Raw genomic sequence first — 110,003 nt, forward strand, 5'->3', positions numbered from 1 at the left:
CGCGATGAGGCCGGTACAGGCGACAAAAATCCCCGCCTGGTCTTTACTCTGAAGCGCGAAACCTCTCAATTGCCAAGGAGAAAGAGCATGTCTGGATGGTATGAAGTGAGCAAAAGCAGTAATGGTCAGTTCAAATTCGTACTGAAAGCCGCCAACGCGGAAACCATTCTCACCAGCGAGCTGTACACCACCCGCGCTGCCGCTGAAAAAGGCATCGTGTCGGTTCAGAGCAACAGCCCGAAGGATGAACGCTACGAAAAGAAAACCACCAAGGATGGCCATCCTTACTTCAACCTCAAGGCTGCTAACCACGAGATCATCGGTAGCAGCGAGGCTTACACCTCCGCTGCTGCGCTGGAGAAAGGCATCGCCAGCGTCAAAGCCAACGGGCCGACCACGGTGATCAAGGACAAGACCCTGCCGGTGCTCTAAACACACCGCCGATCGTTCCCACGCTCCGCGTGGGAACGCCTCTGGGGACGCTCCGCGTCCAGTGACGCGGAGCGTCACGGGCTGGATTCCCACGCAGAGCGTGGGAAGGATCTTTATGGTCTTCAGACCTCGACTGGAACTGTCAGCTTCGGGCTGCCCAACGCATGGGTCTTCGAATCAAAAAACCGCAACTCACTCCCGGTGCCTTCAAACACCTTCGCGTAGTGCCGCTTCTGGTGCTGAATGAAGGCCTTGCTGCGCGGGTAAATCGAGATCGCCACCCGTTGCGGTTTCGCCTGGCGCAAGGCGTGAATGATGTGGCTGTCCTGCTCACCCAGGGCATGGCCAAACAGGCATAACCCGTCGCCATGGCCAAGTAACTGGTCGTAGCAGAACGACAGATAGTCCGAGCTGCGAATGGTTTTGAGCTTGTCCTGCGCCGGCCCTTCATTGACGAACAGCGGCACATCGTCGAGGGTCTTGATCGTGTTGTTGATCGCGAAACTTCCGAGCAACGTGCCCTCGGTCGACATCAGTTTGCGCGCCGTGCCGTCCTGATTCCGCACCAGATGCAAGCCGCCATGCAGGTAAAGCAGGCGGGTTTTATCGGTCGCCGTGGCGCTCAGGTCAAAGCTTGATTCTGCCCCCTGAAACAGGTCGCTGATCGCATCAGGCTGGTGCTGGCTCGCCCAGTAATTGAGCAGATCGTAATTGGTGGTGAACACGGTCCGGTAGCGGCCCAGTTCCTGATTGATCGTCGCCAGCGACGAAGGCACCACCAGCCGCCACGGGATATGCACTGCGTGCACGGTGTTGATCAGCGCTTCCTTGATCGCGTAGTAACGATTGCGCGGCGCGGCGGAACTCACGGCCAGGGCCTTGTTGACCCGGCTGGTGGTTTTCAACGCGCTGAGCACCTGCTCGAAGCTGCGCGTCTGCATGGCGTCGAACACGCTCAGCTCGGACTGGTTCAGGGGTTTTTCTTCGACGGTACGGGCGTTTTCGAACAGCGAGTCGTAGCCGAAATCGTCCCACACGGCGCGACTGGCGCCGTTGCCCACCAGCAGGCCGCTGAACGAGGCGGTGGCGCGCAAGGCGTTCCAGTCTTCAAGTTGGGCATCAACATCCTGGAAATCGGTCATTGCGGTCAAAGTCTCAAAACAAAGGGGCTGATGGGCGGCGACTTTATCACGACCAAGACTTGAGCCAGATCAAGTTACTGCGTAACCGATAGGTCGATCCTGTGGGGCCCCGCTGGATCGGCGCTAACGATTCGGCCTCAGCCAGGAGACTCGCTCATGAGCAGCACGTTTTTCATCCCCGCCGTGAACATCATGGGCATCGGTTGCCTCGACGAAGCCATGGACGCCATTCGCAAGTACGGTTTTCGCAAGGCGTTGATCGTCACAGACGCCGGGCTGGCCAAGGCGGGCGTAGCGAAGATGATTGCCGAGAAGCTGGCGAAGCAGGACATCGATTCGGTGATTTTCGACGGCGCCAAGCCTAACCCGAGCACCGCCAACGTCGAGATCGGCCTGGGTCTGCTGAAGGAAACCCGCTGTGATTTCGTGGTGTCCTTGGGCGGCGGTTCACCCCATGACTGCGCCAAAGGCATCGCGTTGTGCGCGACCAACGGCGGGCAGATTGGCGATTACGAAGGCGTCGATCAATCCACCCAGCCGCAACTGCCGCTGATCGCCATCAACACCACCGCCGGCACCGCCAGCGAGATGACCCGTTTCTGCATCATCACCGACGAATCCCGTCACGTGAAAATGGCGATTGTCGATCGCAACGTTACGCCGCTGCTGTCGGTCAATGACCCGGCGCTGATGGTCGCCATGCCCAAGGGCCTGACGGCCGCCACTGGCATGGACGCACTGACCCACGCCATCGAAGCCTACGTTTCCACGGCGGCCAATCCGATCACCGATGCCTGCGCGCTGAAGGCGATCACCTTGATCAGCAACAACCTGCGCCTGGCCGTCCGCGACGGCAGCGACATGGCCGCGCGGGAAAACATGGCTTACGCGCAGTTCCTTGCCGGCATGGCGTTCAATAACGCATCCCTGGGTTTTGTCCACGCCATGGCCCACCAGTTGGGCGGGTTCTACGACTTGCCGCATGGGGTGTGCAACGCGGTCTTGTTGCCTCACGTACAAAGCTTTAACGCGCTGGTATGCGCCGATCGCCTCACCGATGTCGCCCTTGCGATGGGTGCCGATGTTCACGGCCTCACCCCGGAAGCGGGCGCCCAGGCGGCCATCGCGGCGATTCGCAGTCTGTCCAAAGACGTGGAAATCCCTGCCGGCTTGCGTGAGCTCGGCGCCAAGCTCAACGACATCCCGATGCTCGCCAGCAATGCCTTGAAAGATGCGTGTGGGCTGACCAATCCACGCGTGGCGGATCAGCGCCAGATCGAGGAGATTTTCCGCAGCGCGTTTTAGGAAGTCTTGCGGCCGGGCGCGAGCATCGCGCCCAACGCCAGGCCAGAAACAGGCTGATCCAATAACTCAAAGACTGGCCAAACACCGCGACGCAATAGGGCGGCCAGAACCGCCTGTGGGCTGATTGCTTTGCCGAATCGCGTAAAAACCGGGCTATCCTGCCGACTCTGTCGAACAGAAGTCATCGAGCCCTCCATGCTGCAAAAAAGCCTGATCCGCCGCCTCGACCTGATCACTCTCCAGCTGTTTGTCGCCGTTCACGAGGAGGGCACGCTGACCCGCGCCGCCGCGCGTGAAGCCATCGCCGTGTCGGCGGCCAGCAAGCGGCTGATGGAGTTGGAAGAAGCGCTGGGCATCAGCCTGTTCGTGCGCCAGGCCAAGGGCATGACCCTGACGCCGGCCGGTGAAACCTTGTTGCACCACGCTCGGCAGATGCTGTTCAACGTCGAGAAAATGGGGCTCGAACTGGGCGAACACAGCCACGGTATCCGCGGCTATGTGCGGATGCTCGCCAACCTGTCGGCGATCATTCAATTCCTGCCCGAAGACCTGCGGGACTTTTCCGAGCGTCATCCTCAGGTCAAGACCGACCTCGAAGAACGTCCCAGCAGCGGGGTGATTCAGGGTGTGCTGGATGGCGTGGCGGACCTTGGGATCTGCTCCAGTGACAGCGACGTCAAAGGTCTGCACAGCGTGCTTTATCGACAGGACAAATTGATGGTGTTGATGCTGCCCGATCATCCGTTGGCGAGTCGTTCCAGCCTGGCCTTCGTCGATACGCTGGGCAGCGATTACGTCGGTCTGCATTCCGCCAGTTCAATCAATATGCGTACCCACGCAGCCGCGCGCGAGGCGGGCAAAGTGCTGCGGTTACGGATTCATGTACCGGGTTTCGACGCCATGTGCCGGATGGTCCAGGCCAACATGGGCATCGGCATCCTGCCGCAAAAAGCCTATGAGCTGTTTGGTCGGGCGTTGGGCTTGCACGCGGTGCCGTTGACGGATGACTGGTCGGATCGCGCGTTGGTTCTGGTGGTACGCGATGAAGCGGCGCTGTCGCCGGTGAGCCGGATGTTGTTCGAGCATTTGCGCGGCGAGGTCTGATTATTCTTGATTGGATAGACCGGCCCTATCGCGAGCAGGCTCGCTCCCACAGGGGATTTATGTGCGCCGCAGATCAACTGTGGGAGCGAGCCTGCTCGCGATGGCTGACTTGAGGTCGCAGTAGTCTTTCAGACCGTTCGCGTTTCGCGAACGCTCGTTGCCAACTGAAGGTTGGATTCCTTCGCCCGTGGTCCTCTAGCCTTGGCTCAATTCCAAGAACAACATGAGGTACCCCGCGATGACTGCCCCCTTGAGTGCAATCAAAGTGATCGAGATCGGCACGCTGATCGCCGCGCCGTTCGCCGCGCGCATGCTCGCCGAGTTCGGCGCCGACGTGATCAAGATCGAAGCCATGGGTCAGGGCGACCCGCTGCGCAAATGGCGCAAGCTGCACGAAGGCACGTCGCTGTGGTGGTACCTGCAATCGCGCAACAAGAAGTCCCTGGCGTTGAATCTGAAATCCCCCGAAGGCATTGAACTGGTCAAGCAACTGGCGACCAGCGCCGACGTGCTGATCGAAAACCTGCGCCCCGGCGCCCTGGAGAAACTCGGTCTGGGCTGGGACGTGTTGCATGCCCTCAATCCCAACCTGACGCTGGTGCGCATATCCGGTTATGGCCAGACCGGCCCTTACCGCGATCGCCCAGGGTTCGGTGCAATCGGCGAGGCCATGGGCGGAATTCGCTACACCACCGGCACCCCCGGTTCACCGCCGGCCCGGGTCGGTGTCAGCCTCGGCGATTCCCTGGCTTCACTGCATGCGGTGATCGGCGCCCTGATGTCGCTGCTGCGGGTCAAGACCGGGCAGGGCGGTGGGCAAGTCGTCGATGTGTCGCTGGCTGAAAGTGTGTTCAACGTCATGGAAAGCCTGGTGCCGGAATACGACATGCTCGGCCATGTTCGGGAGCGCAGCGGCGGGGCCTTGCCGGGCATCGCGCCCTCCAACACTTACCTGACCGCCGATGGCGCCTACGTGGTGATCGCCGGCAACAGCGACCCGATCTACAAGCGCTTGATGGACGTCATCGGTCGCCGTGACCTGGCCGATGCGCCGGAATTCGCCCATAACGACGGGCGTGCCGCCAAGAGCAACGTGCTCGACGCGGCGATCACCCACTGGACCAGCAGCCTGCCGATCGACGATGTGTTGTCGGCACTGGAAGCCGCCGAAGTCCCGGCCGGGCGCATCTATTCAGTCGCCGATATCGTCGCCGATCCGCACTATCAGGCGCGGGACATGCTGCTCAACGCCGACCTGCCCGGCGGTGCCACGGTGAAGATGCCCGGCATTGTGCCGAAAATGTCCGAGACGCCCGGTGGCGTGAACTGGTCCGGGCCTGCGTTGGGCCAGCATACCGATGCCATCCTCTCGGGGCTGGGCCTTGCGAATTCGGACATCGAGCGGCTGAAGGCTCAAGGGGTGGTGCAATGATCACTGATTTTTCCGAGACCCTGATTGTTCAGGAAGTCTCCCCCCGCGACGGCTTGCAGATCGAGCCGACCTGGGTCGAAACCGTCGACAAGATTGCCTTGATCGATCAGCTGTCGCTGGCTGGTTTCAGCCGCATCGAAGCAGGTTCGTTCGTTTCGCCCAAGGCGATTCCGGCGCTGCGCGATGGTGAGCTGGTATTCAAGGGCATCGCCCGGCAACCCGGGGTGATTTACGTCGCGTTGATCCCCAACCTGAAAGGTGCACAACGAGCACTGGCGACTGGGGCTGACGAGTTGAACCTGGTGATGTCCGCCAGCCAGACCCACAACCTGGCCAACATGCGCATGCGTTGCGAAACCTCATTGGCCGCGTTCGGCGAGGTTGTGCAATACGTTCGCGGAACGACGGTGCGACTCAACGCCAGCATCGCCACCACCTTCGGCTGTCCGTTTGAAGGCAAGATCGATGAAGATCGCGTGCTGCAAATCGTCGAGGCGTATCAGGAACTCGGGATCCAGGGCATTACCCTGGCCGACACCACTGGCATGGCCAATCCGCGGCAGGTCGATCGGCTGGTGCGGCGGGTCTTGCAACGAGTTTCGCCCGCTGATCTGACCCTGCATTTCCACAACACCCGCGGCCTCGGTTTGTGCAACGTACTGGCCGCTTATGAGGCCGGTGCCCGACGCTTTGACGCGGCGCTGGGCGGCCTCGGCGGTTGCCCGTTCGCGCCGGGTGCCTCGGGCAATATTTGCACCGAGGATTTGGTCAACCTGTGCGCTGAAATCGGCATTCACACCGGCATCGATCTGCCGCTGCTGCTGCAATTGTCGCGAGGACTGCCCGCGCTGCTGGGCCACGAAGTCCCCGGTCAACTGGCCAAGGCCGGACGCAATTGCGATCTGCATCCAAGCCCGTCCTGACCACACCGAATCCCCCTGTAGGAGTGAGCCTGCTCGCGATGACTGATTCACATCAAACATAGATGTCGACTGAACCACCGCTATCGCGAGCAGGCTCGCTCCCACAGTAAAAACACTCACATACAGCCTCTCAACCAGACAACAAAAACAATCGGACACCCACGGGCAGTCCACCTGGAGAATCTCATGAGCCTTAATGTACTGGAGGCGGGCGCGAGCCCGTCCGTTAACCACGACAAAGAAAAAGCCCTGGTCAGCAAAGTCGCCTGGCGCCTGATGCCGTTGATCATGGTCTGCTACCTGTTCGCGTTTTTCGACCGCATCAACATCAGCTTCGCCAAGTTCCAATTGCAGGCCGATCTGAGCCTGAGCGACACCGCTTACGGCCTCGGCGCCGGGTTGTTCGTGGTCGGTTACGTGATCTTCGAAGTGCCGAGCAACATGATGCTGTACAAGGTCGGCGCCCGACGCTGGATCGCCCGGATCATGATGTCCTGGGGGCTCGCCACTGCGGCCATGGTCTTCGTCAACAGCGAATGGCAGTTCTACGTGCTGCGCTTTTTGATTGGTGCGATGGAGGCCGGTTTTGCGCCGGGAGTCCTGTATTACCTGACGCTGTGGTTCCCGCAGCACTATCGCGGGCGCATCACCTCGATGTTGTTTCTGGCGTCGGCGTTTGCCGGTCTGGTCGGGGCTCCGTTCTCCGGGCTGGTGCTTCAACACCTCGACGGGGTCCTCGATATGCGCGGCTGGCACTGGCTGTTTCTGCTGGGCGGCGTGCCTTGCATCGGCCTCGGTTTGCTGGTACTGACGTTGCTCAAGGACCGCATCGAAGACGCCCATTGGCTGACGCCGTCAGAGAAAACGCTGCTGGCCAGCCGCATTGCGCACCATGAACCGCACAAGAGTGGCGGCTCGTTGCTCGCCGCACTGCGGATCCCGGGTTTCCTGACCCTCGGGCTGATCTACTTCCTGATTCAGGTGGCGTCCTACGGCTTGAACTTCTGGGCCCCGCAACTGATACGCAGCGCTGGCACCGAAAGCCCGGTGATGATCGGTTTGCTGACTGCCATCCCTTACATCTGCGGCGCGATCACCATGGTGGTGATCGGGCGGTTGTCCGACTCGACTGGCGAGCGACGCAAATTTGTCGCAGGTCTGGTGGCGGTGGGCGCGGTGGGGTTCTTCTGTGCGGGGATCTTCGCTAATCACACGACCTTCCTGATTGTCGCGCTGGGCTTGCTCGGTGCCGGGATCATCGCGTCCATCCCAAGCTTCTGGACCCTGCCGCCCAAGCTGCTGGCCGGTGCGGGGGCAGGGGCTGCTGGCGGGATCGCAGTGATCAACACCCTCGGCCAGTTCGGCGGCATCGTCAGCCCGGTGATGGTGGGGCGGATCAAAGACCTGACCGGCAGCACCACGCCGGCGCTGTATGTCATCGGCGTCTGTGCGCTGATCGCCGTCGCGCTACTGCTGTGGGGGTTGCCGCAAAAGCTGCGCACGCTCGACAAGTTTTAAAAGTTTCGCAGGCTACGCCGGTTCCTGCTCCGACCACGCATCACTGCTGGAGCTGGCGAAGGCTGCGATCGCAAGAAGATGATCGTTCCCACGCTCTGCGTGGGAATGCTTCAAGGGACGCTCCGTGTCCAGCGACGCGGAGCGTCACGGGCTACATTCCCACGCAGAGCGCGGGAACGATCAAGACGTTGCTGTTATCGCTTTTTCCAATGTGCCACCGAACTGAATCAACACCACTCCAGCCATTAACAACACCGCCCCAAACACCCGCGGCAACGTCATCTCCCGCTCCACCAACCCAAACCACCCGAAGTGATCCAGCACCAGCGACGCAACCACCTGTCCCGCCAGCGCCAACGCCATAAACCCCGACGCCCCGAGCTTGGGCAGCAGCACCAGCGCCAACGAAATAAAGCACACCCCAAACGCACCGCCGGTCCACATCCACAGCGGCGCCTTGCTGATGAACGCCAGTGACGGCAACGGCAAACGCAGCGCCAACATAACCGGCAACAACACCACAATACTGATCAACAACGACGCGAGGGTCGCCCACAACGGATGGCCCAAGCCACGCCCGAGGTTGGCGTTGATTGCGCTTTGAAAAGGCACCACCGCCCCGGCTATCACGGCCAGCAGCAACAGCCCGGCCCAATGCAACGTACTCATGATGAATCTCCAACAGGTTTTGCTGGACTCTAGAGTATTCGTCGCGCAGATTTAAATTCCAAATAGCTATCCAGAACATGCATCAGATGAATGATCTTCGCCGCCTCGACCTCAATTTACTGGTGATCCTCGACGCCTTGCTCAGCGAGCAACACGTGACCCGTGCCGCTGAACGCCTGCACCTGAGTCAGCCGGCCGTCAGCCATGCCTTGGCGCGGTTGCGTGATCTGCTTGGCGATCCTTTGCTGGTGCGGGCGGGCGCCAGTCTCGTGCCAACCCCGCGAGCCCTGGAGTTGATGGCGCCGTTGGCCGAAGCCCTGGCTCAAGTGCAATCGCTGCTGGCACCGAATACCTTCGATCCGGCCACCGCCAAGCGCACGTTTCGACTGGCGATGTCCGACTACGGTGCTGCAATCGTCCTGCCGGGGTTAGTACGGACCTTGCGCCGTGAAGCGCCGGGCATCGACCTGCAAATCAGCCATGCCAGCCGCGAAGGCATGCTCGAGGGTGTGCTCAACGGCGACATCGACGTAGCTGCAGGCGTGTTTCCAGAGTTGCCGAACGAGTTGCGCAGCACCCCGCTGTTCGAAGAGCACTATGCCTGTCTGGTCGACCGCAACAGCCTGCCCGCCAATGGCGTGCTCGACCTGCCAACCTACCTCGCCCGCCCCCACGTCCTGCTGGAAATGCGCGGCAGTGGCACCCCGGAAATCGAACGAGCCCTTACAGCCCTGCGTGAACGCCGTCGCGTGGCGATCAGCCTGCCGCACTGGAGCGTCGCCCCGGAATTCATCAGCGGCACCGACCTGATCCTCACCGTCGCATCCCGAGGGTTGCTCAATATCGATGAGCAGTCGCTGATCGTCGTTCCGCCACCGTTTCATATTCCGCCGTTTACGTTTGTGTTGGTTTGGCACAAGCGGCGGGGCGGGGATCAGGCGTTGAACTGGTTGAATGGGCAGATTGGGGAAGGGATAGTACGTGGCGATCAAACCGGCTCATCAATTAACGATTGAGGTGAAAAATTGCTCAGCGGCCTCAACCACCTGACCCTCGCCGTCACCAATTTGAACCGCAGCGTGGCGTTCTATCGCGATCTGCTGCAACTTCAGCTTGAAGCCACCTGGGACACTGGCGCCTATCTCTCGCTGCCGGGTCTTTGGTTGTGTCTTTCCCTCGATCCACTGCGCAACTCTGAACCCGCCGCCGATTACACCCATTTCGCCTTCGGCATTAACGCAACAGACTTCCCGCTCTTCGTCGAACGCCTGCGATCCGCCGACGTCCGGGAATGGCGTGATAACCGGAGCGAAGGCGCATCCTTCTACTTCCTCGACCCTGACGGGCACAAGCTCGAAGCCCATGTTGGCGATCTGGCGTCACGGCTGGCAGCCTGTCGGCAACGTCCCTATGCGGGAATGAAGTTCTTCGACGATCTGTAAGTCGGATCCCGGGAACCTGAGATAGACTTGCGTGCATTCACCCCGGCTCAACAGGACTTCCAATGACCCCATCGCTGCTAATGGCTGTTCTCGCCTCAGGCTTTATCTACGGCATCACGCCGGGGCCGGGTGTATTGGCAGTGTTTGGCATTGGTGCGGCGCGCGGTCGAAGGGCCGGGGCGGGGTTTCTCTGCGGGCATTTGCTGGGGGATGTGGTCTGGTGCAGCACTGCGCTGATCGCGATTGTCGGTGCGCGGGAAATCGGCAGTAGCGCATTCGATGTGCTGGGCGTACTCAGCGGGCTGTACCTGTTTTGGCTTGGTCTGCGTGCGGTTCGCGCTCGTCGCAGCAGTGACGAAGCACCTCAAGGCCCGGCGCGGCAGCCATTCTGGCACGGCATTCTGTTTGGCCTGACCAATCCGAAGGCTTACCCGGTGGCGGTAGCGACTTTTACCGCGCTGCTGTCCAGCCGTGCCGAACTGCTGCACTGGTCGATGCTGCCGTGGCTGATTGTCCTGAGCTTCGTTGGTGGTCTCATGGCCTACGCTATCCTCATTGGCATTGTCGGTGCGCGGCAGGTACGCATGTTGTACCAGCGCCATGAGCTGCTGATCACCCGGTTGTGTGGGGTGATGTTTATCGGATTCGCCATCAATGCCCTGGCGCATGCATTGCCGGGGTTGGTGACGAACAAGGCGTGAGGCTGATTGCAAGGAAGCGTCAGTTGTACTGATGGGGCAGGGAAGGTTATTTATTGCTGCATTGGCCGGACACGCTCACCGCACTATGGCAACCAGAAATTCCGCGCCGTTGGCGAGTTACATCGATCTCTTGCTGGACGCCGTCTGTGCGGTCGACAAACAAGGTCGCTTCGTATTTGTCAGCGCGGCCTGCGAGCGCATTTTCGGCTATACCCCCGAAGAGCTGATCGGCCAGCCGATGATTGATCTGGTGCATCCCGCCGATCGTCAGCGCACCCTCGATGCCGCGCGGGAGATCATGGGCGGCGAGCCCAAGCTCAATTTCGAAAACCGCTACCTGCGCAAAGATGGCCAAGTGGCGCACATCCTCTGGTCGGCGCGCTGGTCGGAAGTCGACCAACTGCGCATCGCCGTGGCACGTGACATCACTGAGCGTAAACAGGCCGAATCCCGGCAAGCGGCGTTGTATGCGATCTCCGAAGCGGCCCACGCGGCGGAAGACTTACTGGCGTTGTTCAAGCGCATCCATTCGATCATCGGCGAATGGCTGCCGGCGCTGAACTTCTCCGTGGCGCTGTATGACGAACACTGCGCCCAGCTGAATTTCCCTTATCACGTCGACGACCTGGAGCGGCAACCCGAGCAGCCCGGAACGATCACCGGACGTCTCTGTGCGGAGGTGATTCGCAGCGGCCAGCCGATTCTGCTGACCCCGGATCAGGACCATTTGCCGCAAGGGTTCGAGGCGCTGGTCGCGGGTCCGCATTCACCTTGCTGGCTGGGTGTGCCGTTGAGTTCACAAAACGGCACCATTGGTGCGCTGATCGTTAAAAGCGTGCCCGGTGGTGAGCGCTACACCGAACAGGACAAGGAGCTGCTGCAATACGTTTGCGCCCAGGTCGCCACTGCGATTGAGCGCAAGCAATTGCATGCCAGACTCCAGCACATGGCCCAGTACGACCAACTGACTCAGTTGCCCAACCGAGAGTTACTCCGGGACCGGCTTAAAGATTCACTGGCGCTGGCGCGGGCGGACTCTGGCCGAATGGCACTGCTATACGTCGACCTCGACCGCTTCAAGCAAGTCAACGACACCTACGGCCATGCGGTCGGCGACATGCTGCTGCAAGCGGTCGCCAACCGGCTCAAAGGCTGCGTTCGAGAAACCGACACGGTGGCACGCATCGGCGGTGATGAGTTTGTGGTGTTGTTGCACAGCATCCACGCCTCCGAAGATGCCCACAGCGTGGCGGGAAAAATCCGACAGGTTTTGGCTCAACCCCTGCGTCTGGACGGCCACAGCCTGATCATCCAGACGAGCATCGGCGTTGCGCGATACCCCGACGACGGCACTGAAGAAAAGCAGTTGTTCCGACATGCCGATGAGGCCATGTACGTCGCCAAGCGCCAACATCAACAGCGCCTCGGCGTCTGAAAAATCTGCCACCGTTCGTCGCGGCGATTTCAATTTTTCTAAACCTTTGTGGTGATCGAAATTCTGATTCTATGCGGGCTTCTGCTCGCCGCGATCATTACCAAGAGGTAGAGAATCATGCCTAACTCAAGAAACTCGAACTCGGGAAACTTCGGCAACGATCGAACGAAGGCGTCTGAAGCCGGTCGCAAAGGTGGGAAAACTACCACCACGACCGTCGATAAAGACTCTTCGAAACCCGATATGGGCCGCAAAGGTGGTCAGAAATCGAAGTAGCGGTGAAGGTAGTTTTGATTGAGAGGCGGGAGCGTAAGCTCCCGTTTGAATTTTTAACGAGGAGGGCGCGACCATGAGCCGGATGGCCACCCGATTACGCAATGCCAGTTTTGCCACATTGCTGGGCCTGTGCGCGAGCAGTGCCTTTGCCCAGTCCCCCGCCGAATTCATTAACGATGCGTCGGCCAAAGGCATGGCCGATATCGAAGCCAGCCGCCTGGCGCATCAGAAAACCGAATCCCAAGTGGTCAAGGACTACACCATCGTCGTCATCAATGACCGCACCACCGCCAACCAGCACTTGGCGAAAATTGCCAAGCAACTGGATTTGCCGGTAGCTCCGCGCGACGAAGTCGTCGATAAAGCCAAAGCCTTGATGCCGCAAGTGCAGGACGGCGCGAGCTTCGACCAGGCCTACGCGGCCAGTCAGGTGAAAACCACCCAGGAAGCCATCGAACAGCTTCAACAGGCAGCGCAGACCATCGATGTGCCTGAAATCAAAGCCTTCGCCGAAGAAACGTTGCCCAAGCTGCAGAACCACCTGGAAATGGCCAAGGCGCTGCAAGCCAGTCGCTAACCCACAAAAATGCGGGTGACCTCGAGTCACCCGCGATGAGCCCGATCAGCCTTCATCCAGATCCTGCTTGCCTTTTTCCTGGACGACAGTGCCGTCCAGGGAAATCGTTTCGCCCTCGCCAAGTTGCCGATACTTCTTTCGCAGCGCTTCCAACTGTTTGAGGTCCAGCGCCTCAAGCCCGAGCATTGCGTTCTGCGCCTCCTTCGTCACCCGCAGCAACTCATCGACCTTCAAGTGCAAAATGTCCGTATCGCGGTTCTGGGTGTTCTGGATCAGGAACACCATCAGGAAGGTGATGATGGTGGTCGACGTATTGATGATCAGTTGCCAGGTGTCGTTAAAGTGAAAAATCGGCCCACTCAAACCCCACAGAAAAATCAGAATGATCGCCCCCATGAACGTCTTGGGGCTGCCGGCCCACAGGGAAAGTTTCTGAGCGACGTTTGCGAATTTCATAGCCGTGCTCCTTATAGGGATGCGCCTGATTTTCAGACAGCGACGGCGAGTTGGAAATTCTAATTACATTTGCATGTTCAATAAAAAAACCGGCCCTTGAGGTCAATGCTGATCAGTTAAGAAACGACACAATCTGTAGCAGCTGGCGAAGCCTGCGTTCGGCTGCGAAGCAGTCGTGAAATCAGACGATGCGGTGTTAAAGGAAGACCGCAAACTCAGGTTTTACGACCGCTGCGCAGCCGAACGCAGGCTTCGCCAGCTGCTACGGATCGCGTTTTGGCTTAACTGATCGGCATTAGCCCTTGAGGCCGGTTTTTCAGGAGTCCATTCACTCCACCAACTTCACGTCCACCGACCAACTGAAGTACCCCAATGCCTCGCAGCTTTTATCGATCAGCATGAATTGCAGTTCGCACGTCGCCACCCCAGCCGCCAATTGCGTGCAGTGCCAATAATGATCATCGGCCGTGTGGCTGCCCGGTTGGGTCGGGTTTTCGGGATCGGGTGCAGGGACTGTCAGGTTGGCGTGGACGACCAGTTCGGGCGGTGAAAGTACCCCGGCATCACCGACAGACATTCCGTAGAACACCACACTGTGTTCGGCGAGCAAGCTGACGGTCCTGCCACGGATTTGGAAGTTCTTTCCGTTATTGGCGGTAAGCGTCATTAAGCTGTCATTAGTTGTACTTTGTGTGGGTTTTGTGCCGCTGATGGGAAAGATGAAACCTTCCTCGATCCTGGTCGGATTTTGCGGATCAGGACTAGGTTGCGGATAGCGTGAAAGCAGTGATTCGGCATCGACGATCAGCAGCACATTATTGGCTGGCGCAATATTCGTCGAGGGTGAGGTAATCGGTTCAGAGGTCATCATGGATTCCTTTCATGATGTTGCTGCATAACGACAGCCGCGTCGGCTCAAGCAGGACATCCCGTCCCGGCCCAGGCGGCAACGAACTCGGTAGGCCCCTCGTCGCCAAGGGGCCTGGTCATCGTCAGTTTCGGATAGTAATGAACGGGTCCCACGAGCAGCAGCCTACGATCTTGCAGTCACGATCAACGATCAGGAAATGGAAGTGGTAGGTCACGCTACCGCATGAAAGTGTTTCCGAAGACCAGTAATGGTTGTCGACTTTCTGGCAGCTAGGCACCGACGGGTTGCTGGTGTTGGGGACGGCAACGCACGCTGTAGCCTTGCGGGGCGTGGGTGTTGAGATCAACTCGTTGCCGACGTTGCCAATGAACTTGTAGAAAATCACTGCCGTCTCGAAGCTCTGCGACAGGCTGGTTTCACGCCAGCGAATCAAGTCGCCAACCTGGGCTTTCAAGTTGAGTTCGCCACCGGCCTGGCCGCTGACGACGTTGTTCTGATTGGTCACCATGTACACATGATTGACGTCGATCAACGTCGGCGAGGCAGGGTTTTTGCTGATGTTCGGGTAGTTTTTCAGAATGGTTTCAGTGTCGATTGAAACAAGTACATCCGTGACTCGAGACATAGTAAAGCTCCTTGTTCATAGTGAATGCCTGGCATCTTCCAGGCACAACAACGCTTGCTTGCCTTACGGCCGTTGCAAACACACTACGGGCGGAACCCACCTGTCACGGGCATGAGCTGGCCTTGCTCCTTGCGTGCAAACTAACGGGTTCGGGTTCCTTCCGACGGGCCGCGATTGGACTATAGATGTGAATTTTAGGCTGTCAAAATTGCTTCGCTTCTAGTTCGACGAACGGTTGATTTGATTATCACTTCAAAAGATTTAGCGATAAAAAATGTTCATTCAAGTTCTCTTCGTACGTTCCATCCCGCATCGGTGGAGGTATCGTAGCGAACCGGTTTTCCGCCTCTTGCTACAACAACGCACCGACAGGAGAACGCAATGAGTTGGTCCGCCAAACAATACGTCGCTTTTGAAGATGAACGCACACGCCCCGCGCGTGACTTGCTGGCCGCGATCCCTGCTATGGACGTGCGCTTGGCAATCGACATCGGCTGCGGCCCCGGCAACTCGACCGAGTTGCTGATTGAGCGCTTCGCCAATGCCACGGTGCGTGGCCTGGACAGTTCGACCGATATGATCGACGCCGCCCGCCAGCGCTTGCCGCAGGTGCAGTTCGATACGGCTGATATTGATACCTGGAACGAAAACGGCCCGTTCGATGTGATTTTCGCCAACGCGGTGTTGCAGTGGCTACCTGATCACGCGAAGTTGCTGCCTGCACTGGTGAGCAAGCTGGCGCCTGGTGGCAGCCTGGCGATCCAGATGCCGGACAATCTCAACGAACCTTCGCATCGCTTGATGCGCGATGTTGCAGCCGATGGACCATGGGTGGGCAAGTTGGCGGGCGCCGCCGGGCAGCGGGCGGAGATGGCAGATGCCAGTGGTTATTACTCGATGCTGCGAGCCCACTGTTCCCGTGTCGATGTGTGGCGCACGACTTACTATCATCCACTGGCTGGCGGTGCGCCGGGTGTGGTCGAGTGGTTCAAGGGCAGCGGATTACGGCCGTTTCTTGATCCGTTGGATGAGGCGGAGCGGGCGCAGTATCTCAAGCAGTATCTAGCAGCAATCGAGCGGGCCTATCCCCCATTGGCCGATGGTTCAGTGCTGCTGCCGTTCCCGCGGTTGTTTATTGTTGCGACGCGCTGATGCGTTGATGAAAAAGGGACAGGTCCCGCTCTGTCCCTTTCTCGTACTCATGGCCGAGCCTCTCGCTGTAGCTAGTCAAGCAACTGATCAATCAAAACCGCGTTGCTATAAATCAAGCTTCCATCACTCGCTCGATGCCCGACCAAATGGAACTGACCGCGCTCGTTGTGGATATAGACGCGCATTTGGCAGTCGGACAAAGGGCCATATCCCTCTGGCAATTTCAACTCCAGTGAGCTCATGTCGACATCGACCATGGCTTCACGCTCATGGGTCTGTTGCAGGCGTTCTTCAGCTTCCTCCAGACCTCGATGGAGGGGGCCGTCGACGTAAAAATGGATTTCACCCATCGGGGTCGACTTTTGTGCTCCGTTGACTTTGCACCAGCCTTCGATCGTCAAGGCACTCATGACGAAACCTCCGTTATGGACGGGGCCGGACTCTATCGCTCCGGGCCGTCACTTGTCTGACCGCTATGCATAGGCAAGGACTTGGTGGGCGCTTTTCACCGGTCTTTGCCTTGCGTAATCAAAGCTAATTATAGCTGGCGACCGCGTTTCGCTTACTCGACGTGGCGCCCAGGCAAGATGTGTTACTTAATAGTTACAGTTATATAGCGAATCGATTTTAAGTGATCAAGTTGGCGCTGAAGTTGGAATATCCAAGCCCTCAAGGCTTTTAACGAAAAGCGCCTGTTTCGACCATGAACTATACTTCCTGCGGACTTTGCCACAAAGACAGGTGGTCTTTGTCTAGCCTGTTTTGGCGTCAGATTAGTATCGATTTGACGGTGTTGTTCTGTGGTGATGCTTAGGCATACCGATGAGTAACAGGAATAGGATGAAGTCAAAATGGCAATGGCAATTATTCTTGTACTAATCGTTATTGCGTCCGTGCTGTTCCATCTATTAGCGCCTTGGCATGCTGCTCCTCCAGCGTCCAACTGGGGATCGATCGACACCACACTGTTCATCACCCTGGTCATCAGCGGAATATTTTTCATCGCCGTTACCCTGTTCATGGCATTGGCGGTGATACGTTTCCGTCACAAGGAAGGTGTCAGGGCGGCCTACCAGCCAGAAAACAAAAAGTTGGAGACATGGTTAATTATCGTGACCTCAATAGGTATTGCCGCGATGTTGGCGCCAGGGCTGGTTGTTTATGACGATTTCATTCGGGTGCCGAAAAATGCTTTAGAACTTGAAGTGGTCTCCCAGCAGTGGCAATGGGCTTATCGTTTTCCGGGCCTGGACGGGAAACTGGGTAAGTCGGATATAAAGTTTGTTGATTCGGTCAATCCTCTAGGTCTTGATCCCAAGGATCCTGTCGGACAGGATGATGTACTTGTCAGAAGTAATGTAGTTCACCTTCCGCTCGATCAGCCGGTGAAGGTCTTATTGCGTTCCAAGGATGTACTGCACAATTTTTATATACCGCAGATTCGCAGCAAGATGGACATGGTGCCGGGGATGGTGTCGTACTTTTGGTTTACGCCAACTGTAATCGGGAAGTATGAAGTCCTGTGTGCCGAGTATTGTGGCGTCGGTCATTACAACATGCGTGGCCATATGATCGTGGAAGACCAGGCCACCTTCGATCAATGGCTGAACAGCCAACCGACTTTTGCGCAGACATTGACGGCAGCTGCCAAACCCAGTCAGGACAGCGTGCTGGAAAAAGGTCGCCAGTTGGTCGAAAGATACGGCTGCGGTGCCTGCCATAGCCAGGATGGCAGTACCAGTCTCGGCCCGGGATGGAAGGGGTTGTACGGCCGCACTGAACAGTTTGTCGATGGCTCCAGTGCGCTGGTCGATGAGGCCTACCTGAAAGAGTCGATCCTCGATCCGAAGGCCCGACTGGTGCAGGGCTACCCGCCAGTCATGGTGGCCTATACTCTCACTGAAGATGAACTGGGTGCTGTCGTCGCCCTGATCAAATCACTGGGTGTCGCGCAGCAAGAGCCTTCTGCCAGCGAAAAACTCGACAGAGGTGACGACCTGGCGACGCAGGGGCAGCGGCTGGCCGAGTCGCTCGGCTGTCTGGCCTGTCACAGTATTGATGGCAGCAAGGGCGTCGGCCCCAGTTGGCAAGGCCTGTATGGCGAGACCGTAACCCTTGCCGACGGTTCGACGGTAAAGGCCGATGAGGGCTACATAGAAGATTCGGTTGTTAATCCCGGTGCCAAAATCGTCAAGGGCTACGCAGCCGTCATGCCGGCCTTTACCCCGAGTGATCAGGAGTTGAACGCACTGATCGCTTTTATCAAATCCAAAGCGAAAGCCGACGCTGATGCGAGCAAGGCGGAGCCAGGGAAGTAGCCGTAAGCAGCCAGGAATGCACCGAAACTTCGACAGGAGATGACGTGATGGCCTATGCGGAGCAAGCCGAAACAGAAGCACTACACGAACCCAAAAGCTTCCTGACCAAATACATCTGGAGTCAGGACCACAAGGTCATCGCCATTCAATATTCCTTGACGGCTTTGTTCGTGGGCGTTATCGCCGTGGTGTTGTCCGGCTTGATGCGCATACAGATTGGTTTCCCCGGCGCTTTGGAGTTCATGGACGCCAGTGCTTACTATCAGGCGATGACCATGCACGGCATGATCATGGTTATTTACTTGCTGACGGCCTTGTTTCTGGGTGGTTTCGGTAACTATCTGATCCCGCTGATGGTGGGCGCCCGCGACATGGTCTTCCCCTATGTCAACATGCTGAGTTACTGGTTCTACCTGCTAGCGGTAGTGGTGTTGCTCGCCAGTTTTTTTGTCCCTGGCGGCCCCACCGGTTCGGGCTGGACCCTCTATCCGCCACAGTCCATTTCTCAGGGGACACCGGGGGTCGAGTGGGGCATCGTCCTGATGCTCGTCTCACTGGCGATTTTTATTGTCGCAGCCACCATGGGCGGGTTGAACTACGTCACCACGGTGTTGCAGGCGCGCACGCACGGCATGACATTGTTTCGCATGCCGCTCTCCGTATGGGGCATCTTCATGGCCTCGATCATGGCCTTGCTGGCCTTCCCTGCGTTGTTCGTCAGTGCGGTCATGATGCTGTTTGACAAGCTGTTGGGCACCAGCTTCTTTATGCCGGCGATGATCTCGCTGGGGCAGCAGATCGATCACCAGGGTGGCAGCCCAATATTGTTCCAGCACCTGTTTTGGTTCTTCGGCCACCCGGAGGTTTACATCGTTGCGCTCCCTGCGTTTGGTCTGGTCTCCGACTTGATCAGCACGCATGCGCGTAAAAACATTTTCGGTTACCGAATGATGGTGTGGGCCATTATTGCGATTGGCGTACTCAGCTTTGTGGTCTGGGCGCACCATATGTATGTCAGCGGAATGAACCCGTACTTTGGCTTTTTCTTCGCCGTCACCACCTTGATCATCGCGGTGCCGACCGCACTGAAAGTCTACAACTGGGTGCTGACCCTGTGGCGCGGCGACATCCATCTGACCGTGCCGATGCTGTTTGCCCTGGCCTTTATCGTCACCTTCCTGGTCGGCGGTTTGACCGGCTTGTTTCTCGGCAATGTGATCGTGGATATTCCGCTCTCGGACACCTATTTCGTTGTAGCGCATTTTCATATGGTGATGGGGGTTGCGCCGGTATTGGTGGTGTTCGGCGGCATCTATCATTGGTTCCCTAAAGTCACCGGGCGCATGTTGAATGACACCCTGGGCAAGTTGCATTTCTGGATTACTTTCCTGGGGACCTACGCCATCTTCTTCCCCATGCATTACTTGGGTTTCCAGGGCATGCCACGCCGTTACTACGCTTATGACAACTACGCGTTCATTCCGCAGTCGGCACAAGAGTTGAACGCCGTCATAACAGTAATCGCATTGACCGTCGGCGTTTCCCAGTTGTTGTTTCTGTTCAACCTGGCCTGGAGTGCATTCAAGGGCAAGCCCGCAGGCAGTAATCCCTGGGGCGCGGCCAGTCTGGAATGGCAAACGCCGAATACCCCGCCGATACACGGTAATTGGGGCGCGAAGCTGCCGGTTGTGCATCGTTGGGCCTATGACTACAGCGTGCCGGGAATAGAGCAGGATTTCGTTCCGCAAACAGTCTCCGCCGAGGAGTTGGAGCAGATGCGGCAACAGAGTGCCGGAACCAGGATAGCGGACGTTAAAACATGAGCAGGTTGCTATTGAGAAACGCCGATGGCGCTGACCCCGGCGGCAGCTGGAATCGAAATCCGGAGGGTATTCAGGCGGGTGAAGGTGCCGATCGAAACCAAATCGCAAGAACAGGCCTGCGCTTATTCCTGGTCGTGGTGAGTTCGTTATTCTTCCTCTTCTTGCTCGCCTTTATTGCCCGTTCACAAATGAATGATTGGCTACCCCTGACAGAGCCCATGGCCCCGTTAGCCAATCTTTCGCAGCTATGGCTGAACTCGGCTTTTCTGGTATTCAGTTGCGTCGCACTGCAGTGGTCGCGTATGGCCGCCCGACGGGCGCAACTGGGTGCAACTGTAATTGGTTTTGCGTTGGCGGGCGTATTCGCCATTGCTTTTCTGGTGGGTCAACTCTGGGTCTGGCAGCAGTTTGTCGCCTGGGGTTACTTTCTCGCCAGCAATCCGGCCAACAGCTTCTTCTACCTGTTGACCGGCCTGCATGCGCTCCACCTGCTGGGCGGGTTGATAGCGTGGGGCATAATCGTTGCTAAATTCCTGCAGCGCGTGCCGTTGCCGCAACTCAGCGCCAGCGTAGAGCTGTGTGCCATCTATTGGCATTACTTACTGTGCCTTTGGTTCGTGCTCTTCGCTTTGCTGGCCAGCACGCCGCAAACCTACGAAGCGATCGCCAGATTCTGCGGCCTGAGGTGAACAGCCATGGCATCGCATCCACTTGCCCCAGGCGACTCCAGTTCATCCAATCCATCCGGCTTGCCGCCTGTAGCCGGGTGGCAGGGCATCGCCAACGACTGGTCCTCGGATAAGGAGGCTTTCAAGCAGGTGCCTTGGGGCAAGGCGATGATGTGGATATTCCTGCTCAGCGATACTTTTATATTCACCTGTTTTTTAACCGGCTACATGTCGGTACGCATGACCATCACCGCCGCCTGGCCGAACCCCAGCGAAGTGTTCGCACTAACGATCGGCGGTCAGTCGATCCCACTTATTCTGATCGCCATCATGACTTTTGTGCTGATCAGTAGCAGCGGCACCATGGCCATGGCCGTCAATTTCGCTTACCGCCGTGATCGCGCGAAAACCACTGCCCTGATGCTGGCGACCGCTGCCCTGGGTGTGACCTTTGTCGGCATGCAGGCCTTCGAATGGAGCAAGCTCATCGCAGAAGGCGTGCGTCCCTGGGGGAACCCTATGGGAGCGGCGCAGTTTGGCGCCAGTTTTTTCATGATTACCGGTTTTCACGGACTGCATGTGTCAATCGGCGCCCTTTACCTCAGCATTGTGGCGATGAAAGTATGGCGGGGAGATTATGAGCGCTCTGGAAACTATCAGAACGTCGAGATAGCCGGGCTTTACTGGCATTTCGTGGATTTGGTGTGGGTGTTTATTTTTGCTTTCTTCTATTTATGGTAGAGGAGCACGGGTGATGGCACATGCTCAAGGTCAGCAACATCCAATCAGCTTGTACCTTAAAATCTGGGGGCTGTTATTCGTCCTCAGCACGCTGTCGTACCTTGTCGACTATTTCCAGTTCCATGGTTACCTTCGGTGGTCCCTGATTATCACTTTCATGTTGTTGAAGGCAGGTTTAATTGTCTCCATCTTCATGCACATGGCCTGGGAACGATTGGCCATGGTCTACGCCATACTGTTGCCACCTTTGTGTTTATTGGTGCTGGTTGGACTGATGGCCACCGAGGCAGACTATGTTTTCTTCAGTCGGGTCATTTCCTTCGGCCAGTAAGCAGCTTCTGGATGGCTGTCAGTCTCCTGTGGCTAACCCGATATGACTCGCTTGAACTGATGCCATTTGTGCTGCCAGGCCACTGTCCAGTGGGGGGCTGCCGTTCCCGTGCCGGCAATCTCCAGCGCTGGGTGATGTTCGATTACCCGGTCCAATACCGACTCCTGATCCGGCTCGACATCGACGAAGAAAATATGTTTTCCCTCTTCTACCACCTGTTTAAAACTGCGGAAGTGAGTGTTTGGCACCTGGATGCCAAAAAAACCGCCTTCCCAGATGCAGAAGCCAAATACAACAACGGCAAGAAAGACAAAAGGCGTCCAGCCGGCGGCGGATTCGGTCCAGCCCTGCCAATAGGCGACGCCAAGAACCAACGCTGCGAGGGGCACACCGATCACTGCACCAATTTCGCCAGAGTGGACAACATCCTGTTCCATTAACGAGTTGATTTCGTGAAGGTGATGTTGTTCAACTTCGGCAACGTGTTGACTGAGCACATGAATTTGTTCGGAATTGATGCCGCTGGCTTCCAGCTCATTTTCAACGGCTTCAAGATCGTCGAGATTGTTGCTGATGTAATAGTGTCGATTCATGCCACACCTCCCATCTCGTGCTTGCCGTAGACCTCCTTAGTCTTGCAGCGCCAATCGAGATTTGCAGTCGGTATCAACCCCCTTGGGCAACGCTGTACGCTTCATTCAAATCATAAAAAAGTATAGCACTGCCTATCATTGGGGCATGGGGACGGGAAGCATGCGCTCTGATGCTCCCGGCAGGTTCCCCGGCAACCCAAATCCAGGGCACAAAAAAACCGGTCACAACGGACCGGTTTTTGTGTTCTTGCGTCTCCAGTCAAAAACATTCTGACGTGAGACAAAATTCGGTTGGAGCGGGTGAAGGGAATCGAACCCTCGTTATCAGCTTGGGAAGCTGGAGTAATGCCATTATACGACACCCGCTGAGCGGCTGACTTTGTACCAGATGTGGCCGTGGAAATGAAGTTTTTCTTTGCGTGGGACGGCTTTAGCGCAAAAGAAACGAAAGCAGAGACCGCATGACGGTCTATCGCGGGCAAGCCTCGCTGCTACAGGAATGCATTCAACACCGTAGGGCGAAGCTTGCTCGCGATGACACTGTTTCAGATGGCCAATGCATGTTGGTCCTGGACGTAGTGATAACGCGGTCGACTTTCGTGTTGTGAAGGTTTCAGGAAGCCCAGCAATGCGTTGCGGCTGTCTCGGCAAGCTGCTTTGTGTTCCATGTCGAGAAAGTGGCCGGTGGCCTGCAGGGTGGTGAAAGTCGCGTGTTGCACATGATTGGCGAACAGTTGGGCACCGTCGGCAGCGGTGTACTCGTCCCATTCGCCGTTCATGAACAGCACCGGTACGTTGACTTTCTCCGCGGCCTTGAAGAAGCACTGGCGATCACTGTGCAGCAGATCGCTGATGTGGAAGTGCATCTGCCCGTACTCATGCTCGGCCAGGGAACTGACGTGCCGATAATTGAAGCGCTTGAACAGGGTCGGCAGGTGTTTGCCGATGGTGCTGTTCACCAGGTTGCCCACCCGATCACCGTCCCGGCTGCCGAGGTAATCGATGCCGCGCTCGAGGTAGTCGAGCATGTGCGCGTTGATCTCCGGAGAGAACGAGCTGATCACGGCTTTTTCGATGCGCCGTGGCTGCTGGGCCAGGGCGACCAGGGTCGCGGCGCCACCCCAGGAAAACGACAGCACGTGTTCGGCGGCGAAGTGGTCGATCAGCTCCAGGAGGATCTGCCCTTCGATTTCCTTGGTCAGCAATTTTTCGTGCAGGTTGTGGGCTTTCGACTTGCCCGCGTAGGGCTGGTCGTAGCAGACCACATTGAACTGCGGGTGAAGGTTTTTCACGGTTTGTGCAAACGACGCAGTCGTGGCCATCGAGCCGTTGACCAAAATAATGGTCTTCTCTGCGGCGTCTGCGCGATAGAACTCCGTGTAAACCCGATACTGACCCTGTATATCCAGCACAGCGATTTCTGGCCTCATGTCATAAGACTCCTGGCAAGCGGGTATGCGTGCAAATCAGATTGCACGAGCTTTGTGACAGGTAGGCATACGCCTGGAATTTGAGAGGCCCATGTCGATCCATTGCAGTCCGGTCGACGGGTATTGTTATTGGCGGGCAGTCTGCCGGGGGAAAGCGGAACCTGAGGGTTCTCTACCGGCAAAAAGTTTCTTAGAAGTATGTTGTGACTCGTCGGTCACATTTCGGCCGACGTCCTGATTCAAGCAGGGGTCACGTCATCGCGCAAGTATCTTTGGAAAATTGTTCGACAACTTCTGCTGAGCGGTCGTCTGCTTAGATCAATTGAATCTCTTCGGTGCGTAATGCGCGGTACTCGCCCGGTTTCAGGGCACTGTCGAGCACCAACGGGCCCATGCTTTCGCGGTGCAGGCGCAGCACCTTGTTGTCGAAATGGCCGAACATCCGCTTCACCTGGTGATAACGGCCCTCGACGATGCTCAGCCGCGCGCAGTTTGGTCCGAGTACGGCCAGCTCGGCGGGTTGGGTGGTGAGGTCTTCGAAGGCGAAGTACAGGCCTTCGGTGAATTTCAATGCGTATTGCGGGCCAATCTCTTGCTCGGTCTCGACGTAGTAGACCTTGGGCAGTTTGGTTTGCGGCTGGGTCAGGCGTCGCGACCAGCTGCCGTCGTTAGTGATCAGCATCAGGCCGGTGGTGTTGAAGTCCAGGCGCCCGGCGATGTGCAGGTCTTCCTTGTCCGGCTCATGGATCAGGTCGAGCACGGTCGGGTGTTGCGGATCGCGGGTGGCACTGACGCAGCCAGACGGTTTGTGCAGCATGAAGTAGCGTGCAGGCTTGCCGACTTGCAGCAGCTCATCGTCGACTTCCACGCGGCTGAATTCCTGTACGTCGGCGTGAGGATCGCTGACGACTTTTCCGTCGATCCTGACACGCTTTTCCACCAGCAACAGACGTACCTGCTTACGGTTGAAGCGCGGCAGGTTGCTGAGGAAGCGGTCGATGCGCATGACGAGGGATCGGCAGGAAAGGGGGACGTATCTTACGTGATCGATTGTGCGGGTGCTTACAGCTGCGCCTCGACTTGCGCGCAGCGTGGGCACAAGCAGGATTTGTCGCGCAGTTCGGGTGGCAGCGCTTCGAGCACCGCCGGGTCGATGCTGACGCCGTAGCACCAGCAGGCCCGATCGGCGGTTCGCGGGTCGGCCAGGGTACAGTCGTTGGAGGCGCCGCAGGCCGGGCAGAAATCTGGCTTATTCATGTAGGGTTATTCATAACTGGAGTGAGGCATTTCCACGCAGGTGCGGTTATGGCCGGCTTGCTTGGCCCGGTACATCGCATGATCCGTTCTCGACAGCAGCGTGTGCAAGGTGTCATCGGCCTGCGGGGAGGCAGGCCGATGCTCACGGTCAGCTGGCAGGTATTCTAATGGCTCTGCCGGGAAATAACTGCTCGATGTGCGGGGCGAACGATCGTTCACACGTCCCTGAGTCGATCGTTCCCACGCTCTGCGTGGGAAAGCCGCCCGGGACGCTCCGCGTCCCTTATTGCGCGAGGTAACGCCGCCATCCGCCTAAATGGCTGATATTGACTCCCCCCTCCAACCCATACGCTTCACAAATAAACCCACTCTCCCAACGCCCATCTGCCAATTGCACCTTGCCCAACCCCAACGGTGCCGGAATTCCGGTCAGAAAAGAACCCAGCTCACAGCTTGGCAATTCCCACACTTCCACCGCAATCGCCACACCCCCGTCCTTCACGCGAACCATCCCGGGACGGAACGGCGGGCCGCCGGCCAGGGCATACAGTTGATAGTCCGGCGAACTGAACGTCGTCTCGACCAGTCGAGCTCCGCGCTGCTTCAATTGCCAATTCAGCGCCAGCCCATCCAGATGCGCACCACACACCACCAATCGCGCCCGGTCGTGACGTGCGACAGACGACGGAACCGGTGTCGCCAAACCTAGCTGGCGCTGCAACGCATCCGCTACACCCAACAAATACTGATCAGTAAACGCCCGCCCGAACAACGTCACGCCCCACGGCAAACCATTGCCCATGAACCCGCTGGGCACGGCGACGGCGGCGTAATCGAGCAGGTTCATGAAGTTGGTGTAGTAGCCCAGTTCCGAATTGCGTAGCACCGGCTCGGCGTCCAGTTCTGCCAGCGTGACGGGGCGGCCAATGGTGGGTGTGAGCACGCAGTCGAGATCGTCCAGCGCCTTGTCGCACAGCGCTTTCAGCGCTTGCAGCCGGTACTGGGCGCGGAAGGTTTGCACGCCGTTCACCGCTGGCGCCTTGGCCAGCACCGCGCGAATCACCGGCAGTACGGCTTCAGGATTTTGCTCCATCAATTCGCCGGCGACGCTGTAGCGCTCGGCCACCCAGGGGCCTTCATAGAGCAAGCGCGCCGCTTCGAGGAACGGCGACAAATCCAGTTCCACGGCTTCACCGCCCAAGGCTTTGAGTTGATCGATGGCATCACCGAACAACAACGGGCCTTCAGGGCAGCCGAAGAAGGCCAGATCCTGAGCACGGGGCACGCCGAAGCGGAAGGGGCGAGGCGCACCAAACGCCGAGCCGTCATTCCACAACGGATTGCTGCGGCTGTATTCATCGCGGGGATCAAGGTGCGCAGTAAGCGCGAGCAACTGACTGGCTTCCCGAGCCGTCGCGGTGAACGTGGTCACGCAATCGAGGGTGCGGCAGGCCGGCACCACACCGGCCGTGGAGATCAACCCTTTGCTGGCTTTCAACCCCACCAGATTGTTCAGCGCAGCCGGCACACGCCCGGAGCCTGCCGTGTCCGTACCCAGGGAAAAGCTCGCCACGCCGAGCGCCACCGCCAGTGAAGACCCGGCGCTGGAGCCGCCCGACGGATACTCCGGCAACACGCTGTTCGGGCATGCGCCGTAGGGTGAGCGACTGCCATTTAGCCCCGTGGCGAATTGATCAAGATTGGTCTTGCCCAACGGAATCGCCCCCAGTGCCAGCAACTGCTCGACGATGGTCGCCGAACGCTCCGGCACGTAGGCAAATGCAGGGCACGCCGCGGTCGTCGGAATGCCCGCCAGGTCGATGTTGTCCTTGATCGCGAATGGCACGCCGAACAGCGGCAAACTGTCGAGGTCGCGACCGTCGAGTGCGGCGAGGTACGGTTCCAGTTCTTCAACACTGAGCAAGTGGATGAACAGGTGATAATCCGGGTTCAGCGCCGCGGCTTTATCGCGCAGGCTCAGCAGCAGTTCACGGGGCGTGATGTTGCCGATGCGATAAGCGCTGCGCAGGGCGTCGAGTTGCAGATTGATGTTCATCGCGTTAATCCTTTTCAAAGTGGGTTCACTCAAGTTCCAGCACCACGACGCGCTGTCCGGCGCGCACGGCCGAACCCGGCTGCACGCGAATCTCGCGTACCACTCCGGCCACGGGCGCGAGCAGCGGGATTTCCATCTTCATCGACTCCAGAATCACCAGCACATCACCCGCGGCGACCCGGCTACCGGTTTCAACCTGAACCTGCCAAAGGTTGCCGGCGATGTGGCTGTCGACGCTCTGTTGATCGCTGGCCAGCGGCGCGTCGTCGGTGATTTCCGGTACCAGTTCTTCACTGTCGTAATGCGCCTGACCGCTGGCGATCCAGCGCTCGCGCTCGGCGTTGAACGCACCTTTTTGCTGGTCGCGAAACGCGGCAATGCTCTCGGCTTCCTTCGTCAGGAAGGCTTGGTAATCCGCCAGATTCAGCTGACTGTGCTCGATGTTCAGATCGAAGCGCCCGAGGGGGAAATCCCGTCGAATGCGCAGCAGTTCATCGGCACTGACCGGGTAGAAACGGATCTGATCGAAGAAGCGCAGCAGCCACGGTTTGCCATCGAATGCGGCGACCTCGCGATAGCGATTCCACATCTGCAACGTGCGGCCGACGAACTGATAACCGCCAGGGCCTTCCATGCCGTAGACGCACATGTAGGCGCCACCGATACCCACCGAGTTTTCCGCGGTCCAAGTGCGCGCCGGGTTGTATTTGGTGGTCACCAAACGATGCCGCGGGTCGAGCGGCGTGGCCACCGGCGCACCGAGGTAGACGTCGCCCAGGCCCATCACCAGGTAGCTGGCGTCGAACACCGTGCGCTGCACTTCGTCGAGGTTCGGCAGGTCATTGATGCGGCGGATGAACTCCAGATTGCTCGGGCACCACGGGGCGTCCTTGCGCACGGTGGTCATGTATTTTTCGATCGCCAACTGGCAGGCCGGGTCGTCCCAGGACAGCGGCAGATGGACGATGCGCGAGGGCACTTGCAGGTCCTTGGCGGCGCACACGGCGTCCCACTCGCCAGCGACGATGCCGAGCAGATCGGCCAGCGGCAGTTGTTCGGGCTGGTAGTGCACTTGCAGCGAGCGGATGCCGGGAGTGAGGTCGATGACGCCGTGCAGGTTTTGGCTTTCCAGGGCTTGCATCAGTGCGTGGGCGCGGAAGCGCAGGACCAGGTCCAACTCAGGTGCGCCGATTTCCAAAAGCAAATGTGTGTCGCCGGACAGTCTCGCCACCAGCCGCGTATCGTCCTGACCCAAATCCAACACCACAGGCGACACAACTCCCTGTAGGAGTGAGCCTGCTCGCGATAGCGGTGTGTCAGTTACATCAATGTTGGCTGTACTGCCGCCATCGCGAGCAGGCTCACTCCTACAGGGGGAATTCCATTTCAGGGCGAGGGTGCGGGCGGTCTTCAGGTCGACCGGGAGGAACTGAACCTTGTCCCCAGCCTTGAGTTGCCCAAGCTGCCAAAGATCCGCCTCGATCACCGTCACCGGGCAGACAAACCCGCCGAGGCTAGGGCCGTCGGGACCGAGGATGACCGGCATGTCCCCGGTGAAATCCACCGCACCAATGGCGTACGGATTGTCATGGATGTTTGACGGATGCAGACCCGCCTCACCACCATCAGCACGTACCCATTCAGGCTTCGGCCCGATCAGCCGCACGCCGGTACGGCTGGAGTTGAAATGCACTTCCCACTGGGTGGCGAAGAAGGTGCCCATGTAGTTTTCGGTGAAATATTCCGGTGCACCGTGAGGGCCGTAGATCACCCGAATTTGCCGCACGGCGGGCAACTCGCTGACCTGTTCTTCAGGCAGTTGAAGACCGCTGCTGCGATCGCTCAAAGCAAGCACATGCAACACGTCCCCGGCTCGCAACGCACGACCGCCATGCCCACCAAATTGACCGAGGGTGAAGGTGCTTTTGCTGCCCAGATAATCCGGTACTTGCAGGCCACCGCGCAGGCACAGATAGCTGCGCGCGCCCGCACCGGCAATCGTACCCAGGCTCAACGTAGCGCCCGCCGGTACCAGCAACGCCGTGTTCATCGGCACCACATCACCATTAAGGGTGAGTGGAATCACGGCCCCGGTCACCGCCACCACCGCGTCGCAATTGAAGCGCAGCAGCGGCCCGCTCATGGTGATTTCCAGCGCAGCGGCGCCTTCGTCGTTACCCAGCAAAAGGTTGCCCAGGCGCAACGCGCGACTGTCCATCGGCCCTGACGGTGGCACGCCCACGGCCCAGTAACCGAGACGGCCGGGATAGTCCTGAACGCTGGTTTGAGTGCCGGCGCTGAGCACTTCAAACGTGTTGGCCTGATAGACCAAACTTTCCAGGCAACGGGTCCACGGCTGGCCGCTGGCGAAGGGCGCATCGAGCAGAATCTGCCGCAAGTAATCGCGGTTGGTTTCCACGCCGTAGAGCAGGCTGTCGCCCAGCGCCTGATGCAGATCGGCAGCGGCTTCTTCGCGGGTCGGCGCCCAACTGATGACCTTGGCGATCATCGGATCGAAGTATGGTGGGATCTCGCAACCGGCCTCGACCCAGGTGTCGATGCGCAGGTGTTTGCCATCGGCGGCAGGGAAGTTCACGGCGGTCAGCAAGCCTGGACTTGGCTGAAAATCCCGGCCCGGATCTTCGGCGTAAAGCCGTGCCTGAATTGCATGGCCGCAGGCTTTCAAGCCTTGGCTCAACGTGCTCAACGGTGGCAAATCCCCCGCCGCCAGTTCGACCATCCAGCGCACCAGGTCCACGCCCCAGACTTGCTCGGTGACGCCGTGCTCCACCTGCAAACGGGTGTTCACTTCGAGAAAGTAGAAACGCTGAGCCTCGCTGTCGAAGACGAATTCGACGGTGCCGGCGCTGCGGTAATTCACCGCTTTCGCCAGTTTGATCGCCGCCGCGCAGAGCTCTTCGGCCATGCCCTCGGGGAGGTTCGGTGCCGGGGTTTCTTCGAGGACTTTCTGGTTGCGCCGCTGCACCGAGCAGTCGCGCACGCCGAGGGCAATGACTTCGCCCTGGCCGTCGCCGAACACCTGGACTTCCAGATGTCGGGCGCGCTGGATGTACTTTTCGATGAACACCCCGGCGTCGCTGAAGTTGTTCTGGCCCAGGCGCTTGACGGCTTCAAAGGACTCGCTCAACTCGGCCGCACTGCGACACGCGCGCATGCCGATGCCGCCACCGCCGGCGGTGCTTTTGAGCATCACCGGGTAGCCGACCTGTTCGCCAGCCATCAGCGCCGCGTCGAGGCTGTCGAGCAATTCGGTACCTTCGAGCATCGGCACGCCGTGTCGTTTGGCCAAGGCGCGGGCGGTGTGCTTGAGGCCGAACACGCGCAGCTGCTCGGGCGTCGGGCCGATGAAGGCGATGTTGGCGGCTTCGCACGCTTCGGCGAACGCGGCGTTTTCCGAGAGAAAACCGTAGCCGGGATGGATCGCCGTGGCGCCGGTGGATTTGGCGATGGCGAGGATTTTTTCGACGGCCAGATAGGTGCCGGCGGCTGCGCCTTCACCGAGGCTGTGGGCTTCGTCGGCTTGCAGAATGTGCAAACTGGCGGCATCGGCTTCGGAGTAGACGGCAACGCCCTGGACCTGCAACTCACGCAAGGTGCGCAGGATGCGACAGGCAATGGCGCCACGGTTGGCAATCAGGACTTTTTCGAACATGGCATAACCCCTGGAGGCGATAGCGCATCAGCCTCGACTTGGGATGCGGGCCGTCCCGCAGTTTTTCGATAAGCGCCGAGGTCGTCCCCGACGGCAAAAACAGTTCACTCAAAAACACCACCGAACCCCTGTGGGAGTGAGCCTGCTCGCGATAGCGGAGTGTCAGTCGACATTTATGGTGAATGTGCTGACGCTATCGCGAGCAGGCTCGCTCCCACATTGGATTTAGGGTGTTCTTATTGTTTGAGGCACTGGCCTGAACGGGCCTGGCACAGGGCAAACAACCATCGACGCAACCGCGCTAATTTCAGTTCCATACCAGCAGCTCCGCAGGGGTGGGGTTGTAGGCGTTGCACGGGTTGTTCAATTGCGGGCAATTGGAGATCAGCACGATCACGTCCATCTCGGCCCGCAGGTCGACGTATTTGCCCGGCGCCGAAATGCCGTCTTCAAACGTCAGCCCGCCATCCGCCGTGACCGGCACGTTCATGAAGAAGTTGATGTTCGGTCCGATGTCGCCCTTGCCCAATCGCCCGTCGTGGATGCAGGCCCGCAGGTAGTTGTCGCGGCAGCTGTGCATGTAGCGTTTCTCCAACGCATAACGCACGGTGTTGCTCTCTTGCGCGCAAGCGCCGCCGAGGGTGTCGTGACGGCCGCAGGTGTCGGCGACGATGGTCAGCATCGGTTTGCCGAGGTTGGAATAGAGCACGCTGCCGGTGCTCAGGTAGACGCTGTTCTGTCGGCGCAAGGTGCGTTGCACGTCGTAGCGCTCCTTTGGATTGGCGACGCTGTAGAACAAAGTGTCGACCGCCTGGTTGCCTTCCAGGTCGAGGATGCGCAAGGTCTGGCCGGCCTTGACCTCCATCAGCCATGGTTCCCCGGCGGGGATGGTGGCGCGGTAGATCGCGGTTTCGGGAAGCTGTTGAGCAGTAGCGATTGCGAGTGACATGGCAGCGATCCTCAGGCGAACAGACGGTCGGTGTTGATGAAGCCGCGCTCGTTTTCCGGGCGCGAGGTGCGGCAGTGTTCGGCGACGCTGGCGTCAGCGTTCATCCAGCTGAGTTTCAGCGGTTTCGGCGCGTATTCAGGTGAAGGGTCCATCGGATGTTGCAGCGCGGTGAGCACCACCAGCGTGTCCATCGGCGCATACAACTCGATGTAGTCGCCGGCCCTGGAATGGCCTTCGACGAAGTGGAAATGTCCGGCCTCATCGACATTCACGCGGCTGAACAAGTTAAGCGTCATCAGCAAATCGGACAGGCCCAACCCCCACTTGCCCAATTCCACCAACAGGTTGTCGGTGCCGTTGCGGAAGAAGCCGTTGCGCAGTTCCTGATAGCGCCCCGCGCCGTATTTTTCCGCGACCTCTTCAGCGCAGAGCACACCGCCGAGGCTGTCGCTCCAGCCGCAGGTGTCAGCGGTAATGGCGGCCAGCACGCGGCCCATGTCCGAATACAGGCAATGGCCGGTGGTGAGCTTGGCGGTGTGTTGGCATTTGAGGCTGTCGGGCAGGTTCAGGCGTTCGGTTTTTTCGTTGGCGTTGAGCAGTGTCAGGCTGACGTTGGCACCGCCACGCAGGTCGGTCAGGCGCAGCAGTTGGCCGCGTTTCAGGACGAAGGAGCGATGGCCGCCGCCGGGGAGCATTTCTTCGGCGAAGGGCGGGAACAGTTGGGTCGAATCAGTCATATGAAAAGTCCTCTTAAGCGGTACGAAGCGTGCCTGCCAGGTCAGCCGGCAAGGCGTCGACGGCGGCGCGATGGGCGCGGCGGTCGCTGTTCAAAGGGATGTCGTAAGTGATGCGCGCGCCATAGGCGCCGGGGGCGTGCGGGTCGAGACGGACCTTGTCGAACACCAACAGGCGAGTGCCGAGGCTGAAGCCTTCGGACAGGTCATGGGTGACCATGAACACCGTCAATTGCGTCTCGCGCCACAGCTCCAGCAGCAAAGCGTGCATGTCCTTGCGGATGCCCGGATCGAGGGCACCGAACGGTTCGTCGAGCAGCAATACCCGAGGTTTCATGATCAGCGCCTGGGCAATCGCCAGTCGTTGTTGCATGCCACCGGAGAGTTGGGCTGGGTACTTGTCCAGCGAATGGCCGAGGCCGACTTTGTGCAGCAGCACTGAGGCTTGTTCGCGAGCGTCTTTTTTAGCGCTGCCGAACAACCGCCCGAGCAGCGGCGAGCGCGGCAGTTCGAGGCCCAGGGCGACGTTGTCCAGCACCGTTAAATGCGGGAACACCGAGTAGCGCTGGAACACCACGCCACGACTGGCATCTGGCTCGCCGGCCAAGGCCTGGCCATCCAACAAAATCTCGCCGCGACTGGCGCGTTCCTGGCCCAGCAATAGCCGCAGGAAGGTCGACTTGCCGCAACCCGACGCACCGACCAAGGTGCAGAATTCACCTTCGTTGACGTTCAGGTTCAGCCCTTCGAGCACCACCTGATCGGCGTATTGCTGCCAGACATTTTTCACTGTGATGAAGCTCATGCGCGGGCCCCCTCATACCAAGGGAACGCCCGTTGGGTCAGGCGTTTCAGGCCCCAATCCATCAGCCAGGCGAGCAGGGTGATCCACACCACGTAGGGCAAAATCACATCCATCGCCAAGTAGCGGCGCACCAGGAAAATCCGGTAGCCGAGGCCGTCGGTGGAGGCGATGGCTTCGGCGGCGATCAGGAACAACCACGCCGAGCCAAGCATCAGCCGCAGCGAGATCAACAAACGTGGCAACAGTTGCGGCAGCACCACGCGCAGCATCAGCGTCCAGGTCGAAGCGCCGAGGGTCTGGGCCTTGATCAGCAGCTCGACGGGAATTTCCCGGGCGCGTTGCTCCAGATCACGGGCCAGGCACGGGGTGATGCCGATCACGATCAGCATCACTTTCGACAACTCCCCCAAGCCGAACACGATGAACAGAATCGGCAGAATCGCCAGCGGCGGCACCATCGACAGCACTGTCAGTAACGGCGACAACGGCGCGCCAAACAGTGGCAGCGTACCGGCGGCGATGCCCAGGCACAGCCCGGCCAGCGCGCTGATGCCAAGGCCGATGGCCAGGCGCCGCAGGCTGGAGGCGGTGTCTTGCCAAAGTAAATAGTCGCCAGTGCGGGAGTCGGCGGTGAACGCCAGGCGTTTCACCGCGTCGGTCATTTGCACGGCGCTCGGCAGCAGCTTGTCATTGGGGTTGTCCGTCAGCCGCTCAGCCGAGCCCATGAAGTAGGCGAACAGCACCAGGGCGAACGGCAGGATCACCAACAGCAGGCGACTCGGGCGATCCGGGTGGCGATTGATCAGGCGCATGGCCAGGTCCTCCTGATTACAGCTTCGCGTCGGCGGCCATCTGCACGTAGGTCGGGTCGAAGCGCAGCTTGAGGTTGGTCTTGTCGCCGCTGGTCACGCCGTTGGCGAAGGCCATGCCGACTGCGCTGGTGTCCTTGGCGCCTTCACCGAGCAAGCCGTGCTGGAACGAAAACTCGGCGACTTTGCGCATGGTTTCCGGCAATTGCTTGCTGGTGGTGAACGCCAGGGCTTCTTTGGGGGTGGCGAACAGTTTGGTGGTGTCCAGTTGCGACTGGAAGCCGGCCAGATCGGTGCCCGAGGCTTTGGCCATGTGTTCGAGGGCGGCTTTGCTGGCGGCGTTTTTCGCGTTCATCAACTCGACCACTTCGAACCAGGCGCCGGTCAGGGCTTTGCCCAGGGCCGGGTTGTCTTTGAGGGTGGCGCTGTTGACCACCATCATGTCCATGATTTCGCCGGGGATCTGACTGGAGTTGAACACTTCGGTCACCGCAGGCTTGGCCTTGATGTCCGAAAGCATCGGGTTCCAGGTGGTGACGGCGTTGACCTGATCGGTGTTGAAGGCCGCCGAGATGTCGGCGTCGGAGGTGTTGACCACTTTCAGGTCTTTCTCGGTGAGATCAACCGAATCCAGCGCCCGGGCCAGCAGGTAGTGGGAAACCGAGAGTTCCACCAGATTGACGTCCATACCTTTGAGGTCGGTGACTTTCTTGCCGTCACCCTTGAGCACAATGCCGTCGTTGCCGTTGGAGAAGTCGCTGACGATCAGCGCGGTGCTGTCGACGCCACCGGCCGCCGGAATGGTCAGCGCATCCATGTTGGTCATGGTGCAGCCATCGAACTGGCCGGCGGTGTATTGGTTGATGGATTCGACGTAGTCATTGAGCTGCACCACATCAATCTTGATGCCGTACTTCTTCGCCCATTTGTCGACGATGCCTTGGCTGCCCGCATATTCCCACGGCATCCAACCGGCGTAGATGGTCCAGCAGACGCTGAAGTGGTCTTTCTGTGCGGCCTGGGACGAGACGCTCACGAAGGCTGCGAAAGCAGCGGCGAGCAGGGCGGGTAAACGAAGCTTGAGCATGGGTGGTTCTCCAGTTGATCAAGGGCGGGCAGGAGTCAACGCGGCACCGTGAACGGTGGCTTGTCTCCCGGGCTTTTATCCCGCCGTGTAACCTCAACTGGAGGTCGCCAACTCTCGGACCAGCCACTCGCCTTAGCGAGCCGGAACCCTAGTCAGCCATTGCAAATTGTGGTGCTGCGAACCTGTGATGACTCCTGCACGTCTTTGTTAAAGCGAGAGCCGTGCCAACTCCGCTCGAGCGCTCTAGCGTGGGCGTTTACGCAATTGGCGCGCTCGCAAGAGGTGGCGGCGTTGCCTTGTGATGGTGCATGGGTGCACCGCAATGGATCGGGCCGGCCGCTGATCTGAAGGTCCAGGCGGTTCGGCACTCGGCGCAGTGTTGCCAGTCAAAACAGGTGTCAGCCGGCGTGTTCCGGCTGTGGTCTTTCAGGAGGCCGCCATGTTTCGTCGACTGTTGTTCGGTGTTGTACTCGGTCTGGGATTGTCCGGCTGCTACTACTACTCCGGGGGCTACGATGTGTATTCCGCGCCTTATTACTATCCCGGCTATTCGCCCTATCCCTACTATTACGGCCCGCGCCACTACCACGGCCCGCGCTTTTATGGTGGCTATCGTTACTACTATTGGGGTGGGCATTCGCCACGTCATTACCGAGGTGGATATCGTGGTGGCCACCATTAATCAGCGGATGAATGGATGAAAAACCTTTCATCGGTGACTTGTTTCAATCTGTTTCGCGAACGCACCAGATTTGGAAAACGATGTCTGATCTTTCGACAGTCACCGAATAATTGACTGTCGCCTGCCAGCGTCGCTGGTGTGGCTCACTCGCGGTCCAGGAGGCCGCCATGTATCTGCGAATTCTTCTGATTGCTGTATTGGGATTGTCTCTTGGTGCATGCGTGCCCTATTCCGTTGGAGGAGCCAGCTATTACCGTTCCGAGGTCTATACCTCGCCAGCCTATTATTCCGGTGGCGGGCCTTACTACTCAGGCGGCGGCGGTTACTACACGCAACCTCGCCGGTACTACGCACCGCCAGCGCGGTATTACCAGCCAACGCCGCGGTATTACCATCAGCCGCGGGTTTATCAACCGGCACCACGCTATTACCAGTCGTCGCCACGAGCCGATTACCGGGCTCATCAGAATCGCGGCTGGGATGGCCATAACCGTGGCGGTTGGGATGGCCGCAACCGCGGTGGACGGAGCAACGACTATCGCGGACATGGCGGACGCGACAACCGTGGTGGACGAGGCGACCACAACAGTCGCGGCGAGCACAATGGACGAGGCGGCCACCGTTAAACACTCATAAAAAAGCGGCGCACAAAGCGCCGCTTTTTTATGCCCGGATTTCAGTATTCCTACAGATCGGCCAGAGGATGCCGGCCTTCCCAGGCCTTGTGGAAATGCGCTTCTACCACTGCATCCGGCAGGGTATTGATGTCTGGCCAGTGCCAATGGGGTTTTTGATCCTTGTCGATCAACCGTGCGCGCACCCCTTCGCTGAACTCAGGATGACGGCAGCAGTTGAGGCTCATGGTGTATTCCATCTGAAAGACCTGCGCCAGCGACATGTGCCGGGCGCGGGCGATCTGCTCCCACACCAGATGCGCGGTCAGGGGTGAGCCTTCGCTCATGGTTTTCGCGGCACGGCTGAGCAGCAGATCGGTGCAGTCACGCAACTGGCTGATGGCCTTCCAGGCGCAGCGCACGTCACTGACATCCAGCAGCTCATCGATCTGTTGGCGACGTGGCAGCCACTGGGCTTCGGGCATTTGCGCGATGGCTTCCTGCTGCAAGGCCTTGAGCAGGCTGTTCAGCTGCATTGGCGTCTGTTCCTGCCAATTCAACTGCAGCAGGCCTTCCATCAGATCTTCCTGTTGTTCATCGAGCAGAAAACGGTCGGCCAGGTCGAGATCGATCGCATCGCGACCGTTCATATGGGCGCCGGTCAGGCCGAGAAACAATCCGAGCTTGCCGGGCAGCCGCGACAGGAACCAGCTGGCCCCGACATCCGGGTACAAACCGATACTGATCTCCGGCATCGCCATGCGGGTGCTCGGCGTGACAATCCGGATGCCCGCCCCTTGCAACAGCCCCATGCCGCCGCCGAGCACATAGCCATGCCCCCAGCAGATCAGCGGTTTAGGATAGGTGTGCAGATTGAAGTCCAGGCGATATTCCGCCGCAAAGAAAAGCGCGGCCAGCGGCGGCACCTCGCCGGGATGGGCACGACAGGCTTCCACCAGGCTGCGGACTTCGCCGCCGGCGCAAAAGGCTTTGGTACCTTTGCCGCGCAGTACGACGCAGACGATTTGTGGCTCTTTGGCCCAGACGTCCAGTTGATCGCGCAAGGCGTTGATCATCGGCAAGGACAAGGCATTCAGGGACTTTTCGGCATCCAGGCTGGCGACTCCGATGCGTGCGCCGTCGGTGCCAGTGAGTTCTTCGAAGTGCAGATTCATCGTGACCTCGATCAGGAATTTGAGCGTTCAGTATGATCGTTATGTAGGAAAGTGCCGGATCTGCGTCAGATCAATTGACAAGCGTGATGGGCTTTCCTAGGGTTCGCCCCATTGTTTTTGCCGGATGTAACCATGACTGCTGACGACCGTATCAAACTCGAACCGAGCTGGAAGGAGGCACTGCGTGCCGAATTCGACCAGCCCTACATGGCAGAGTTGCGCAATTTCCTGCAAGAGGAGCGCGCGGCAGGCAAGGAAATCTACCCGCCAGGACCGATGATTTTCAACGCGCTCAATTCGACGCCGCTGGATAAAGTCAAAGTCGTCATCCTTGGCCAGGACCCGTACCACGGTCCGGGGCAGGCCCACGGCTTGTGCTTTTCGGTGCAACCAGGCGTACCGGCGCCGCCGTCGCTGGTGAACATCTATAAAGAGTTGAAACGCGATCTGAACATCGACATCCCGACCCACGGTTGCCTGCAAAGCTGGGCTGACCAGGGCGTGCTGATGATCAATACCACCATGACCGTGGAGCGCGCCAACGCCAACGCGCACAAGGACAAGGGCTGGCAGTTTTTCACCGATCGGATCATCGAAGTGGTCAGTGAACATCAGCCGCATCTGGTGTTTATGCTGTGGGGCGCCCATGCCCAGAGCAAGCAGAAACTGATCGATGCCACCAAGCACCTGGTGCTGACGTCGGTGCATCCGTCACCGCTGTCCGCCTATCGTGGCTTCCTTGGATGCGGGCACTTCAGTCGAACCAATAAATATCTTGAGCAGAATGGCGAGACGCCGATCGAATGGCGGTTACCACCGGTCGCGTAATGATCGTTCCCACGCTCTGCGTGGGAATGCAGCCCGGAACGCTCTGCGTCCCATCCAAAGCCGAACGCGGAGCGTCCGTTGAGGCATTCCCACGCGGAGCGTGGGAACGATCAGGTTAGGGGGCGTCGGGCACCCGATTCCAATACTTGAACAACGGCTCCGCCAGAAACAACACAAACAACAGCCGCATCACCTGCATCGCCGTCACCAACGGCACCGACAACTGCAATGTCTCTGCCGTCAGGCTCATCTCCGCAATCCCGCCGGGCATCATGCCTAACGTCAGCGAACGCAAATCCAGATGCGTCAGCGCACTCAACCCCAATGCTGCCAGCGTGGCGATCAACATGCTCAGCCCCGTGCCAATCAAGGTCCGCCCCATAAACGACGGCGCACGCCGGAAAAACTGCCGATTGAAGTGACATCCCAACCCGCTGCCAATCAGCCATTGGCCGATCTGGCTGCCGCCGTTGGGCAAGCCGATGTGCAGGTCCCAGCCGATACTTACCGCTGCACTCACCAGTAACGGCCCGAACAGCCACGGATTGGGTTGACGCAGACGCTCCCAGAGCCAGGCGGCGAGGGCGCCCGCCGGGAACAGAAGCGCCAGCCAGCGCCAGTCAACGGAAGTGGCATGGGACAGCGGGGCACCGTCACCCAGCCAATACTTGAACGCCGCCGGCACACACAGCACCACCACCAACACCCGCAGACTTTGCCCCGCCGCCACACGACTGAGCACCGCGCCGTTACGCGCGCCGAGGTTGACCATCTCCCCGGAGCCGCCCGGCATGCTGGAAAAGAACGCGGTGGCGCGATCTTCACCGGTACGCCGCATCAACCAGACCCCGACCACCGCCGAGAGGCTGGTGACCAAAGCACCGAAGAAGATCAGGCCGAAGTGGCTCAGGACCTGCTCCATCACCACCGGGGTGAAATGCAGGCCTATGCCGATGCCGACAATCCACTGGCCGCACTTGCGGCCGCCAGGGATTTCCGCCAATTGCCAGGGTGTCAGGCAACGCACCAGGATGATCGCCAGCAACGAGCCGACCATCCATGGCAGTGGCCAGCCGATCTGGCTGGCCAGGTAACCGCCCAGCAGACCGACCAGCGGGGTTCCCCACCAGGCTTTGAAGGGTGTTCGATCAGACATCGGCGATAACGCGCCGGGCGACCGAACGTTTGCGCCAGATTCGCAGGATCGGCATGAACAGCATGATTGCGGTCAGTACCCAGACACCGAAGGTGATCGGGCTCGACCAAAGGATTTCCAATGCACCATTGGAGATCGACAGGGCGCGACGCAGGTTCTGCTCCATCAGGCCGCCAAGGATGAAACCCAACAGAACCGGCGACAACGGGAAGTCCAGCTTGCGCAGGATGTAACCGAAGATGCCGATGCCGATCATCAGGAACAGGTCGAAGGTAGTGGCATGCACCGCGTAGACGCCGATCCCGGTGATGATCGCAATCACGGGCACCAGCGCCCAGTTCGGCACGGCCAGGATGCGCGTGAAGATGCGGATCATCGGGATGTTGAGGATCACCAGCATGATGTTGGCGACGAACAACGAAGCGATCAGGCCCCAGACAATGTCCGGTTGCTGTTGGAACAACAGCGGGCCCGGGGTGATGTTGTACAGCGACAGCGCGCCGATCATCACCGCCGTGGTACCGGAACCCGGAACGCCGAGCGTCAACATCGGCACCAGGGCACCGCAGGCTGCGCCGCCGATGGCGGTTTCCGGCGCCGCGAGGCCACGCATGTCGCCTTGGCCGAAGGTGCCATTGGCGCCGGCGATACGTTTTTCGGTCATGTAGGCCACAGCGCTGGCCAACGTGGCGCCGGCACCCGGCAACACGCCCATGATGAAACCGAGCAGACCGCAACGGATGTTCACCAAGAAGACAGCCGAGGCTTCCTTGAAGTTGAACATCATCCGGCCGGTCGCTTTCACCGCTTCCTGGCCGCGATGGGTTTTTTCCAGCAGCAGAAGGATTTCACTGATGGAGAACAAGCCGAGAACCAGCACAACGAACTGAATGCCGTCGGTCAAGTGGATGTTGTCCCCGGTGAAACGGTACACGCCGCTGTTGGCATCGATCCCGACGGTCGACAAAAACAAACCGATCAGCGCGGCGATAAAGGTCTTCAGTGGTCGATCGCCGGCCATGCCACCAAGACAGACAATCGCGAACACCATCAGCACGAAATACTCTGCCGGTCCAAAGGCAATCGCCCATTTCGCCAGCAGCGGGGCGAACAGCACCATGCCGCAAGTGGCGATGAACGCACCGATGAACGAACTCCACGCCGACAGCGACAACGCTACACCGGCCAGACCCTTGCGGGCCATCGGGTAACCGTCGAGGGTGGTCATGACGGTGGACGCTTCGCCTGGAATGTTCAGCAGGATTGAACTGATCCGGCCGCCGTATTCGCAACCCAGGTACACCGCCGCCAGCAGGATCAGCGCCGATTCCGGCGGCAGACCGAGGGCGAACGCAATCGGAATCAGCAACGCCACGCCGTTGATCGGGCCCAGGCCTGGCAACAGCCCGACGACGGTGCCGATCAGGGTGCCGCACAGAGCGGTCACCAGGTTGTACGGGCTCAGCGCGACGCCGAAACCCTGACCCAAATAGCCAAGAGTATCCATATCAGTTCTCCAGAACGTCGAGCACGCCCAGTGGCAGTGGCACGTCCATCACTTTGTCGAACAGCAGATAAAGACCGATAGCCATCAGGCTGATGATCACCGTGCTGGGTAGCCAGCGGCCGCCATACAGGCGTGCCATGGGGATTCCAATCAGAATGCTGGCGACGATGAAACCGAGGGGTTCGAAGGCCCCGGCAAACACCAGCAACAGCAGTACGCAGATGCCGATCTTGATCAGGGTTTCACGGTCCAGTTTCGGGTCATCGTCACTGTGCACAATCGGTGTCGGACGAAAAACCATGTACAGCAAACCAAGGCCCATCAGGCCGAGCATCAATAGCGGGAAGGCTCGCGGCCCCACCGGTTCGTAGGAAAAAGACGCTTGATACGGCCACGCCATCAGCGCCAGGCCAACACAGACCAGCAACAGCGCTGAAGCAAAAATGCGTTGTAAGAGCATGGGAAACTCCTGTGCCGCGGCCCTCCAGAACGGGGGCCGCAGCCGCTAGACAGAGGCGATCACTGAATCAGGCCGAACTCTTTGGCCAGCACTTTGTAGTCCGCAACCTGCTTCTTCACGTAGGTGTCCAGCTCCGGGCCGGTCATGGCGAACGGGAACAGTTCACGCTGATCGCGCAACGTGGCGAACTCCTCGGAAGCCAGCAGCTTGTCGAACGCGTCTTTCCACCAGGCGTAGTCTTCATCGCTGACCTTTGGCCCGAGGTAGAAGCCGCGAACCACTGGCCAGACGATGTCGTAGCCTTGCTCTTTGGCGGTCGGAATGTCTTTCATTTCCGGCTCGTCCAGACGCTTCTCGGAGAACACGGCCAGCAGGCGCATGTCACCGCTCTGGATGTGCGGCATGGAGTCGGAGATGTCGGTGCTGCCGACCTGGATGTGGCCGCCGAGCAGGGCAGTGGCGATTTCACCGCCGCCTTCGAGGGCGACGTAACGCAGGTCGCGCGGGTTGATCCCGGCTGCCTTGGCGATCAGGGCGGTTTGCATCCAGTCCTGGCTGCCGACGGTGCCGCCGGAGCCGATCACCACTTTGCTCGGATCTTTCTTCAATGCCTGAACCAGATCGTCCAGGGTTTTGTAAGGCGAATCGCTTTTCACCGCGATGGCGCCATAGCTTGTTCCAACGGCCGCCAGCCAGCGCACGGCGTTTTCATCAAAACGGCCGAATTTGCCTTGGGCCAGGTTCAGCAGCGAACCGCTGGACCACGCCACCAGCGTGCCGGCATCGGCCGGACGCTGGGCGACCACCGCGTTGTACGCTACCGCGCCGACACCGCCTGGCATGTAGGTCACGCGCATCGGCTTGGTCAGCAGTTTCTGATTCACCAGCGCGCTTTGCGCCAGTTTGCAGGTCAGGTCGAAACCGCCGCCTGGCGAGGCCGGGGCGATGCATTCCGGGCGTTTGGGTTCGGCGAGCAATTGGCCGGCGAACAGCAGGGCGCTGGCGGTGAGAGCAACTTTACGCAGTGACAGGTTCATTCAAGTCTCCTTGGAGTTTTTGTTATGGACGTACTGAATTACCAAAGGGCAACGCTATAGCTCACCAGCAGACGCACTTCATCGGCATCGCGAGCGGAATAGTTGGAACGGTAAGTGGCATTGCGCAGGCGCACAGCGACATCCTTGAGCGCGCCGCTTTGTACGACGTATTTGATTTCGGTGTTGCGTTCCCACTCTTTGCCTTCGTCGCCGTTCTTGAGCTTGATGTTGTCACCGCTCAGGTAACGACTCATGAAACTCAGGCCGGGAATGCCGAGTTTGGCAAAGTCATAGTCGTAGCGAGCCTGCCAGGAACGTTCTTCGGCGCCGGCAAAGTCGTTGATCTGCACGAAGTTGACGAGGTACGGGTCACTGCCATCGACATAAGGGAAGGCACTGTCGCCGGACATGTGCTGATAGCCGGCGCTGAATTTATGCCCGCTCAAGGCGTAGCTCACCAGCCCATTCAGGGATTGGTTGTCGATGTTGCCGCCCCGGGCTGCGCCTTCGTCGTCACTGATAGCCAGGCGCAGATCGGTGCCTAACGTGCCGGGGCCGAACGGTTGCGAGGCGACCACGCCAAGGAAATGCTGGTTATAGACTTCATCGAGTTGAGCGAAGTGGTAGCTGCCGATGATTTTGTCGGTGAACTTGTAATCCACGCCGCCAAAATCAAAGTGCTTGCCGGCCACGGTGCCAGCGAAGCGGCTGTTCTTGTTGTTGAGGGCGATGTCCTCGAAGTTGGTGCTGTCCCGGTCCTTGGCTTTCTCCAGGCGCCCGCCGGTGAAGGTCAGGTTCTTGATCTCCTTGGAGGTCAGCAGGCCGCCTTCAAAGGTCTGCGGCAGAATGCGCCCGTCGTTGGCCTTGAGTATTGGCAATTCCGGAATCAGGCTTCCGACTTTCAGTTCCGTGTCGGAGATTTTCATTTTGCCGGTCAGGCCGAGCTTGGAATATTCATCCGCCGCGCGCCCGTCGTCATGGGTCGGCAACAGACCGGTGCCGGTGCGATCCGGACTAGAATCGAGTTTCACCCCCAGCATGCCCAGCGCATCGACACCGAATCCCACGGTGCCGTCGGTGTAACCCGATTGCAGGTTGAGCATGAACCCCTGGGCCCATTCGTCCCGCTTGGATTGCTGGGCGCTGGTACCGTCGCGAAAGTCGCGGTTGAAATACATGTTGCGGGTTTCGAAGGTTGCCGTACTGTCTTCGAAGAAGGCAGCCTGGCTCAACGGCGAAAAGCCGGCGAGGGCGGCGGCGCTGGCAAGGGCGGTGTGGCTGAGACGGGAAAAGCGAGCAGGCGGGCAAGCCTGGAGCTGCATGGACAGCATCTTGAAGTACTCCGTTTTATTGTTCTTATTGGCGAAAACGCTTCGAGGCGTTTTTCGTACGCTATGTGCGGTAGCGACGGCAGTCGAAACTGTCCGTGGCTGGACTCTAACCGGCCAACCTTTCGCTAACCTTTCAGAAGACTTTCACGGTTTTCGGGCTTCACAGCGGCGGTTGCGGCTGTAAACTCCGCGCCAAAGAATGGCGTCGGCCATCCCTGAATGAGGTAAGGATCCATGCGTGTTCTGCTCGTCGAAGACCATCTGCAGCTGGCCGAAAGTGTCGCCCAGGCGCTCAAGAGCACCGGGCTGACCGTGGATGTGCTGCACGACGGCGTGGCGGCCGACCTGGCGTTGAGCAGCGAGGAATACGCGGTGGCGATCCTCGACGTCGGTTTGCCGCGCATGGATGGCTTCGAAGTGCTGGCGCGCCTGCGAGCGCGGGGCAAGAACCTGCCGGTGTTGATGTTGACCGCCCGCAGCGACGTCAAGGATCGGGTCCACGGCCTGAACCTCGGCGCTGACGATTACCTGGCCAAACCTTTCGAACTGACCGAACTCGAAGCCCGGGTCAAAGCCTTGCTGCGCCGCAGTGTGCTCGGCGGCGAACGCCTGCAGCGCTGCGGCGTGCTGGCCTATGACCTGGACACCCGGCGCTTCACCCTCGGCGAAGAGTTGTTGACCCTGACCTCCCGCGAGCAGGCGGTGCTCGAAGCCCTGATCGCCCGTCCGGGCCGGGTGATGAGCAAGGAACAACTGGCCTCGCAAGTCTTCGGACTGGACGAAGAGGCCAGCCCCGACGCCATCGAGATCTATGTCCATCGCCTGCGCAAAAAGCTCGACGGCCAGCCGGTCGTCATCGTGACTTTCCGCGGTCTCGGCTACTTGCTGGAAAGCCGCGATGCATAAGCCCAGCAGCCTGCGTTGGCGGTTGCTGTGGAATCTGGCGTTGTTGCTGGTGGTGTTGATGCTGGCCAGTGGTTTGAGCGCTTACTGGAACGGTCGCGAAGCGGCCGACACCGCCTATGACCGGACCTTGCTGGCCTCGGCGCGGACCATCGCGGCGGGCGTCTCCCAACGTGACGGTACGCTGAGCGCCGACGTGCCCTACGTGGCCCTCGACACCTTCGCCTACGACAGCGCAGGGCGGATTTTTTACCTGGTCAACGACATCAATCAGAAGCTGATCTCCGGTTACGAAAACCTTCCGCCACCGCCGCCGGGAACGCCGCGAACCGATGACTATCCGGCACTGGCGCGTTTCTATAACGCCAAGTATCAGGGGCAGAACGTCCGTGTGGTGAGCCTGCTCAAACCGGTGAGCGAACCGAACATGAACGGCATGGCGGAAATCCGCGTGGCGGAAACCGATGAGGCGCGGGTCAGCATGGCCCGCAGCCTGGCGGCGGACACGTTGCTGCGTCTGGGCATGCTGGCGGTGGGTGCGTTGTTGTTGGTGTGGTTTGCGGTCAGCGCCGCGTTGCGTCCGCTGGAACGCTTGCGCACCGCGGTGGAAGAGCGTCAGCCGGACGATCTGCGGCCATTACCGTTAGTGGAAGTGCAGCACGAGTTGTGGCCCTTGGTGCGTGCGCTCAATCACTTTACCGAGCGCCTGCGCGGGCAGTTCGAGCGTCAGGCGCAGTTCATCGCCGATGCCGCCCATGAACTGCGTACTCCCCTGGCGGCGCTGAAGGCGCGACTGGAGCTGGGGTTGCGCTCGACCGAACCCGAAACCTGGCGCAGTACATTGGAAACTGTCGCCCAAGGCACGGACCGTTTGACCCACCTTGCCAATCAATTGCTCTCGCTGGCACGGGTCGAAAATGGCGCCCGGGCCATCGCCGAGGGCGGCGCGCAGTTACTTGACCTCAGTCAGTTGGCTCGCGAACTCGGCATGGCCATGGCGCCGCTGGCCCACGCACGTGGTGTGGCGCTGGCGCTGGAAGCGGATGAACCGGTGTGGTTACGCGGCGAGCCAACGCTGTTGAATGAACTGTTGAGCAATCTGGTGGATAACGCACTGGCCCATACACCGTCGGGGGGCAACGTGATTCTTCGGGTCACGGCACCGGCCGTGCTGGAGGTCGAGGACGACGGCCCAGGCATTCCTCTTGAAGAACGCGATCGGGTCTTCGAGCGCTTTTACCGACGCAACCAGCAGGTGGCCGGTTCGGGGTTGGGGCTGGCGATTGTTGGCGAGATCTGCCGCGCACACCTGGCTCAAATCAGCCTGCACGATGGCGAGCAGGCGGGGTTGAAGGTGCGGGTCAGTTTTATCGCCGGGTAGGTTGCTGAAACACCTGTGGCGAGGGAGCTTGCTCCCGCCGGGCTGCGAAGCGGCCCCAAAACCATTCACCGCGTTAATTCAGATAAGCCGTATTTATCGGGTTTACGACTGCTGCGCAGCCGAGCGGGAGCAAGCTCCCTCGCCACAGTAATCAGTAAAACATCGACCGCGACTCTTCCAGATCGCGGCACATCGCCTCGTTCTCCGGATCAATTCCCAGCTTTTTGAACGCCGGCACGCTGAATGCGTCGATACGGGCGAGGGGATGGTCGGTGTCCTTGTGGCAATACAGGCTGGCCACTTGCACCAGATCGACATAGTCGACCCGCTCTGACTCTCGATTGAAGTCCAGATAAAGCCCCGGCACCTGTACCAGCATTTCCGGAAACTCCCAGACCCTGAGCAGCTTGTCGCCAAGCAGTGGATGAATGTGATCGATCACATGATTGAGGCTTACCGGGTCAGCCAGCAGTTCATAGTGATCTTCGGCGTAGGTCAGGATGGGCAATACACCGATCTGATGCACCAGTCCGCCAAGGGCTGCCTGGTCGGGCTTGAGTTGCGTGTAGCGGCGGCACAATGCATAGCTGATCCCGGCGATTTCCAGGCTTTTGCGCCAGACATCACGCATTTTGTGTTCCACCACTTCGGAGCGGGCATGGAAAATCTGTTCCATGACCAGGCCGATGGCCAGGTTGCTGCTGTAATTGATGCCCAGTCGAGTGATTGCCGTGTGCAGGTCAGTGACTTCCTGGGTCGCACGCAGCAGCGGGCTATTGACCACCTTGATCAGACGCGCCGACAGCGCGGTATCGCGGCCGATCACTTTGCTCAGGGTGCTGACACTGATTTCCGGGTCTTCGGCGGCCTTGCGAATCTGCAGGGCCACTTCCGGTAACGTTGGCAGAACCAGGTCATCGTTATCGATGGCCTCAACCAAATCCTGTTGGACCTTTTCCGCCAGCTCGCTCATTTCGTTTCTCTAGGTATTGCGACAAATGCTGCTGTTAACGCTGGATTTCGCGATCGCGATCCAGTTCGTAAGGCAGGTCGAGCAGGTGCAGGGCTGGCCCTTCGAGCGCGCCCAGATGGATATCACCTCCTTCTGCTGCTTCGGCTTGCAGCACGGCCAGGAGTTCAATGTTTTGCCCGGCGTTAGCGGCCAGCACCACTTCGCCGATAGAGCTGCCGTGGGTAGGGGAAAACAATTGGGTGCCAGGTTCAGGCAACTCGTTGGCGTCCAGTGCCAGGCGATACAAGCGACGCTTGAGTTTGCCCAGATACTGCATGCGCGCGACGATTTCCTGGCCGGTGTAGCAACCTTTCTTGAAGCTCACGCCTCCCACGGCTTGGAGGTTGAGCATCTGCGGGATGAACAACTCGCGAGTGCTCGGCATGACCTGACCGATCCCGGCGCGAATCTGGCCCAGCAGCCATTGATTCAGAGCGCCTTCGGTCAATACGGCGGACAGCTTGCCCTTGATAAGGTCGGCCTGGTCGGCGGCGACCCAGAGTTCGGCGCGGTACGGCGAGACGCGAATGGCGATCAGGCCGTCATTGCGCGCGACGCTATCGGTGTCAGCAGGAAGATCAAGACCGAGGCTGATCAGTGCCGCATCGCCATGGTCGATGCCGAAGCGGACCCAGGCTGCGCTTTCGTCGGTCAGTTTGGATTTGGAAAATACGGCGTACTTTTTCAGGTCCGCCAGTTGCGGTTCCAGCAGTTCGCTGGCCATGGCCATCAGAACGCCGTCGCCTTCGAGCAGGATGCGGAAACTCGACTGCATCCGGCCTTTCTGCGTGCAGCGGGCGCCGAGGCTGGCCTGGGTGTCACTCAGGTAATTGAGGTTGCAGGTCAATTGGCCTTGCAGGAATTTGCCGGCATCCGCGCCGCGTACTGCGAGAACGCCTTCGTGAGACAGGGTGCAGAAAAAAGCAGAATCGGCCATGGGTCATCGCAGGGTAAAGAGTCTGGGGGACATCATAAGGGGGCGCTCTTGAAATGGGTAGTTCACAAAGGTTCATTGGTGGCCGACCAAAGCCGAGTGTTCGACTCCGCCTGGGGCTGTATACTTGCCGCCTATTTGAGGAGCGCTCCATGGTCGAAGATGTTGAACTGAATCGCCTCTACTGGCACAGCCGCCGCGGCATGCTTGAGCTTGACGTGTTGCTGGTACCGTTCGTCAAAGAGGTCTATCCGCACCTCAACGATGTCGACCGCGATTGCTACCGCAAGCTGCTCGAATGCGAAGATCAGGACATGTTCGGCTGGTTCATGGAACGCGCCGAATCGGAAGATCCCGAGCTTCAGCGCATGGTTCGCATGATTCTGGATCGTGTCCAGCCAAAGTAATGCGTTCGAATGCCGCTGGCATGCCTCGCGGCAGTTGCTGGCGGCGTATCTTCTGGCCCAGCTGTTCGCGCTGGGCTCGCTGTGTCTTCTCTCTCTACCGGTCTGGGCCAGTCTGCTCGGCGCTTTTTGCTGTCTGGCTCACGGCGCCTGGGCGCTACCGCGACAGATTCTGCTGACACACCCAAGGGCATTTCGCGGCTTGCGTCGCAATGCCGATGGCTGGCAGTTGTGGAATCAGGAGGCGGGTTGGCAATCGGTGCAGCTACGACCGGACAGCCTGGCGCTACCTTTGCTGGTTGTGCTGCGTTTTCGCCTGCGGGGTGAACGACGGGTCAGGGCGATTTGTGTGCCCCGTGACTCGCAGGCGGCGGATCTGCATCGGCGCCTGCGGGTTCGGTTGACGTTCAGTCGACGTAGGTGGGCGGCACCAGAATAGTGTCCAGGGCAATCGGCAGCATGTTCGGGTAGTCGAGGGTGTAATGCAGACCGCGACTTTCCTTGCGTTCCATGGCTGACTGGATCATCAGTTCGGCCACTTGGGCCAGGTTACGCAGTTCGATCAAGTCCCGACTGACCTTGTAGTTACTGTAGAACTCGTCGATTTCATCCAGCAACAGACGCACGCGGTGCTGCGCCCGTTGCAAGCGCTTGTTGGTGCGCACAATGCCGACGTAGTCCCACATGAATCGCCGCAGTTCGTCCCAGTTGTGCGCGATGATCACGTCCTCATCGGAGTCGGTGACCTGGCTCGCATCCCAGACGGGCAGGGCAACCGGAATCGAAACCTGCGGCAGTTGCTCCAGAATGTCCGCCGCCGCCGAGCGCGCGTAAACGAAACACTCCAGTAACGAGTTGCTGGCCATACGGTTGGCACCGTGCAGGCCGGTGAAGCTGGTTTCGCCAATGGCATATAGCCCAGGCACGTCGGTGCGCCCCTGCTGATCGACCATCACGCCGCCGCACGTGTAGTGCGCCGCCGGAACCACTGGAATCGGTTGTTTGGTGATGTCGATGGAGAATTCGAGGCAGCGTTCGTACACCGTCGGGAAGTGAGTCTTGATGAACGCTTCCGGCTTGTGGCTGATGTCCAGGTAGACACAATCGACGCCCAGGCGCTTCATTTCATGGTCGATGGCCCGGGCGACGATGTCGCGTGGGGCCAGCTCGGCGCGAGGGTCGAAGCGTTGCATAAAGCGTTCGCCGTTGGGCAGCTTCAGGTGTGCGCCTTCGCCGCGCAGGGCTTCGGTGATCAGGAAACTCTTGGCTTGCGGGTGATACAGGCAAGTGGGATGGAACTGGTTGAATTCCAGATTCGCCACCCGGCAGCCCGACCGCCAAGCCATGGCAATGCCATCACCGCAGGCGCCGTCGGGGTTGCTGGTATAGAGATAGACCTTTGCTGCACCGCCCGATGCGAGGATCACAAAGCGAGCGGCGTAGGTGTCGACTTCACCGGTCCCGCGATTGAGGACGTAGGCGCCGAGGCAGCGATCACCTTCAAGGCCCAGGCGCTTTTCGGTGATCAGGTCGACCGCGACCCGTTGCTCCAGCAGTTCGATGTTCGGTCGTTGCCTGGCCTTGTCGAGCAAGGTTCTGAAAATCGCTGCGCCGGTGGCATCGGCGGCATGGATGATGCGCCGATGGCTGTGACCGCCCTCGCGGGTCAGGTGGAACTCGAATCCGCCATCTTCGGTGCCGGACTGTTCATCGCGCGTGAAGGGCACACCTTGGTCGATCAGCCATTGAATCGCCTCTTTACTGTGCTCGACGGTAAAGCGCACGGCGTCTTCGTGGCACAGGCCGCCGCCAGCGTTGAGGGTGTCATCGACATGTGATTCAACGGTGTCGGTGTCATCCAGGACGGCTGCGACGCCACCCTGCGCCCAGAAAGTCGAGCCATTGGCGAGGTCGCCTTTGCTCAATACGGCGATGCGCAAATGACCGGGCAAGGTCAGCGCAAGGCTCAAGCCGGCAGCACCGCTGCCAATTACCAGAACATCGTGTTGAAACTGTTGGCTCATTTCAGGATTCCGCTCAAAGCGACCCGGGTCGGGGTTGGCGCAAGACAGCTGGATCGGCGAGTCAAGACAGCCACACAGCCCACTAGTATATAGAGGGGGGGAGCGGCACAATAGCGAGCACACATGGCATTGTGAAACTACTGTGACGGAAAATACCTGACGCTTCGTCGGATGGTTTTTCGGCTGGCTCGGCGACAAGACGACTGTATCAGCGATTTAACAGTCTTTTTCTATTCACGGTTGCACAATGTCAGTCTTGCACAGCTATAAATATTTGGAACTTTTGCCAAAGGCCCGGGCTCAATAGACCGTTGCCTGATTCAAGGGACAGTATCGGCTTCAGCGCGGGATCTGTGATTTTTGATCCTTGTCGGTGAATCCGATGACAAGATTATTCGCGCAGCCGGGTTAACCCGCGCTGCGCTTTTCGTGCGTGCCAAATCAGAGCCCGCAGGAAACTTGCTTGGAGGGGGAGAACTTTTGCGAAAAGCCCGAGTCTATGTTTGCAAGTCTGGTCGTTTAGTTATGCAAGTCTCCTCCGAGCTTATCGAGGAGTGTTCATGCTAACCCAGGAAGAGGATCAGCAGCTGGTCGAGCGCGTTCAACGCGGCGACAAGCGAGCTTTCGATCTGCTAGTGCTGAAATACCAGCACAAAATTCTCGGGTTGATCGTGCGTTTCGTGCACGACACCCATGAAGCCCAGGATGTGGCGCAGGAAGCCTTTATCAAGGCGTACCGTGCACTTGGAAATTTTCGCGGAGACAGCGCGTTTTATACGTGGCTTTACCGCATCGCCATCAACACGGCGAAAAACTATCTGGTTTCACGCGGCCGTCGGCCGCCGGATAGCGATGTCAGTTCCGAGGATGCAGAGTTCTACGATGGCGATCATGGCCTCAAGGATCTCGAGTCGCCAGAACGTGCATTGCTGCGGGATGAGATCGAAGGCACCGTCCATCGAACCATTCAGCAACTTCCAGAAGATTTGCGTACGGCCTTAACTTTACGTGAATTCGATGGTCTGAGTTACGAGGACATTGCGGCCGTCATGCAGTGTCCGGTGGGTACCGTGCGCTCCCGGATTTTCCGCGCTCGGGAAGCCATCGATAAAGCCCTGCAGCCGTTGTTGCAGGAAAACTGAGACAGCGGCGACAGCCAAGAGAGGAACGCCATGAGTCGTGAAGCCCTGCAGGAATCGCTGTCCGCAGTGATGGATAACGAAGCGGACGAATTGGAATTGCGTCGGGTATTGAATGCCTTTGACGATGTTGAAACCCGTGATACCTGGGCTCGTTATCAAATCGCTCGGGCAGTTATGCACAAGGATTTGCTGCTTCCACGTCTGGATATCGCTGCGGCAGTCTCTGCTGCGCTGGCTGACGAAGCCGTACCAGCAAAAGCCACCCGTGGTCCATGGCGCAGCCTGGGTCGCCTGGCGGTCGCTGCTTCGGTAACCCTCGCCGTACTGGCAGGTGTTCGTCTGTATAACCAGGACGAGATCGCTGGGGTCGAACTGGCTCAACATTCCAGTCAACCAGGCTTGGCCGTTCCTCAGGTCAAGGGTCCAGCTGTATTGGCAGGCTACAATGAGGGTTCGGAAGCCACTGGTCCTATGGCCAACGGCGTATTGCAAGGTCAGCCAGGTTGGCACGATCAGCGTCTGCCAGGCTATTTGCGCCAACATGCTCAACAGGCTGCACTGAAAGGTACTGAGAGCGCTCTGCCTTACGCTCGTGCAGCAAGCCTGGAAAACCGTTAAGGAGGATCATGCGCGCCATCCCTCTACTTACGCTTCTGCTCGGTGGCTGGTTTGTTGTTCCAGCCCATGCTGATGAAGCCCAGGACTGGTTGACCCGTCTGGGCCAAGCCGAGCAACAGCAAAGCTTTCACGGTACATTCGTCTACGAGCGTAGCGGTAGTTTCTCTACCCACAACATTTGGCACCTCGTCCAGGATGGCAAGGTCCGCGAGCGTTTACTCCAGCTCGACGGCTCGGCACAGGAAGTCGTGCGCATTGATGGGCGTACTCAATGCGTCAGCGGCATTCTGATCGCAGGACTCGGAGATTCTCCCAGCTCCGCTGCTCGTGCACTCGATCCACAAAAACTCAAGAATTGGTACGACCTTGCCGTCATTGGCAAGTCGCGTGTGGCTGGGCGTGCGGCAGTGATCGTTTCACTGAAACCTCGTGATCAACATCGCTACGGTTTTGAATTGCATCTGGATAAAGAAACCGGCCTGCCTCTCAAATCATTGCTTCTGAATGAACGTGGGCAGTTGCTGGAGCGGTTTCAGTTCACACGACTGGATACCGCCGATGTCCCTTCCGACCGCGACTTACAGCCTGGCCCCGATTGCAAAACCATCGCCCTCGACAGTGACAAGGCCTCTGCAATCAAGTCCGCGCAAGTATGGCGTTCGGACTGGTTACCACCAGGTTTCGAGCTGGCCAGCAGTACCTCCCGCAAGGATCCAGAGACCAAAACCCAAGTCAACAGTCTGATGTATGACGATGGCCTGGCCCGTTTCTCGGTTTTCCTTGAGCCATTGAATGGCGCAACAATTACCGACACTCGCACCCAGTTGGGGCCGACCGCTGCAGTTTCCCGACGCTTGACTACCCCGCAAGGCGAGATGATGGTGACCGTGGTCGGTGAAATTCCGATAGGCACCGCCGAACGGATTGCGCTGTCCATGCGCAGCGACGCCACTGCAACCAAGTAGCGAGCTGAAATCGAAATGTTTGGTGAGCATTTCAACTTGCAAATATCCCCGAATTTTTTTATAGGTCAGAGCCTCTCGGCTCTGGCCTTGTTTGTTGTTCCCGGAACAAAAATACCGGCGTATCGTTCCCGGTGTTCCTTGCTCCATATCGCTTAACCATGCTCGTCGTAACGGGAGCCGTATGTCGATACCACGCTTGAAATCTTATCTTTCTATTTTTGCCACTGTGCTGGTGCTGGGTCAGGCGGTCGCTGTTCAGGCGGTCGAGTTGCCTGACTTCACTCAATTGGTCGAGCAGGCCTCGCCCGCGGTGGTAAACATCAGTACCACGCAGAAGCTGCCGGATCGCAGAGTGAACGAGCAAATGCCCGACCTTGAAGGCTTGCCGCCCATGTTGCGCGAGTTCTTCGAGCGCGGTATGCCGCCACAGCCGCGTACGCCACGCGGGGATCGTCAGCGTGAAGCCCAATCCCTGGGTTCGGGTTTCATCATCTCGTCTGATGGCTACATCCTGACCAACAACCATGTGATTGCCGATGCAGACGAGATCCTCGTCCGCCTGGCTGACCGCAGCGAACTGAAAGCCAAGCTGGTTGGTACCGATCCGCGTTCCGACGTGGCTCTGCTGAAAATCGAGGGCAAGGATCTGCCGGTCCTCAAGCTCGGTAAATCCCAGGACTTGAAGGCCGGCCAATGGGTCGTGGCGATTGGCTCGCCATTCGGTTTCGACCATACCGTGACCCAAGGGATCGTCAGCGCCGTTGGTCGCAGCCTGCCGAACGAAAACTATGTGCCGTTCATCCAGACCGACGTGCCGATCAATCCGGGTAACTCTGGGGGGCCGCTGTTCAACCTGGCCGGTGAAGTGGTCGGCATCAACTCGCAGATCTACACGCGATCCGGCGGTTTCATGGGCGTGTCGTTCGCGATCCCGATCGACGTCGCGATGGACGTTTCCAATCAGCTTAAAAGCGGTGGCAAAGTCAGCCGTGGCTGGTTGGGTGTGGTGATTCAGGAAGTGAACAAGGATCTGGCCGAATCGTTCGGCCTGGAGAAGCCAGCCGGCGCGCTGGTGGCTCAGATCCAGGACGACGGCCCGGCTGCCAAGGGTGGCCTGCAAGTAGGGGATGTGATTCTGAGCATGAACGGTCAACCGATCGTCATGTCCGCCGATCTGCCACATCTGGTGGGCGCGCTGAAGGCCGGCTCGAAAGCTGATCTGGAAGTGATTCGTGACGGTAAGCGCAAGAATGTCGAGTTGACTGTCGGCGCTATCCCGGAAGAAGGCAAAGAACTGGATTCGCTGCCGAAATCTACCATCGAGCGCAGCAGTAACCGGCTGGGTGTTTCCGTGGTCGAGCTGACGGATGAGCAGAAGAAAACCTACGACCTCAAAGGCGGCGTCGTCATCAAGGAAGTCCAGGACGGTCCTGCTTCTCTGATTGGCCTGCAGCCAGGCGATGTGATCACTCACCTGAATAACCAGGCAATCAGTTCTGCCAAGGAGTTCACGGATATTGCCAAGGCATTGCCGAAGAACCGCTCGGTGTCGATGCGGGTTCTGCGTCAAGGTCGCGCCAGTTTCATTACCTTCAAACTGGCTGAATAATCCGGTTGTTGGCTAAATAAAAAACCGCCTCGAAAGAGGCGGTTTTTTTGTGCCTGTCTTTTTTGTTTGAAAGGCAGATCAGCCCATCATGTCCTTGATCATGCGTTCCTGTTCCATCAGCTCGCGTTGCCGTGCATCGATACGCGATGACAGCGGGAAGTTGGTGCCTGCCTTGCGCTTGGCGAAGTCCAGTTGCTGAATGGCCTGGCGGTAATCCCCGACCAGGGCGAAATACTCGGCGCGGGCCTGATGCAGGCCGATGATGTTGCCTGACAGACCGCGAGTCTCGGCCACCATGTACCAGACGTCCGGATCGTCAGGACGGCTCTTGAGCAGATTCTCCAGTGCTTTTTCCGCATCGGGCGCACGGTTCTGCTTGAGCAGCAGGTCAACGCGCACTGAATTCAGCGGATAGTTGCCGGGATACTGCGTCAACATTCGGTCAACCCGAGCCTGGGCGTCCGGCAGACGATTGTTGGTGATGTCCAGATCGACCTGCGCCAGATTGTAGATGATCTCGTTCGGCGATTTGGCCAGAAGCGACTTGAGGTTTTCTCGTGCTTCATTCAACTGGCCGCCCTTGATCTGGGCGATGGCCAGGCCATAGCGAGCGACATCATTTTTCGGATTTTCTTCAAGCTGGGCACGAAAGCGTTTGGCGCCCAGGCCTGGGGTTTCTTCGTAGATCAACTGGACTCGTGCACGAATCAACTGATAACGCATAGAGTCTTCGATGCCGCCGGGTTTTGCCTGTTCGGCGCGGTTGCGCGTGTCAGCGATCCGCGACTCGGTCACCGGGTGAGTCAGCAGAAATTCCGGTGGCTTGGCGTCGAAGCGGTATTGGCGCGCCAATCGCTCGAACATGGTCGGCATCGACCGCGGGTCGTAACCGGCCTTTTCCAGGTTGAGGATGCCAATGCGGTCAGCTTCCTGTTCGTTCTGGCGAGAGAAACGCCGCTGTTCCTGAATGGCTGCCGCCTGAGTGCCAGCAATGGCCGCGATCCCGGCATCGCCGGCGCCGGCTGCGGCAATCACGATCCCGGCCAGCAGCGCGGCCATCATCGGCACCTGCATGCGCTGTTGTGCTTCGACGCCACGGGCGAAGTGGCGCTGCGACAAGTGAGCCAATTCGTGAGCGAGTACCGAGGCATATTCGCCCTCGGTCTGGGCATTGAGGAACAAGCCGCCGTTGACCCCGACAATGCCGCCTGGTGCGGCGAAGGCGTTGAGTTGCGGGCTGTTGATCAGGATGAACTCCAGGCGCCGGTCATTGACCTGGCTGGTCTCTACCAGCCTGTAGACGCTGGATTCGACGTAGTCCTTGAGCTGTGGATCGTTGAGTTGCGAAACCTGGCTGCGCAACAACGCCAGCCAGGCACGGCCCAACTGATGTTCCTGTTGCGGCGAGACAATGGCAGAACTGGCGTCGCCGAGTGACGGCAGGTCGTCGGCGAAGCCCGGTGAGGCGAGCAGGCAAGCGAGCGTCAGCAGGGTAGGGCGCAAAAAAGTCATGCACAAAGCCTTAGTCGACAAAGACCTTACTGTAGCCGGACACTACGCTTCGGACCAGATATTCTAGCCGCTCGACCACCTGCCCCCGGAGTGATGCAATGACCGATGCTGTAGCCCATGACGCCGAGCTCGATGCCAGCGGCCTGAATTGCCCCTTGCCGTTGCTCAAGGCCAAGATGGAACTCAATCGACTGGCCAGCGGCGCAGTGCTGAAGATAATTGCCACCGATGCGGGCTCGCAGCGCGACTTCCGCACCTTTGCCCGATTGGCCGGTCATACGCTGCTTCGTGAAGAAGATGAAGCGGGTGTTTACCGCTATTGGTTGAAAAAAGCCTGAATTCTGCTGCGCTCGTTTCTAAGGATTATTGATGTTCAAAGTGTTACGCGACTGGATTCAGCGCTATTTCTCCGATGAAGAGGCCGTGGTGCTGGCGGTTCTGCTGTTTCTGGCGTTTACCGCCGTGCTGACGCTGGGCGGCATGCTTGCGCCAGTGCTGGCCGGGATGGTGCTGGCGTATCTGATGCAAGGGTTGGTCGTCATTCTCGAACGTCTGCGCATGCCGGGCGGGGTGGCGGTGGGAATGGTCTTTGCGTTGTTCATGGGGCTGTTGCTGGTGTTCATCGTGATTGTGGTGCCGTTGCTCTGGCATCAGTTGATTACGCTGTTCAACGAGTTACCCGGCATGCTCGCCAAATGGCAGTCGCTGTTATTGCTGCTGCCCGAGCGCTACCCGCATTTGGTGTCCGATGAGCAGGTGCTGCAGGCCATCGAAGTGGCGCGGGGCGAGATCGGCAAGTTCGGTCAGTGGGCGCTGACGTTCTCGCTGTCGAGTCTGCCGTTGCTGGTGAACATCATGATCTACCTGGTGCTGGTGCCGATCCTGGTGTTTTTCTTTCTCAAGGACCGGGAGATGATCGGTCAGTGGGTGCGAGGTTACTTGCCCCGTGAGCGGGCGCTGATTACCCGCGTCGCTCATGAAATGAATCGGCAGATCGCCAATTACATTCGCGGCAAGGTCATCGAGATTTTCATTTGTGGTGGCGTGACCTACATAGGTTTTGTGGTTATGGGCCTCAACTACGCGGCGCTGCTGGCATTGCTGGTGGGCGTGTCGGTGGTGGTGCCTTATGTCGGGGCCGTGGTGGTGACCGTGCCGGTCATGCTGATTGCGCTGTTCCAGTGGGGCTGGAGCGATCAGTTCATCTATTTGATGGCGGTCTACGGAATCATCCAGGTGCTGGACGGCAACGTGCTGGTGCCGCTGTTGTTCTCGGAAGCGGTCAATCTGCATCCGGTGGCGATCATCTGCGCGGTGCTGTTGTTTGGCGGGCTGTGGGGCTTTTGGGGTGTGTTCTTTGCGATTCCGCTAGCAACCTTGTTCAAGGCCGTACTGGATGCGTGGCCGCGCAAAGAGCCGGTGGTGGCGCCGTTGCTTTAACTGCGAACATTGAATATGCGATGGGAGCCGGGCCTCATCACGAGCAGGCTCGCTCCCACATTCAACCGCGTTTGTCTGGACAACTCGGTCAACTGTGGGAGCGGGCTTGCTCGCGAAAGCGTCCGAAAGGACGCTAAAAATCAGGCCTTGTTCAGCGCCTGAGCTGCAGCCAAAACCGCATCCACATGCCCCGGTACCTTCACTCCGCGCCATTCCTGACGCAGCACACCATCCTTGTCGATCAGGAACGTGCTGCGATCAACGCCCATATATTCCTTGCCATAGAGCTTTTTCAGCTTGATCACGTCGAACTGCTGGCAGAGCGCCTCTTCCTTGTCGCTGATCAGCTCGAAGGTGAACGCCTGCTTGGCCTTGAAGTTTTCGTGTGATTTAAGGCTGTCGCGGGACACGCCAAAGACTTCGGTGTTGGCGGCTTTAAAGGCGTCGAGCTGGTCACGAAAGCCCTGGCCTTGAGTGGTGCAGCCTGGCGTGCTGTCCTTTGGATAGAAGTAGATCACCACCTGCTTGCCTTTGAGGTTCGCGAGGTTGACGGTCTGCCCGCTGGTGGCGGGTGCTTCGAAGTCGGCAACCGGTTGGTCGATGGCAACGGCCATGAAAGCTTCCTTACATTGGGTTTTGTGGGCGCCACGGTTCGATCAGGGCATCCAGGTTCAGCGCGTCGGCGAAATCCAGGAACTGATCGCGCAGCCAGCTGATCTGCACACCGGCCGGCAAGGTCACGGTAAACGTGGCATTGAGCATGGTGCCGCCGGTTTGCGGAGCCTGATAGGTGTCGCAGGTCAGGTTTTCCAACTCGACGTTGTGGTCCATGAAGAACTGGCACAGCTCGTTGATGATGTCCGAGCGGTAAGCCGAGCTGACATAAGCGACGTATGGCAGGGCTTGAGGACGATTCTCCAGCGCCGCGCTACGCACTACGTTGACCGTAAAGGCGTGCTTCTTGGCGAGGCTCGACAGGCTGCCTTCGAGGCGCGCCAGGGCGTCCCAGCTGCCGGAGATCTCGAGGATCAACGCACTGCACTCGCCATGACGTGTCAGGCGAGAGGTGACCACGGCGCAGCGGTTTTCATGGCTGGCGCGGCACAGGACGTTAGTCAGCTCCATGGGGTTGGCGCCGAGGGCACTGATGACAAGGAATTGTTCGCGAACTGTGGGGGTGGACATGCAGCATTCCTAAAGCGATGAGCGGTCGGTACGACCAAGGGCTTTTTTCCGGGAACGAGCCTGCGGATGCGAATTCAGAAAACCCGAGCCACAAGGTTGCAACATGCTCCAGTGAGGCAGGAGCGAGGGGCGGCAACGCTGGATCGGGGCTTGTGATGCCGAAAATGGAGGCTGGAACCCGGCGTACGAGCTTATCAGTACCGATCAAAGTCTGAAGGGTAGCGAAAAGCAGCGCCAAGGGGAATGGCAGCAGCGCAGTACTTCGCTTGTACAAGCATCTTGGCGCCAGTACCATTACCGCTCTCTTTTTCCGGCAGGAGCGGTTTCATGATTGCGGGCAGTATGGTGGCACTGGTCACACCCATGGATGCACAAGGGCGTCTTGACTGGGACAGCCTCAGCAAACTCGTGGACTTCCACCTTGAAAACGGCACCCATGCCATTGTCGCGGTCGGTACTACCGGCGAGTCGGCAACCCTCGACGTAGACGAACACATCGCCGTCATCAAAGCCGTGGTCAAGCAGGTCAATGGCCGTATTCCGGTCATCGCCGGTACCGGCGCCAACTCGACCCGCGAAGCCGTGGAACTGACCCGTAACGCCAAAGAGGCCGGCGCCGACGCCTGCCTGTTGGTCGTTCCGTACTACAACAAGCCGACCCAGGAAGGCTTGTACCTGCACTTCAAGCACATTGCCGAAGCGGTCGACATCCCTCAGATCCTCTACAACGTTCCTGGCCGCACCTCCTGCGACATGCAGGCCGAGACCGTGATTCGCCTGTCCACTGTGCCGAACATCATCGGTATCAAGGAAGCCACCGGCGACATGAAGCGTGCCAAGGCAATCCTTGATGGCGTGAGCAAGGACTTCATCGTGCTGTCCGGCGATGATCCGACCGCTGTCGAGCTGATCCTGATGGGCGGCAAGGGCAACATCTCCGTCACCGCCAACGTCGCCCCGCGCGAAATGGCCGACCTGTGCGAGGCGGCGCTCAAGGGCGACGCCGAGACTGCACGGGCAATCAACGAAAAATTGATGCCGCTGCACAAGGATCTGTTCATCGAAGCCAACCCGATTCCGGTGAAGTGGGCTTTGGTCGAAATGGGCCTGATGCACGAAGGCATTCGCCTGCCGCTGACCTGGCTGAGCGCACCTTGTCATGAAACGCTTCGCACGGCCCTGCGCCAGTGCGGCGTCCTGGTTTAATTGAGGAAGTACTACGCATGAAGCGATTGGCCGGACTTTCCGCACTTGCCTTGATCATCTCCAGCACCAGTGGCTGTGGATGGGTCTGGGGCCCGGAAGGTTATTTCCGTGACCGCGGTAGCGATTACCTGGAAGCGCAACAGACTGCACCCATGCAACTGCCGCCGGATGTCAGCACCGCCAAACGTCTGGATCCGCTGTTGCCGATCCCGCGCAACGTGGCCGATGACTCCGTCAAGGGCGAGTACATCGTTCCTCGTCCGCAGCCGTTGTCGGCAGCGGCTGACGCCAGCGCCTACTCGCTGCAAAAGACCGGTGATTCGCGTTGGATCGTCGCTCAGAACCCGCCAGCCGAAGCCTGGCCAGTGGCCGTGCAGTTCTTCCAGGACAACGGTTTCCGTCTGGACGAACAGCGTCCGCAAACCGGCGAATTCACCACCACCTGGCAGCATTCCGACGAACTGTCCGCAGCGATGGCCAAGCGCCTGAGCGCAGCCGGTGTCGGCGCTGACAGCGAAACCCGCGTGCGGGTCCGCATCGAGCCAGGCGTGCAGCGCAACACCAGCGAAATCTACGTGGTCAGCGCCGAGCGTCCTGCCGGTAGCACCGCCGACGTGGCCTTCACCAACCGTTCGGTCAACACTGGCCTGGACGCGGCACTGGTCGACGACATGCTCGCGAGCATGAGTCGCACTTCGGAGAAGGGCGGTTCGGTCTCCATGCTGGCTTCGCGTGACGCCGATACGCCAAGTCGTGTCAGCCTGAGCGAAGACGGCAGCGGTAACCCTGTCCTGAACGTCGGCACCGACCTGGATCGTGCCTGGTCGAGCGTCGGTCGTGCGCTGGAACAGGGCGAGTGGCGCGTTGAAGACATCAACCGCAGCCTGGGTCTCTACTACATCAACCTGGCCGAAAAAGCCGAGAAGAAGGACGAGAAGCCAGGTTTCTTCAGTGGTCTGTTCGGCAGCAAGCCGGACAAGGAAGAAGTTGAAGCCCGTGCCGAGCGTTATCAGGTTCGCCTGAGCAAGGTTGGCGAAAACGTCCAGGTCACCGTAGAGAAAAACATCAACACCGTGGCGCCGGCAGATGTGGCGCGCAAGGTATTGAGCGTGATTCAGGACAATCTGGGCTGATCACATGCGTTTTGCCGTTCTCGGTAGCGGTAGCCAAGGGAACGGCACGCTGATAGCCAGCGCTGACACGTATGTGCTGGTGGATTGTGGTTTCTCCCTGCGGGAAACCGAAAAACGCCTGCTGCGCCTGGGTGTGAACCCTGCGCAGCTGAGCGCGATACTCGTGACCCACGAACATGCCGACCACGTGCATGGCGTGGGTTTGCTGTCTCGGCGCTACAATCTGCCTGTCTACCTCAGTCGCGGTACCCTGCGCGGGATGCGCAAACCCATAGAACCGGCTGGCCTACTGGCCGGCGGCGAGCAACTGCAGATCGGCGCACTGAGCATCGGCGTCATTGCCGTGGCCCATGATGCACAGGAACCGACGCAATACGTCTTCAGTGACGGTGAGCGGCGTTTCGGCCTGTTGACCGACCTGGGCTCGTATTGCAACAAGGTGCTGGACGGTTATCGGGACCTCGATGCGTTGATGATCGAGTCCAACCATTGCCGTGACATGCTGGCTCGCGGTCATTACCCGTACTTTCTCAAGCAGCGGGTAGGCGGTGAACTGGGGCATTTGAACAACCATCAGGCGGCATTCCTGGTGTCCGAGTTGGGCTGGCAAGGCCTGCAACATCTGGTCCTGGCCCATCTGAGCAGCAAGAACAACCTGCCGCAGCTGGCCCGGCAATGTTTTGTCGACACCCTCGGGTGCGACCCGGACTGGCTGCAACTGGCCGATCAAGATTCAGGGCTCGACTGGCGACACATCGCCTAGCCCACCTACTTAGCAAGCGGAGCCCATCATGGAAAAACGTGAAGAACTCTACCGCGGCAAAGCCAAATCGGTTTTCAAGACCGACGACGCTGACCGCTTGATCCTGCTGTTTCGCAACGACACTTCGGCGTTCGACGGCAAGCGCATCGAGCAGCTCGACCGCAAAGGCATGGTGAACAACAAGTTCAACGCCTTCATCATGCAGAAACTCGAAGCAGCCGGCGTGCCGACCCAATTCGACAAACTGCTGGGCGACAATGAATGCCTGGTGAAGAAGCTCGACATGATCCCGGTCGAGTGCGTCGTGCGTAACTACGCCGCCGGCAGCCTGGTCAAGCGCCTGGGCGTTGAAGAGGGCATGAAGCTCAACCCTTACACCTTCGAACTGTTCCTGAAGGACGACGCCAAGGGCGACCCGTTCATCAACGAATCCCACGTCGTGGCTTTCGGTTGGGGCACCGCCGAGCAACTGGTTCGCATGAAAGAACTGTCGCTCAAGGTCAACGAAGTCCTGAGCAAACTGTTCGACGACGCCGGCCTGTTGCTGGTCGACTTCAAGCTGGAGTTCGGCGTGTTCTCCGACGGCTCCATCGTCCTGGGCGACGAATTCAGCCCGGATGGCTGCCGTCTGTGGGACAAAGCCACCGGCAAGAAAATGGACAAGGACCGCTTCCGTCAGGGCCTCGGTGACGTCATCGAAGCGTACGAAGAAGTCGCCAATCGTCTGGGCGTACCGCTTTAATCGACGCAAGCATCTGATAGCACGGAAAAATTTCGCTTAGGGGGTTCGCTTCCGGCAAAAGTGTTGTTATGATGCGCGCCGTTGGAGAGATGCCAGAGTGGCCGAATGGGACGGATTCGAAATCCGTTGTACCTTCACCGGTACCTAGGGTTCGAATCCCTATCTCTCCGCCATTATTGAATAAGACTAAGCCCCTGAAATTGTTAAAGATTTCAGGGGCTTTTTCGTTCCCGGCGTTTTGTTTAGGGCAAATTTGCAGCCTGCTCTTTCCTATCGAACCAGAACTCTCGCCTTGATCACCCACAATCCCAACAAAGTCAGAACAGCAAAGCCGCCACCCATCAGGAAAGTGGCTTGGAAGCCTATCGTGTCCCACAGCGCTCCAGCGATGACGCTGGCCAGCAGCAAGGCCAACCCGGTTAACAGATTGAACATGCCAAATGCCGTCCCGCGCAGTTCAGCCGGTGCGCAATCGGCGATCAGGGCGGCGAATATTCCTTGGGTAAACCCCATGTGCAGGCCCCATAGAACGACGCCGACGATCAGGCCTTCGATACCCGGCGCGAACGCCAGGGTCAGGTCGGCAGCAATCAGCAAAATCAGACCTGCGCCGAGCACCGCCACGCGGCTGACACGATCAGACAAGGCCCCGGCGGGATAGGCTGACAGTGAGTAGGCCACTCCCATCAGAACAAGCACCGCTGGCGCCCACATCGGCGCGAGCCCGACGGCCTGGCCGCGCAGTATCAGAAAGGCTTCGCTGAAACGGGCCAAGGTGAACACCGCAGCAACACCCACCACCCACCAGTAGCCAGCGCCCAGTCGGGCTAATTCCCGCCGGCTCAAAGGCGCACGCACCCGACGCGTTCCTTCCGCTTGTTTGGGCTCGTGAACGAACACCAGCAGCACTGCGACGGCAAGGAAGGCCGGAATGACGGCGACCCAGAACACAGTCTGGAAGTGGTTCGCGGTCAGCCACATCAATCCGATCGCCAGCAACGGACCCAGGAATGCACCCACGGTATCCAGAGTTTGCCGCAGGCCGAAAGCTGCCCCCCGTATCGCCGGCGGTGTGATGTCGGCCACCAATGCATCGCGCGGGGCGCCGCGAATACCTTTGCCAATGCGGTCGATAAAGCGAGCCCCGATCAGCCAGTCCAGCGAGCTCGCCAAAGGAAAGATCGGTTTGGACAGTGCCCCCAGCCCATAGCCCAACGCTGCGAGCAGCTTGCGCTTGCCCAATCGATCACTGAGCGCCCCGGAGAATACCTTGGTGATCGAGGCCGTAGCCTCGGCAATACCTTCGATGAGACCCACCGCCAAGACGGAGGTCCCGAGCACGGTGACCATATAGAGCGGCAACAAGGCATGGATCATCTCTGAGGAGATATCCATCAGCATCGAGACGAAGCCCAACGCCCAGATGCCGCCAGGCATGGTGCGCCAGGCATTGGCGGTTGACGTCTTCTCGACTGGCGCAGTAACCGAAGTGCCATCCGACTTGTCCGTGGTTTTCATCATGAGCCTCGTAAGTCTGTTTGGCATAAGCATCTGATAGCGCGTCGTACCCCCGCAGCCGCGTTGCCGCTAACTCCGCCAAGATACGCTGGATCGATGAGTGATTTCGATCAGACAGTTGCGCCGATCTCACATCAGCATTTTCTGGTTTTCGGTGTAACTCTGGTCATTAGCTATCATGCAATACAGGGCAAATCACCGGATGTCGGGGGGATGCATGAACAGATGGCGACGGTTTTGGGTGTTTGTGAAGCTGGTGGCCGCATTCACGGCATGCCTGACCGTTGCCGTTCAGGCTTTCAGCTACATGTTGGAAAGCCCCGATGCAGCGCAGGTGCACCCTTTGAGCATTTTGGTGGTTGGACTGATCTTTGGCTTCATCACCTATGGAATCCTTTCACTGATTGAAAGGGCTGTGCGGGGTTTACTGCCCCATCCTCAGCCGGCTCAGCCTGAAGCAGAATTTAAAGAAGTTGACGTGCTGATGGAAGAACAACCTTTGGCCTTGTCAGCTGACGATTCTTCCCAACAGAAGAATCAGTGAGCAGTCTGTAAGGCATGTATTACCGGGCGATCATCAAAGGTTCGAATCAGCGTTTTTTACGTCGGACCGAACAGCATCGCAGCGTAAGAAAAATATGCCTTTTCAAGGGAAAAGTTACTCAGCGCAGTCACCCAATTTACCGCCCCCCGATTCTATTGGTTGTCCCGTCAATCAAGGCTGTATCTGCGAAACATCCCCTGACATTGAAAGACCCTGCTGCAAAAAAACCTCATCTACTCTCGTTTCGCAGATCACTGATCTGTGTCATCAGCAATCGCAAGGAGCGAGCAATGTATTTTGAGATTTACAGGCAAACCCGTGGCACCGCACAGACCGGCAAAGGTCAATGGCGATGGCGTTTGAGGGCGGGTAACCATGAAACGATTGCCAGCGGGGAGGCTTACGTCAACAAGTCTGATTGTGTGCATGCCATCAGCTTGATCAAAGGGACTCACGATCAGACGCCGGTCAAGGAAATCTAGTCTTCAGACGGTGAAGCTGCTCAGTCAGAGCAGCTTTGTTTTGATCGAGTGGCTTTCCTTATGGTTGTGAATGCCCCAGTTTTCGTTTGATCAGGTCGTAGACATCCTTGTGGGTGGAGTTGTGCAGGGAATTATCCTTGCAGGCCGACCTGAGGAACGTTTTAACCTCTTCCTTTGCGTGAGGGTAAAGGCCGGCGACGTAATCGGCTTCATGGTCCTGGGTGCAGTTGAAGTGTTTGTCGTCTTTCGCTTTATCTCTAGCCATGATTAGGCTCCCTTGAGTTCAAATGTTTTTCGATGGCCAGGGCCGTTTTGCCCCAAACGTTGCTGAGCTTAGTGGCGCAAGCGAGTCCCGCCATACGAGCAACGAAATCAGGAAAGGGACGTAGGATTGGTCGGTGGTCTGCATTTTCGTTAAACGAAATGTGCTTGAGTCGCATAGACGCCGATTGCGGCAGCTACCTAAACTGCCTTCGGATTTGGGAGCGGGGTCAGTGGATGAATCGTAACGAACTACGCAAGGCCGACATCAACCTGATGGTGGTGTTTGAAACGCTGATGCTCGAGCGCAACGTCACCCGGGTGGCGGAAAAATTGTTTCTCGGCCAGCCGACCATCAGTTCGGCGCTCAATCGCTTGCGCACGATGTTCAACGACCCGCTGTTCATTCGCGTCGGCCATCGTATGGAGCCGACGGCGCGGGCCGAGGAAATTATTCTGCACCTGTCGCCGGCGCTGGAATCGTTATCGGTGGCGTTGAGCCTGACCCATGATTTCGACCCCGCCAGCAGCACCATGACCTTTCGTATCGGGCTGTCGGACGATGTCGAGTTTGGCCTGCTGCCGCCATTGCTGCGTGCCTTGCGCCAGGAAGCACCCAAGGTGGTGTTCGTGGTGCAGCATGTCGATTACTGGCGGATTCCGGACTTGCTGGCGTCCGGCGATATCACCGTTGGTATCAGCCAGACTCGCGGGCTGCCGGCCAACGCCAAGCGCAAGCTGTTGCGGCACATCCTGCCCAACATTTTGCGCGCGGACGCATCGGACACACCGCTGACGCTGGATGAGTATTGCGCGCGACCGCACGTACTGGTTTCCCACACCGCCAATGTCAGTGGCTACGCCGATGAGTGGCTGGCGGAGATTGGTCGCACGCGCCACGTGGTCCTGTCCGTGCCGCAATACAGCTCGTTGCCGGCCTTGCTGGCCGGGACCGATCTAATTGCCAGTCTGCCGGACTACGCCGCCGAAGCGATGGCCGCGTCCGGCCAGCTGTTCAAGGAACCGTTCCCGTTCAAGACGCCTACTCTGGACCTCTCGATGGTCTGGCTCAGCCATGTCGATACCGACCCGGCCGAGCGCTGGTTGAGGTCACGGCTGGAGGCGTTCATGAGTGAGCGAGCGGTTTTACCGCCCGAGTGAGTAGGGCGATGCTGTGATATATGTACGATCTTTCTGCCCACTTTCAGGAGCTCAGTCATGCCTCACCTGCACATGGAATACACCGCCAACCTGCCCGAGCTCAATGCTGACGTGGCGTTGATCCGACTCAACAATGCGTTGGTGGCTTCCGGTCAGTTTGCTGCCGAATACGACATCAAGAGCCGAGCGGTGAAGGTTGAAACGTTCAAGGTCGGCACGATGTCAGGTGAGCGAGCCTTTGTGCATGTGAAACTGGCGCTGTTGAGCGGTCGTTCGCCGCAGATCAAGCAGCAGTTGTCTGAAAGTTTGCTGGCTGTGGTGCAGGAGCTATGTGAATGGCCGACGGACATTGAAGTCCAGCTGGCCGTGGAAATCCTCGACATTGATCGAGAGTCTTACACCAAGATTGCCATCAGCCACTGAGTTTCAGGCCATTTCCTGCTCGGTGCAGGCCTTGACCACTTGCTCGCGCAGCCAGGTGTTGGCGCTGTCCTGATCGACATTCTGGCTCCACTGCATGTCGAGGCTGAATCCCGGCAAGCCGTTGGGCGCTTCGCAATGTTTGAAGATTGCGTCGTTGGCCAGCAATTGCTGGATACGCCGAGGCAGGGTCAGGATGAAGTCGGTGCCGGTGATCATCTTCAGTGCCGCGCTGTAGCTGTTGGAGCGCGCGACGATCTGGCGTTTTTGCGCCTGCTGCGCCAACCAGCCGTCAACCATGTTGGTGCTGGACGTCCAAGGTGTCGGGAACACGTGTCGGCGTTCAACAAAGGCTTGCAGGCTTAAACGCCGCTCCGGCGGTGAGGCACGTTTATCGAAGACGCAGACCAGGTCGTCCTCCAGCAGCATTCGGGATTTGAAATCGCCGTGACTGCGATGAAAGTTCGGGCCGAAGCAAATCACCAGGTCGAGGCTGCCGTCGCGTAGCTCTTCGGCCGGGATGTCGGTTTCGAACTTGTGCATGTTGACCATCACTGGAAGGTCGGCGAAATCGAAGCTTTTCAACAGGCGCGGCAGGATCAACTGCTCGAAGTATTCCGGTGCGCAGATATTGAAGGTGACGGGTTGCAGGGTTGGATTGAATGCTGGCGCACCGGCGTGACACAGGTTGATGCTTTCCAGGATCTTCAGCACGTGGGTGTACATGGTGCTGGCTTTGTAGGTGGGACGCATACCCGCTCGGGTATTGATGAACAGTTCGTCTTCGAAACTGGTGCGCAGCTTTTTCAGGCAGTAACTCACGGTGGACTGGCTGACGCAGAGCGCCTCGGATACACCGGTGACGCTGCTTTGCTCATACACGGCGATAAACACCATGAGGTCCTGCATATCGAGCTTTCTAAGCAAGTTACTGTTCAACATCCGTTTCGTCTCGCTGTGCTCCTTGCGCTGACTGTGCGCAAACTTGTGCGACAGATCCTAACGGAACGATGGTTCCAGGAGAATGCCTTGTAGGCTTTTTCATGGAAAGTTGTGGGGCAATTCCAGCGGTCTTCAGCCCTGAACGGCTGCAGGCACCCCGCGGCGACTGGACATCAGCAAGGCCCACATACCGATTCCCACCAGCAGCGCGCCGATGATTTCCAGCGGCAGTGGCGGCTGACGGAACCAGAACCAGTGAAAAACGGTGAGGAGCAGCGTGCTCAGGTAAATGTAGGAAATGACCGAGGAAGGGGCGAGAACGCCGATGGCCCGATGCAGCAGCCAGAAGGTCGCCAGCGTGGCGAACACCGCCAGGTAAATCAGCCACCAGAAATCGCTCACGGTCAGCAATGACGCCGATCGCCAGCCGCCGCTGAACCCACAGAGTGCCAGCAGAAACAGCGCACCGAACAACATGTTCCAGAAAGTCATGCCCACCGGGCCGCGATCCTTGAGACTGCGGGCCTTGAGCCATTGACTCAGGGGCGAGTAGAGCGCCATCGCCAGGCAACCGACGCCATACACCGACACTGCATACAGCGAAGGCAGCTCACCAGGACCTGCGCCTTTCAACACCAGCAACACGGCCCCGGCAGCAGCCATCAGCATCGGCAGCACCCGCTGTTTCAGGTGGCTGTCGGGCATCAAAACCGCTTCGAACAGCAATGTCAGCAGTGGCACCAAGGTGAACATCGTTCCGGTGTTGACGGCCGAAGCGTAGCGCAGTGCCTCGAACAGCGAGCCGAAATACGCCGCCAGCAGCAAGCCGAGCACGGCATGGCCGAACAGTCCGCGGGCGGTCATGGCGATATCACCCTTGAATAGCAACAGCGGCAAAAACACCAAGGCGCAGAACAGCAGGCGCAAACCGGTCAGCAGGATCGGGTCGATGGCCTGGCTGACCTGTGCTGCCGCCGAAAACGATGCAGCGATCAACAGTGCCCAGAGCAACATGCCGACGTGAGCGGCGGCGAAACCGGTGTGTTTCATGGTGGGGTGTCCGGGTCAGTGAATGTGTCGGGCGTAATGCCGCGGATCGAAGCGCAAGACCATCAGGATCATCACTGCCATGACGCCGGTCAGTGACCACCAGGCCCATTCGAAGCTGCCGAGCTGATCGCGGATCAACCCGGCAATCAGCGGCGAGAGACCGGCGATCAGGTAGCCGATGCCTTGCACGAACGCGGTCAGGCCACCGGCACGCCGGGGATTGTCCAGATGATCCAGGGACACGATCAGGCTCATCGGGAACAGTCCGCCGATACCGAGCCCCAGCAGACAGGGCCACAACAGCGTCAGATGTTGCGGGCTGAGAACAAGCCCGCAGAAACCGGCCATGATCAGCGCCAGCAACACCACCAGCACCACGCGCCGGTCACGGCTGCGGTTGGCGATGGCCGGTGTCAGCAGGCCGGACAACACTTCCATGGCGGTCAGGAAACCCAGCAGCAACCCGGCGTTTTGTTCGCTCCAACCCTTTTCCACATAGTACGGCGCCAGCCAGGCCAGCACGCAGGTGTAGGACGCCGTGCCCAGGCCGAAGAAGATTGCGAGCAGCCAGGCGCGGGAATTGCCGAAGAACGACCCATTGCGCTGCGCCTGAGCAGGCTGCGCCGGCAGCCTTGCACGTTGCAGACACCAAAACAGCAGCGCTACCAGCGCCAGCGCCGCCCAGATCGCCAGGCCCACACGCCAGCTGCCAGTGCGGATCATCACCAGCGGCGCAAACGACGCCGCAATCGCTGCGCCGCCCATGATCGACGTGACATAGAGCCCCATGCACACCGAAACGTTGTCGCTGAAACGGGATTTGATCAGCGCCGGCATCAACGCCTGGATCAGCGCGATACCGATACCCGCCAACACGGCGCTGAGGATCAGTTCGGCCGCTGAATCGAGGAATAACCGCGACACCGTGGCCACGCCGATGATCAGCAGCGAGAGCACCACGGTGCGTTGTTCGCCGATTCGTTGGCTGACGCCCAGCCCAAAGAACATCGCCAGCCCCATTGCCATCACTGGCAGCATGGTCAACAACGAGGCCAGGCTGAAACTGAGCGCAATGTCACCGCGAATCGCCGACAGCAAAGGACCGACGGCGGCCATGGAAGGCCGCAGGTTCAGGGCGACAAGAATGATGCTGAACATCAGCCAGACGGCGGGGCGGGAGATTGCGCGAACGTTTTCCATCTATCGGACCTTGAATGACAAGGCGCCGATTAGGCGCGCGAGGCCTGCGGGCCGCAAATCAGATAGTCCCAAGCAGTATTTAGAAATTAAATAACACCCCGTACTCCCTGTAGCAGCTGCCGAAGGCTGCGTCCGGCTGCGAAGCAGACGCACATTCTGGCACCGGATGAACCTGCCATACCGCATTGGCTGATTTAACGTCTGCTTCGCAGCCGAACGCAGCCTTCGGCAGCTGCTACATGTCCGGTGGTGGTTCTCAATTGTTTAGTCAATCCGCAACCAAAGTTCTTCAAATCCTTATTTAACGACTTAACCTCCCGTGTGACGCTGCTGGTCATCTGTTCTCTGTGGTTTTCTCTATGGACGGTTGTCCCGTCGCACTTCCCTCCGAATTAGCCTTTTGGGCGCTGTGGCACTGCCGTCACGCGCGCCCACCGGATTCCTGCATTTCCCGTTGATTGTTCTTACAGGTCCCGCGCTATGCGCCGGGATCAAAGCGGCGACGCCTGTGCGTTTGCCTGACGCGGAAATAAGAGAATTCCCATGAGTGTTGCCACGACATCTTTCGCCACCCAGCAAGAAGCCCTGACCTTTCTGGAACAGAACCCGGATATCGAGATGTTCGAGTTGTTCATCCTCGACAACAACGGTGTACCGCGGGGCAAGTTGCTGCACCGCGATGAACTGCTGGCGGTGTACGAAAGCGGACGGCCATTGCCGAGCACCATTCTTGGCCTGACCATCAACGGCGATGACGTGGAAAACTCCGGCCTGGTCTGGGACGTTGGCGATATCGACTGCCGGGCGTACCCGATCAGCGGCAGTTTGACGCGCATGCCGTGGCGGTTGATTCCAACGGCGGCGGTGCAGGTCAGCATGCACCCGAAGGAGGGCATGCCCGCGACGATTGCCGATCCACGGCATCTGCTGACGAAAGTCATCGAGGGCCTGCAGGCCGACGGCTATTACCCGGTGATGGCGGCGGAGCTGGAGTTCTACCTGCTGGATCAGCAGCGCGACAGCAACGGTCGGCCGCAACCGGCGCGGGATGTCGATGGCGGTCGTCCGCGCGGGACCCAAGTCTACGGATTGCGTGAACTGGAGCAGATCGAACCGTTTCTGGCTGATCTCTACAGCGCCTGCAAACTCCAGGGCATTCCGGCGCGCACGGCGATTTCCGAATACGCGCCGGGGCAAGTGGAAATCACCCTCGAACACCGCACCGACGCCTTGCAGGCGATGGACGAAGCAGTGCGCTACAAACGACTGGTCAAGGGCGTGGCGCACAAGCACGGAATGACAGCGTGCTTCATGGCCAAACCGTTCGATGACCTGGCGGGCACTGGCATGCACATGCACGTCAGCCTGGCGGACAAGGAGGGCAACAACCTGTTCGCCAGCGAAGCCCCGGAAGGTACACCGCTGCTCAAACAGGCGGTCGGCGGGATGCTCAGCACCTTGCTCGATTCGTTGCTGCTGTTTTGTCCAAACGCCAACTCTTACCGTCGCTTCCAGACCAACAGCTATGCGCCGCTGGCACCCACGTGGGGCGTGGACAATCGCACCGTGAGTTTGCGCGTGCCCGGCGGGCCGGCGTTTTCCCGGCATATCGAACACCGCATCTGTGGCGCCGACGCCAACCCGTATCTGGCGGCTGCGGCGATTCTGGCCGGGATCCATCGCGGTATTCGCGAACAACTCGATCCTGGGGCGCCGGTGGAGGGCAATGGCTACGCCCAGGCCACGGAACTGTTACCGACTGACTGGCTGACCACGTTGCGGGCGCTGGAAGGTTCGAACTGGGCACGGGAAGCGTTCGGCGGGGAGTTCCTCGGCGTGTACCTGGCGGTAAAACGTGCCGAGTATCGACAGTTCATGGGCGAAGTCGGCGAGCAGGACTGGCGCTGGTATTTGCATCAAGCCTGAACAGAATCTGAACCATTCTCAAATCAGTCAAGAGTCTTGGTCTAATGCCACGAGCCAACTAATCGTTGGCTTCTTTTTCACAAAAAATTGAGGGTTGGCTACCTAAAATTAGTGCAATCGCGGTAAATGAAGTTTTCACATTTGCCGATGGCACTTCTTTTCAGGAACAGCCGATCATCATGTGGAAGATTAAAGCCGTGCGCCCCGAGTGGGTGACACTGATTGCCAGTGCCTTTCTGTTAACAGGCTTCAATCTTGTTCTCTGGCAGCACCTGTTTGAGATCACGGCATCTGACGGTCAAGGCATCGTCATGCGCGTGGTGTTCGGCTTGATGATCCTGGCGGCCTTCAACATTGTGCTGACCCTGCTGGCGTTCCGGTTTGTGCTCAAGCCGGTGTTGACCCTGCTCTTCATGATCAGCGCCGGAGTGGCGTATTTCATGAGCCAATATGGTGTTTTGATTGACACCGGCATGTTGCGTAACTTTGCGCAAACCAATGCGACAGAAGTGCGTGACTTACTCTCGATCAAGTTACTTGCCTATATAGTTTTGCTCGGGGTTTTGCCGTCCTTTTTATTATGGCGAACGCCGGTTAGTTACCGTCACTGGCACCGTGAGCTACTCAGCAAAGTTCTCGTGAGTGTCGCGTCAGTTGCTGTGATCGGTGGGGTTGCGCTGGTTAACTATCAAGGCTTGTCCTCATTGTTTCGCAATCACCATGAGTTGCGCCTGATGGTGGTGCCGAGCAACTACATTGGCGCCTCGGCCGGCTATCTGCGTGAGCAGGTCGCCTCTGCGCGGCAACCCTTCGTCACGCTGGGCGAAGATGCCCAGCGAAATCCCGCCTGGCAAACCCACGGCCGCAAATCCCTGACCGTGCTGGTGGTGGGCGAAAGTGCCCGGGCCGAGAACTTCGGCATCCTGGGGTATGACCGTGACACCACACCCAAACTGGATAAAGAAGCCGGCCTGATCGCTTTTACCGATGTGCATTCCTGCGGTACGGAAACAGCGGTGTCGGTGCCGTGCATGTTCTCCGACATGGGCCGCAAGAACTACAACGCCAGCAAGGCAAAAAACGAGGAAGGCTTGCTGGATGTACTCAAGCACGCGGGGCTCGACGTGATCTGGCGCGATAACCAATCAGGCTGCAAAGGCACTTGCGATCGGGTCACCCTCGACGACGTCAGTAACCTCAAGGACCCGGTACTGTGCGCCAATAGCGAATGCCGCGATGAAATCCTGCTGCAGGGTTTGCAGCACTTCATCGATACGCTGGATAAAGACACGGTACTGGTGTTGCACCAGATGGGCAGCCACGGTCCGGAATACTTCAAGCGCTACCCGAAAGAGTACGAACACTTCACCCCTGTTTGTGAAAGTAACGCCCTGAACAATTGCAGTCGCGAAAGTATCGTCAATGGCTACGACAACACCCTGGTGTATACCGACCACGTGCTGTCCACCCTGATCGATTTGTTGCGTAGCAATCAGGACAAAGTCGACACCGCGATGCTCTATCTGTCGGACCACGGCGAATCCCTGGGCGAGTACAACTTGTTCCTGCATGGCACGCCTTACATGCTGGCGCCGGAACAACAAAAACATGTCGCGATGCTGGCCTGGTTTTCCGACAGCTATCAAAAGTCGTTCTCGGTGGATACCCATTGCCTGCAACTGAGTCGCGAAAAGCCCTTGAGCCAGGACAACCTGTTCCATTCGATGCTTGGTTTGCTGGAGGTCAAGAGCAAGGTCTACAACCAGGACCTGGATATGTTTGCCGGATGTCGCGGTGCGGTGATCGACGGCGTTCTGGCCAAAGAGTAAGTGCTTCACCCTTTTTTGCATGCAGCTGTTTCAACACATCGCCTGTCCCGAGCATCGTTTGGCAATGCTCAAGGAATTCCATCGGGGTCGTCGCGATACGGTGATTGTGGCGATACGGATCGATACTCATTTCAAAGGCCGACGTACGAAGGCCGCTAGACCGTTGGCCAGCAAGGCCGACGTGGAATCCGAGTTAAATTGCACAGGTCAGTCATCAGGATTTACTGCCCGGCTGTGCGCGGATGCGTGTCTACGTACTGCGTAAGGCCCGCTAGTCTCCGCCTGTCAGACATTTCTTGCTGTTTGGCCGGCATTTTCGCTAAAGCTCTTGTTCAGTGAATGCGCGGAAATCGCCGGGGGCGATATATACTGCGCGCCATTCTTCAAGGGAGAGCCGTGTGGCCATCGATATTCACTGGATTCGCGACAACGATAGCCTCGGTCAGTTTTGTGCCGAGTGGCAGCAGCTGCCATTCGTTGCCCTCGACACCGAATTCATGCGGGTCGACACCTTTTATCCGATTGCAGGCCTGCTGCAGATCGGCGATGGCGTACGCGCTTACCTGATTGACCCGCTGACCATCGACAACTGGCAGCCGCTGGCCGCGTTGCTGGAGAACCCGGCCGTGGTCAAAGTCGTCCATGCGTGCAGCGAAGACCTCGAAGTCCTGCTGCGCCTGACCGGCAGCCTGCCAGCGCCACTGTTCGACACCCAACTGGCCGCCGCTTACCTGAACCTCGGTTTTTCCATGGGTTATTCACGGCTGGTGCAGGAAGTGCTCGGCATCGACCTGCCCAAGGGCGAGACCCGTTCCGACTGGCTGCAACGTCCACTTTCCGATACCCAAATCAGCTACGCCGCCGAAGATGCCTTGCACTTGGCGGAAGTTTTCGTACAGCTTCGTCCGAAGCTTTCTGACGACAAGTACGCCTGGGTCCTGGAAGACGGTGCCGAGCTGGTGGCCAATCTGCGCCGCGAAGTTGATCCGTATGAGGTCTATCGTGAAGCCAAGCTGGCCTGGAAGCTTTCCCGCGCCCAGCTCGCCGTGTTGCGTGAACTGTGCGCCTGGCGGGAGCGCGAAGCCCGCGCCCGTGATCTGCCGCGCAACCGCATCGTGCGTGAGCACTCCCTGTGGCCGTTGGCGCGGACTCAGCCGGACAACCTCGGCGCGTTGGCAAAAATCGAAGACATGCACCCGCGTACCGTGCGTCAGGACGGCGAGTTTCTGCTTGAGCTGATCAAACGCTCTGGCAGTGTGTCGCCTGATCAATGGCCGCCTGCGGTGCCGGAGCCTTTGCCGGTGGACGCCGCCACGCTGGTCAAACAGCTGCGTGCGATCGGCCAGGCCGAAGCTGAGCGCCTGAACATCGCGCCAGAGCTGATGCTGCGCAAGAAAACCCTGGAAGCGCTGCTCAAGAGCGGCTATCCCAACGGTCCTTACCAATTGCCTGATTCGCTGCGTGGCTGGCGCCGCGAATTGATGGGCCAGGCGCTGCTCGACAGCCTGGCCACCGCCGGAGAACAGCCTTGAAACGTATTTGCTCCATTTATCGAAGCCTGAAGAAAAACGAGATGTACCTCTATGTGCTCAAAAGCGATGCACTGGAGCGCGTCCCGGAAAGTCTGATGGCCGCCTTCGGCAAACCGCATCACGCCTTCGACCTGGTGCTGACCCCCGAGCGCAAACTGTCGCGCGAGGACATCACCGTGGTGCTGGAAAACCTTGAGAAGCAGGGTTATCACTTGCAGATGCCACCGGCCGAAGACGAGTACATCGAACATTTGCCGGAAGAATTGCTGCGCCGCAACGACCCGATGTGACCGGCAGACAGGCTCTGTTCAGAGCCTTTATGAAACACTGGAATGATTTTGGCGATGGCCAGGGCGATGGAGCGTTATTCCGTCGGTGGCCGTCTGCTCTGTTTTTGAAAGGTTTGAACCATGCGCGTGCTGATTGCTGAACACGACCACCCGGTGTACGCCCAGCTGTTGCGTCAAGCAGCGCCCGACCTGGAAGTGCTGACCAGCGGCGACTCCGCCGAACTGGCCAGCCTGGCCGCTGATTGTCCGATCTGGCTCGGTCAGCCGGACCTGCTGGCGACCTTGCTGCGTCAGGGTCACGAACCACAATGGCTGCAATCGACCTGGGCGGGCATTACGCCGCTGCTGGCCGATGGCTTGCCACGTCACTATCGCCTGACTCGGGCGGTAGGGATTTTTGGTCAGGTCATGGCCGAATACGTGCTGACCTACATGCTCGGCCACGAGCGCGAAGTGCTGCCGCGGCTGGTCAGCCAGGTCGAGCGCAAGTGGGACAGTCGCCAGGGCCAAAGCCTGGCCGGCCGCAAAGTGTTGATCGTTGGCACCGGTGATATTGGCCAGACCGTGGCGCAGTTTCTTCTGCCGTTCGGCGTCGAGTTGTACGGCATCGCCAGCGAAGCCCGCGAGCAGGCGCCGTTTGTCGAAGTCGGGGCACTGGCTGATCTGCCGCGTCTGGTGGGTGAAGTCGATTACGTGATCAATCTGCTGCCGAATACGCCAAACACCCACGACCTGTACGACGCGGCGCTGTTCAAGCAGTTTAAGCCGACCGGGTTGTTCATCAACGTCGGGCGCGGCGTGGCGGTGGTCGATGCGGATCTGGTGGAGGCCCTGAAAGAAGGGCATCTGGCAGGTGCGGTGATCGACGTCTGCCGTCAGGAACCACTGCCGCAACGTCATCCGTTCTGGACTGCCTGGGGCTTGCTGCTGACCGGCCACAGTTCGGCACCGACCTCGCCATCGATGATGGTGAACCTGTTTGTCGAGAACCTGCGGGCGTATCAGGCGGGTGAAGCATTGCGCGGGGAAGTGGATTTCAATCGCGGGTATTGAATTACACCGATGATCGTTCCCACGCTCTGCGTGGGAATGCATCCCGTGACGCTCTGCGTCACATCTCAAAGCGGAACGCGGAGCGTCCCTGGCGGCATTCCCACGCAGAGCGTGGGAACGATCGGGTTCAGCGCGCTTAGAGGGTGAAGTCGCCTTCAGCCGCCAACTCGCTCAGCGGGCGACGCGGGCTTGGCTCTTCGCGTGCTTGCAGGTACTCCGCCAGCGTTGCCTTGTCGCCCAGTTTGCCCACCGCCACCGCAGCGTGCAGCGCATAACCCTCTGGAATGTTCAGCTCCTTGCGAGTCAGGTCCTGGTCGAAACCGGCCATGCCGTGGGTGTGCCAGCCGCTGATGCTCGCTTGCAATGCCAGATGGCCCCAAGCAGAACCGGTGTCGAAGGTGTGCCACAAGGCCGGGGTTTCTTCGGTGGCGCCAGGCACTGCGAAGGTGGTTTTCGAGATCACGATCACCAGTGCCGAGGCGTGCTGCGCCCAGCTGCGGTTGAACTCATTCAGCAGGCCCAGGAAACGCTCCCAGTTTGGCGTGTCGCGACGCGCGTAGAGAAACCGCCAAGGCTGCGAGTTGTACGCCGATGGCGCCCAGCGCGCGGCTTCGAAGAAGCTCAGCAGGGTCTCCTCCGGGATGCTTTCGCCGGTAAAGGCGCGGGGCGACCAACGGTCGGTGAACTGAGGGTGGATGGCATAGTCGGCAACGCGTGGATTAGCGCTCATCGAGTGATTCCTTGCTACGTTTGAAAGAATGGGGCGACGCAAAACCCTACTGGGCGGCGCAATAACTGACAAGCTCGTTCTACCGGCAGTCGCCAACGCTTGGCCCACAAGGGCCTTGGCACTAGACTGGCGGCCTTTTCACCACCTGATGTTGATGCTTGAGCCATGGCCGCCAAAGTCGAACCGTTCTGGATACGCAAAACCCTCGATCAACTCGATAAAGAAGAGTGGGAATCGCTGTGCGACGGCTGTGGCCTGTGCTGTCTGCAAAAGCTCGAAGATGAAGACGACAATAGCGTCTATTACACGCGTATCGCCTGCAAACTGCTGGACCTGAAAACCTGTCAGTGCACCGATTACCCGAACCGCCGCGATTTCGTCCCCGACTGCATCCAGCTCACACCAGGCAAGGCCGATGAGTTCAAATGGCTGCCGCCGTCCTGCGGCTATCGACTGGTCAGCGAAGGCAAGGACCTGCCACTTTGGCACCATCTGGTGTGCGGTGATCGCGATGCCGTGCACCACGCGCGAATCTCCCAGTCCGGGCGCATGCTCGCCGAAGGCAGCGTGGCCGAAGATGATTGGGAAGACCATCTGATTTTCCGGGCGGGTTGATTCCTCCACAAAATTTGTAGTGTTTGCTGGTATTCAGGGCTGCTACGCAGCCCAGCGCGAGCAAGCTCGCTCGCCACAAGGAGTGGGTATGGCTGTGGGATTTCGGCTGGCGTTGGCCTTTGGGCTTTTGGCCCTGGGTTCGCCCGCGTGGGCAGCGAAGAAGGTTGATCTGGATTACCACGTACGCCTGTTGCCGCAAAGCGATCAGGCCGAAGTGCGGCTGACCCTGGCTCAGGGCGCGGCGGTGCGCAGTCTGGATTTCGACCTGGGCGATGGCAGTCACTACAGCGATTTCAAGGCCGACGGCCAATGGCAGCTCACGCCGGGCAAGCAGGCCCGTGGTGTCTGGCGTCCGGCCGCCGACAAGGCCAGCCTGACCTACCGCGTACGCATCAGCCACGGGCGTAAGGGCGGCAGCTTCGATACGCGCATGACGCCAACCTGGGCATTGATGCGCGGCGACGATCTGGTACCGGCGGCCAAACTCGATCAGCAGGACGGCATCGAGCTGGTTTCACGCCTTGAGTTCGAATTGCCCGCAGGCTGGAAAAGTGTTGAAACCGCCTGGCCGCGAATCGGCAAGAACAAATTCCGGGTCGATAACGTATCTCGCTTGTTCGACCGGCCTACGGGCTGGATGCTCGCCGGCCACCTCGGCAGCCGTCGCACGCGGCTTGGGGAAACCGAGGTCACCGTTGCCTCGCCTCAGGGCCAGGGCATGCGCCGCATGGATGTGCTGACGCTGCTGACCTTTGTCTGGCCGCAAGTACAGGCGGTGTATCCCCGACATCCCGTCAAACTGTTGATCGTCGGTGCCAATGACCCGATGTGGCGCGGCAGCCTGGGCGCGCGTGAATCGATCTACCTGAACACGCGTCTGCCGCTGGTCAGCGAAAGCGGCAGCAGTGCGCTGGTGCGGGAATTGGCGCAGGTGTTCGGACGGATCAACGATCAGCAGCGCAGTGACTGGATCAGCGAAGGATTGGCCGAGTATTACGCCATCGAACTGGTGCGCCGCGCCGGCGGCATGAGCGATGAGCGGTATGAGGGTTTGCAGGCGAAGTTGGCCAAGGACAGCCAGAAGGTCACGACTTTGCGCGCTGAGCAGGTCAGCCCGGCGCAGGTGTCGAAAGCGGTCGTGTTATTGCAGGAACTGGATCGCGAGATTCGCCTGAAGACCCGCAACAAGCGTTCACTGGATGATGTGTTGCGCGGGGCGATGCGTTTGCAGAGCGTGGATACCAAGGAGTTTGTTCAGCTGGCCGAGAGCATCATTGGTGAATCTTCCCAAGTACTCGATAGCTCGCTCCTGAACTGATCGTTCCCACGCTCTGCGTGGGAATGCATCCCGTGACGCTCTGCGTCACTTCCAGAAGCGGAACGCGGAGCGTCCCTGGCGGCATTCCCACGCAGAGCGTGGGAACGATCAGTTCTAGGTCAAGCCCCGGGTTTAGGCGACTTCAACGAATCATCGCCGGTCACTGTGGCGGTATTGGTTGCCGCTTCGGCATTCGCCTTTAACCGGTTCAACTCTTCACCCGCCCGCTGAATCTTCGCCCGCACGTTGTTCATGTCCTGACGGCTTTTCTCGAGCAGGCTTTTCGCCGAACTGTGCCCGGTAATGCCACGCGCCAGTGCCACACCGCCGATCGCCACTTGAATCAACCCGAATACACCGCCGCGACGCAGGCCCTTGCCGACCATGATCACACCGCCGGCCAGGGAACCGATGCGTTCCCAACCCTGCACGTTCTGCTCAGTGTGAGTCTGGAACGGGGTGGATTCGATGCGTTCTACGCGTTTGAGCTCGCTCATGATCTGTCTCCTGGCTGGAATGCTGCTTCAAGAATAGATATTTAAGCTGACTGCCAAGGCGGGCGGCTTGTTCCATCGAATGTGCGGTGAGTCAGCGGAATTTTGCCCCGGAGCGGGTGTTGAGTCCCTTGGACATGCGGTCATAGAGCACGACGTTGACGGTGGCCGCCAGGTTCATGCAGCCAGTGGTCGGGATGTAGACCACGTCTTCGCACCAGTCGCGAATCTCTTTATCCAGCGAGCCGTCTTCCGGGCCGAAGATGTACAGCGCGCGGTCCGGATGGGTGTATTCCGGCAGCGAACGGGCGCCGTCCACCAGTTCCACGGCGACCGGCACGCAGCCCAGCGGCAGGATTTTCTTCAGGTCGTCGATGCCGATCAGCGGAATGTCGTAGTGGACGCGCTTGGTATCGGTGACGAAGTCGGCGGCGCGTTCATAACGCTTGCCGGTGTAGAACACGGACGCCACGCCATAACAGCCAGCGGCGCGCATCACCGAACCGACGTTCTCCGGTGATTTGGGGTTATACAAACCAATGCAGCTGTACCGTTTGTCTGCCACGAGCGGGGTGCCTTCGGGGAAAAAACGGCGATTATACGGGGATTGGGGGGAGGGTGGTCAGTGATCGTTCCCCTGTGGCGAGGGGGCTTGCCCCCGTTCGGCTGCGAAGCAGTCGTAAAATCAGCAAGCGCGGTTTACCTGACTAACTGCTGCGGCTGATTTTGGGGCCGCTTCGCGACCCAACGGGGGCAAGGTCGACTTCAGTCGTCTTTCTTCATCAGGCCGGCCAACGCGGCAAACGGGTTATGCGTCGCCTTGGCGATTGTCGGCGAGCTCAGCGAGCCTTCACCGAAATACTGTTGATCGGTGTACCGCGAATGTTCGTTGTCGTGGCAATACAGGCACAACAGTTCCCAGTTCGAGCCATCCTGAGGGTTGTTGTCGTGGTTATGGTCGCGGTGGTGCACGGTCAGTTCGCTCAGGCGCTTGCCGGAAAACTCACGGGCGCAGCGACCGCACACGTGCGGGTACATTTTCAGGGCCTTGTCGCGGTAACCCATTTCCTTGTCGCGCTGGTTGTCGGCAAGGATGCGGTCCAGTTTCGACGTATTGGTTGGTGTTGACGAACTCATGGGTTCACCTTTGTAAAAGACTAATGACGGTATTAAACGCAGTTTAGCTCAGCCCTTGAGCTTCTCGGCAATCCAGATGGTGTGACGGGTGCCTTTGTTGCCGTGGGCGAAGACCTGGACTTCCTCAGCCTTGAAGCCGGCCTTCTTCAGTTTGTCGGAAAACTGTCGGTCAGCGCTCGCGGACCAGACGGCCAGCACGCCTTTGGGCCGCAGGGCCTTGGCGCAGGCGCTCAGGCCGCCAGCGGAGTAGAGCCAGCTGTTGGCCTTCTGGGTCAGGCCTTCGGGGCCGTTGTCGACGTCGAGCATGATTGCGTCGAAACCTTGCGGCTCGGCTTGCAGGACCTTGGCCACGTCTTCCATGCGAATGACCGTGCGCGGGTCCAGCAGCGGGTTCCCGGCTTTCTCACCAAGCGGTCCACGGTTCCACTCCACCACGCCCGGGACCAGTTCGGCGACCACCACTTCAGCGGTCTTGCCCAGGTGCTTGAGGGCCGAGGCGAGGGTGAAACCCATGCCCAGGCCGCCGATCAGCACGCGCGAATTCGGCCGGCCGGCCACTTTACGGCACGGGATCTCCGCCAGAGCGTCTTCCGAGCCGTGCATGCGGGTGTTCATCAGTTGCCCGCCGTCGCCGCCCTGAATCTTGATGACGAAATCCTCACCGTATTCGAACAGGCACAAGGCACCGCCATTTTCAGGAATTGGAGTGGTGTCGAGCAGAACGAAACGTTTCATGGGACTCACTTGAGGAGAAATTGGCATAAGAGGGAGAAGGCAAACACGCGCAGTTGGGAGTAGCCTGCAAAAAGACAACAAGGCCAACGGAGCCATTGATGAAGCGCACCATTCTAACGGTCATTGCCTTGGCCGCGCTCTCGATAACTGCAGTGCAGGCCCAGCAGCTGCAAACCATTCCGACCAGCCCTGCGCCGCTGCCCGGTTCGCCCGGCACCGCGACCCCGACACCGTACCCGCAAATCACCCCGACCAGCGCACCCAAGGTCGGGCCCGGCAGTGGCGGTCCGCCGTTGGTGCCCATTGAAATGCCTGGCCCGCCCGCCAAGGACCAGCCACTGCCGGTGCCGGAGCAAAACCCGTCGAAAGCCAAACCGCCCGGCGGTTAAACCTGCTGCGAGAGCAGTTGCCCATCGGCCATGCGCAAGCGTTTGGAGAGGGAAACGGCGAGGGCGCGGATGATTTTGGCGGCGATTTTCGGTGCATCGTTGAGCATCTTTTCCAGCGAATCCTTGCCCAGGTTGAGCAGCTGGCAATTGCTGGCGGCCACGCAACTGGCCGAGCGGCGTTCGCCGTCGAGTACGGCCATTTCGCCGAACGCCCGACCGCTGCGCAACGTTGCCATGGTCACCAGGTGCCCGTCGCTGTTGGTTTTCTGCACCGCCACCTGGCCGGTGTGGATGATGCACATGAAGCTGCCGGCATCGCCCTCATGGAAAATCTCTTCGCCCTGAGCAATGGTGCTGATGCTGAAATAGCCCGAAGCCGTGGCGAAGTCCGCCGGCAGCAGTTGATCGAACAGGCCACAGTCCATCAGCCAGTCGCGAATTTCGTTGTTCAGTAAGGTCGGTTCTGACATGTCGTCACGGTCTTTTTCTTTTGTCTGTTGCAGGCTCGAATTTGAAATCACCGCAAATCCCTGTGGGAGCGGGCTTGCCCGCGATGGCGATGTTACAGCCAATGATGATGTTGAATGTGATGGCCTCATCGCGGGCAAGCCCGGCTCCCACAGGGAATGTGTGTTGTCTCGGGCCCCTAGTGTCTGGTGTTAAGACCGACACGCCGAGCCAAGTTCCTCAGGCGATGCCCAAAACCTTGAAAACAAATGCGTATTCGAGAGCTACGTCACGCAATCCTTGATACCGACCGCTCATCCCGCCGTGCCCGGCACCCAATTCGGTCTTGAGCAGCAGGGGATTTGTGTCGGTTTTGGTGGCGCGTAATTTCGCCACCCACTTGGCCGCTTCCCAGTACTGCACGCGACTGTCGTTGTAGCCGGCGATCACCAGCATCGCCGGATAAGCTTGTGCAGTGACGTTTTCGTACGGCGCGTAGGCCTTTATCCGCTCATAAACGTCCGGTTCTTCAGGATTGCCCCACTCGTCGTATTCGGTGACGGTCAACGGCAGGTCCGGGTCGAGCATGGTGTTCAGCACGTCGACGAACGGCACTTCGGCAATCGCAGCAGCAAACAACTCCGGCCGCTGATTGAGCACCGCGCCGATCAGCAGGCCACCGGCGCTGCCGCCGCTGATCGCCAATTGCTGTGAAGTCGTGAAGCTATTGGCGATCAGGTGTTCGGCGCAGGCGATGAAGTCGCTGAACGTGTTGTGTTTGTGTTCCTGCTTGCCGGCGCGATACCAGGCTTCGCCCAGTTCACCGCCGCCACGCACGTGAGCAATGGCGAACGCTACGCCACGGTCCAGCAGACTCAAGCGGGCGTGGGAGAACCACGGGTCGAGGCTTTCGCCATAAGCGCCATAGCCGTACAGATAAAGCGGCGTCGGCTTGCCGAGTGCTTCGCGTTTGACGACGAGGCTGATCGGCACTTTCGTACCGTCAGGTGCGGTCGCCCACAGGCGCTGACTGACGTAGGCATCGGCGTCGAACGGGCCAAGTACCGGGGTTTGCTTGAGGACTTTCTGCTCGCCGTTGCCCAATACCAACTGGCGGATTTGCGCCGGGCGGTTCAGCGCTTCATAGCGCAGGCGGATCCTGTCGCTGACGAACTCCAGACTGTTCTGTACATGAAGGCTGTAGGCCGCGTCCGGTAATTGCACGCGGTAGCTCGGCAGGTCTTGCGGATGAACTTCGATGATCGGCAAGCCACCCTCACGCAAGCTCAGGGTCATGGCACCGGCATTCAGGCTCATGCCTTCGATCATCACCGTGTCGCTGTGCGGGATCAGGTTTTGCCAGTCGGCCTCGGTCGGTGCCACGCCGGTGTCGGCGGCGTGGTACAGGGCAAAGTTGATGCCGTCGCGATTGGTGCGAATGAACCAGGTCCATTGACCGTCGAGCGCGCCGTGGTCGACGTCGTACTCATGGTCTTCAACCCTCGGAGCGATGCAGGTAAAAGCCTGCTGCGGCTGGAACGCATCGAGCACCCAGACTTCGCTGGTGGTTTTGCTGCCCAGGGACAGCAGCAATTGCTGCTCGGAACTGGAGCGGTAGCAATGCATGAAGAATCGACCGTCCGGCTCATGGAACACTTCTTCGGCCGCCGTACCGTCCAGCCGATAGCGGAACAGTTTGTGCGGGCGATGGGTGTCGTCCAGTTCGCCGAAGAACAGCGTCAGGCTGTCATTGGCCCAGGTCATGCTGCCGTCGCAATCCTGGAATTCCAGTTCGCTGACGCGGCCGTTGGACAATTCCTTCACGAACAGCGTGTAAATCTCATCGCCCGTGGCGTCGATGCTGTAGGCCAGACGCTGGTGGTCCGGGCTGATGCTGAAGGCGCCGAGGGAAAAGAAGCCGCCGTTGGCCAGTTCATTCGGGTCCAGCAGCAGCTGTTCCTGGCTTTCGTCGAGCAGCAGGCTGTCATCGGCCGGGCGTGGGCAGCGGTAGTGACGGGCGTATTCATCACCGGCCGTGGTGCGTGTGTAATACAGGTATGGGCCCCAAGGGGAGGGGAGGGACAGGTCGGTTTCGAGAATCCGGGCCTTGATCTCTTCGAACAGGGTTTCACGCAACCCGGCCTGATCGGCGGTTTGCGCCTCTTGGTAGCGGTTTTCCGCTTTCAGGTAGTCGAGCACCGCCGGGGTGTCGCGCTCCTGCAGCCAGGCATACGGGTCGTCGCCTTCGGCCTTGTGGGCGATGGGAGCGTCGGAAACGTTGACGGATAGGGGCATGAAGGGCTCTCGAACAATGTACGGAATAAGGGCTTCGCAACGTGTGGGAGCGGGCTTGCTCGCGAAGGGGCCAGCACGTTCAACATCTCTGTTGACTGACACACCGCTTTCGCAAGCAAGCCCGCTCCCACAGGGGATGCGTTTTACAGACTGGTATTGGGGCAGCCTGACGTGCGAAAAGTCGTTACTATAAGCGCCTCTTTGCCTGCCTTGCCATGGACACCATGACCGAGAACGACTATCTGATCGCTTGGGGCCTCTACGCCTTCGCCGCTTTGGGCTGCCTGTTGGTGTGGATGCGCATTACCCGCTGGATGTGGCGCTGGCTGCGTGAGCCGCTACGGCTATTGGTTGCCGTGTTGCTGTTCTGCCCGACCATCATTGATCCGGTGAAGGAAAAAGTTGCCCCGGCCATCGCCATTACGGCCCTTGACCTGATGTTCAAGGTCGGCAACAACGCCTGGCGCGCGGTTTCCGACCTGTTCATGTACGGCATGATCGCCTTCGGCATTTACCTGGTATTCGTGGCGATCCGTTTCCCTATCGAACGTGCGGCCAACGCTCGCAAGGAACAGGCCGCCGCTGCCAAGGCTGCGGCCCGGGCCGATGAACCTGAAGAGGATCATCCATTCGGCGGTGCGGGCGATGATCGTTACGGTCGTCCACCGGTGCCGAGCAACCCTCAGCGAATGCGGGTCGAACCGCGACTGTAACCTGCCCCTGCCTTTCAGCGAGAATCCGAGCATGTGTGAGTTATTGGGCATGAGCGCCAATGTCCCGACCGATATCGTGTTCAGCTTCACCGGGCTGATGCAGCGCGGCGGCCGCACCGGTCCGCACCGTGACGGCTGGGGCATCGCTTTTTACGAGGGCCGTGGCCTGCGCCTGTTTCAGGACCCGGCGGCGAGCTGTGAGTCCGAAGTCGCGAACCTGGTGCAGCGCTATCCGATCAAGAGCGAAGTGGTGATCGGGCACATCCGCCAGGCCAATGTCGGCAAGGTATGCCTGTCCAATACCCATCCGTTTGTGCGTGAGTTGTGGGGCCGTAACTGGTGTTTTGCCCATAACGGCCAACTCGCGGATTTTCAACCGATCAAGAGTTTTTACCGCCCGGTCGGCGATACCGACAGCGAAGCGGCGTTCTGCGATTTGCTTAACCGCGTGCGCGCCGCGTTCCCGGAACCGGTCGAAGTCGAAGAACTGCTGCCAGACCTGGTGGCCGCCTGCGCCGAATACCGCAGCAAAGGCGTGTTCAACTGCCTGCTCAGCGATGGCGACTGGTTGTTCTGCTATTGCTCGACCAAACTGGCGCAAATCACCCGTCGCGCGCCCTTCGGCCCGGCGCGCTTGAAGGACGTTGATGTGATCGTCGACTTCCAGGCCGAAACCACGCCCAACGACGTGGTCACGGTGATCGCCACCGAACCCTTGACCGAAAACGAAACCTGGACCCGCTACGAACCGGGCCAATGGAGCCTCTGGCGACGCGGTGAATGCGTCAGCCAGGGCAAGACCGAATAAGGATTTCCCTTCATGTTGCTCAGTTATCTACGGCTGGTGTTGTTCGCGGCGGGCCTGTTGATCGGTGTCCAGGTGCCGGGGTTTATCAGCGACTATGCCAAGCGCGTCGAAGCGCATCTGATTGAGGCGCAAACTGGTCTGAGCGGTTTTCAGGGCACGGCGAATCAGTTCTTCAAGGGGGACATGCAGGCATTGGTGGCTCATTACCGCGCCAGTGAAGACCCGATCTTTCGCAGCGATGCCGACAGCCTGAGTACCTTGCTCACCCGTCAACTGGCCCTCGATAAACAGTTCCAGGCCATGCAAGGCCCGTGGTACATCCGCTTGCTGCAGGTCGCACTGGCGGCTGATCCGGATATTCGCAAGGAAACCTGGAACGGCTACAGCTATCAGATCCTGCTGACGCCGGAAGCGATGATCTGGGGCATGAGCGGGGCGTTGCTGTTGTCGTTCGGCATTGAATGCCTGTTCCGTCTGATCGACTGGGTGGTGCTGGGCGGCAAACGCCTGCGCCAGAGCCGGCCGATCGAAGACCGGGATGTGCGGGGGTTGTAATGAGCGCCACCGACCTGTCGAATGATCGTTCCCACGCTCTGCGTGGGAATGCCTCAACGGACGCTCTGCGTTCGGCTCTGAATGGGACGCGGAGCGTCCCGGCTGCATTCCCACGCGGAGCGTGGGAACGATCAATTTCAGCTCACCGAAGGTTTGCTGAGGACGATGTAGTTTTCACCCACCTTCTTCGCATACCCGTCCAGCACTTGCTGACATAACGAAACAATCTCCTCGACCCACTCCACGCCCACCCGCCACGACACCACCACCTGCAAATTCGGTGGCCGTTGGTCGATGGCCAGCAAGGTCAATTCCCCCCGCGCCAGTTCCTCGGCGACCAGCACCGGCGGCAGCGCGCCAATACCGAAACCGTCGCGCAGCAACCGGGTGATCGCCGACACAGAGTTCACGCAGTTCAACCGTGGCGTCAGGATGCCGTTGGCCTGCATCAGGGCGAGAATCTCCTGATGCGGATGGGAGTTTTTCGAATAGGTAATGATCCGTTCCCGCGCCAGGTCGGCAATGCCGGAGTACTCGCGGTTGTAGATTGAGTTCGTAGCCACAATCCAGCCCATCGGATGACTGGCCAGTTCAAGGCTGCGCACACTTTCCTGACGCAACAGGTCGGTTTGCAGGATCAGATCAAGAAAGCCTTTTTGCAGCTGATCGCAGAGGTTGAGCGCTGTATCAGCCACCAGCTCGATTTCCACCAGCGGATAGTGATCCATCATTTGCGCCACCAACGGGCTCAGCCAGGTGTGGATGACGGTGTCCATGACACCGATCCGGACCCGTCCGACCTTGCTTGAGCGCGTCTCGATCGAGTGCTTGAGCGCCTGCATCGTATCCATCATCTGCTCGGCATATTCGAGCACTTTCAGGCCTTCGGGCGTCAGGCTCACGCCGCGAGAATCGCGCAGGAACAGCTTCACCCCGAGCTCGCCTTCGAGCACGGCGATACGGCTGGAAATCGACGCCTGGGTGGTGAAGAGCTTGTCTGCCGTCAGGCGAAAACTCTTGAGTCGGGCGACCCAGACAAAGGTCTCGAGAAACTTCAGGTTCATAGGGACAAGTTTTTCTTATGTCTAAAGCGGGTTTTTATTAGTTGGACGTAGCAGGGCCGGCAGCCCAAAAATCAGGCCATCCGGTCCCCACGATAGGCGTCGTCGGGGTTCAGAACAATACCAATAAAAATTAGCGCGGAGATTTGCCATGAGTGCGCCCGACACGCTCGACATCCCCAAAGCCACGGTTCGCCCGGGACCTTTCGACTGGTACCGCAACATCAATCAGCAGGAACGTCGCACGTTCTGGAGCTGCAAGATCGGCTATGGCCTGGACGGCATGGACACCCAGATGCTCAGCTTTGTGGTGCCGACCCTGATTGCGATGTGGGGCATCACCACCGGCGAGGCCGGGCTGATTCACACCAGCACCTTGATCGCCTCGGCCATCGGCGGTTGGGTGGCGGGGATTCTCTCCGACCGCATCGGTCGCGTCCGCACTTTGCAACTCACCGTGCTGTGGTTCGCCTTCTTCACCTTCCTCTGCGGTTTCGCCCAGAACTACGAGCAACTGCTGATCAGCCGCACGCTGATGGGCTTCGGTTTCGGCGGCGAATGGACCGCCGGCGCGGTGCTGATGGGTGAAGTGATTCGTGCCAAGGACCGCGGCAAAGCGGTGGGCATGGTGCAATCCGGCTGGGCATTGGGTTGGGGACTGACGGCGATCCTGTATGCGCTGCTGTTCTCGGTACTGCCGCCGGAAGACGCCTGGCGCGCTCTGTTCCTGCTTGGCATCGTGCCGGCAATCTTTGTGATCTTCGTCCGCCGACTGGTCAAGGACCCGGAAATCTATCGCGAAGCCAAGGCCAAGCAAGAACCCAGCAACCCGGCAAAGTTCTACGAGATCTTCGCTCCCGGCATCCTGTTCACCACGATTCGCGCGTCGGTACTGACCACTGGTGCCCTCGGCGGTTACTACGCGATCACCTCCTGGTTGCCGACCTTTCTGAAGAACGAACGTGGTTTGAGCGTACTCGGTACGGGCGGTTATCTGGCGATGGTGATCGTCGGTTCCTACGTCGGTTACGTCATCAGCGCGTATTTGACTGACATCCTCGGGCGTAAAAAGAACTTCATACTGTTCGCGGTCGGCTCGTTCACCATTGTTCTGCTCTACACCCAATTGCCGGTCAGCAATGGCGTGATGCTCTGGCTGGGCTTTCCTTTGGGCTTCTTCGCTTCGGGGATTTTCAGTGGCATGGGCGCGTTCTTGACCGAGCTGTTTCCAACGCGGATTCGCGGTTCGGGCCAGGGCTTTTGCTACAACATAGGCCGGGCGCTGGCGGCATTGTTCCCGCTGTTGATTGGCTTGATGAGCCAGAAGGTGCCATTGAGTGTGGGAATCGGTGCCTTTGCGGCGGTGTCCTACGGAGTAGTGATCCTTGCTGCCCTGAGCCTGCCGGAAACCCGTGGCAAGCAACTCGAGGCCGAGTAACTGATAATCTGCGGGCAAATGCCTACAGCTAAAAGAATAAAACCTACAGGAGTGTTCACCGTGAACCGCCTGCTATTGAACTGCGACATCGGCGAGAGTTTCGGCAACTGGACCATGGGTCTGGATGCCGAGGTCATGCCCTTCATCGATTGCGCCAACATCGCCTGCGGCTTCCATGCCGGCGACCCGAGCATCATGCGCAAGACGGTCAGCCTGGCCTTGAGCAACGGCGTGCAGATCGGCGCACATCCGGCGTATCAGGATCTGGTCGGCTTCGGCCGTCGTTCCATGGCCTACACCGCCCAGGAACTTCAGGACATTGTGCATTACCAGATCGGCGCTCTCGACGGCATTTGCCGGGCCCAGGGCGGGCGGGTGAGTTACGTCAAACCGCACGGCGCGATGTACAACGACATGATGGCCAACCCGGCGCAGTTGCGCGCAGTGCTTCAGGCTGTGGCGGCCTATGATCGCCAGCTGCCGCTGATGTTGATGGCCACTCGCGACAACAGCGCAGCCCAGCAATTGGGCGATGAATACGGCGTGACCCTGTGGTTCGAAGCCTTCGCCGATCGTGCTTACGACAGCGCCGGAATGCTGGTTTCGCGACAACTGCCAGGCGCAGTGCATCACGATCCCGAGACAATCATCGAACAGGCGCTGACCATTGCCCGCGGCGGCAACCTTACGGCCAGCGATGGCAGTGCCCTGCGCTTGCAAGCCAACACACTTTGCGTACATGGCGACAATGCCAGTTCGGTAGCTGCCGTGCGGCGTATTCGCGAAGCACTTGATCAGCAGAGCGCGCCATGAACCTGCGGGTAGAAGTGGTGGCGCTGGATTGCTTGATGGTCCGTCTGTTCGATGAGATCAGCGAGGCCAACATGCCGTGGATGCTCGCCGCCAGTGAAAGTCTGCGTGCTGCGTTCGCCGGGCATCTGATCGATCTGGTGCCGTCCTATACAACGTTGATGGTGCATTACGACCTGACCGCGTTGAGTCCGGCCCAGGCTCGGGAGCTGATCGCCGAGGCTTTGATCGATCTGTCGCCCAACGCCTGCACCCGCGGCAAATGTCATGTGTTGCCGGTCTGGTATGACTTGAGCGTTGGCCCGGAGTTGAGCCTGTTGTCCCAGCGCAGCGGATTGGCCGTGGATGAAGTGATCCGCCGCCACAGCGAGCGCGAATATCAGGTGTTCGCCCTGGGTTTCGCGCCGGGTTTCGCTTTCATGGGGCTGGTGGAAGAAGCGCTGGCGGCGCCGCGTTTAAACACTCCGCGTAAAAAGGTGGCCGCGGGAAGCGTCGGCATCGCCGAACGGCAAACCGCCGCTTACCCGGTGGTGTCTCCCGGTGGCTGGAATCTGATCGGCCGCACCCCGGCCAAATTGTTCGACCGCGAACGCGACGGCTATAGCCTGATGCAACCGGGCGACACGGTGCGTTTCGAAGCCGTCAGCCATGCCGAATTCATCAATCTGGGCGGTGATGACACGCCGTTGGAGGCCCAGGCATGAGCCGTCTATCAATACAAGCGAGTACACCGCTGTGCCTGTTGCAGGACGCTGGCCGTTTCGGCGTGCGGCATCTGGGCGTGACCCAGGGCGGGGCGGCGGATTGGCGATCGATGTCTTGGGCCAATTGGTTGCTGGGCAATAGCCTGGATGCACCGGTGATTGAAATCACCCTCGGCGGGTTTACCGTCGTCGCCGAAGAGGATTGCGTGCTGGCGTTGGCCGGGGCGGATCTGGGGGCGCAGGTGGATGGCGAGGCGTTGGCACCGTGGCGCAGTTTCAGGCTGAACAAAGGTCAACAGTTGCAATTCACTCAGCCGCTGCTTGGGGCCCGGGCTTATTTGGCGGCCCCGGGCGGATTTGATGCGCCAAAGGTGTTGGGCAGCAGCGCAACGGTGGTCCGTGAGGAACTCGGCGGGCTGGATGGCATGGGCCGGGCGTTGGCCAAAGATGCGCGGTTGAGCTACTCGGGCAGCTCGCTGCTTTTGCTGCGGGAACTGGCGCCCGAACAGGTACCGGATTTCAAACTCAACGCGCCGCTGGACCTGGTCCTTGGTGCGCAGATCGGCGAGTTCAGTGGACAGAGTTCGTTTGACGCGTTCAACAGTGTCTGGACCCTCGACAGCCGTGCCGACCGGATGGGCATCCGCTTGCTGGGAACGGTGTTGCAGTATCAGGGTAAGCCGATGATTTCCGAAGGCATCCCGCTGGGTGCGGTTCAGGTGCCGCCGGACGGGCAGCCGATTGTGCTGCTCAATGATCGGCAGACCATTGGCGGCTATCCGCGAATGGGGGCGTTGACGCCATTGGCGTTGGCGCGATTGGCGCAGTGTCTGCCGGGGACGAAGGTGCGGTTGAAGCCGGTGGTGCAGGATGTCGCGCATCGGGAGCATGTCGAATACCTGCGCCGGTTTGCCTCGCACTGATCGTTCCCACGCTCCGCGTGGGAATGCCGCCCGGGACGCTCCGCGTCCCTGTGACGCGAAGCGTCACTTGATGCATTCCCACGCAGAGCGTGGGAACGATCAACGATCAGCAGTGTGGGAACGATCAGCGCTCTATTTGGAAAGAAACCGCATCCCTTCCTCCAAACCCCGCAACGTCAGCGGGTACATCTGGTCGTTAATCAAGTCCCGCACGATGTTGGTCGACGACGTATAGCCCCACGTATCTTTCGGATACGGGTTGATCCAGATGAGCTTCTTGTACTTCTCCATGAACCGCTGCATCCACACATAACCCGCCTCTTCGTTCCAGTGCTCGACGCTGCCGCCGGCCTGGGTGATTTCGTACGGGGCCATGGCGGCGTCACCGATGAAGATCACTTTGTAGTCGGCGCCGTATTTGTGCAGCAGGTCCTGGGTCGAGGTGCGCTCGGAGGTGCGGCGCATGTTGTTCTTCCACACCGATTCATAAACGAAGTTGTGGAAGTAGAAGTACTCCAGGTGCTTGAACTCGGTCTTGCAGGCCGAGAACAGCTCTTCGCAGATCTTCACGTGGGCGTCCATCGAGCCGCCGATGTCGAACAGCAGCAACAGCTTGACGGTGTTGCGTCGCTCCGGACGCATCTGGATGTTCAGCAGCCCGGCATCGCGCGCGGTGTGGTCGATGGTGCCATCGATGTCCAGCTCTTCCGCCGCGCCCTGACGGGCGAATTTGCGCAGCCGTCGCAGGGCCACCTTGATGTTGCGCGTGCCCAGTTCCACCGAGTCATCGAGGTTTTTGTACTCGCGCTGATCCCAGACCTTGACCGCTTTGCCCTGGCGCTTGCCGGCATCGCCGACCCGAATGCCTTCCGGGTTGAAGCCACCGGAGCCAAACGGGCTGGTGCCGCCGGTGCCGATCCATTTGTTACCGCCGGCATGGCGTTCTTTCTGTTCTTCGAGGCGTTTCTTGAACTCTTCGATCAGCTTGTCCAGGCCGCCGAGGGACTGGATCGCCGCGCGCTCTTCGTCGCTCAGCGAACGCTCGAACTCCTTGCGCAACCAGTCTTCCGGAATCAATGCCTGAAGGTGATCGTCGAGTTTTTCCAGGCCGTTGAAATAAGCTCCGAACGCCCGGTCGAACTTGTCGAAATGCTTTTCGTCCTTCACCAGAATCGCCCGGGACAGGTAATAAAACTCGTCCATGTCGGCGAAGGTCACGCGCTGTTTCAGCGCGTTGATCAGGTCCAGCAGCTCTCGTACCGAGACCGGCACCTTGGCCGCGCGCATTTCATTGAACAGGTTAAGCAGCATGGCTATCGCCCTCTATCTTGTTAAACAGAGGGATCAGCGAGTGCCGCGACGGCTCATGAACGCCAGACGTTCAAGCAACTGCACGTCCTGTTCGTTCTTCACCAAAGCGCCGGCCAGCGGTGGAATGGCCTTGGTCGGATCGCGCTCGCGCAGTACCGCTTCACCGATGTTGTCGGCCATCAGCAGCTTCAGCCAGTCCACCAGTTCGGAGGTCGATGGCTTTTTCTTCAGGCCCGGCACCTTGCGCACGTCGAAGAACACGTCCAGCGCTTCGCTGACCAGGTCTTTCTTGATGTTCGGGTAATGCACGTCGACGATCCGCTGCATCGTGACGCGGTCCGGGAAGGCGATGTAGTGGAAGAAGCAGCGGCGCAGGAAGGCGTCCGGCAGTTCTTTTTCATTGTTGGAGGTAATGATGATGATCGGGCGTTTCTTGGCCTTGATGGTTTCGTCGATCTCGTAGACGTAGAACTCCATCTTGTCGAGTTCTTGCAGCAGGTCGTTGGGGAATTCGATGTCGGCCTTGTCGATTTCGTCGATCAGCAAAATCACCCGCTCTTCGGATTCGAAGGCTTCCCAGAGCTTGCCCTTTTTCAGGTAATTGCGAACGTCGTGGACCTTTTCCGTGCCCAGTTGCGAGTCGCGCAGACGGCTGACCGCGTCGTACTCGTACAGGCCCTGATGCGCCTTGGTGGTGGATTTGATGTGCCAGGTGATCAGTCTGGCGCCGAAGGACTCGGCCAGTTGCTCGGCGAGCATGGTCTTGCCGGTGCCCGGTTCGCCCTTGACCAGCAGCGGACGCTCCAGCGTGATGGCGGCGTTGATCGCCAGCTTCAGGTCATCGGTGGCGACGTAGGCCGGGGTGCCTTCGAACTTCATCTGCTAATCCTCGAACGGTAAACGCCGACCTGAGCGAAGCAGGGCGGGGCGCAATAATGGGTCAGGCTCGACTATAACGCGGTGCCCGGTCGACTGTGAACGCAGACGGCTTATTCAGTCTCTGAATGGGGCGTCACATCTTGACTCAGTCTCGGCCCCTAGCCAGTATTGAGCTATCGCCATTTTGGCGATAGCTTGCGGGGCATGTCTACTAAATACCGATTTCGCGATACGTACCGCATTCAGTTGCGCGAGAAGGACCACCCGCCGCCCCATGTTCACCTGACCGGCGGCGGGCTCGACGTGATGCTTAGCCTTGAAACCGTCGAAGTGATGGTGGGCAAGGCGCCGCCGCTGATTATCAAGGAAGCGCTGGCGTGGGTCAGGGCCCATCAGGTGCAATTGCTGGAGGATTGGAAACGATGTTACCCATGAAACGACCACGGCTGTCGTCCGTGCAGGCGTTGCCGGATTACCGCCTTATGCTGACCTTTATCGACGGTCAGCAACTGAACCTCGATTTGAGTCGGGACCTGCGCGCCTATCCAGGGTTGCAACCCTTGTTGGAAATGAGCGCTTTCAATGGGGCAACCCTGGGCGACGATGGCTGGAGTGTCGACTGGCCGGAACTGGACATCCAGATCGGCGCAGACACCCTGTATCTGGATGCTCTCGCACAAAATGCAGTGGACGAAAACACCCGGATCTTCATCGACTGGCGTGCCCGCACCGGGTTGCCGCTCAATCAGGCGGCCGAAGCGCTGGGGGTCAGTGCCCGCAGCATCACGCGCTACAGCAGTGGTCGAGAAGTTGTCCCGCGATCGCTGGCGCTGGCCTGCCTGGGTTGGGACTTCTTGCAGCAGCAATCGAACCCGGCGCGGGCGGCTGAAGAAACCGGTCGTTACACCGTTATACGTAAGCCTTAACCGGCGTCCGGCTTGGGCCGTTCGTATTGGGCGTTGAACGCCTGGACGAAGCCGTTGCGCAAAATCTGCAAAAAAGCCTCGAATGCGCTGATATCCCGCTGATGCACGCTGCCCCTGAGTTGTACGCGAGTGGCGAACTGGTTTTTCGGCTGGTTCTTCAGCACATTCTCGGTGCCCCCAACGAGTGCTTCCCAGATGGAGCGAAAAATCCCTTTGTCTTTGTTTTCCACGTCCTGTTGCCAATTGAATACATCGACGTCCTTCAGCAGCGGTTTGATGTAACCCGTCAATTGAGCTTTTTTTGCCTCGGCTTCAATGACCACATCTCCGTGACCGGCATTGAAGTCGAACTTGCCATACGCCGAGGCGAAGTCGTTCATGCGTTTGAGTTCGATGTTTTTGACCCGCAGGCGAAATTCGAAATCTTCAAAGTTGCTTAAAGGGTCGAAGGTCGCGGTGGTTTCCAGCGGTGCGTGTCCCAGCAACAGGGCTTTGCCGTCGAAACGGGCGTCGCGTTTGCCTTTGGTGTCGACCACGTTGGTCAGGTTGTAAACGCTGGCATTGACCTGGGTGGCATTCATGTTCACGGGCGGTTTTGAATTGAAGTTTCGAAAGGTCACCCGCCCGTCGTTGATCCGCACTTCGTTCAGGGTTATCGGCAGCAGTTTTTCCAATTGTGCCCGCCAATCGGTGCCTTGACCGGTCTGGGAGTTTTTCTTGTTGGCACCGCCGTCGACGAAGTTCACCTCGGGTTTGTCGAACTGCGCCTCGGCCACCACGGCGTGGTCATACCAGAGTGAGTGCCAGCTGACGGAGAGGTCAATCAATGGCGCGTTGACGAAAGGCACGGGGACCTTGCCATTGACCTTGACGATTTTCAGTCCGTTGATTTTGTAGGCGCCACGCCACAAAGCCAGGTCTACGTCGGTAATCTGGCCGCGATAATCCCCCATGTTCGCCAATCTCTCGTTGAGGTAATCGCGCACCAGATAGGGCAGGGCGACATGCAGCGCAATCAGCAGCACAACGAGGCCGGCGAGGGTCCATAGGGGCCAACTGTATCTGCGTTTCATGATGGCAAATCTCTGGCGTTGTAAAGCCATTGACTACGGCGGTTCCAGGACGTTCGACTGACTGGACGACCAAGGGCAACAGGCATACCTTGGAGAGCTTATTTAACGCTGTATAAGGACCCAGCCATGAGCCGTATCTACGCTGACAACGCCCATTCCATCGGCAATACACCGCTGGTGCAGATCAACCGTATCGCCCCGCGCGGCGTGACCATCCTGGCCAAGATCGAAGGGCGTAACCCTGGTTATTCGGTCAAGTGCCGGATCGGTGCGAGCATGATCTGGGACGCCGAAAGCACCGGCAAACTCAAGCCGGGCATGACCATCGTCGAACCGACCTCAGGCAACACCGGTATCGGCCTGGCGTTCGTTGCTGCGGCTCGCGGTTACAAGCTGATGCTGACCATGCCGGCATCCATGAGTATCGAGCGACGCAAAGTGCTCAAGGCTTTGGGCGCCGAACTGGTACTGACCGAACCGGCCAAGGGCATGAAAGGAGCGATCGAAAAGGCGGCTGAAATTGTCGCCAGCGCCCCGGCGACCTACTTCATGCCGTCGCAGTTTGAAAACCCGGCCAACCCGGCCATCCACGAAAAAACGACGGGACCGGAAATCTGGAACGACACCGACGGTGCAGTCGATGTACTGGTGGCAGGCGTCGGAACAGGTGGGACCATTACCGGGGTTTCGCGGTATATCAAGAATACCCAGGGCAAGCCGATTATTTCGGTGGCGGTGGAACCTGTGGTGTCGCCGGTCATCACCCAGGCAATAGCCGGTGAAGAAATCAAGCCGAGCCCTCACAAGATCCAGGGCATCGGCGCCGGTTTTGTGCCGAAGAATCTTGATCTGTCGATGGTCGATCGGGTTGAGTTGGTCAGCGATGAAGAATCCAAGGCCATGGCCCTGCGCCTGATGCAGGAAGAAGGGATTTTGAGCGGCATTTCCTGCGGCGCCGCCATGGCAGTGGCCGTCCGCCTGGCTGAAACCCCGGAAATGCAGGGCAAGACCATCGTGGTAATCCTGCCGGATTCTGGTGAGCGTTACCTGTCGAGCATGCTGTTCAGTGATCTGTTTACCGAGCAGGAGAATCAGCAGTAGGCGTTGCGATTTCAGATTCAGCGGGGAGGGGTTGATTCGGGTCAGCCCCCGTTCAGGAACCTTGTGTTAAGAAGTGCGTCATTGCGCATTTCTTGACACTGCATGTCGAGAAACACGGGATTCTTCCCGAGGCCGGTCATGTTGATCATGGCTGGCTGCCACGTCGGGTAAATGGCGTTGTGCGAAGTTGTCTACTATCAAGGAGTTGTTGATGACCGTTTCATTTGCCGCAAAGACGTCGCTTTTGTTGCTGTTCTTTGGCAGCACTCTCTACGTGCACTTGCGCGGCAAGTCGCGTTTGCCGGTCTTGCGTCAGTTCGTCAACCACTCGGCGTTGTTCGCGCCTTATAACGCCTTGATGTACCTGTTCTCCAGCGTGCCATCCAAACCGTATCTTGACCGCAGCAAGTTCCCGGAACTGGATGTGCTCAAGGACAACTGGGAAGTTATCCGCGACGAAGCGATGCATTTGTTCGACGAGGGTTACATCCGCGCCGCCGAAAGAAACAACGACGCCGGGTTCGGTTCGTTCTTCAAGAAAGGCTGGAAGCGCTTTTACCTCAAGTGGTACGACAAACCACTGCCATCAGCCGAAGCCCTGTGCCCGAAAACCGTGGCACTGCTCAGCCGCATTCCCAACGTCAAAGGCGCCATGTTCGCGTTGCTGCCAGGCGGCAGCCACCTCAATCCGCACCGTGATCCGTTCGGCGGTTCCCTGCGTTATCACTTGGGGCTATCGACGCCGAACTCTGATGATTGCCGGATCTTCGTCGACGGTCAGGTCTACGCCTGGCGTGATGGCGAAGACGTGATGTTCGACGAAACCTACGTACATTGGGTCAAGAACGAAACCGACAAGACTCGGGTTATCCTTTTTTGCGACATCGAACGACCGCTGAGCAACCGCCTGATGACTCGTCTCAACCGCAGGGTCAGTGGCTTTTTGGGTCGCGCCACGGCACCGCAGAATCTTGAAGATGAACATGTTGGCGGGATTAATCATGTTTACGCATGGAGCAAGCATTCCAGTGACAAGTTCAGTGGCGCGATAAAACGGTGGAAGCGTCGCAATCCCAAGGCGTACCGAGTGCTGCGGCCGGTGCTCGCAGTGCTGGTGTTGACGTGGTTGGGGTATTGGTTATTTGGGTAATCTCGATTCCTGAATGAAAAAAACGCTCCTTAGGGAGCGTTTTTTATGCAGCCTGTTCGCCACGGGATTGGTGTAAGACGCTTGCTCATGGGTTCTTCAGCCAAGTCATTGCAATCCATGTCAGTCGCTGGTTATAGTCGGCGCTCGGTGAGTTTCATGACTCACCTCCCGAGCCCTCAAAAAAGATCAGCCCAATGCCTGCTTCCCTCATCAACGCGGTAGTCGATTCAGCGGTCAACGCTGGCGTCGTGCCGTGCGGGAATCAGCAGCCTGCGCAGATCAGTCATTACCCCCCACCTGTCAGTAGCACGCCGGTGTGCGCAGTCGTATCACCGCCAGGCGTTGGCTTCTCGGGCTGATCAGCTTTTTTCTGCTGTTCCTGTGCCCCTCTGAAAAGCGCCTGAAAAACTACTGAATTTCAGCTTCGGCTGAGTTGGCTTTTTGCCTGACTACAGGTGGTATCCATGTTTGTCCTTTCGAAACAATCCGCGCTCGCGGCGGCGTCCACGAGCCTGTTCGTTCTGCTGTGGAGCAGCGGGGCGATCTTCTCCAAATGGGGCCTGGCCCATGCGTCACCTTTTGCTTTTCTGTTGATTCGCTTCGCTATCGCAATCTGCGGATTGGTGCTTTTGATGCCGCTGCTCAAGCTGAAACTGCCCAAGGGCGGCAAGCCGATGGTGTATGCGATGGCCACGGGTGTGGTGTTGCTGGGGGCTTATCAGATTTTCTATCTGCTGGCCCTGGACCTGAAAGTCACACCCGGCGTCATGGCGACGATCATGGGCGTGCAGCCGATTCTCACGGTGGTGATCATGGAGCGCCAGCGGTCAGCCAGCAGAATGTTTGGTCTGACGCTGGGGTTGGCCGGGTTGATCATGGTGGTGTATCAGGGCATAGGTCTGGCCGGTATGTCGCTGGCCGGGATGCTCTTCGGTTTGCTGGCGCTGGCGAGCATGACGTTCGGTTCGATCATGCAGAAGCGCATCACCGACAATCCCCTCGGCACACTGCCCGTGCAGTACCTGGCGGGGCTGTTGCTCTGCGGAGTCTTCGTTCCGTTCCAACCTTTTCATTTCGAACACAGCACCGGTTTTATCGTGCCGGTGTTGTGGATGGGATTGGTCGTGTCGGTACTGGCAACCTTGCTGCTGTATCGCTTGATCGCCCGGGGCAACCTGGTGAATGTCACCAGCCTGTTTTACCTGGTGCCGGCGGTAACGGCGGTGATGGACTACCTGATTTTCGGCAACCGGCTGGCGGCGTTGAGCATGCTGGGCATGTTGCTGATCATCGTTGGATTGGTGTTCGTATTCCGTAAAAGCGCTTGAAACAGAACAAGGCGCTGCAGAACGCCAATCCGCTGGGGATTCGGCGGCTGGTGGATGGCGAGGTGAGTCAGTCAGCTTTGTAGCGTCTGAACAATCGCCTTCGCGAGCAAGCCCGCTCCCACAGGTTCAGCGCAATCCCTGTGGGAGCGGGCTTGCCCGCGAAGGCGTCATCAGCCGCACCACAACTCTACTTGGCAGCCACCCCAACAGCCTTCACCACCGCCGTCTTCAACACCAACCACAACGCCGCCGCAATCAACACCCCGCCATAGATGTGTGCCATCGACAACGGCTCATCCAGTAACAACGCCCCCCACAGCACCCCGAACGGCGGAATCAGAAAGGTCGTGGTCATCGACTTCACCGGCCCGACCGAGCTGAGCAGGCGGAAGTAAATAATGTACGCAAGCGCCGTACACACCAGCCCCAAACCCAGCAGCGACAACCAGACATTCCAGCCGCCCCAGCTCTCCGGTGGCTGGCTGATCACGCTGTAACCGAACAGCGGCAACAGAAACAACGTCGCACCCAGCATGCTGCCCACCGCCGACAGACGACTGTCGAGGCCGCCGGCGTGATCGAGCCAGCGCCGCGCAAGGAAACCGGCGAAACCGTAGCAGGTCGTGGCGAGCAGGCAGGCGAGGGCGCCCATTAGCAGTTCCATGTCGAACGCCACCGGACCGGCTCGGGTCAGGATGCCCACGCCAAGCAGCCCGAGGAACACGCCGCCGAGCTTGGCGGCGGTGAGCCTTTCATGGAAGAACAGACCGCCGATCAGCACGCCCATCAGTGGCGTGGTGGCGTTGAATATCGCCGAATAACCGGCCGGCAGCACTTGCGCGGCTACTGAATAGAGGGTCGCCGGTATCCCGGAGTTGATCACTCCGAGCAGCATCACGGTTTTGAGTTTGCCTTTGAAATCCCAGCTGATGCGCATCAGCCCGAGGATCACCAACAGGCCGACCGCGGCAATCGATACGCGGAAAAAAGCAGTGGGGATGGTGCCAATCACCGGGGCGATGATGCGCATGAACAGAAAGCTCGCGCCCCAAATGGCGGCAAGCGATAACAAACGCAGGGTATCGACGGGGTTCACAGCGCGTTCCTTCCTTGATTGGCGCGCAAGTGTCGCGCCAGTCCGGACGCAAGGCAATGGTTGCGTTGCGTAACGAAGGGCCACTAAGCTCAGGCCCCACGATAAGAATCAGCCGCCGAGGTTTTACCTATGCCGCAGCAATGGCCAGCCGCCGACATCGCCCGAATGGTCCTCGATGGCTTTGACGATTACCGCGAGCATTTCCGCCAGATCACTGACGGCGCCCGAGCCCGCTTTGAACAGGCCAAGTGGCAGGAGGCGCAGGTCGCATCGGCGGCGCGGATCAATCTGTACGAAGAAAAAGTCGGCGAAACGGTGGCACGACTGCGCATCGCGTTTGACGCTGAAACGCTGGACGTCAGCTGCTGGCCGTTGGTCAAAAGCGCTTACATCAAACTGATCGACCTGCGCTTCGACGATGAACTGTCCGAAACCTGGTACAACTCGATCTTTTGCGGTCTGTTCAGCCACGACCTGATCAGCGACGGCTGCATGTTCATCCACACCACCCGGCCAAGCCTGCGTCGGGCCCGCGCCGCACAAACCCGCACCTACAAACCCCAGGGCCAGTTGTCCGGCATGCTCGCGAGCATTTTTGCCGACTACCGTTTCAGCGAGGAATACGCCGATCTGGCCGGCGACGTGCGCCGCCTCGAAGCACAACTGCGCGAAAACCTGCCGGACTGGGTCTGCAAGGACCCGGAATTGAGCGTCGAACTGTTTTCCTCGGTGCTTTACCGCAACAAAGGCGCGTACCTGGTGGGGCGTATCTACACCCAGGACGAACAATGGCCGCTGGTGATTCCGCTGCTGCACCGCGAAGGTCGCGGGATTCAGATCGATGCGCTGATCACTGATGAAGCGGACGTGTCGATCATCTTCTCGTTCACCCGTTCGTATTTCATGGTCGACGTGCCGGTGCCAGCGGAGTTCATCGGTTTCCTCAAACGCATCCTGCCGGGCAAGCACATCGCCGAGCTGTACACCTCGATCGGCTTCTATAAACACGGAAAATCCGAGTTCTATCGGGCGCTGATCAATCACCTGGCCAACACCGACGACCAGTTCATCATGGCCCCGGGCGTGCGTGGCATGGTGATGAGCGTGTTTACCCTGCCGGGCTTCAACACCGTATTCAAAATCATCAAGGACCGCTTCTCGCCGTCGAAAAACGTCGACCGCGCCACAGTGATCGAGAAGTACCGCTTGGTGAAAAGTGTCGATCGGGTCGGGCGCATGGCCGACACCCAGGAATTTTCCGATTTCCGTTTTCCGTTGAGCAAGTTCGAGCCGGCCTGCCTGCAAGAATTGCTCGAAGTGGCCGCGTCCACCGTGTCGGTAGAGGACGACACCGTGCTGATCCGCCACTGCTGGACCGAACGTCGGATGACGCCGTTGAACCTGTATCTGGAGAACGCCAACGACGCTCAGGTCCGCGAGGCACTGGAAGATTACGGCCTGGCGATCAAGCAACTGGCAGCGGCGAACATCTTTCCCGGCGACATGCTGCTGAAGAACTTCGGCGTCACGCGGCACGGACGGGTGGTGTTTTATGACTATGACGAGATTTGCTTCCTGACCGAGGCCAACTTCCGGCATATCCCGCAACCGCGTACGCCGGAAGACGAGATGGCTTCAGAACCGTGGTATTCGATCGGGCCGCTGGATGTATTTCCTGAAGAGTTTCCGCCGTTTTTGTTTGCCGACTCCGGGCAGCGCAAGTTGTTCGATCAGTTGCATGGTGAGCTTTACAACGCCGATTACTGGAAAAGCCTTCAGGAAGCCATTCGCGCCGGGAAGGTGATTGATGTGTTCCCGTATCGGCGCAAAGGCCTCGATAACGAGTAACCCCGCTGAGTGAACTTGACTGATCGTTCCCACGCTCCGCGTGGGAATGCCTCCCCGGACGCTCCGCGTCCGCTCTTGGGACGCAGAGCGTCCCTTGCTGCATTCCCATGCGGAGCGTGGGAACGATCACAGCAGAGCGCAAATCTGCGACAATCCGCCCCCTGCGCCACTAGACGACTTATTGCGTACCTGATGACTGACGAATCGCCTTCCATCGACAAACTGCTGAAAAACCTCGATCACGCCATGCTCGCCGACCGCCACCGGCTGCGGCGGCAGTTGCTTGAGCTGCGCAAAAAACCTGATGAAGCCAAGCTGGCCCAATGGGTGACGCGCATGCAGGCGTCCTGTGATCAGGTGCTGGCGCGGCGGGCCAGCCTGCCGGTAATTCGTTACGACGACAGTTTGCCGATCGCCGCCAAGCGCGACGAAATCAAGGCAGCGCTGCTCAAGCATCAGGTGTTGATCATTGCCGGTGAAACCGGTTCGGGTAAAACCACCCAGTTGCCGAAGATCTGCCTGGAAATCGGGCGCGGTCAGCATGGCCTGATCGGCCACACTCAGCCCCGTCGAATCGCCGCCCGCAGCGTGGCGAGCCGGGTCGCCGAAGAACTGGCGACGCCGTTGGGTGCGCTGGTCGGCTATCAGGTGCGGTTCGAGGACCAGAGCGATTCCAACACCCTGATCAAACTGATGACCGACGGCATCCTGCTGGCGGAAACCCAGAACGACCGCTACCTCGAACGCTACGACACGATCATCGTTGACGAAGCCCACGAACGCAGCCTGAACATCGACTTCCTGCTCGGTTACCTGAAAACCCTGCTGCCGCGTCGTCCGGACCTGAAGGTCATCATCACTTCGGCGACCATCGACCTGGAGCGCTTCTCCAAGCACTTCGATGACGCGCCGATTGTCGAAGTCTCCGGCCGCACCTTCCCCGTGGAAACCTGGTATCGCCCGCTGACCCTGGAGCAGGACGAAGAGGGCAACCGCGTCGAGGACGACTTGACCGTGGATCAGGCGATCCTCGCCACCCTCGACGAAATCGCCGCGTTCGAACGCAGCGAGCGCAAGAGCCCTGGCGACGTGCTGGTGTTCCTGCCCGGCGAGCGCGAGATTCGCGACGCGGCGGACATGCTGCGCAAGGCCCAGCTCAAGCACACCGAGATTCTGCCGCTCTACGCACGGCTGTCGCCGGCCGAACAGCAGCGGATTTTCCAGTCGCACCCAGGTCGGCGCGTGGTCCTGGCGACCAACGTCGCGGAAACCTCGCTGACCGTGCCGGGCATTCGTTACGTGATTGACAGCGGTACCGCGCGCATCAGCCGTTACAGCTACCGCGCCAAGGTCCAGCGCCTGCCCATCGAAGCCATTTCCCAGGCCAGCGCCAACCAGCGTAAAGGTCGCTGCGGACGGGTCGAGCCGGGTATTTGCATTCGCCTGTACGGCGAAGAAGATTTCATTGGCCGGCCGGAATTTACCGATCCGGAGATCCTGCGCACCAACCTCGCCGCGGTGATTTTGCAGATGTTGCATCTGCGCCTCGGCGAAATCACCGATTTCCCGTTTATCGAGCCGCCGGATGGCAAGGCTATCAGCGACGGTTTCAACCTGCTGCAAGAACTCTCGGCGGTCGACCGCAACAGCCAGCTGACGCCGCTTGGCCGTCAGTTGGCGCGCTTGCCAGTGGACCCGCGGATGGGCCGCATGTTGCTGGAAGCGGCGAAACTCGGCAGCTTGCAGGAAGTGCTGATCGTCGCCAGCGCCATGTCGATTCAGGACCCGCGCGAGCGTCCGCCGGAACGTCAGCAAGCGGCGGATCAGGCGCATGCGCAATGGAAAGACGTGGACTCGGACTTCGCCGGGCTGGTCAATCTGTGGCGTGGTTTCGAAGAACAGCGTCAGGCCCTGACCGCCAGCCCGCTGCGCAATTGGTGCCGCAAGAATTTCCTGAATTACCTGCGTCTGCGCGAATGGCGCGACTCCCATCGGCAGTTGAGCCTGATCTGCCGCGACATGCAGTTGAGCCTCAACAAAGAACCGGCGGATTACCCGAAACTGCACAAAGCCGTGCTCTCGGGGCTGCTCAGCCAGATCGGCCAGAAAACCGATGAGGGCGATTACCTCGGTGCGCGTCAGCGGCGTTTCTGGATTCACCCGTCATCGGGCCTCGGTAAAAAGCGTCCGCAATGGCTGATGGCCGCCGAACTGGTGGAAACCACCAAGCTCTACGCGCGGATGGTTGCCAAAATCGACGCCGACTGGATCGAGCCGCTGGCCGGGCACCTGATCAAGAAAAACCACTTCGAACCCCATTGGGAGAAGAAGCGCGGTCAAGTCGTGGCCTTCGAGCAGATCACATTGTTTGGGCTGATCGTGGTCGGTCGCCGGCCGGTGCATTACGGGCCGATCGACCCTGTCACGTCCCGTGAGCTGTTCATTCGTGAAGGTCTGGTACGCGGCGAGATTCAGTCCAAGGCCAAGTGCCTGACCGCCAATGCGCAACTGCTGGAACAGCTCGACGAACTGGAAGCCAAGGCGCGCCGTCGCGACATTCTGGCCGACGAAGAAACCCTGTTCGCCTTCTACGATGCGCGACTGCCGGCGGAGATCCACCAGACGGCGACCTTCGATAGCTGGTATCGGGTCAACAGCCAGAAAGACCCGCAGTTGCTGATCATGCGCGAAGAAGACGTGCTGGCCCGCGAGGCGAGTGAAGTCACCGCTTTGCATTACCCGGACACCTTGCATATCGGTGATCTGGAGTTGGCGCTCAGTTACCACTTCGAACCCAACCACCCGCGTGACGGCGTGACCCTGCGCGTGCCGGCGCCGTTGTTGCCGATGCTGCCGCCGGAGCGCCTGGAATGGCTGGTGCCGGGCGTGATCGAGGCCAAGTGCATCGCGCTGGTGCGCAACCTGCCTAAAGCCCTGCGCAAGAATTTCGTACCGGTGCCGGACTTCGTCAAAGCCGCATTGCAGCGCATGACTTTCGCCGAGGGCTCGTTGCCTCAAGCGCTGGGCCGCGAACTGCTGCGCATGACCGGTGCGCGGGTCAGCGATGAAGCCTGGGCCGAAGCATCGCAGCAGGTCGACAGTCATTTGCGGATGAACCTGGAAATCGTCGACGGGCAGGGCAAGTTCCTGGGCGAAGGGCGTGATCTGGCGGAACTGACCGCACGCTTTGCCGAAGCCAGTCAGGCCGCACTGGCCGTGCCGCAAACCGCGAAAAACCAGCAACCGGTGGAGCCGAAAGTGTTTGCCGCCGTCGCCGAGAAAACCCAGCAGAAGATCGCCGGGCTGTCGATGACGGTGTATCCGGCGTTGGTGGAGGAGAGCGGCACGGTCAAGGAAGGACGTTTCTCGACGCCGGCCGAAGCCGAGTTTCAACATCGCCGCGCCTTGCAGCGTTTGCTGATGCAGCAACTGGCCGAACCGGCGAAGTTCCTGCGCAGCAAATTGCCGGGGTTGACCGAACTGGGCCTGATGTACCGCGACATGGGCCGCATCGACAGTCTGGTCGAAGACATCCTGCTGGCCAGCCTCGACAGCTGCATTCTCGACGGCGAAGACCCGCTGCCACGGGATGGCGCCGGGTTGGCGTCACTGGCTGAACGCAAACGCGGCGGCTGGACCGAGCACGCCGAACGGCTGGCGAAGCTGACGCTGGAGATTCTCAAGCTCTGGCACGGCCTGCAAAAACGCTTCAAGGGCAAGATCGACCTGGCGCAAGCCGTGGCGTTGAACGACATCAAGCAGCAGCTCAGTCATCTGGTGTATCCGGGCTTCGTCCGTGAAACCCCGATGCAGTGGCTCAAGGAGCTGCCGCGTTATCTGAAAGCGGTCGAGCAGCGCTTCGAGAAAATCGGCGCTCAGGTGCAGAGGGATCGGGTCTGGAGTGGCGAGTTGTCTGGCCTGTGGACGCAATATCAAACCCGCGCCAACAAACATGCCCAGGAAGGCAAACGCGATCCGCAATTGGAGCTCTATCGCTGGTGGCTGGAGGAATACCGGGTTTCCCTGTTCGCCCAACAACTGGGCACCAAGGTGCCGATCTCCGACAAGCGCCTGAACAAGCAATGGACCCAGGTCGAACCCTGAACCCGAGACTTGTGCAATACCTGTGGGAGCGAGCCTGCTCGCGATGGGGCCATCACATTCAACATCTATGTCGACAGTGATGCCGCCATCGCGAGCAGGCTCGCTCCCACAGGTTTTTGTATTGCCTGGTAGGTGGGAGTCATCCAGCAAAAAGGCGCCAAAACCCATTGTTTATGGCAAACTTCGCGCCTATAAACGCCGGCCCCGCAGTTTTGAGCCTTCACAGGTCTGGGCGGATCGGAATAAAGCGATGCCAGGTTTGCGCCCCCTGACGGGAGCAGATCCTTTGTGTGTTGGTACGTCGGTGCCAACACTTTCTGCCTGAACAGATTAGAGAAACGACCATGCATAACGTCGTCATCAGCGGCACCGGCCTGTACACCCCGGCCAACAGCATCTCCAACGAAGAGCTGGTGCAGTCTTTCAACGCTTACGTCGCGCTATTCAACGCCGACAACGCCGACGCCATCGCGCGCGGCGAAATCGAAGCGTTGACCGAGTCCAGCGCGGCGTTTATCGAAAAGGCGTCTGGCATCAAAAGCCGCTTTGTCATGGACAAGGACGGTATCCTCGACCCGCAACGCATGGCGCCACGCCTGCCGGAACGCTCGAATGACGAGTGGTCGGTGCTTTGCCAAATGGCCATCGGCGCCGCCGAGCAAGCCTTGCAGCGTGCTGGCAAGACCGCGGCGGACATCGACGGCGTGATCGTTGCCTGCTCCAACCTGCAACGGGCCTATCCGGCCATCGCCATCGAAGTCCAGGAGGCCTTGGGCATCCAGGGTTTCGGTTTTGACATGAACGTCGCCTGCTCCTCGGCGACCTTCGGCATTCAGGCTGCGACCAACAGCGTGCAACTGGGCCAGGCCCGGGCGATCCTGATGGTCAACCCGGAAGTCTGCACTGGTCACCTGAACTTCCGCGACCGCGACAGCCACTTCATCTTCGGCGACGCCGCGACTGCGGTGATCATCGAACGTGCTGACCTGGCGACGTCCAAGTACCAGTTCGACATCGTCAGCACCAAGCTGCTGACCAAGTTCTCCAACAACATCCGCAACAACTTTGGCTTCCTCAACCGCGCGGCGGAAGAGGGCATCGGTACCAAGGACAAACTGTTCGTGCAGGAAGGCCGCAAGGTGTTCCGCGATGTCTGCCCGATGGTCGCCGAGCTGATCGCTACGCACCTGGAAGAGAACGCGCTCAACATCAGCGACGTGAAACGCTTCTGGCTGCACCAGGCCAACCTCAGCATGAATCACCTGATCGTCAAGAAGCTGCTGGGCCGCGAAGCCACCGAAGAAGAAGCCCCGGTGATCCTCGACACCTACGCCAACACCAGCTCCGCCGGTTCCGTGATTGCATTTCACAAGAACCAGGACGATCTGGCTGCCGGTTCGCTGGCCGTGCTCAGCTCGTTCGGCGCCGGTTACTCGATTGGTAGCGTGATTCTGCGCAAGCGCTGAGTTTGGCTTAAAAGATCGCAGCCTGATTTTTGGCGAGGACACTTTCCTGTGGCGAGGGAGCTTGCTCCCGTTTGGCTGCGAAGCAGTCGTAAAACCAGCGAGTGTGTTTTGTCTGGAGGAATACATGGGGCCGCTTCGCGCCCCAACGCGAGCAAGCTCGCTCGCCACAAAGGTCCGGCTGTGTTGCGGGAAATGAAAACAGCCTCGCGTTGGTCTATCGGACGGATGATGGGGACCGATAGACCAACGCGAGGCTGTAAAAAAGAGCTCGGGCTTCCTTGTCCGAGTCGTGGAGCGGGGAATCAGAACTTCGCTTCGGCATCCAGTTGCAGGGTGTTGATGTCCGAATCTTTCAGGTTGGCGTTGGTGTAGTCAGAGTTAGCCATGAAGTACGTCGCACCCAGGGCGAAGTTCTTGTCCAGCTCGTAACTCACTTTCAACTTGCTGCCACGCGAACCGGTGAAACCGTTGGCGAAGTCGGAGTCGGTGAAGGCGCCGACCACCGCGTTACGCTGCACGTCGCGGTAGTTGTAGTCCACTGCGAAGCCGTAGAGCTTGGTCTTCACACCAGCCAGCCAGGCAGAATCCTGATCGTTGCTGGCGTCTTGGTTGTTCACGTACTGACCGTACAGCGAGAGCGGCATAGGCAGGCCACTGATGTCGAGCTGACCAAAGCCTTCGTACAGTTTGAATTGCTCGTTCGGGCTGTTGCCGTTGATCGCCAATGCGGCTGGAATGCTGGTGCCGCCTGAGCGGATGTCGTCGTCGTTGTCGTAGCCGTAGACGCTGCCACCCAGGGTCAGTTTCAGGTTGTCGGTGATAGCGAAGCGCGCGCCCAACTGACCCGCGTACAGACGCAAGTCGTGTTTGAACTGCACGCCATCGCCATCGACGTTGTCCTTGAGGGTGTAGTGACCGGCGCTACCGAACAGCTCGGTGCTGGCGCCCAGCGGGTATTTGTAAGCCACCGACAGGCCTTCGGGGCTGATGTCGCTATCCCAGATGATGTCGCCCATGCTCACCCATTGCTGCGGCATCTTGCCGCCAACGATGTGCAGGTTCTTGATCGCGTCCGGGTGGTAGTCGACGTAACCCTGGTCCAGCCAGATCTGTTTCTTGTCGAAGTAGTTGTCCAGACTCTGGTTGGTGGAGCGCGCGTCGTCGTTGTTGCCGGTGGCGATACGGATGCCGGTGTCGACTTGCGGGTTGATCGTGCTGTAGGCACCCAGGCGGGCACGAATGCG

General features: G+C 59.2%; 109 protein-coding genes, 2 tRNA genes, 2 pseudogenes and 1 riboswitch (1 of these 114 running past the window's edge). Of the genes and pseudogenes, 64 read left to right on the plus strand and 49 right to left on the minus strand.

From position 1 onward, the window contains the following. Window positions 1-87 precede the first annotated feature (87 nt). Window positions 88-432, plus strand: coding sequence for a YegP family protein (locus ACQ4OB_RS19785; RefSeq protein ID WP_074874228.1), 345 nt, complete (start codon window positions 88-90; stop codon window positions 430-432). A gap of 122 nt (window positions 433-554) precedes the next feature. Here ACQ4OB_RS19785 and ACQ4OB_RS19790 read toward each other — a convergent pair whose 3' ends face one another. After that, complete coding sequence (locus tag ACQ4OB_RS19790; protein WP_430956299.1) at window positions 555-1,574, minus strand: DUF4917 family protein; 1,020 nt, start codon at window positions 1,572-1,574, stop codon at window positions 555-557. Window positions 1,575-1,730: 156 nt separating this feature from the next. On the opposite strand from ACQ4OB_RS19790, the gene yiaY reads away from it, so the two are divergent. The 5 genes from yiaY to ACQ4OB_RS19815 all read left to right on the plus strand — a co-directional run bounded on the left by yiaY (window position 1,731) and on the right by ACQ4OB_RS19815 (window position 7,856). Further along, entirely contained in the window at window positions 1,731-2,879 is a 1,149-nt protein-coding gene (yiaY, locus tag ACQ4OB_RS19795) for an L-threonine dehydrogenase (RefSeq protein WP_430956300.1), read from the plus strand. Between the two features lie 195 nt (window positions 2,880-3,074). Beyond that, window positions 3,075-3,983, plus strand: coding sequence for a LysR family transcriptional regulator (locus ACQ4OB_RS19800; protein ID WP_074874232.1), 909 nt, complete (start codon window positions 3,075-3,077; stop codon window positions 3,981-3,983). Between the two features lie 238 nt (window positions 3,984-4,221). Continuing rightward, window positions 4,222-5,415, plus strand: a complete 1,194-nt coding sequence (locus ACQ4OB_RS19805) for a CaiB/BaiF CoA transferase family protein (RefSeq protein ID WP_102615507.1) — start codon at window positions 4,222-4,224, stop codon at window positions 5,413-5,415. After that, window positions 5,412-6,338, plus strand: coding sequence for a hydroxymethylglutaryl-CoA lyase (locus ACQ4OB_RS19810; protein ID WP_430956301.1), 927 nt, complete (start codon window positions 5,412-5,414; stop codon window positions 6,336-6,338). The genes ACQ4OB_RS19805 and ACQ4OB_RS19810 overlap by 4 nt, the downstream gene beginning before the upstream one ends. A 186-nt stretch (window positions 6,339-6,524) precedes the next feature. After that, window positions 6,525-7,856, plus strand: coding sequence for an MFS transporter (locus tag ACQ4OB_RS19815; RefSeq protein WP_430956302.1), 1,332 nt, complete (start codon window positions 6,525-6,527; stop codon window positions 7,854-7,856). Window positions 7,857-8,036: 180 nt separating this feature from the next. Here ACQ4OB_RS19815 and ACQ4OB_RS19820 read toward each other — a convergent pair whose 3' ends face one another. Next, window positions 8,037-8,525 carry a DMT family transporter gene (locus tag ACQ4OB_RS19820; protein ID WP_430956303.1) on the minus strand — a complete coding sequence of 163 codons (489 nt, stop codon included), beginning with the start codon at window positions 8,523-8,525 and terminating at the stop codon, window positions 8,037-8,039. A gap of 77 nt (window positions 8,526-8,602) precedes the next feature. On the opposite strand from ACQ4OB_RS19820, the gene ACQ4OB_RS19825 reads away from it, so the two are divergent. The 6 genes from ACQ4OB_RS19825 to ACQ4OB_RS19850 all read left to right on the plus strand — a co-directional run bounded on the left by ACQ4OB_RS19825 (window position 8,603) and on the right by ACQ4OB_RS19850 (window position 12,956). Then, entirely contained in the window at window positions 8,603-9,541 is a 939-nt protein-coding gene (locus ACQ4OB_RS19825) for a LysR substrate-binding domain-containing protein (RefSeq protein WP_430956304.1), read from the plus strand. 9 nt (window positions 9,542-9,550) lie between these two features. Further along, window positions 9,551-9,967 (plus strand): fosfomycin resistance glutathione transferase, encoded by a 417-nt coding sequence (gene fos, locus ACQ4OB_RS19830; RefSeq protein WP_074874238.1) that lies wholly within the window; start codon window positions 9,551-9,553, stop codon window positions 9,965-9,967. 62 nt (window positions 9,968-10,029) lie between these two features. Next, complete coding sequence (locus ACQ4OB_RS19835; RefSeq protein WP_074874239.1) at window positions 10,030-10,668, plus strand: LysE family translocator; 639 nt, start codon at window positions 10,030-10,032, stop codon at window positions 10,666-10,668. 85 nt (window positions 10,669-10,753) lie between these two features. Beyond that, window positions 10,754-12,103 (plus strand): sensor domain-containing protein, encoded by a 1,350-nt coding sequence (locus tag ACQ4OB_RS19840; RefSeq protein ID WP_102615512.1) that lies wholly within the window; start codon window positions 10,754-10,756, stop codon window positions 12,101-12,103. A 117-nt stretch (window positions 12,104-12,220) separates the two neighbouring features. After that, on the plus strand, window positions 12,221-12,379 hold the full coding sequence (locus tag ACQ4OB_RS19845; protein WP_074874241.1) for a KGG domain-containing protein: 159 nt from the start codon (window positions 12,221-12,223) through the stop codon (window positions 12,377-12,379). A gap of 73 nt (window positions 12,380-12,452) precedes the next feature. Continuing rightward, window positions 12,453-12,956, plus strand: a complete 504-nt coding sequence (locus ACQ4OB_RS19850; RefSeq protein WP_074874242.1) for a DUF4142 domain-containing protein — start codon at window positions 12,453-12,455, stop codon at window positions 12,954-12,956. A 45-nt stretch (window positions 12,957-13,001) separates the two neighbouring features. On the opposite strand, the gene ACQ4OB_RS19855 is transcribed toward ACQ4OB_RS19850, so the two are convergent. From ACQ4OB_RS19855 to ACQ4OB_RS19865, 3 genes are all read right to left on the minus strand, one after another. After that, window positions 13,002-13,412, minus strand: coding sequence for a low affinity iron permease family protein (locus tag ACQ4OB_RS19855; protein ID WP_074874243.1), 411 nt, complete (start codon window positions 13,410-13,412; stop codon window positions 13,002-13,004). Between the two features lie 328 nt (window positions 13,413-13,740). Next, the gene (locus tag ACQ4OB_RS19860; RefSeq protein WP_430956305.1) at window positions 13,741-14,280 is read right to left on the minus strand and encodes an AidA/PixA family protein; all 540 of its coding nucleotides are present in this window, start codon (window positions 14,278-14,280) and stop codon (window positions 13,741-13,743) included. A gap of 124 nt (window positions 14,281-14,404) precedes the next feature. Further along, the gene (locus ACQ4OB_RS19865) at window positions 14,405-14,908 is read right to left on the minus strand and encodes an inclusion body family protein (RefSeq protein WP_046046162.1); all 504 of its coding nucleotides are present in this window, start codon (window positions 14,906-14,908) and stop codon (window positions 14,405-14,407) included. 381 nt (window positions 14,909-15,289) lie between these two features. On the opposite strand from ACQ4OB_RS19865, the gene tam reads away from it, so the two are divergent. Next, a complete protein-coding gene (gene tam / locus ACQ4OB_RS19870; RefSeq protein ID WP_102615514.1) occupies window positions 15,290-16,060 on the plus strand; it encodes a trans-aconitate 2-methyltransferase in 771 nt (256 codons plus the stop codon). 71 nt (window positions 16,061-16,131) lie between these two features. On the opposite strand, the gene ACQ4OB_RS19875 is transcribed toward tam, so the two are convergent. After that, entirely contained in the window at window positions 16,132-16,470 is a 339-nt protein-coding gene (locus ACQ4OB_RS19875; RefSeq protein WP_074874247.1) for a hypothetical protein, read from the minus strand. A gap of 441 nt (window positions 16,471-16,911) precedes the next feature. Between ACQ4OB_RS19875 and ACQ4OB_RS19880 the strand changes: the two genes are divergently transcribed. Genes ACQ4OB_RS19880 through ACQ4OB_RS19900 form a run of 5 tightly spaced genes read left to right on the plus strand, consistent with a single transcriptional unit; the run spans window position 16,912 to window position 21,941 of the window. After that, on the plus strand, window positions 16,912-18,378 hold the full coding sequence (locus tag ACQ4OB_RS19880; RefSeq protein ID WP_074874248.1) for a cytochrome c oxidase subunit II: 1,467 nt from the start codon (window positions 16,912-16,914) through the stop codon (window positions 18,376-18,378). 47 nt (window positions 18,379-18,425) lie between these two features. Further along, the gene (gene ctaD, locus ACQ4OB_RS19885; protein ID WP_074874249.1) at window positions 18,426-20,201 is read left to right on the plus strand and encodes a cytochrome c oxidase subunit I; all 1,776 of its coding nucleotides are present in this window, start codon (window positions 18,426-18,428) and stop codon (window positions 20,199-20,201) included. Then, window positions 20,198-20,890 (plus strand): cytochrome c oxidase subunit 3, encoded by a 693-nt coding sequence (locus ACQ4OB_RS19890; protein ID WP_430956306.1) that lies wholly within the window; start codon window positions 20,198-20,200, stop codon window positions 20,888-20,890. Before ctaD ends, ACQ4OB_RS19890 begins: the two co-directional genes overlap by 4 nt. Before the next feature lie 6 nt (window positions 20,891-20,896). Further along, a complete protein-coding gene (locus ACQ4OB_RS19895) occupies window positions 20,897-21,610 on the plus strand; it encodes a heme-copper oxidase subunit III family protein (RefSeq protein ID WP_074874251.1) in 714 nt (237 codons plus the stop codon). Between the two features lie 13 nt (window positions 21,611-21,623). Further along, window positions 21,624-21,941, plus strand: a complete 318-nt coding sequence (locus tag ACQ4OB_RS19900; protein ID WP_074874252.1) for a cytochrome C oxidase subunit IV family protein — start codon at window positions 21,624-21,626, stop codon at window positions 21,939-21,941. Between the two features lie 32 nt (window positions 21,942-21,973). Here ACQ4OB_RS19900 and ACQ4OB_RS19905 read toward each other — a convergent pair whose 3' ends face one another. The 13 genes and pseudogenes from ACQ4OB_RS19905 to ACQ4OB_RS19965 all read right to left on the minus strand — a co-directional run bounded on the left by ACQ4OB_RS19905 (window position 21,974) and on the right by ACQ4OB_RS19965 (window position 35,334). Further along, a complete protein-coding gene (locus tag ACQ4OB_RS19905) occupies window positions 21,974-22,534 on the minus strand; it encodes an NAD/FAD-utilizing enzyme apparently involved in cell division (RefSeq protein ID WP_074874253.1) in 561 nt (186 codons plus the stop codon). Between the two features lie 292 nt (window positions 22,535-22,826). Beyond that, window positions 22,827-22,900 (minus strand) — tRNA-Gly (locus ACQ4OB_RS19910). 179 nt (window positions 22,901-23,079) lie between these two features. Further along, window positions 23,080-23,964 (minus strand): alpha/beta fold hydrolase, encoded by an 885-nt coding sequence (locus tag ACQ4OB_RS19915; protein WP_074874254.1) that lies wholly within the window; start codon window positions 23,962-23,964, stop codon window positions 23,080-23,082. 313 nt (window positions 23,965-24,277) lie between these two features. Then, complete coding sequence (locus ACQ4OB_RS19920; protein ID WP_102615518.1) at window positions 24,278-24,970, minus strand: pseudouridine synthase; 693 nt, start codon at window positions 24,968-24,970, stop codon at window positions 24,278-24,280. 56 nt (window positions 24,971-25,026) lie between these two features. Then, on the minus strand, window positions 25,027-25,221 hold the full coding sequence (locus tag ACQ4OB_RS19925) for a cysteine-rich CWC family protein (RefSeq protein WP_008153014.1): 195 nt from the start codon (window positions 25,219-25,221) through the stop codon (window positions 25,027-25,029). A 6-nt stretch (window positions 25,222-25,227) separates the two neighbouring features. Then, a pseudogene (locus ACQ4OB_RS19930) lies at window positions 25,228-25,376 on the minus strand (GGDEF domain-containing protein); the annotation flags it as partial. 128 nt (window positions 25,377-25,504) lie between these two features. Then, on the minus strand, window positions 25,505-27,277 hold the full coding sequence (gene atzF, locus ACQ4OB_RS19935; RefSeq protein WP_102615519.1) for an allophanate hydrolase: 1,773 nt from the start codon (window positions 27,275-27,277) through the stop codon (window positions 25,505-25,507). Between the two features lie 25 nt (window positions 27,278-27,302). After that, a complete protein-coding gene (gene uca, locus ACQ4OB_RS19940; protein WP_430956307.1) occupies window positions 27,303-30,950 on the minus strand; it encodes an urea carboxylase in 3,648 nt (1,215 codons plus the stop codon). 307 nt (window positions 30,951-31,257) lie between these two features. Beyond that, window positions 31,258-31,899 (minus strand): urea amidolyase associated protein UAAP2, encoded by a 642-nt coding sequence (locus tag ACQ4OB_RS19945; protein ID WP_074874259.1) that lies wholly within the window; start codon window positions 31,897-31,899, stop codon window positions 31,258-31,260. An 11-nt stretch (window positions 31,900-31,910) separates the two neighbouring features. Further along, window positions 31,911-32,636: an urea amidolyase associated protein UAAP1 gene (locus tag ACQ4OB_RS19950; protein WP_074874260.1), complete on the minus strand. Its 726-nt coding sequence runs from the start codon at window positions 32,634-32,636 to the stop codon at window positions 31,911-31,913. A 13-nt stretch (window positions 32,637-32,649) separates the two neighbouring features. Then, window positions 32,650-33,438, minus strand: coding sequence for an ABC transporter ATP-binding protein (locus tag ACQ4OB_RS19955; protein ID WP_076030052.1), 789 nt, complete (start codon window positions 33,436-33,438; stop codon window positions 32,650-32,652). Continuing rightward, window positions 33,435-34,250 carry an ABC transporter permease gene (locus ACQ4OB_RS19960; RefSeq protein ID WP_074874262.1) on the minus strand — a complete coding sequence of 272 codons (816 nt, stop codon included), beginning with the start codon at window positions 34,248-34,250 and terminating at the stop codon, window positions 33,435-33,437. Before ACQ4OB_RS19960 ends, ACQ4OB_RS19955 begins: the two co-directional genes overlap by 4 nt. Window positions 34,251-34,266: 16 nt before the next feature. After that, entirely contained in the window at window positions 34,267-35,334 is a 1,068-nt protein-coding gene (locus ACQ4OB_RS19965) for a putative urea ABC transporter substrate-binding protein (RefSeq protein ID WP_076030053.1), read from the minus strand. Window positions 35,335-35,396: 62 nt separating this feature from the next. Next, window positions 35,397-35,497: riboswitch (guanidine-I (ykkC/yxkD leader) on the minus strand. A 276-nt stretch (window positions 35,498-35,773) separates the two neighbouring features. On the opposite strand from ACQ4OB_RS19965, the gene ACQ4OB_RS19970 reads away from it, so the two are divergent. Further along, on the plus strand, window positions 35,774-36,016 hold the full coding sequence (locus tag ACQ4OB_RS19970) for a hypothetical protein (protein ID WP_074874264.1): 243 nt from the start codon (window positions 35,774-35,776) through the stop codon (window positions 36,014-36,016). 167 nt (window positions 36,017-36,183) lie between these two features. Continuing rightward, window positions 36,184-36,642: a hypothetical protein gene (locus ACQ4OB_RS19975; RefSeq protein ID WP_430956308.1), complete on the plus strand. Its 459-nt coding sequence runs from the start codon at window positions 36,184-36,186 to the stop codon at window positions 36,640-36,642. A 59-nt stretch (window positions 36,643-36,701) separates the two neighbouring features. Here ACQ4OB_RS19975 and ACQ4OB_RS19980 read toward each other — a convergent pair whose 3' ends face one another. Next, window positions 36,702-37,805, minus strand: a complete 1,104-nt coding sequence (locus ACQ4OB_RS19980; protein ID WP_430956309.1) for an enoyl-CoA hydratase/isomerase family protein — start codon at window positions 37,803-37,805, stop codon at window positions 36,702-36,704. A gap of 132 nt (window positions 37,806-37,937) precedes the next feature. On the opposite strand from ACQ4OB_RS19980, the gene ung reads away from it, so the two are divergent. Beyond that, window positions 37,938-38,633, plus strand: a complete 696-nt coding sequence (gene ung / locus ACQ4OB_RS19985; protein ID WP_074874267.1) for a uracil-DNA glycosylase — start codon at window positions 37,938-37,940, stop codon at window positions 38,631-38,633. A gap of 115 nt (window positions 38,634-38,748) precedes the next feature. Here ung and ACQ4OB_RS19990 read toward each other — a convergent pair whose 3' ends face one another. The 5 genes from ACQ4OB_RS19990 to ACQ4OB_RS20010 are packed head-to-tail and all read right to left on the minus strand — an operon-like array spanning window position 38,749 to window position 44,124. Beyond that, window positions 38,749-39,789 (minus strand): AbrB family transcriptional regulator, encoded by a 1,041-nt coding sequence (locus ACQ4OB_RS19990; RefSeq protein ID WP_102615523.1) that lies wholly within the window; start codon window positions 39,787-39,789, stop codon window positions 38,749-38,751. After that, window positions 39,782-41,296, minus strand: coding sequence for a tripartite tricarboxylate transporter permease (locus tag ACQ4OB_RS19995; protein WP_074874269.1), 1,515 nt, complete (start codon window positions 41,294-41,296; stop codon window positions 39,782-39,784). The genes ACQ4OB_RS19990 and ACQ4OB_RS19995 overlap by 8 nt, the downstream gene beginning before the upstream one ends. Before the next feature lies 1 nt (window position 41,297). Beyond that, a complete protein-coding gene (locus ACQ4OB_RS20000) occupies window positions 41,298-41,756 on the minus strand; it encodes a tripartite tricarboxylate transporter TctB family protein (protein WP_074874270.1) in 459 nt (152 codons plus the stop codon). 59 nt (window positions 41,757-41,815) lie between these two features. Next, window positions 41,816-42,793, minus strand: coding sequence for a Bug family tripartite tricarboxylate transporter substrate binding protein (locus ACQ4OB_RS20005; RefSeq protein WP_074874271.1), 978 nt, complete (start codon window positions 42,791-42,793; stop codon window positions 41,816-41,818). Window positions 42,794-42,831: 38 nt separating this feature from the next. Then, the gene (locus ACQ4OB_RS20010; RefSeq protein WP_430956310.1) at window positions 42,832-44,124 is read right to left on the minus strand and encodes an OprD family porin; all 1,293 of its coding nucleotides are present in this window, start codon (window positions 44,122-44,124) and stop codon (window positions 42,832-42,834) included. Window positions 44,125-44,358: 234 nt separating this feature from the next. Between ACQ4OB_RS20010 and ACQ4OB_RS20015 the strand changes: the two genes are divergently transcribed. Next, window positions 44,359-45,030 (plus strand): response regulator, encoded by a 672-nt coding sequence (locus tag ACQ4OB_RS20015; protein WP_074874273.1) that lies wholly within the window; start codon window positions 44,359-44,361, stop codon window positions 45,028-45,030. After that, the gene (locus tag ACQ4OB_RS20020) at window positions 45,023-46,408 is read left to right on the plus strand and encodes a sensor histidine kinase (protein ID WP_074874274.1); all 1,386 of its coding nucleotides are present in this window, start codon (window positions 45,023-45,025) and stop codon (window positions 46,406-46,408) included. The genes ACQ4OB_RS20015 and ACQ4OB_RS20020 overlap by 8 nt, the downstream gene beginning before the upstream one ends. 151 nt (window positions 46,409-46,559) lie before the next feature. Here ACQ4OB_RS20020 and ACQ4OB_RS20025 read toward each other — a convergent pair whose 3' ends face one another. After that, on the minus strand, window positions 46,560-47,381 hold the full coding sequence (locus ACQ4OB_RS20025) for an HDOD domain-containing protein (RefSeq protein ID WP_074874275.1): 822 nt from the start codon (window positions 47,379-47,381) through the stop codon (window positions 46,560-46,562). A 34-nt stretch (window positions 47,382-47,415) separates the two neighbouring features. Continuing rightward, the gene (locus ACQ4OB_RS20030) at window positions 47,416-48,357 is read right to left on the minus strand and encodes a YgfZ/GcvT domain-containing protein (RefSeq protein WP_430956311.1); all 942 of its coding nucleotides are present in this window, start codon (window positions 48,355-48,357) and stop codon (window positions 47,416-47,418) included. Window positions 48,358-48,506: 149 nt separating this feature from the next. Between ACQ4OB_RS20030 and ACQ4OB_RS20035 the strand changes: the two genes are divergently transcribed. Continuing rightward, window positions 48,507-48,761, plus strand: coding sequence for a succinate dehydrogenase assembly factor 2 (locus ACQ4OB_RS20035; protein WP_007944081.1), 255 nt, complete (start codon window positions 48,507-48,509; stop codon window positions 48,759-48,761). Further along, window positions 48,745-49,197 (plus strand): protein YgfX, encoded by a 453-nt coding sequence (locus tag ACQ4OB_RS20040; protein WP_074874277.1) that lies wholly within the window; start codon window positions 48,745-48,747, stop codon window positions 49,195-49,197. The genes ACQ4OB_RS20035 and ACQ4OB_RS20040 overlap by 17 nt, the downstream gene beginning before the upstream one ends. On the opposite strand, the gene nadB is transcribed toward ACQ4OB_RS20040, so the two are convergent. Continuing rightward, window positions 49,166-50,782 carry an L-aspartate oxidase gene (gene nadB / locus ACQ4OB_RS20045; RefSeq protein WP_074874278.1) on the minus strand — a complete coding sequence of 539 codons (1,617 nt, stop codon included), beginning with the start codon at window positions 50,780-50,782 and terminating at the stop codon, window positions 49,166-49,168. The genes ACQ4OB_RS20040 and nadB overlap by 32 nt on opposite strands. A 560-nt stretch (window positions 50,783-51,342) precedes the next feature. On the opposite strand from nadB, the gene rpoE reads away from it, so the two are divergent. From rpoE to ACQ4OB_RS20065, 4 genes are all read left to right on the plus strand, one after another. Next, complete coding sequence (gene rpoE, locus ACQ4OB_RS20050; RefSeq protein ID WP_007944079.1) at window positions 51,343-51,924, plus strand: RNA polymerase sigma factor RpoE; 582 nt, start codon at window positions 51,343-51,345, stop codon at window positions 51,922-51,924. 30 nt (window positions 51,925-51,954) lie between these two features. After that, window positions 51,955-52,542: a sigma-E factor negative regulatory protein gene (locus ACQ4OB_RS20055; RefSeq protein WP_074874279.1), complete on the plus strand. Its 588-nt coding sequence runs from the start codon at window positions 51,955-51,957 to the stop codon at window positions 52,540-52,542. 8 nt (window positions 52,543-52,550) lie between these two features. Beyond that, window positions 52,551-53,507 carry a MucB/RseB C-terminal domain-containing protein gene (locus ACQ4OB_RS20060; RefSeq protein ID WP_074874280.1) on the plus strand — a complete coding sequence of 319 codons (957 nt, stop codon included), beginning with the start codon at window positions 52,551-52,553 and terminating at the stop codon, window positions 53,505-53,507. 181 nt (window positions 53,508-53,688) lie between these two features. Further along, entirely contained in the window at window positions 53,689-55,116 is a 1,428-nt protein-coding gene (locus tag ACQ4OB_RS20065; RefSeq protein ID WP_074874281.1) for a DegQ family serine endoprotease, read from the plus strand. A gap of 78 nt (window positions 55,117-55,194) precedes the next feature. Here ACQ4OB_RS20065 and ACQ4OB_RS20070 read toward each other — a convergent pair whose 3' ends face one another. After that, entirely contained in the window at window positions 55,195-56,628 is a 1,434-nt protein-coding gene (locus tag ACQ4OB_RS20070) for a M48 family metalloprotease (protein ID WP_102615526.1), read from the minus strand. Between the two features lie 98 nt (window positions 56,629-56,726). On the opposite strand from ACQ4OB_RS20070, the gene ACQ4OB_RS20075 reads away from it, so the two are divergent. Both ACQ4OB_RS20075 and ACQ4OB_RS20080 read left to right on the plus strand, forming a co-directional pair. Continuing rightward, the gene (locus ACQ4OB_RS20075; RefSeq protein ID WP_430956312.1) at window positions 56,727-56,966 is read left to right on the plus strand and encodes a sulfurtransferase TusA family protein; all 240 of its coding nucleotides are present in this window, start codon (window positions 56,727-56,729) and stop codon (window positions 56,964-56,966) included. 31 nt (window positions 56,967-56,997) lie between these two features. Beyond that, window positions 56,998-58,068: an AI-2E family transporter gene (locus ACQ4OB_RS20080; protein WP_430956313.1), complete on the plus strand. Its 1,071-nt coding sequence runs from the start codon at window positions 56,998-57,000 to the stop codon at window positions 58,066-58,068. A gap of 140 nt (window positions 58,069-58,208) precedes the next feature. Here ACQ4OB_RS20080 and ACQ4OB_RS20085 read toward each other — a convergent pair whose 3' ends face one another. After that, window positions 58,209-58,682, minus strand: a complete 474-nt coding sequence (locus ACQ4OB_RS20085) for a peroxiredoxin (protein WP_430956314.1) — start codon at window positions 58,680-58,682, stop codon at window positions 58,209-58,211. A 10-nt stretch (window positions 58,683-58,692) separates the two neighbouring features. Then, window positions 58,693-59,253: a glycine cleavage system protein R gene (locus ACQ4OB_RS20090; RefSeq protein WP_046055714.1), complete on the minus strand. Its 561-nt coding sequence runs from the start codon at window positions 59,251-59,253 to the stop codon at window positions 58,693-58,695. A 327-nt stretch (window positions 59,254-59,580) separates the two neighbouring features. Here ACQ4OB_RS20090 and dapA point away from each other — a divergent pair, with 327 nt between their 5' ends. The 5 genes from dapA (at window position 59,581) to ACQ4OB_RS20115 (ending at window position 63,270) form a co-directional block, all read left to right on the plus strand. Beyond that, entirely contained in the window at window positions 59,581-60,459 is an 879-nt protein-coding gene (dapA, locus tag ACQ4OB_RS20095) for a 4-hydroxy-tetrahydrodipicolinate synthase (protein ID WP_074874285.1), read from the plus strand. A 17-nt stretch (window positions 60,460-60,476) separates the two neighbouring features. Next, window positions 60,477-61,592, plus strand: a complete 1,116-nt coding sequence (bamC, locus tag ACQ4OB_RS20100) for an outer membrane protein assembly factor BamC (protein WP_074874286.1) — start codon at window positions 60,477-60,479, stop codon at window positions 61,590-61,592. Between the two features lie 4 nt (window positions 61,593-61,596). After that, entirely contained in the window at window positions 61,597-62,355 is a 759-nt protein-coding gene (locus tag ACQ4OB_RS20105) for an MBL fold metallo-hydrolase (protein ID WP_008153089.1), read from the plus strand. Window positions 62,356-62,383: 28 nt separating this feature from the next. Next, on the plus strand, window positions 62,384-63,097 hold the full coding sequence (gene purC, locus ACQ4OB_RS20110) for a phosphoribosylaminoimidazolesuccinocarboxamide synthase (protein WP_008034929.1): 714 nt from the start codon (window positions 62,384-62,386) through the stop codon (window positions 63,095-63,097). Between the two features lie 83 nt (window positions 63,098-63,180). Then, a tRNA-Ser gene (locus ACQ4OB_RS20115) sits at window positions 63,181-63,270 on the plus strand. A gap of 97 nt (window positions 63,271-63,367) precedes the next feature. Here ACQ4OB_RS20115 and ACQ4OB_RS20120 read toward each other — a convergent pair. Continuing rightward, a complete protein-coding gene (locus tag ACQ4OB_RS20120) occupies window positions 63,368-64,615 on the minus strand; it encodes an MFS transporter (protein ID WP_102615527.1) in 1,248 nt (415 codons plus the stop codon). A 217-nt stretch (window positions 64,616-64,832) separates the two neighbouring features. Here ACQ4OB_RS20120 and ACQ4OB_RS20125 point away from each other — a divergent pair, with 217 nt between their 5' ends. Then, window positions 64,833-65,159 carry a hypothetical protein gene (locus ACQ4OB_RS20125; protein ID WP_074874291.1) on the plus strand — a complete coding sequence of 109 codons (327 nt, stop codon included), beginning with the start codon at window positions 64,833-64,835 and terminating at the stop codon, window positions 65,157-65,159. A 290-nt stretch (window positions 65,160-65,449) separates the two neighbouring features. Next, complete coding sequence (locus ACQ4OB_RS20130) at window positions 65,450-65,641, plus strand: YegP family protein (RefSeq protein ID WP_074874292.1); 192 nt, start codon at window positions 65,450-65,452, stop codon at window positions 65,639-65,641. 58 nt (window positions 65,642-65,699) lie between these two features. Here the strand turns inward: ACQ4OB_RS20130 and ACQ4OB_RS20135 are convergent, their stop codons facing one another. Beyond that, entirely contained in the window at window positions 65,700-65,906 is a 207-nt protein-coding gene (locus tag ACQ4OB_RS20135) for a hypothetical protein (protein WP_074874293.1), read from the minus strand. A 233-nt stretch (window positions 65,907-66,139) separates the two neighbouring features. Here ACQ4OB_RS20135 and ACQ4OB_RS20140 point away from each other — a divergent pair, with 233 nt between their 5' ends. Beyond that, window positions 66,140-67,063 (plus strand): LysR substrate-binding domain-containing protein, encoded by a 924-nt coding sequence (locus ACQ4OB_RS20140; protein WP_430956315.1) that lies wholly within the window; start codon window positions 66,140-66,142, stop codon window positions 67,061-67,063. Window positions 67,064-67,120: 57 nt separating this feature from the next. Beyond that, window positions 67,121-67,486 (plus strand): 5-carboxymethyl-2-hydroxymuconate Delta-isomerase, encoded by a 366-nt coding sequence (locus ACQ4OB_RS20145; RefSeq protein WP_430956316.1) that lies wholly within the window; start codon window positions 67,121-67,123, stop codon window positions 67,484-67,486. Window positions 67,487-67,489: 3 nt separating this feature from the next. Here ACQ4OB_RS20145 and ACQ4OB_RS20150 read toward each other — a convergent pair whose 3' ends face one another. From ACQ4OB_RS20150 to ACQ4OB_RS20160, 3 genes are all read right to left on the minus strand, one after another. Continuing rightward, window positions 67,490-68,425 (minus strand): LysR family transcriptional regulator, encoded by a 936-nt coding sequence (locus tag ACQ4OB_RS20150; RefSeq protein ID WP_430956317.1) that lies wholly within the window; start codon window positions 68,423-68,425, stop codon window positions 67,490-67,492. 132 nt (window positions 68,426-68,557) lie between these two features. After that, on the minus strand, window positions 68,558-69,475 hold the full coding sequence (locus ACQ4OB_RS20155) for a DMT family transporter (RefSeq protein ID WP_430956318.1): 918 nt from the start codon (window positions 69,473-69,475) through the stop codon (window positions 68,558-68,560). Between the two features lie 15 nt (window positions 69,476-69,490). Next, window positions 69,491-70,675 carry a cyanate transporter gene (locus ACQ4OB_RS20160; protein ID WP_430956319.1) on the minus strand — a complete coding sequence of 395 codons (1,185 nt, stop codon included), beginning with the start codon at window positions 70,673-70,675 and terminating at the stop codon, window positions 69,491-69,493. 543 nt (window positions 70,676-71,218) lie between these two features. Between ACQ4OB_RS20160 and ACQ4OB_RS20165 the strand changes: the two genes are divergently transcribed. The 6 genes and pseudogenes from ACQ4OB_RS20165 (at window position 71,219) to ACQ4OB_RS20190 (ending at window position 77,305) form a co-directional block, all read left to right on the plus strand. Then, on the plus strand, window positions 71,219-72,601 hold the full coding sequence (locus tag ACQ4OB_RS20165; RefSeq protein WP_430956320.1) for a glutamine synthetase family protein: 1,383 nt from the start codon (window positions 71,219-71,221) through the stop codon (window positions 72,599-72,601). A 179-nt stretch (window positions 72,602-72,780) separates the two neighbouring features. Then, window positions 72,781-74,430 carry a phosphoethanolamine transferase gene (locus ACQ4OB_RS20170; RefSeq protein ID WP_430956321.1) on the plus strand — a complete coding sequence of 550 codons (1,650 nt, stop codon included), beginning with the start codon at window positions 72,781-72,783 and terminating at the stop codon, window positions 74,428-74,430. Window positions 74,431-74,440: 10 nt separating this feature from the next. Further along, a pseudogene (locus tag ACQ4OB_RS20175) lies at window positions 74,441-74,705 on the plus strand (class I SAM-dependent methyltransferase); the annotation flags it as partial. 123 nt (window positions 74,706-74,828) lie between these two features. After that, the gene (rnd, locus tag ACQ4OB_RS20180) at window positions 74,829-75,962 is read left to right on the plus strand and encodes a ribonuclease D (RefSeq protein ID WP_430956322.1); all 1,134 of its coding nucleotides are present in this window, start codon (window positions 74,829-74,831) and stop codon (window positions 75,960-75,962) included. Next, complete coding sequence (locus ACQ4OB_RS20185; protein WP_007898694.1) at window positions 75,959-76,252, plus strand: YcgL domain-containing protein; 294 nt, start codon at window positions 75,959-75,961, stop codon at window positions 76,250-76,252. Before rnd ends, ACQ4OB_RS20185 begins: the two co-directional genes overlap by 4 nt. A 120-nt stretch (window positions 76,253-76,372) precedes the next feature. Further along, window positions 76,373-77,305, plus strand: coding sequence for a D-2-hydroxyacid dehydrogenase (locus tag ACQ4OB_RS20190; protein ID WP_074874302.1), 933 nt, complete (start codon window positions 76,373-76,375; stop codon window positions 77,303-77,305). Between the two features lie 136 nt (window positions 77,306-77,441). Here the strand turns inward: ACQ4OB_RS20190 and ACQ4OB_RS20195 are convergent, their stop codons facing one another. Continuing rightward, a complete protein-coding gene (locus tag ACQ4OB_RS20195; RefSeq protein ID WP_074874303.1) occupies window positions 77,442-78,035 on the minus strand; it encodes a nitroreductase family protein in 594 nt (197 codons plus the stop codon). 165 nt (window positions 78,036-78,200) lie between these two features. Between ACQ4OB_RS20195 and ACQ4OB_RS20200 the strand changes: the two genes are divergently transcribed. Together ACQ4OB_RS20200 and ACQ4OB_RS20205 are read left to right on the plus strand one after the other, a co-directional pair. Further along, window positions 78,201-78,650 carry a YcgN family cysteine cluster protein gene (locus tag ACQ4OB_RS20200; RefSeq protein ID WP_074874304.1) on the plus strand — a complete coding sequence of 150 codons (450 nt, stop codon included), beginning with the start codon at window positions 78,201-78,203 and terminating at the stop codon, window positions 78,648-78,650. Between the two features lie 88 nt (window positions 78,651-78,738). Continuing rightward, a complete protein-coding gene (locus tag ACQ4OB_RS20205) occupies window positions 78,739-79,968 on the plus strand; it encodes a hypothetical protein (RefSeq protein WP_430956323.1) in 1,230 nt (409 codons plus the stop codon). 119 nt (window positions 79,969-80,087) lie between these two features. On the opposite strand, the gene ACQ4OB_RS20210 is transcribed toward ACQ4OB_RS20205, so the two are convergent. From ACQ4OB_RS20210 to ACQ4OB_RS20225, 4 genes are all read right to left on the minus strand, one after another. Further along, complete coding sequence (locus tag ACQ4OB_RS20210) at window positions 80,088-80,465, minus strand: YgaP family membrane protein (RefSeq protein ID WP_074874306.1); 378 nt, start codon at window positions 80,463-80,465, stop codon at window positions 80,088-80,090. A gap of 91 nt (window positions 80,466-80,556) precedes the next feature. Continuing rightward, window positions 80,557-81,027, minus strand: a complete 471-nt coding sequence (locus ACQ4OB_RS20215) for an RNA methyltransferase (protein ID WP_007944014.1) — start codon at window positions 81,025-81,027, stop codon at window positions 80,557-80,559. Window positions 81,028-81,227: 200 nt separating this feature from the next. Next, a complete protein-coding gene (locus tag ACQ4OB_RS20220; RefSeq protein ID WP_074874307.1) occupies window positions 81,228-81,599 on the minus strand; it encodes a YajD family HNH nuclease in 372 nt (123 codons plus the stop codon). A gap of 48 nt (window positions 81,600-81,647) precedes the next feature. Continuing rightward, entirely contained in the window at window positions 81,648-82,334 is a 687-nt protein-coding gene (locus ACQ4OB_RS20225) for a spermidine synthase (RefSeq protein ID WP_007898703.1), read from the minus strand. A 98-nt stretch (window positions 82,335-82,432) separates the two neighbouring features. Between ACQ4OB_RS20225 and ACQ4OB_RS20230 the strand changes: the two genes are divergently transcribed. Beyond that, complete coding sequence (locus ACQ4OB_RS20230) at window positions 82,433-82,723, plus strand: hypothetical protein (protein WP_076030085.1); 291 nt, start codon at window positions 82,433-82,435, stop codon at window positions 82,721-82,723. Here the strand turns inward: ACQ4OB_RS20230 and ACQ4OB_RS20235 are convergent. Then, window positions 82,720-83,193, minus strand: a complete 474-nt coding sequence (locus ACQ4OB_RS20235; protein WP_076031549.1) for a cyclic nucleotide-binding domain-containing protein — start codon at window positions 83,191-83,193, stop codon at window positions 82,720-82,722. The genes ACQ4OB_RS20230 and ACQ4OB_RS20235 overlap by 4 nt on opposite strands. Before the next feature lie 217 nt (window positions 83,194-83,410). Beyond that, window positions 83,411-85,465 (minus strand): S9 family peptidase, encoded by a 2,055-nt coding sequence (locus tag ACQ4OB_RS20240; protein WP_430956324.1) that lies wholly within the window; start codon window positions 85,463-85,465, stop codon window positions 83,411-83,413. A 215-nt stretch (window positions 85,466-85,680) separates the two neighbouring features. Here ACQ4OB_RS20240 and ACQ4OB_RS20245 point away from each other — a divergent pair, with 215 nt between their 5' ends. Genes ACQ4OB_RS20245 through ACQ4OB_RS20255 form a run of 3 tightly spaced genes read left to right on the plus strand, consistent with a single transcriptional unit; the run spans window position 85,681 to window position 87,541 of the window. Then, window positions 85,681-86,178 carry an MFS transporter gene (locus ACQ4OB_RS20245; protein ID WP_074874310.1) on the plus strand — a complete coding sequence of 166 codons (498 nt, stop codon included), beginning with the start codon at window positions 85,681-85,683 and terminating at the stop codon, window positions 86,176-86,178. A 31-nt stretch (window positions 86,179-86,209) separates the two neighbouring features. Beyond that, on the plus strand, window positions 86,210-86,986 hold the full coding sequence (locus ACQ4OB_RS20250; protein ID WP_074874311.1) for a class II glutamine amidotransferase: 777 nt from the start codon (window positions 86,210-86,212) through the stop codon (window positions 86,984-86,986). 12 nt (window positions 86,987-86,998) lie between these two features. After that, window positions 86,999-87,541, plus strand: a complete 543-nt coding sequence (locus ACQ4OB_RS20255) for a DUF2937 family protein (RefSeq protein WP_074874312.1) — start codon at window positions 86,999-87,001, stop codon at window positions 87,539-87,541. 137 nt (window positions 87,542-87,678) lie between these two features. Here ACQ4OB_RS20255 and ACQ4OB_RS20260 read toward each other — a convergent pair whose 3' ends face one another. Continuing rightward, complete coding sequence (locus tag ACQ4OB_RS20260; RefSeq protein WP_074874314.1) at window positions 87,679-88,605, minus strand: LysR family transcriptional regulator; 927 nt, start codon at window positions 88,603-88,605, stop codon at window positions 87,679-87,681. A gap of 148 nt (window positions 88,606-88,753) precedes the next feature. Here ACQ4OB_RS20260 and ACQ4OB_RS20265 point away from each other — a divergent pair, with 148 nt between their 5' ends. Genes ACQ4OB_RS20265 through ACQ4OB_RS20280 form a run of 4 tightly spaced genes read left to right on the plus strand, consistent with a single transcriptional unit; the run spans window position 88,754 to window position 92,477 of the window. Further along, complete coding sequence (locus ACQ4OB_RS20265; RefSeq protein ID WP_074874315.1) at window positions 88,754-90,040, plus strand: MFS transporter; 1,287 nt, start codon at window positions 88,754-88,756, stop codon at window positions 90,038-90,040. A gap of 60 nt (window positions 90,041-90,100) precedes the next feature. Then, window positions 90,101-90,853, plus strand: a complete 753-nt coding sequence (locus ACQ4OB_RS20270) for a 5-oxoprolinase subunit PxpA (RefSeq protein ID WP_076030089.1) — start codon at window positions 90,101-90,103, stop codon at window positions 90,851-90,853. Then, a complete protein-coding gene (locus tag ACQ4OB_RS20275) occupies window positions 90,850-91,554 on the plus strand; it encodes a 5-oxoprolinase subunit B family protein (protein WP_008153155.1) in 705 nt (234 codons plus the stop codon). The genes ACQ4OB_RS20270 and ACQ4OB_RS20275 overlap by 4 nt, the downstream gene beginning before the upstream one ends. Continuing rightward, window positions 91,551-92,477, plus strand: a complete 927-nt coding sequence (locus ACQ4OB_RS20280; RefSeq protein ID WP_430956325.1) for a biotin-dependent carboxyltransferase family protein — start codon at window positions 91,551-91,553, stop codon at window positions 92,475-92,477. Before ACQ4OB_RS20275 ends, ACQ4OB_RS20280 begins: the two co-directional genes overlap by 4 nt. A gap of 132 nt (window positions 92,478-92,609) precedes the next feature. On the opposite strand, the gene ACQ4OB_RS20285 is transcribed toward ACQ4OB_RS20280, so the two are convergent. Together ACQ4OB_RS20285 and ACQ4OB_RS20290 are read right to left on the minus strand one after the other, a co-directional pair. After that, window positions 92,610-93,788 carry a vWA domain-containing protein gene (locus tag ACQ4OB_RS20285; protein ID WP_430956326.1) on the minus strand — a complete coding sequence of 393 codons (1,179 nt, stop codon included), beginning with the start codon at window positions 93,786-93,788 and terminating at the stop codon, window positions 92,610-92,612. Between the two features lie 33 nt (window positions 93,789-93,821). Beyond that, entirely contained in the window at window positions 93,822-94,667 is an 846-nt protein-coding gene (locus tag ACQ4OB_RS20290; protein WP_076030092.1) for an AAA family ATPase, read from the minus strand. Window positions 94,668-94,871: 204 nt separating this feature from the next. Between ACQ4OB_RS20290 and ACQ4OB_RS20295 the strand changes: the two genes are divergently transcribed. Beyond that, window positions 94,872-95,102, plus strand: coding sequence for a DUF4160 domain-containing protein (locus ACQ4OB_RS20295; protein ID WP_076030093.1), 231 nt, complete (start codon window positions 94,872-94,874; stop codon window positions 95,100-95,102). Continuing rightward, complete coding sequence (locus ACQ4OB_RS20300; protein ID WP_102615539.1) at window positions 95,090-95,593, plus strand: DUF2442 domain-containing protein; 504 nt, start codon at window positions 95,090-95,092, stop codon at window positions 95,591-95,593. Before ACQ4OB_RS20295 ends, ACQ4OB_RS20300 begins: the two co-directional genes overlap by 13 nt. Here ACQ4OB_RS20300 and ACQ4OB_RS20305 read toward each other — a convergent pair. Continuing rightward, window positions 95,590-96,666: a DUF748 domain-containing protein gene (locus tag ACQ4OB_RS20305; RefSeq protein ID WP_074874322.1), complete on the minus strand. Its 1,077-nt coding sequence runs from the start codon at window positions 96,664-96,666 to the stop codon at window positions 95,590-95,592. The genes ACQ4OB_RS20300 and ACQ4OB_RS20305 overlap by 4 nt on opposite strands. A 126-nt stretch (window positions 96,667-96,792) precedes the next feature. On the opposite strand from ACQ4OB_RS20305, the gene cysK reads away from it, so the two are divergent. The 3 genes from cysK to ACQ4OB_RS20320 all read left to right on the plus strand — a co-directional run bounded on the left by cysK (window position 96,793) and on the right by ACQ4OB_RS20320 (window position 100,245). Then, window positions 96,793-97,767, plus strand: a complete 975-nt coding sequence (gene cysK / locus ACQ4OB_RS20310) for a cysteine synthase A (protein ID WP_074874323.1) — start codon at window positions 96,793-96,795, stop codon at window positions 97,765-97,767. A 211-nt stretch (window positions 97,768-97,978) separates the two neighbouring features. After that, complete coding sequence (locus tag ACQ4OB_RS20315) at window positions 97,979-98,917, plus strand: aspartyl/asparaginyl beta-hydroxylase domain-containing protein (protein ID WP_430956327.1); 939 nt, start codon at window positions 97,979-97,981, stop codon at window positions 98,915-98,917. A 464-nt stretch (window positions 98,918-99,381) separates the two neighbouring features. Further along, complete coding sequence (locus ACQ4OB_RS20320; protein ID WP_074874325.1) at window positions 99,382-100,245, plus strand: DMT family transporter; 864 nt, start codon at window positions 99,382-99,384, stop codon at window positions 100,243-100,245. A 187-nt stretch (window positions 100,246-100,432) separates the two neighbouring features. On the opposite strand, the gene ACQ4OB_RS20325 is transcribed toward ACQ4OB_RS20320, so the two are convergent. Continuing rightward, window positions 100,433-101,341 (minus strand): DMT family transporter, encoded by a 909-nt coding sequence (locus tag ACQ4OB_RS20325; protein WP_074874326.1) that lies wholly within the window; start codon window positions 101,339-101,341, stop codon window positions 100,433-100,435. 129 nt (window positions 101,342-101,470) lie between these two features. Between ACQ4OB_RS20325 and aceK the strand changes: the two genes are divergently transcribed. From aceK to ACQ4OB_RS20340, 3 genes are all read left to right on the plus strand, one after another. Then, entirely contained in the window at window positions 101,471-103,189 is a 1,719-nt protein-coding gene (gene aceK / locus ACQ4OB_RS20330) for a bifunctional isocitrate dehydrogenase kinase/phosphatase (protein ID WP_102615541.1), read from the plus strand. 192 nt (window positions 103,190-103,381) lie between these two features. Beyond that, entirely contained in the window at window positions 103,382-107,293 is a 3,912-nt protein-coding gene (hrpA, locus tag ACQ4OB_RS20335; RefSeq protein WP_076030099.1) for an ATP-dependent RNA helicase HrpA, read from the plus strand. 344 nt (window positions 107,294-107,637) lie between these two features. Next, window positions 107,638-108,759, plus strand: coding sequence for a beta-ketoacyl-ACP synthase III (locus ACQ4OB_RS20340; RefSeq protein ID WP_074874330.1), 1,122 nt, complete (start codon window positions 107,638-107,640; stop codon window positions 108,757-108,759). Between the two features lie 302 nt (window positions 108,760-109,061). Here the strand turns inward: ACQ4OB_RS20340 and ACQ4OB_RS20345 are convergent, their stop codons facing one another. Continuing rightward, window positions 109,062-110,003: the 3' portion of a putative porin gene (locus ACQ4OB_RS20345; protein ID WP_074874331.1), read on the minus strand. It continues 375 nt past the right edge of the window; 942 of the gene's 1,317 nt are visible here — the last part of the coding sequence; its start codon lies beyond the right edge, outside the window; it ends in the stop codon at window positions 109,062-109,064.

Origin of the sequence: Pseudomonas sp. ES4 (assembly GCF_050586665.1) — a bacterium.
In the GTDB taxonomy this organism is placed as follows: domain Bacteria; phylum Pseudomonadota; class Gammaproteobacteria; order Pseudomonadales; family Pseudomonadaceae; genus Aquipseudomonas; species Aquipseudomonas frederiksbergensis.

What these genes read in the sequence shown, in the direction of transcription:
- ACQ4OB_RS20340 (WP_074874330.1), top strand. Translation starts at nt 107,638, where the DNA reads ATGCATAACGTCGTCATCAGCGGCACCGGCCTGTACACCCCGGCCAAC.
- ACQ4OB_RS19825 (WP_430956304.1), top strand. Translation starts at nt 8,603, where the DNA reads ATGCATCAGATGAATGATCTTCGCCGCCTCGACCTCAATTTACTGGTG.
- ACQ4OB_RS19860 (WP_430956305.1), bottom strand. Translation starts at nt 14,280, where the DNA reads ATGACCTCTGAACCGATTACCTCACCCTCGACGAATATTGCGCCAGCC.
- bamC (WP_074874286.1), top strand. Translation starts at nt 60,477, where the DNA reads ATGAAGCGATTGGCCGGACTTTCCGCACTTGCCTTGATCATCTCCAGC.
- ACQ4OB_RS19965 (WP_076030053.1), bottom strand. Translation starts at nt 35,334, where the DNA reads ATGCTCAAGCTTCGTTTACCCGCCCTGCTCGCCGCTGCTTTCGCAGCC.
- ACQ4OB_RS20260 (WP_074874314.1), bottom strand. Translation starts at nt 88,605, where the DNA reads ATGAACCTGAAGTTTCTCGAGACCTTTGTCTGGGTCGCCCGACTCAAG.
- aceK (WP_102615541.1), top strand. Translation starts at nt 101,471, where the DNA reads ATGCCGCAGCAATGGCCAGCCGCCGACATCGCCCGAATGGTCCTCGAT.
- yiaY (WP_430956300.1), top strand. Translation starts at nt 1,731, where the DNA reads ATGAGCAGCACGTTTTTCATCCCCGCCGTGAACATCATGGGCATCGGT.
- uca (WP_430956307.1), bottom strand. Translation starts at nt 30,950, where the DNA reads ATGTTCGAAAAAGTCCTGATTGCCAACCGTGGCGCCATTGCCTGTCGC.
- ACQ4OB_RS20300 (WP_102615539.1), top strand. Translation starts at nt 95,090, where the DNA reads ATGTTACCCATGAAACGACCACGGCTGTCGTCCGTGCAGGCGTTGCCG.
- ACQ4OB_RS20025 (WP_074874275.1), bottom strand. Translation starts at nt 47,381, where the DNA reads ATGAGCGAGCTGGCGGAAAAGGTCCAACAGGATTTGGTTGAGGCCATC.
- ACQ4OB_RS20145 (WP_430956316.1), top strand. Translation starts at nt 67,121, where the DNA reads ATGCCTCACCTGCACATGGAATACACCGCCAACCTGCCCGAGCTCAAT.
- ACQ4OB_RS20065 (WP_074874281.1), top strand. Translation starts at nt 53,689, where the DNA reads ATGTCGATACCACGCTTGAAATCTTATCTTTCTATTTTTGCCACTGTG.
- ACQ4OB_RS20205 (WP_430956323.1), top strand. Translation starts at nt 78,739, where the DNA reads ATGGCTGTGGGATTTCGGCTGGCGTTGGCCTTTGGGCTTTTGGCCCTG.
- ACQ4OB_RS20055 (WP_074874279.1), top strand. Translation starts at nt 51,955, where the DNA reads ATGAGTCGTGAAGCCCTGCAGGAATCGCTGTCCGCAGTGATGGATAAC.
- ACQ4OB_RS19790 (WP_430956299.1), bottom strand. Translation starts at nt 1,574, where the DNA reads ATGACCGATTTCCAGGATGTTGATGCCCAACTTGAAGACTGGAACGCC.
- tam (WP_102615514.1), top strand. Translation starts at nt 15,290, where the DNA reads ATGAGTTGGTCCGCCAAACAATACGTCGCTTTTGAAGATGAACGCACA.
- ACQ4OB_RS20190 (WP_074874302.1), top strand. Translation starts at nt 76,373, where the DNA reads ATGCGCGTGCTGATTGCTGAACACGACCACCCGGTGTACGCCCAGCTG.
- ACQ4OB_RS19805 (WP_102615507.1), top strand. Translation starts at nt 4,222, where the DNA reads ATGACTGCCCCCTTGAGTGCAATCAAAGTGATCGAGATCGGCACGCTG.
- ACQ4OB_RS20060 (WP_074874280.1), top strand. Translation starts at nt 52,551, where the DNA reads ATGCGCGCCATCCCTCTACTTACGCTTCTGCTCGGTGGCTGGTTTGTT.
- ACQ4OB_RS19925 (WP_008153014.1), bottom strand. Translation starts at nt 25,221, where the DNA reads ATGAATAAGCCAGATTTCTGCCCGGCCTGCGGCGCCTCCAACGACTGT.
- ACQ4OB_RS20125 (WP_074874291.1), top strand. Translation starts at nt 64,833, where the DNA reads ATGAACAGATGGCGACGGTTTTGGGTGTTTGTGAAGCTGGTGGCCGCA.
- ACQ4OB_RS19990 (WP_102615523.1), bottom strand. Translation starts at nt 39,789, where the DNA reads ATGTCTGATCGAACACCCTTCAAAGCCTGGTGGGGAACCCCGCTGGTC.
- ACQ4OB_RS20155 (WP_430956318.1), bottom strand. Translation starts at nt 69,475, where the DNA reads ATGAAACACACCGGTTTCGCCGCCGCTCACGTCGGCATGTTGCTCTGG.
- ACQ4OB_RS20135 (WP_074874293.1), bottom strand. Translation starts at nt 65,906, where the DNA reads ATGGCTAGAGATAAAGCGAAAGACGACAAACACTTCAACTGCACCCAG.
- ACQ4OB_RS20070 (WP_102615526.1), bottom strand. Translation starts at nt 56,628, where the DNA reads ATGACTTTTTTGCGCCCTACCCTGCTGACGCTCGCTTGCCTGCTCGCC.
- ACQ4OB_RS19905 (WP_074874253.1), bottom strand. Translation starts at nt 22,534, where the DNA reads ATGAATCGACACTATTACATCAGCAACAATCTCGACGATCTTGAAGCC.
- ACQ4OB_RS20225 (WP_007898703.1), bottom strand. Translation starts at nt 82,334, where the DNA reads ATGAAACGTTTCGTTCTGCTCGACACCACTCCAATTCCTGAAAATGGC.
- ACQ4OB_RS20000 (WP_074874270.1), bottom strand. Translation starts at nt 41,756, where the DNA reads ATGCTCTTACAACGCATTTTTGCTTCAGCGCTGTTGCTGGTCTGTGTT.
- ung (WP_074874267.1), top strand. Translation starts at nt 37,938, where the DNA reads ATGACTGCTGACGACCGTATCAAACTCGAACCGAGCTGGAAGGAGGCA.
- ctaD (WP_074874249.1), top strand. Translation starts at nt 18,426, where the DNA reads ATGGCCTATGCGGAGCAAGCCGAAACAGAAGCACTACACGAACCCAAA.
- cysK (WP_074874323.1), top strand. Translation starts at nt 96,793, where the DNA reads ATGAGCCGTATCTACGCTGACAACGCCCATTCCATCGGCAATACACCG.
- ACQ4OB_RS19980 (WP_430956309.1), bottom strand. Translation starts at nt 37,805, where the DNA reads ATGAATCTGCACTTCGAAGAACTCACTGGCACCGACGGCGCACGCATC.
- ACQ4OB_RS19995 (WP_074874269.1), bottom strand. Translation starts at nt 41,296, where the DNA reads ATGGATACTCTTGGCTATTTGGGTCAGGGTTTCGGCGTCGCGCTGAGC.
- purC (WP_008034929.1), top strand. Translation starts at nt 62,384, where the DNA reads ATGGAAAAACGTGAAGAACTCTACCGCGGCAAAGCCAAATCGGTTTTC.
- atzF (WP_102615519.1), bottom strand. Translation starts at nt 27,277, where the DNA reads ATGAACATCAATCTGCAACTCGACGCCCTGCGCAGCGCTTATCGCATC.
- ACQ4OB_RS20075 (WP_430956312.1), top strand. Translation starts at nt 56,727, where the DNA reads ATGACCGATGCTGTAGCCCATGACGCCGAGCTCGATGCCAGCGGCCTG.
- rpoE (WP_007944079.1), top strand. Translation starts at nt 51,343, where the DNA reads ATGCTAACCCAGGAAGAGGATCAGCAGCTGGTCGAGCGCGTTCAACGC.
- ACQ4OB_RS20210 (WP_074874306.1), bottom strand. Translation starts at nt 80,465, where the DNA reads ATGAGCGAGCTCAAACGCGTAGAACGCATCGAATCCACCCCGTTCCAG.
- ACQ4OB_RS19845 (WP_074874241.1), top strand. Translation starts at nt 12,221, where the DNA reads ATGCCTAACTCAAGAAACTCGAACTCGGGAAACTTCGGCAACGATCGA.
- ACQ4OB_RS20140 (WP_430956315.1), top strand. Translation starts at nt 66,140, where the DNA reads ATGAATCGTAACGAACTACGCAAGGCCGACATCAACCTGATGGTGGTG.
- ACQ4OB_RS19900 (WP_074874252.1), top strand. Translation starts at nt 21,624, where the DNA reads ATGGCACATGCTCAAGGTCAGCAACATCCAATCAGCTTGTACCTTAAA.
- ACQ4OB_RS19955 (WP_076030052.1), bottom strand. Translation starts at nt 33,438, where the DNA reads ATGAGCTTCATCACAGTGAAAAATGTCTGGCAGCAATACGCCGATCAG.
- ACQ4OB_RS20105 (WP_008153089.1), top strand. Translation starts at nt 61,597, where the DNA reads ATGCGTTTTGCCGTTCTCGGTAGCGGTAGCCAAGGGAACGGCACGCTG.
- ACQ4OB_RS20285 (WP_430956326.1), bottom strand. Translation starts at nt 93,788, where the DNA reads ATGCTGCTTAACCTGTTCAATGAAATGCGCGCGGCCAAGGTGCCGGTC.
- ACQ4OB_RS20020 (WP_074874274.1), top strand. Translation starts at nt 45,023, where the DNA reads ATGCATAAGCCCAGCAGCCTGCGTTGGCGGTTGCTGTGGAATCTGGCG.
- ACQ4OB_RS20275 (WP_008153155.1), top strand. Translation starts at nt 90,850, where the DNA reads ATGAACCTGCGGGTAGAAGTGGTGGCGCTGGATTGCTTGATGGTCCGT.
- ACQ4OB_RS19970 (WP_074874264.1), top strand. Translation starts at nt 35,774, where the DNA reads ATGTTTCGTCGACTGTTGTTCGGTGTTGTACTCGGTCTGGGATTGTCC.
- ACQ4OB_RS20150 (WP_430956317.1), bottom strand. Translation starts at nt 68,425, where the DNA reads ATGTTGAACAGTAACTTGCTTAGAAAGCTCGATATGCAGGACCTCATG.
- ACQ4OB_RS19890 (WP_430956306.1), top strand. Translation starts at nt 20,198, where the DNA reads ATGAGCAGGTTGCTATTGAGAAACGCCGATGGCGCTGACCCCGGCGGC.
- ACQ4OB_RS20305 (WP_074874322.1), bottom strand. Translation starts at nt 96,666, where the DNA reads ATGAAACGCAGATACAGTTGGCCCCTATGGACCCTCGCCGGCCTCGTT.
- dapA (WP_074874285.1), top strand. Translation starts at nt 59,581, where the DNA reads ATGATTGCGGGCAGTATGGTGGCACTGGTCACACCCATGGATGCACAA.
- ACQ4OB_RS19950 (WP_074874260.1), bottom strand. Translation starts at nt 32,636, where the DNA reads ATGACTGATTCGACCCAACTGTTCCCGCCCTTCGCCGAAGAAATGCTC.
- ACQ4OB_RS20235 (WP_076031549.1), bottom strand. Translation starts at nt 83,193, where the DNA reads ATGTCAGAACCGACCTTACTGAACAACGAAATTCGCGACTGGCTGATG.
- ACQ4OB_RS19835 (WP_074874239.1), top strand. Translation starts at nt 10,030, where the DNA reads ATGACCCCATCGCTGCTAATGGCTGTTCTCGCCTCAGGCTTTATCTAC.
- ACQ4OB_RS19855 (WP_074874243.1), bottom strand. Translation starts at nt 13,412, where the DNA reads ATGAAATTCGCAAACGTCGCTCAGAAACTTTCCCTGTGGGCCGGCAGC.
- ACQ4OB_RS20170 (WP_430956321.1), top strand. Translation starts at nt 72,781, where the DNA reads ATGTGGAAGATTAAAGCCGTGCGCCCCGAGTGGGTGACACTGATTGCC.
- ACQ4OB_RS19865 (WP_046046162.1), bottom strand. Translation starts at nt 14,908, where the DNA reads ATGTCTCGAGTCACGGATGTACTTGTTTCAATCGACACTGAAACCATT.
- ACQ4OB_RS19975 (WP_430956308.1), top strand. Translation starts at nt 36,184, where the DNA reads ATGTATCTGCGAATTCTTCTGATTGCTGTATTGGGATTGTCTCTTGGT.
- ACQ4OB_RS19815 (WP_430956302.1), top strand. Translation starts at nt 6,525, where the DNA reads ATGAGCCTTAATGTACTGGAGGCGGGCGCGAGCCCGTCCGTTAACCAC.
- ACQ4OB_RS20295 (WP_076030093.1), top strand. Translation starts at nt 94,872, where the DNA reads ATGTCTACTAAATACCGATTTCGCGATACGTACCGCATTCAGTTGCGC.
- ACQ4OB_RS19785 (WP_074874228.1), top strand. Translation starts at nt 88, where the DNA reads ATGTCTGGATGGTATGAAGTGAGCAAAAGCAGTAATGGTCAGTTCAAA.
- ACQ4OB_RS20085 (WP_430956314.1), bottom strand. Translation starts at nt 58,682, where the DNA reads ATGGCCGTTGCCATCGACCAACCGGTTGCCGACTTCGAAGCACCCGCC.
- ACQ4OB_RS19850 (WP_074874242.1), top strand. Translation starts at nt 12,453, where the DNA reads ATGAGCCGGATGGCCACCCGATTACGCAATGCCAGTTTTGCCACATTG.
- ACQ4OB_RS20090 (WP_046055714.1), bottom strand. Translation starts at nt 59,253, where the DNA reads ATGTCCACCCCCACAGTTCGCGAACAATTCCTTGTCATCAGTGCCCTC.
- ACQ4OB_RS20220 (WP_074874307.1), bottom strand. Translation starts at nt 81,599, where the DNA reads ATGAGTTCGTCAACACCAACCAATACGTCGAAACTGGACCGCATCCTT.
- ACQ4OB_RS20200 (WP_074874304.1), top strand. Translation starts at nt 78,201, where the DNA reads ATGGCCGCCAAAGTCGAACCGTTCTGGATACGCAAAACCCTCGATCAA.
- ACQ4OB_RS19945 (WP_074874259.1), bottom strand. Translation starts at nt 31,899, where the DNA reads ATGTCACTCGCAATCGCTACTGCTCAACAGCTTCCCGAAACCGCGATC.
- ACQ4OB_RS20080 (WP_430956313.1), top strand. Translation starts at nt 56,998, where the DNA reads ATGTTCAAAGTGTTACGCGACTGGATTCAGCGCTATTTCTCCGATGAA.
- ACQ4OB_RS20290 (WP_076030092.1), bottom strand. Translation starts at nt 94,667, where the DNA reads ATGAAGTTCGAAGGCACCCCGGCCTACGTCGCCACCGATGACCTGAAG.
- ACQ4OB_RS19840 (WP_102615512.1), top strand. Translation starts at nt 10,754, where the DNA reads ATGGCAACCAGAAATTCCGCGCCGTTGGCGAGTTACATCGATCTCTTG.
- ACQ4OB_RS20005 (WP_074874271.1), bottom strand. Translation starts at nt 42,793, where the DNA reads ATGAACCTGTCACTGCGTAAAGTTGCTCTCACCGCCAGCGCCCTGCTG.
- ACQ4OB_RS20240 (WP_430956324.1), bottom strand. Translation starts at nt 85,465, where the DNA reads ATGCCCCTATCCGTCAACGTTTCCGACGCTCCCATCGCCCACAAGGCC.
- ACQ4OB_RS19895 (WP_074874251.1), top strand. Translation starts at nt 20,897, where the DNA reads ATGGCATCGCATCCACTTGCCCCAGGCGACTCCAGTTCATCCAATCCA.
- ACQ4OB_RS20015 (WP_074874273.1), top strand. Translation starts at nt 44,359, where the DNA reads ATGCGTGTTCTGCTCGTCGAAGACCATCTGCAGCTGGCCGAAAGTGTC.
- ACQ4OB_RS20165 (WP_430956320.1), top strand. Translation starts at nt 71,219, where the DNA reads ATGAGTGTTGCCACGACATCTTTCGCCACCCAGCAAGAAGCCCTGACC.
- ACQ4OB_RS20120 (WP_102615527.1), bottom strand. Translation starts at nt 64,615, where the DNA reads ATGAAAACCACGGACAAGTCGGATGGCACTTCGGTTACTGCGCCAGTC.
- ACQ4OB_RS19915 (WP_074874254.1), bottom strand. Translation starts at nt 23,964, where the DNA reads ATGAGGCCAGAAATCGCTGTGCTGGATATACAGGGTCAGTATCGGGTT.
- ACQ4OB_RS19810 (WP_430956301.1), top strand. Translation starts at nt 5,412, where the DNA reads ATGATCACTGATTTTTCCGAGACCCTGATTGTTCAGGAAGTCTCCCCC.
- ACQ4OB_RS20130 (WP_074874292.1), top strand. Translation starts at nt 65,450, where the DNA reads ATGTATTTTGAGATTTACAGGCAAACCCGTGGCACCGCACAGACCGGC.
- ACQ4OB_RS20280 (WP_430956325.1), top strand. Translation starts at nt 91,551, where the DNA reads ATGAGCCGTCTATCAATACAAGCGAGTACACCGCTGTGCCTGTTGCAG.
- ACQ4OB_RS19800 (WP_074874232.1), top strand. Translation starts at nt 3,075, where the DNA reads ATGCTGCAAAAAAGCCTGATCCGCCGCCTCGACCTGATCACTCTCCAG.
- ACQ4OB_RS20250 (WP_074874311.1), top strand. Translation starts at nt 86,210, where the DNA reads ATGTGTGAGTTATTGGGCATGAGCGCCAATGTCCCGACCGATATCGTG.
- ACQ4OB_RS20035 (WP_007944081.1), top strand. Translation starts at nt 48,507, where the DNA reads ATGGTCGAAGATGTTGAACTGAATCGCCTCTACTGGCACAGCCGCCGC.
- ACQ4OB_RS19920 (WP_102615518.1), bottom strand. Translation starts at nt 24,970, where the DNA reads ATGCGCATCGACCGCTTCCTCAGCAACCTGCCGCGCTTCAACCGTAAG.
- nadB (WP_074874278.1), bottom strand. Translation starts at nt 50,782, where the DNA reads ATGAGCCAACAGTTTCAACACGATGTTCTGGTAATTGGCAGCGGTGCT.
- ACQ4OB_RS20030 (WP_430956311.1), bottom strand. Translation starts at nt 48,357, where the DNA reads ATGGCCGATTCTGCTTTTTTCTGCACCCTGTCTCACGAAGGCGTTCTC.
- ACQ4OB_RS20255 (WP_074874312.1), top strand. Translation starts at nt 86,999, where the DNA reads ATGTTGCTCAGTTATCTACGGCTGGTGTTGTTCGCGGCGGGCCTGTTG.
- ACQ4OB_RS20230 (WP_076030085.1), top strand. Translation starts at nt 82,433, where the DNA reads ATGAAGCGCACCATTCTAACGGTCATTGCCTTGGCCGCGCTCTCGATA.
- ACQ4OB_RS20320 (WP_074874325.1), top strand. Translation starts at nt 99,382, where the DNA reads ATGTTTGTCCTTTCGAAACAATCCGCGCTCGCGGCGGCGTCCACGAGC.
- ACQ4OB_RS20245 (WP_074874310.1), top strand. Translation starts at nt 85,681, where the DNA reads ATGGACACCATGACCGAGAACGACTATCTGATCGCTTGGGGCCTCTAC.
- ACQ4OB_RS19820 (WP_430956303.1), bottom strand. Translation starts at nt 8,525, where the DNA reads ATGAGTACGTTGCATTGGGCCGGGCTGTTGCTGCTGGCCGTGATAGCC.
- ACQ4OB_RS20160 (WP_430956319.1), bottom strand. Translation starts at nt 70,675, where the DNA reads ATGGAAAACGTTCGCGCAATCTCCCGCCCCGCCGTCTGGCTGATGTTC.
- ACQ4OB_RS20265 (WP_074874315.1), top strand. Translation starts at nt 88,754, where the DNA reads ATGAGTGCGCCCGACACGCTCGACATCCCCAAAGCCACGGTTCGCCCG.
- ACQ4OB_RS20315 (WP_430956327.1), top strand. Translation starts at nt 97,979, where the DNA reads ATGACCGTTTCATTTGCCGCAAAGACGTCGCTTTTGTTGCTGTTCTTT.
- ACQ4OB_RS19880 (WP_074874248.1), top strand. Translation starts at nt 16,912, where the DNA reads ATGGCAATGGCAATTATTCTTGTACTAATCGTTATTGCGTCCGTGCTG.
- hrpA (WP_076030099.1), top strand. Translation starts at nt 103,382, where the DNA reads ATGACTGACGAATCGCCTTCCATCGACAAACTGCTGAAAAACCTCGAT.
- ACQ4OB_RS19875 (WP_074874247.1), bottom strand. Translation starts at nt 16,470, where the DNA reads ATGAGTGCCTTGACGATCGAAGGCTGGTGCAAAGTCAACGGAGCACAA.
- ACQ4OB_RS20195 (WP_074874303.1), bottom strand. Translation starts at nt 78,035, where the DNA reads ATGAGCGCTAATCCACGCGTTGCCGACTATGCCATCCACCCTCAGTTC.
- ACQ4OB_RS19960 (WP_074874262.1), bottom strand. Translation starts at nt 34,250, where the DNA reads ATGCGCCTGATCAATCGCCACCCGGATCGCCCGAGTCGCCTGCTGTTG.
- ACQ4OB_RS20010 (WP_430956310.1), bottom strand. Translation starts at nt 44,124, where the DNA reads ATGCTGTCCATGCAGCTCCAGGCTTGCCCGCCTGCTCGCTTTTCCCGT.